The sequence below is a fragment of the Neobacillus sp. DZ-9 genome, from assembly GCF_059587065.1.
On record NZ_JCAIOL010000001.1, the window covers coordinates 282,152 to 397,494 of the forward strand.

Here is a 115,343-nt window from a genome sequence, read left to right on the forward strand (position 1 = left end):
CAAAAGCACCCTATACTCCAAAAATGCCCCTGCAAGTAGTCCCAGAAATTGATATTAACAACTACTATATGATGAATATGACAAATATGATTCCTCAACCGCAGCTGCCGCCGAAGCCAACCAATATTCTTCCTGAAATAAAAGAAGTTCCTAAGAAAGAAATGCCTATCAAAGAAGCACCAATTAAAGAAATGCCAATTAAGGAAATGCCAATTAAAGAGATGCCAATGAAAGCAAATCCAATTCCAGAACCTGTTTTTGAAGCACCAGTTCAAATGCCTGTTCAAGACTGTGTTCCAATGACACCGGTTATGCCTGGGCCAGGATTCTGCCCGCCATTTGGAGGGTTCCCGGTACCAACACCGTATATGCCGTTTCCGCATATGCCGGGTGGTGTGATGCCTGGTATGATGCCTGGTATGATGCCTGGTGCGGCTGGATACCCGCCTGTAGCACCAGGTTTTGCTCCAAATGTAGCGGGGGCACCCTTTGTACCACAGCACTTTCATGATGAATCATCATCATTTATGCCGCAAATGCCTGCAATGAACCCAGGATTTATTCCAGGCGCCGTCCAAAACCCAGCGTTCCAGCAGCCTTATGTGGATCCAGCCGCATTTGGTCAAGTTCCAGCCGGATATGGACAAATGCCAGGTGGCTTCCCTGGAGCAGCACCAGTAGGTTTCCCTGGAGCAGCACCAGCCTTTCAAACAGGGGTACCAGGAGGATACCCTGTCGAAAGTTCATCCTATTACCATGCCCCGCATCATCCGACTGGATTTGCGCCTGGACCGATGTATGGAACTCCTGGGATGGTAAACCCATATGGAATGGGAGTACCATATGGTCAAATGCCGTATGGCTACCCTCCGGGAATGGGCGGAGCCCCACAGACTATGGGAGAAGATTTTGAGACAGCAGAAGCACCAGTTCCAAGCTACGGAGCACAAATACCTTATATGCAGCAGCCTTATCCAACACAAGGACTGCCTGTCGGGACAGGTGCCTTAGGTGATTGCGGCTGCGGCGCAGTCCCAGCTGGTATGCCGGCCGGAATACCAGCAGCTCCAACATATGTTGCACCAGCCTTTATACCGCCAACACCGCCAATTTTTAGTGCGCCATATTCTGGACCGGGTAATGTTGCTCAGCCTCCATTTATGAACCCCTATGGAATGGGACCGGTTGGGATTAATCCTTATGGAATGCAAGGGTTCCAGGATGAAAGCAGTTAATACAACAAAAAACAAAAATGGAGACGATGATTATTTTAATCGTCTCCTCTCTTATTTTCGGTCGCAGTTTACAGAAAAAATCATCCAAATGGTTCCGATCAGAAAATCTGTTTTATTTTTAAAAACAGAGAAAAATACTTATATCATAAAAGGGTACCAAACCAACAGCAGACTTAGACTTCAAGAAGCGTTTACTACCACATTGAACAATGAAGGTTTCAGCAAAACATATAAATTTCTTAATCCCAGTTTGAAAGAACCGTTGTTTTTTGAAGGTATTTACTTTGGATGCATCGAGTATGTTGCCCCGAGCAAAACCACTTTTTCCTTTCACTCGCATAAAAACCGCCAGGAAGGGATTGATCTACTCGAACAATTCCATCAAACAACGGCATCCTTTGCAGCACGGTATCGTAGATTGCTGCCAAAAGCAGATTTAATTGGTAAGTGGACAGAGCGGAATCATATTTTTTCGAACAATCTTCCCTTCGTTAAATATTTTTTCAACGAACCCTTTATTTCGGAAATGGTCTCATGGGCAGAATGGTCACTTGCGGGTATGGAAAAGGAATACCTCTTTTTTAAAAAAGAACCCTATGTGATTTTGCATGGGGATGTTGCCCATCATAATTTTTTACGCGACAAAAGTGGAACATTATTATTAATCGATTTTGATTTAATCAGCATCGGCCCCGCAGTTTTTGATTATTTACAATACGCAAATCGGATTCTTCCTTATCTTGACTGGTCGTTTGATAAGCTGCTCCAATATGAACCAATTAAGAAATATATTCATCAAAAACCTTTTTTGTATGCCTTAGTCTATCCTGCTGATATTTTTCGGGAGTGGAACAGAATCATTAGGGAAAAATCGTATTCTGACCATGTTAAATTTAAACAGGTAATGGATTTAACGATTAATCAGTTTTACACTAGAAAAAAATTTATTGACCGAATTAAAACCATAGTGGATGAATGAAAATGAATGAAAACCCCTAAAAAATTGCACCCTAATAACGAGCATGTTAAAGCATGCTCAGGATGAACTAAGGGGGTTTTTCGCTTGAACAAGAAGCAGTGGATGATTCCTCTTTCAGCCGTGATGATGATGGGGCTGGCTGGCTGTAACAATGATAGTAACCGTGGTGTGAATCAAGGGAACAATAATTTGGCTCGTCCTATGGGGTATTACTCCAATGAAAACCACAATAATAATTATGGTTTTCTAAGAGACAATGATGGTGCCTTTACGGAAATGATGGATCATACCCTTGGGGATGAGGGTACCATTGTAAACAATCAAAAAAGAGAACTGCTTCAGACAAGGGATGAAAACGGCAACCCAAAAAACCCTACGACACCTTTAGCAAAGACCGACCGTAATTTCTTCCAGCGGGATAACCGATTTAGTACTAGTGATATGAATTATCACGGTCACTTGAATAAAAATATCGGTAAGACCGGTGAAGCAACAGATAAACATGCGCAAGAAAATATAACCGATAACATCAGAAGCAAGGTTTCAAACATCGATAATGTTCAATCAGTAAGATCCGTTGCCTATGGAAACACTGTTATTGTTTCGGTTAACTTAGTGGACCGTGACAGGGAGGCCGCAACCAAAAGGGCTATTAAGAATGCGGTGAAGCCTTACGTGAACGGAAAATCCGTAACTGTCATTACAGATGAGGGAACAATTGGACGTGACCGCAACATCAATAATGATGTGCCGCAGCGCCAGCCGAAAGCGAATAAAGACCGCCGCCAAAGCGAAGAAGTTCCAAACAGATATTCTAAATAGTTCAAAAAGGGCAAAGCTTACAGGCTTTGCCCTTTTAATTTTACGGATATTAAGGGAAAAAAAGGCTAAACTAGAACTGTAAAGTTTGTTCCATTTATAACAAAAAGAGGTGAGCAGCATGGGGTTCAATTGGAAAGCATTGTCACAGTATAGCTTAGCCATTTTTTCTGTTTTACTATATATACTAATCGGCGGGGCTTCTCAAATTACCGGTTCGGCCGCACAGGTCGATGACCGGCAAAAGACGGAACCTCAGCACCTGACGGTTATTTTAGAACGAATCTATCTCGATGGAGAAATTGGTCAAGAAGTCGTTCACGAAACATGTTGGTCGATGGCGAACTTCTGGGCTAAGTATGATCAATGGCAGCTAACGGAAATGGAAGAATCGACTTTTGTTTTTAGAAGGAAGGTCGATGATATATCCCCGTTATTAAAAGCAAATGGCTTTTTCGGTATTACCGAAGATGGGGTTTTGACCATTTTTAATGGAAGACCCGGCCAATCAAGAATCATTCAATCGTTTTTTCAGATAGATATTAGAAAGCTTGAAAGTAAGAAACAAGAAGAATTAATTCAAGGCATCCCCATTAAAACGAAAGATCAATATGTTCAAGTTTTAGAAACCTTTAAGCCTTATTCATTAAAAAAAGAATGAATTGACTCTTTGAAACAGACTGATTGAAATAAATCAGCCTGTTTTTTATTTCTTTCTTAAACAAAAAATTATGGTAGAATGAAATACGGTGAAAAACTAAGGGAGAGAATACGATTGTTTGAATTTATTAAAGGGGCCGTTGAATTTGTCGGGCCTGAATATATTGTCATTGAAAATAATGGGATTGGCTATCAAATCGCGACACCCAATCCATTTGTTTATTCTGGTAAATTGGAAACAATGGTAACTGTATATACTTACCATTATGTTCGCGAGGATGTAATGGCGCTATTTGGCTTCCAATCCAGGGAAGAGAAAAAACTATTCACTAAATTGTTAAATGTATCGGGTATTGGGCCGAAGGGGGCACTCGCGATCCTTGCCTCTGGTGAAGTCCTACAGGTGGTGAACGCCATCGAAAATGAGGACGAAGCCTTCCTTGTTAAATTTCCTGGAGTTGGCAAAAAAACAGCACGGCAAATGATCCTCGATTTAAAAGGAAAATTACAGGATGTTGTTCCAGATTACTTCCCGAATCTGTTCAATGCCGACACACTTCCACTACATACTCAAACGAACAATACGGCCTTTGAAGAAGCCATTCTTGCTTTAAAAGCGCTGGGTTATTCTGATAAAGAAATAAAAAAGATTTCACCTGAATTAAGAAAAGAGCAGATGTCAACTGATCAATACATTAAACAGGCCTTAAAGCGCCTTTTAAAATAGGTGATAATTTATGGATGACCGGATTATTTCTAGTGAAGCTAATGAAAGTGAAATAAGCATTGAACAAAGTCTCAGACCGCAAACCTTAAAGCAATATATAGGACAAAACCAAGTCAAGGAAAATTTAGAAATTTTTATTAAGGCAGCAAAGCTTCGGAAGGAAACATTGGACCATGTTCTTCTATATGGACCTCCGGGTTTGGGGAAAACAACCCTTGCTGTCATTATTGCCAATGAAATGGGCGTTAACCTTCGGACAACCTCCGGACCGGCTATTGAAAGACCTGGCGATTTAGCAGCAATCTTAACAGCACTTGAGCCTGGCGATGTTTTATTTATCGATGAAATACATCGGCTGCCGCGAACGATTGAAGAGGTTCTGTATCCTGCGATGGAGGATTTCTGCCTTGATATTGTTATTGGGAAAGGTCCAAGTGCAAGGTCTGTCCGCTTGGATCTCCCGCCGTTCACATTGGTCGGTGCAACTACCAGGGCTGGATCTTTATCGGCGCCATTGCGTGATCGATTTGGAGTTTTATGCCGGCTCGAGTATTATAAAGAAGATCAGTTAAAAAATATTGTTATCAGAACGGCAGACTTATTCGAAACGGAAATAGATGAACAGGCAGCCTCAGAAATTGCAAGAAGAGCAAGGGGAACACCAAGGATTGCCAATCGTCTCCTCCGAAGGGTTCGTGACTTTGCCCAAGTTAAGGGAAACGGTACAATTGACCTCACCCTTGCGAGAGAAGCACTTGAATTGCTCCAAGTCGACAGGCTAGGTCTGGATCATATCGATCACAAGCTGTTAAAAGGGATTATTGAGAAATTCCGCGGCGGTCCTGTCGGCCTCGATACGATAGCAGCATCAATTGGTGAAGAATCGGAAACAATTGAAGATGTATATGAACCCTATTTATTACAAATTGGCTTCCTGCAGCGAACACCAAGGGGCAGAGTGGTAACACCAGCCGTTTACCAACATTTCGGCATGCAACCTCCTGCACCGTGACCACACTTTATTAAAATGTCGGCTGTGTAATTTTGAAACTCTGTTGATTGGAGCGGAAGGCGAAGCGCCTGGAGCGCAAATCAACAGTCAAGTTTAACACGCCCAAAACGTCAAAGTAAGGATGAAATTTTATGAAAGTAGATATTTTTGATTTTCATTTGCCTGAGGAATTAATTGCGCAAGTCCCTCTGCAAAACCGGACTGACAGCAGATTAATGGTCTTAAATAAAGAAACAGGCGAACTAAAACATGAAGTATTTAAAAATATTATCGAGTACTTGCGTGAAGGGGATTGCCTTGTTTTAAATGATACAAGGGTTCTTCCTGCACGCCTTTTTGGCGTCAAGCAAGATACCGGAGCCAAAATTGAAGTGTTGTTGTTAAAACAACTGGAAGGGGATCAATGGGAAACCCTCGTGAAACCAGCAAAAAGGGTTAAAGAAGGAACGGAAATCGAATTCGGCGATGGGCTACTTAAAGCCGTTTGCACAGGAACTTCCGATCATGGCGGCAGGGTCTTGGAGTTCAAATATGAAGGCATTTTTTATGAAGTCCTCGACCAATTAGGTGAAATGCCACTGCCACCTTACATCAAAGAGCAGCTGGATGACCGTGAACGGTACCAGACCGTATTTGCCCGCGAGCCTGGATCCGCTGCAGCACCAACGGCAGGTCTTCATTTTACTGAAGATCTATTGAATGCTATTAAAGAAAAGGGTGTTCATATCGCCTTTATCACTCTGCATGTCGGTCTTGGTACATTTAGACCAGTCAGCGTGGACGATGTAGAAGGACATGATATGCATTCTGAATACTACATGGTCACTGAAGGGACGGCGAGGCTTTTAAACGAGGTTAGAGAAAGCGGTGGACGAATTATCACCGTTGGTACAACTTCGACCCGGACCTTAGAGACGATTGCCTCGCAAAACGATGGACGTTTTATTGCTGGCAGCGGCTGGACCAGTATTTTTATTTATCCAGGCTACGAATTTAAAGCGATTGACGGGATGATTACGAATTTCCATTTACCTAAATCAACTCTGATCATGCTCGTGAGTGCCTTAGCTGGAAGAGAAAATGTATTGCATGCCTACCAAACAGCTGTTGAAGAACGGTACCGTTTCTTCAGCTTTGGCGATGCAATGTTTATCATCTAGTGGGAAAGGGGCGGAGCGCCGCTTAAGTGAATCACTGCTTAACTGGCTCATCATACCGCCTAAAGGAAGGAGAAAATAATTTGACAGCGATTCGGTATGAGTTAATTAAAACATGTAAACAAACAGGGGCGCGGCTTGGGAGAGTTCACACACCGCATGGATCCTTTGATACACCTGCCTTTATGCCGGTTGGAACGCTTGCGACCGTTAAAACGATGTCCCCAGAGGACTTAAAGGAGATGGGGGCAGGGATAATTTTAAGCAACACCTATCATTTATGGCTTCGCCCTGGACATGAGATTATTAGAGAAGCTGGCGGGCTGCATAAATTTATGAATTGGGATCGCGCTATTTTAACAGATTCCGGCGGATTCCAGGTGTTCAGTTTAAGTGAATTCCGTAAAATTGAAGAAGAAGGCGTTCATTTCCGCAACCATATGAGCGGCGAAAAATTATTTTTATCACCGGAAAAGGCGATGGAAATTCAGAATGCTCTTGGTTCCGATATCATGATGGCCTTCGATGAGTGCCCGCCATACCCTGCTACATTTGAATATATGAAAAAATCAGTGGAGCGGACCTCAAGATGGGCGGAACGTTGTTTAAACGCGCATCAGCGTCCTGAGGATCAAGGTTTATTTGGAATCGTACAGGGAGGAGAATATGAGGAGCTTCGCCGTCAAAGTGCAAAAGACCTCGTTTCTCTGGACTTCCCTGGCTACGCTGTCGGCGGATTATCCGTTGGTGAACCAAAAGACGTCATGAATCGAGTTCTGGAGTTCACAACACCGCTATTACCAACAAATAAACCACGCTATTTAATGGGAGTAGGTTCCCCGGACTCCCTAATTGATGGTTCCATTCGTGGTATTGATATGTTTGACTGTGTCCTGCCAACAAGGATTGCAAGAAATGGTACGCTCATGACAAGTTCGGGCCGCTTGGTTGTCAAAAATGCTCAATTTGCTAAAGATTTTGGACCGCTTGATCCTGATTGCGATTGCTACACATGCCGAAATTATAGCAGAGCCTATATTCGACATTTGATAAAATGTGATGAAACATTTGGAATTCGATTAACGTCTTACCATAATCTCTATTTTCTGCTAAGATTAATGGAGAAGGTCAGACAAGCTATTATGGAAGACAGGCTTGGTGATTTCCGCGAAGAATTTTTTGAGCAATACGGCTTTAATAAGCCAAATGCAAAAAACTTCTAATAGATCTTTTTGAAAGGAGGGAAACAAGATGCAAAACATGACTACACTTATTCCATTAATTTTAATGTTTGTGTTATTTTATTTCTTACTGATTCGCCCGCAGCAAAAACGCCAAAAATCGGTTCGTCAAATGCAAACTGACTTAAAAAAGGGTGATAAAATCGTCACGATTGGCGGTTTACATGGTTTTATCGACTCAATCGATGAAAGCAAAGTCGTAATTAAATGTGGAGACGGCAGCCGTCTTACATACGACCGTAATGCGATTCGAGAAGTGACTGAAGTTTCAAAGACTGCAGAAGTTTAATACAAAAGGAAGCCTTCTATGAGGGCTTCCTTTTAATATTTATGCATGCCTTTTATTATTTGTTGCGATATTTACCCCTAGAATACCGCCCATCATTGCGATCAAGGTGTAGCAGGAATGATAGATAACCTGTTCGGCATTAAAGAGGTGATCATAGCCTAAATATTGAAACAAAAAGACAATGAAAGAGTAAATAAACCCCGTAGTTCCGCCTATCAGCCAGCCCTTTTCTTTCCGTTTTCCTCCAGAAAGAAAGCCGCCGCCAAATAAGCCGATAAACGATAAGGCTGTTATCACATATTGAAGTGATCCTTCCCGTGCTGATGTAAATCGAAGAATAAACGCAAAAATCACGCTGCAGACAGCTGCGAATGCAAGAATAAAGATTAATCCATACAGAATTGATGTTCCAAAGCTTTTAGATTCGATTTTTCTCTCCCCCTTCAGTCGTCAAAGGCTGATACCCTGCCTTTAGTAGACAGTTTCTGTCCTAGTACAAGCGTATTCAGGAAGGAGAAAAAGTAGAATAAATTTTCATCACATTAAATAAAGTGCTTTGGAAGTTTATTCCTATAATTATCCTCCGCAAAATGCAAACAATAGTTTTGAATGGAAAAAAAGGGGCGGAACAAAGTGGAAACATATTTAACAATTGTGTTTCGAACAATTATTTTTTACATACTCATTTTAATCATTTTTCGAATGATGGGTAAGCGCGAAATAGGAGAATTAAGTATTCTTGATCTCGTCGTTTTTATTATGATTGGCGAACTGGCAGTTGTGGCTATTGAAAGACCAAATGTCCGTGTGCTCCATGCAATCGTTCCAATGGTTTTATTGATGTTCATCCAAATCATCATGGCTATCATTTCTTTAAAAAGTAAAAAATTTCGTGATTTGGTTGATGGTAAACCTAGTATTATTATCAATCGCGGGAAAATAGACGAAGTCGCTATGCGCAAGCAGCGATACAATTTCGATGATTTAATGACACAATTAAGGGAAAAAGACATACGCAGTATTGCTGATGTCGAGTTTGCCATATTAGAGTCATCTGGAAGCTTGTCCGTCATTGAAAAATTAAAAAACAGCAACGAAGTCCCGAAGCAAGGGGATATTACCATTCCATTAATTATTGATGGTACCATCGAGGAAGAAAATTTAAAAAGAATTAATAAAACCAATCTATGGCTGCGTCAGGAATTAAAAAAAAAGGGCTACCGTGATGTGAAAAAAATTTCGTTTTGCAGCTATGAAAACGGGAAATTCTTTATTGACCTGCAGGATGAATAAAAGAGGACACGCAGATTTTAAGCGTGTCTTCTTTAGCGAAAGGCAAAAAAGTTTCGTATCCACGGTATTCGCTGCAGTTCTTCTTTTTTGAGAAGACCGAAAATGATTAACATGAAAATGTAGGAAAAGCTCATCCCCGAAACTGAGATTAAAACACGAATTGTTAACGCTTCTTTTAGAAGAATATTTTCAAATAACCAATAGCCAAGCCATCCTGAAGCCGCCATGACAAGAAATCCCTTCAAATAATCGCGAATATAAAAGGAAAAGGCCACTCGCTTCATAACTGTTGCAAAATGAAGGATGGTAACTAAAACAAAACCAACAATAATCCCAAGAGCTGCGCCAGTAATTCCAAAGGATGGCTGGGAAGCAAGTAAGAAGATGACAGCTGTTTTCACTACGGCTCCGATGAGACTATTAATCATGGCCGCTCTTGCCAAATTTAATGCTTGAAGGACGGCCTGTAAGGGTCCTTGATAATAAAAAAGCAAAAAGAATGGAGCCATGATTTTAATAAAATAGGCTCCCTTCGTAGAGCCGTACATGAGCTGCATTAGTGGGTCCGCCAATACATATAGGACGATGACAGCAAGTCCCCCTGATAAAAAAACAAAACGCAGTGCTTGCTGGAGCCTGTATTCGATTAATTTATGATTATTTTTTGAATTGGCTTCACTAATTGCCGGAACCAGTGAAGTTGCTAAGGAAAACGTAACAAAAGAAGGAAGCATTAACAGCGGCATGGCGTAACCAGTTAAAGCTCCATACTGTTTCGTTGCATTCACGGCTAGTACACCTGCAAGGGCTAAACTGTGGGCCACAACGATTGGCTCAAAAAACCAGGCTAATGATCCAATCATCCTGCTCCCCGTCGTGGGCAGGGCGATTTCCATTAGTTCTTTAAAGGTCCGCTTACCTTTATGAACAAATTGGAAAAAATTTTTCCTCAGTTTAAAACGCTTTTTTAATTTAAACATGGTCAGTAAATAAATAAGGGATAGTAATTCACCTAAAACAGAAGCGGCCATGGCGGCTGCCGCTGCATATTCAACCCCATAGGGGAGGAAGGTTTTTGTAGCAGTTGCAATCAGGGTTATTCTCACAAGCTGTTCTAAAATCTGAGAGACAGCGGAGGGACGCATGTTTTGTCTACCTTGGAAGTATCCTCTTAACACTGAAGAAATTGCGATAATTGGCAGTGCTGGTGCAATCGCTATTAAAGGATAATACGTTCTTTGATCGGTAAAAAGCGTGTTGGAAAGTATTGGTGCTAGTAAAAGCAATGCCGGAGTAATAAGGATGGAAAGTCCAATGGTGATGGCAAGGGAAACCACCAGAATTTTTTTAATTTCACCATAGTCCTTTCTTGCTTCCGCCTCGGCAATATTTTTGGAGATGGCAACTGGGAGCCCAAGCTGAGTTATCGTAACCACGAGGATAAACGTGGGGTAGGCCATCATATATAAGCCAACACCTTCTTCGCCAATGCTGCGAGCTAGCACGATTCGATAAATAAACCCCAGGACCCTTGTTATAAAACCGGCCACTAATAGGATAAAGGTCCCTTTTAAAAACTTCGACATTCTACTTCCCACCTTCTCAAAATAGGCGTTATCATATACAATTAACTATATGCATCATAGTGGACAAAGCATGACAAGTTGTCTTGGCTTTTTGCAAAGGTTCAAGAACTTTAGGGACTTCTCTCAGGGGGTAGTTAAAATGGATAACAGCCATAAATATGATCATTTTCGTACCCAGGTACAGCCGGCCTTAAAAAGTAAACTTTTTGAGTTTCGCTTACTAGGAATTGACTCAGTAACGGAAAAGGAGCTTTGGAATTTTTTAATTAAGAAAAAGTGGAAAAAGGTAAAAGATGAAATGAAGCTGTACGAAATGATCCAAGAAATACTCTCTGTCAAGGTTAGCGATTATATGAACTTTGCTACGATTGAAGCCTTTAAAACGGCTGAGTTCTCTTTTGATGATGAAAATGAATGGAAAGAGCTATTGAAATAGAGCGTTTTCATTTATTTGTAAATTGACACAGTTTCTTACTTATTCCATAATAATAGCAGTGACTTTTTTATTATTTTTATATAGGACTTGCAGGTAAAAGTGCTATGCACACGCTCTAAGGAGGAACAATACATAATGGTAAAACGCAGTAGAATTATTGCTTTCTTGCTTGTGGTTCTGATTCTCGGAAGCACAATGGGGGCAACCACGAAAAACATCTTAAACAATATGAAGCTTGGACTTGACCTCCAAGGAGGATTTGAGGTCTTGTACGAGGTACAGCCAGCGAAAAAAGGACAGAAAATTGACAAAAATGTCCTAGCTAGTACGGCTGAAGCCCTTGATAAGCGGATTAACGTGCTGGGCGTAAGTGAGCCGAATATTCAAATTGAAGGTAATAACCGCGTTCGCGTTCAGCTTGCCGGGGTAAAAGACCAAAATAAAGCACGTGAAATTTTATCTACACAAGCTAACTTATCCTTCCGTGATGCCAATGATCGTCTGATGATGGACGGGTCTGACTTAAAGCAGGGCGGAGCGAAGCAAACCTTTGACCAAAATGGAAATCCAAGCGTTTCTTTAACATTAAAGAGTGCGGATAAATTCCGGAAGGTCTCTGAAGAAATTATGAACATGAATCCAAATGTTCTTGTTATTTGGCTTGATTTTGAAGAAGGAAAAGACTCCTTTAAAACAGAAGTAACAAAGCCGAATCCGAAATATTTATCTGCACCAACTGTTAAACAAGTTTTCAATCAAGACACTGTATCCATAGTCGGAAGCTTCACTGCGAAAGAAGCTCAAACCTTGGCTTCTCTTTTAAATGCAGGTTCCTTACCAGTAAAGCTTAAAGAGGTATACTCTACTTCCGTCGGAGCCAAGTTTGGAGAACAAGCCTTACATGACACGATTTTAGCGGGAATCGTCGGTGTCATCATCATTTATCTGTTTATGCTTTTCTATTATCGTTTTCCAGGTTTCATTGCAACTATTACGTTATCCATTTATATTTATCTCGTCCTATTGATTTTTGATTGGATGAATGGAGTCCTGACCTTGCCGGGAATCGCGGCGATTATTTTAGGGGTCGGTATGGCCGTCGATGCCAACATTATTACGTATGAACGGATAAGAGAAGAACTTAAAGTGGGCAGAACGATTAAGTCAGCCTTCCAAGCTGGTGAGAAGCATGCATTTACTGCGATTCTTGACGCTAACTTAACAACCATCTTAACCGCAGGTGTCCTTTTCATCTATGGGACAAGCTCGGTAAAAGGGTTTGCGACCATGTTAATCGTGAGTGTTCTTATGAGCTTCCTAACCAACGTTTACGGTGCACGGTTATTATTAGGACTTTGGGTGAACAGTGGTTTATTGAAGGATAAACCAGGTTGGTTTTCTGTACGCCAGTCACAAATTAGATCTCTTACCGAAAATATTGATACAGTTAATCTCCCTACAAGATTTGATAAAATTGATTTTGTTAAAATTAGAAAACCAATTTTTGCTATATCGGGTGTTCTGCTCGTAGCAGGTATCATAATTCTTGCCATTTTCCGCATGAATTTAGGAATTGATTTTTCAAGTGGAACACGTGTAGAAGTTCAATCTAATACACCATTAACCACTGAAAAGGTGGAAGCAGCATTTACCAAGCATCATTTAACACCAGATGATATCGTCATTTCCGGTGATAAAAAGCAAATTGGCGCAGTCCGAATGCTCGGGGTTATGTCAAAAAATGAAATTGCTGATTTAAAAGCGGATTTCAAAAAGCAATTTGGCTTTGAGCCGAATGTCAGCACGGTTTCTCCGACTGTAGGAAAAGAACTAGCGAAAAATGCCTTTTTTGCGATTTTGTTTGCATCAATCGGTATTATTCTCTATGTATCTGTTCGCTTTGAAGCATACATGGCAATTGCTGCCGTTGCCTCCATCCTTCATGATGCCTTTTTCATGATTGCGATCTTTAGTATTACAAGACTGGAAGTAGATTTGACCTTTATTGCGGCAGTATTGACCATCATCGGTTATTCCAACCATGATACGATAGTTACATTCGATAGAATTCGCGAAAATATGCGCAAGAAAAAGCGTCTTAAAACGGTTGAGGATATTGCCGAGGTCGTAAACGTAAGTATCCGTCAAACGTTAACACGGTCTATTAACACCGTCTTAACAGTACTCATTACTGTGGTTTGCTTAATGATTTTTGGAAGTCCATCCATTCTTAATTTCTCTATCGCGTTGTTTGTGGGATTAATTGTAGGTGTGTATTCTTCCATCTTTATCGCAGGATCTTTATGGTATGTACTGAAATGTAGAGAGCTGAAAAAGAAAGGCGTCATTAATACAGTTAAAGAAAAAAGAAAATATTCTGATCAACCGCAAGTATAATTTTTAGAAAACCGCAGAGATTCTGCGGTTTTTTCTTTTGATTGAAAGCTGATTCCTGCTCCTGTATAATAAGATAGTCTGAGGGGTGAATCTACTAATGTTGAACTCAAAAACAAGATGGATTGTTCGTAAATCCGATGACCAACTTGTTAACATGCTTGCAAATGAATTGAAAATTACACCTCTAGTTGCATCGTTGCTTGTCAATCGTGGAATAGATACCGTAGATTCTGCACGGTATTTTTTATTTGGAAAGGATGAATTCCACGACCCCTATTTGTTAAAAGGGATGGACATCGCGGTGAATAGAATACGTAAAGCTATAGATAATCAAGAACCGATTCTTATATTTGGGGATTATGATGCCGATGGAGTCAGCAGCACTTCAGTTTTAATGATTACTCTTCGCGACTTAGGTGCGAATGTTCAGTTTTACATCCCTAATCGCTTTACAGAAGGCTATGGTCCTAATGAAACTGCCTTTCGTCGGGCAGCTGAGTCTGGTATAAAATTAATTATTACTGTTGACACTGGAATATCTGCAATTCATGAAGCAAACGTAGCTAAAGAGCTGGGGCTTGAGCTTATTATTACCGATCACCACGAACCGGGGCCAGTACTTCCTGAAGCACTTGCTATCATACACCCGAAGCTTCCAGACAGCATATATCCGTTTCGTGAGCTGGCAGGAGTCGGCGTTGCCTTTAAAGTAGCACATGCTTTATATGGAGAATTGCCTGAACATTTGTTTGAGATTGCCGTAATCGGTACAATTGCCGATTTAGTATCTTTAAAAGGTGAAAATCGCTTAATTGCTAAAAAAGGTCTCGAAAAATTAAAGGTAACAACTAATATAGGATTAAGGGCTGTTTTTAAATTGGCAGGAGTAGATTTATCGGCGATTAACGAAGAAACAATCGGATTTACTCTCGCTCCTAGGATTAATGCTGTCGGCCGTTTGGAAGATGCAGATTTGGCGGTGCAGCTTATCTTAACAGAGGATCCTGATGAAGCAGGCCATCTAGCGCAAGAAATGGATGACCTTAATAAAACAAGGCAATCGATCGTTAATACAATTACACTTGAGGCAATCGAAGAAGTGGAACAGAATTATCCGATTGACTCCAATAAAGTTCTCGTCATTGGAAAAGAAGGCTGGAATGCCGGAGTTATTGGGATTGTTGCCTCAAGACTGGTAGAAAAATTTTATCGCCCTACGATTGTTCTGAGCTTCGATCGAGAAAAAGGGTTGGCAAAAGGATCGGCACGTAGTATTGCCGGTTTTGACCTGTTTCATAATTTATCTACCTGCCGCGACATCCTGCCGCATTTTGGCGGACATCCAATGGCAGCGGGGATGACTTTGAATTTGGATGATGTGGGAGAGCTCCGTCAGAGGTTAAACCATCTTGCAGATGAGTTAATGACAGAAGAAGATTTTATGCCGGTAACCTATCTTGACGAGGAAGTTCAACTTGATGATATCCATTTGTCGGCATTAGATGAATTAAATCTATTAGCCCCTTTTGGTATGGACAACTCCAAGCCAAAAGTTTTAATAAATAATGTTGATATTTCTACTATTAGAAAAATTGGCAGTGACCAAAACCATTTGAAAATATTAGTGAATGATAATGGTGCCACATTGGATGGGGTGGGGTTTGGATTAGGTCCATTAGTTGATAATATTTCTCCAGCATCAAAAATCTCATTCATTGGAGAATTATCGATAAATGAATGGAACAATATACGTAAACCGCAAATTTTTATCCATGATATGGCCGTACAGTCCTGGCAGCTATTCGATTATCGTGGACAAAAGCGAATCAATTCTATTGCCAATCTGGTTCCAAATGAAAATAGAAAAATTATTATTTTTAACAAAGAGCATTATGAAAAAATAAACGCACAACTTCAGCTTGAAACCATTCTTATTCAAGATATGGAAGAAGCTCAAGCCTTCGATGGCTTTCAGGCAAACATCGTACTGGTTGATCTTCCGCCATCAAAAGAACTTGTTGCTCAATTATTGAAGGGGAAGCAGCCAGCAAGGGTATATACCTATTTCTATAAAGAGTCCAGCGATTTTTTCAGCACCATTCCAACCCGGGATCATTTTAAATGGTTCTATGCGTTTCTGTTAAAAAATGGCCCGATTGACCTTAAACGTTACGGTGATGATATTGCAAAGCAGCGCGGCTGGTCAAAGGAAACGATTTACTTTATGTCAAAGGTGTTTTCTGAGCTGGATTTTGTTACAATAAACAATGGATTTATAACTTTACAAAGATCAACGCAGAAGCGTGATTTAACTGACTCAAGAACCTATCAATTAAAACAAGCACAATATGCTCTTGAAAGAGATTTATTGTTTTCATCCTTTCAGGAATTAAAAGGCTGGTTCGACGAAGTCATTCAAGAGTCGGTTGAAAATGAGGAGGCAGTAAAAGGATGGATTTAAAACCATTTATCTCAATCGTAGAGGATTACCCAAAACCTGGAATTAAGTTTAAAGATATTACTCCTTTAATGAATAATGGCGAAGCATATAAATATGCAACAGACCAGATTGTTGCGTATGCTCAAGATAAGAATATCGATATTATTGTTGGACCAGAAGCTAGAGGGTTTATTATTGGCTGTCCAGTTGCTTATTCACTCGGAATCGGCTTTGCTCCAGTTCGTAAAGAAGGAAAGCTTCCACGCGAAACCATTAAGGTTAACTACGGCTTAGAATATGGAAGCGACATCTTAACCATCCATAAGGATGCTATCAAGCCTGGACAGCGTGTCCTCATTACAGACGATTTATTAGCTACAGGAGGCACCATCGACGCTACAATCAAATTAGTAGAACAGCTTGGCGGCGTTGTTGCTGGTATCGCTTTCTTAGTGGAATTAACCTATTTAGAAGGCAGAAGCAAGCTTGAGGGTTATGATATTTTAACATTATTGGAATATTAATGAATATAAGGGGGCACTCGGCAGGCGGGTGCTCTCTTTACTATAAAGAAAATCGACATTTTTTTCGAAAATGTTGAAAAAATCTCTCAATCTCTTTACATCTTTGGTATTTTTTTCGATAATAGAAACAATCATTCTAATTTAGGAACTATTTTTTATAGGATGACATTTATATATATATAAAATTGAGATGAAAATAAAGGTGATTTCATGGCGAATGATCAAGTGTTAACAGCCGACCAAGTCATCGACAAGACTAGAAAATACTTAAATGAAGAACATGTGGAACTCGTGAAAAAAGCGTATGAATTCGCGAAGCATGCTCATCGTGAACAATATCGAAAATCAGGCGAACCATACATTATCCATCCTATCCAGGTTGCAGGCATCCTCGCTGATCTGGAGATGGATCCGGCAACGGTCGCGTCTGGTTTTCTCCATGACGTTGTTGAAGATACTAATGTATCCTTAAAGGATATTGAAGTAGCCTTTAATGCCGAAGTGGCTATGCTTGTCGATGGAGTAACCAAATTAGGGAAAATTAAATATAAGTCGCACGAAGAGCAGCAGGCTGAAAACCACCGAAAAATGTTTGTGGCAATGGCACAGGACATCCGGGTCATTCTCATAAAGCTTGCTGACCGTTTGCATAATATGCGGACATTGAAGCATCTTCCTTTAGAGAAACAGCGTCGGATTTCAAATGAAACACTTGAAATTTTTGCCCCTTTAGCGCATCGTCTTGGTATTTCTAAAATTAAGTGGGAGCTGGAAGATACAGCATTACGATATTTAAATCCGCAGCAATATTACCGGATTGTTAACTTAATGAAAAAGAAGCGTGCCGAGCGGGAGCAATATTTAGAGGACGTCATCGACGAAGTCAAGAGCCGGATGAATGAGGTATCCATAAAAGCCGAACTTTCTGGAAGACCCAAGCATATATACAGCATTTATCGGAAGATGGCCCTGCAAAATAAGCAATTCAGTGAAATATATGATTTACTGGCCGTTCGAATTGTTGTCAATAGTATTAAAGACTGTTATGCGGTACTAGGCATCATTCATACGTGCTGGAAGCCAATGCCTGGGCGTTTTAAGGATTATATTGCAATGCCAAAGCCGAATATGTATCAATCCCTGCATACAACCGTCATAGGACCAAAAGGGGATCCGCTTGAAGTTCAGATTCGGACGTTTGAAATGCATCGGATTGCCGAATTCGGGATTGCGGCCCACTGGGCATACAAAGAAGGTAAGGCGATAAGTGACAGCTCAACCTTTGAGCAAAAATTAACCTGGTTCAGAGAAATCCTGGAATTCCAAAATGATACGCAAAATGCGGAAGAATTTATGGAATCATTAAAGATCGATCTGTTTTCCGATATGGTTTTTGTGTTTACACCAAAAGGCGATGTGATCGAATTGCCTTCCGGTTCAGTTCCTATTGATTTTGCGTACCGCATTCACTCTGAAATTGGCAATAAGACGATAGGGGCAAAAGTGAACGGCAAGATGGTGACGCTTGACTATACGCTTAAGACCGGGGATATCATCGAGATTCTTACTTCCAAGCATTCCTATGGTCCAAGTCAAGATTGGCTAAAGCTGGCACAAACTTCCCAGGCGAAAAATAAAATCCGCGCCTTCTTTAAAAAGCAGCGCCGCGATGAGAATATTGTCAAGGGAAGAGAGCTTGTTGAAAAAGAAATAAAGGCGATGGAGTTTGACATTAAAGAAATCCTCACTTCTGATAATTTAAAAAAGGTTGCGGAAAAGTTTAATTTTACGGGTGAAGAGGATATGTACGCCGCAGTAGGTTATAACGGAGTAACTGCTCTGCAGGTGGCCAACCGTTTAACAGAGAAATGGCGGAAAAAGCGCGATCAGGAGCAGTCGGCCAGCATCACCAACGCGATAACGGATTTAAAGGCATTTCCTTCTACCAAGAAACGAGAGTCTGGTGTCCGTGTTCAAGGTATTGATAACTTGTTAATTCGTTTATCAAGATGCTGTAATCCGGTTCCAGGTGATGAAATTGTCGGATTTATAACAAAAGGCCGCGGCGTGTCTGTGCATCGTTCTGATTGTACGAACATTGATTCCAATGATGCCCAGTCCAGATTAATTCCGGTTGAATGGGAAACCTCTCTAAATGACCGAAAAGAATATAATGTCGATATCGAAATCAGCGGTTATGATCGCAGTGGACTTTTGAATGAAGTTCTTCAAGCTGTAAATGAAGCGAAAACAAATATTTCAGCTGTTACTGGTAAATCTGACCGAAATAAGATGGCGACAATTATTATGTCGATTGCCATTCATAATGTCAGTCATCTCCAGAAGGTTGTAGACCGGATCAAACAAATCCCGGATATTTATTCGGTGCGCCGAATCATGAATTAAGGAGTTACAAAATGCGAGTTGTAGTACAGCGAAGTAAAGCTGCCCAAGTAACCGTTAATGGCGAAATTACTGGGCAAATTACAAAAGGGTTTGTCCTCCTTGTTGGCATTACCCATGAGGATAGGGAAGATGATGCAGCCTATTTGGCCGATAAAATTGTCAACCTTAGAATCTTTGAAGATGAAGCGGGAAAGATGAATTTTTCCCTTCTAGATGTAGGCGGAGAAATTCTTTCTGTCTCCCAATTTACGCTTTATGGGGATTGCAGAAAAGGAAGAAGACCTAATTTTATGGATGCAGCAAGACCGAAGCAAGCTGTCGAACTTTATGAAGTATTTAACACTATGCTTCGTGAAAAAGGAGTTAAGGTTGAAACAGGCGTATTTGGGGCGATGATGGATGTCTCACTCACAAATGACGGTCCAGTTACCTTAATCGTTGAAAGTAAAGCATAAAAAAGGCTTGGCACTTAATAAGTGCCGAGCCTTTTTAATTCTCTTTAAAAAATCGAGCTAGTCCATCATATAATCCAGATGCAGCGTTTTCTTGGAACACACCGGAAGTTAGCGTCATTTCTTCCTCAGGGTTGCTTAAATAGCCAAGCTCAATCAAAGTGGCTTTTTGACTATTTTCTCGAATTACATGGAAATCACCAGACCGCACGCCGCGGCTTGTCAATTTTGTTTGCGCGATGGTGGAAGCAAAAATCGTATCTGCCAGTGCTTTTTGGTAGGAATGATAATAATAGCCAGTCATACCGCGGACACTGCGGTCTAAATTGCTGTCATAGTGCAAACTGATAAAGGCATCTGCCCGGTTCGCACTCCCTAAACTCACCCTTGACGGGAGTGTAAGATAGGAATCATTATTTCGGGTCATATAGACATTCGCACCAGCGGCAGATAATTTATCATATAAAAGACGAGCTGTCCGAAGAGTAAGGTCCTTCTCCAGTGTGCCGCTCGCTCCAGTTGTTCCATTATCACCGCCGCCATGACCAGGGTCCAGTACAATGGTTTTATTTTTTAAATAGCCTTCTGCGCCGGACTTCTCAATCCTCGGTGCAGAACCGTTTGAAGAAACAATCCAGCCGGCAACGAAACCGGATTTTCCATTTTTAAGCTTGATTTCATACCAATCATTCTTAACGCTGACAACCGAAAAAGTTTCTCCTTCATTCGCACGTTGAACCACGTCCGATTGTACATTTGCATTTTTACGGATATTGGTACCGTCCTGCAGTATGGTAATAGTATTTTCTTTTCCTGTTGATTGACCAGTACTTGATTTTCCAGATGATTTTTCAAGATACCACCCGGCTACCCAGCCGAAACTACCATTCTTATACTCTATTTTTGCCCAATTATTATTTTCTTCTAAAATGGTAAAACTTTGTCCCTTTGTAACACTGCCAATGATGGCTGCATTCAACGATGCGCTTGAGCGGACACTAAGACTGTTGGCTGTAACAGTGCCAGAAATACCGCTGGCATTTGCCGGCTTGTCCACCTTTTGGGATTCAGCCTGTACATCAATGAACTCTGATCTGACCCATCCTTTCAGGGTGCCGAATCCAACCTCAGACCAACTCTTTTGTTTATCATAAATCGTTACGATTGTCCCTTTGGTAAGTTTCCCGAGAACCGAACTTGATGATGAAGGCTCCTTCCGGACGTTTAAGGTATCACCATTTACAACACCCGATGTTGTCCCCTTCGAAGTAGTCGATTCCGGTTTCTTTTCGGGCTGCCCAGTTTGTATAACTAAAAATTCTCTAGCAACCCAGCCTTCGCCAAAGGTGGAGGTGATTTTATACCAGTTTTCGTTTTGGGCGAGGACGGTAACTTCCTGTCCTTTATTTAAGAAGCCGACAATTTGAAAGCTTGTCCCAGGCCCGGAACGAACCCTTAATTGATCGGTATTGGCTTTTGCAACCGTGCTTGCGGAATTTACGTTAGAAGCTGCATTCGCTGTTTTTTGTTCATTTTCTTTTGTAACAAGCCAATTTACAACCCAGCCTGTCTTGCCAAAAGAAAGCTGGATTTGGATCCAATCGTCCTTTTCTTTGACGATTGAATACTTTTCGCCTCGGTTTGCGATTTTAACAAGCGGATAGCTTAATCCGGGACCACTGCGAATATTGGCTGTATCACTTGAAATGATGATGGAACCACTTGCTGCGCTGCTTTTTCCTTGCGGCAGGAAGGCTCCGAAAAAAAGAATTAAAGATAAGAGCAGTAAACTAAACTTTTTGGACATTCTTCCCCTCCTTGTCTAATTCCTTATTTTATCGTAAAAACTAGTGAAAATCATTCCTAAACTGTAAAATTTGGCCAACAAAATCTCAAAATTCCTCTTACCCATGCAATTTTTTCACAAGGATGGAAATAATAAGCCTATCGAATGAAAAGGCAGAGGTGATTGGCATGAGATCAAGTGACAAAGGAATGAACATCCAATCCATGAATGGACGGATATTTGGGGTGGATTTTCATGATTTTATTGAAAAAGAACAGCACGCGTCATCCATTGAACTTGCATCCGAATTCGGGTTGACGATGAGTGATGTCAGAAAGTTAAAAAAACTTTTAGGGAGATCGTAAAACTCTCTTGACAAGGCGCGCGATGCTCCGTATTATTATATAAATATAAAACATACTCGGATATAACCAATGATGGAGCATAGTAGTTAAGCTAACCCATGAAAAGAGAGGAAATGCCCCAGGCTGAAAGCATTTCTGCATGTGTCTTAATGAAGGAACACTCCGTAGGTTTCTCTCTGAAAAAGTCTTGGCTCTATTAGGAGAAGAACGTAACAGGCGTTAACTGTTTAAGAGGAAGCAGTCCATATTTGGGCCGCTTCAACTAGGGTGGCACCGCGGGATATAAACTCTCGTCCCTTGTATTTAATACAAGGGATGGGAGTTTTTTGTTTTTTAGAGAAAATAATTCATTTTTTATATAGAGGAGGGTTCCTACAATGGCAATTAGTATTCCAAGAGGAACGCAGGACATCCTGCCAGGTGAAATTGAGAAATGGCAGCTGATAGAGGAAAAAGCAAGAGAACTTTGTGAAAAATATCAATATCAAGAAATTCGGACACCTTTATTTGAACATACCGATCTTTTTTTACGGGGTGTGGGTGATACGACTGATATTGTTCAAAAGGAAATGTATACCTTTGAAGACCGCGGCGGACGTAGTATAACACTAAGACCGGAAGGCACGGCAGCGGTGGTCCGTTCGTTTGTTGAGAAAAAAATGTTTGGTTATGCAAACCAGCCCGTGAAGCTTTATTATATGGGACCAATGTTTCGCTACGAGCGGCCGCAGGCGGGGCGCTTCCGCCAGTTTGTCCAATTTGGAATAGAGGCTCTTGGAAGTAATGACCCGGCGATCGATGCTGAGGTTATATCGCTGGCGATGAACCTGTATAAGGAAATGGGGCTGCGGAAACTGAAGTTGATTATTAACAGCCTTGGTGATAAGGAGAGCAGAACCGCTCACCGCGAGGCGTTAGTGAATCACTTTAAACCGAGAATCGGTGAGTTTTGCCGTGACTGCCAAAACCGTCTCGAAAAAAATCCTTTGCGAATCCTTGATTGCAAGCAGGATCACGATCACGAATTAATGAAATCAGCCCCATCGATTCTTGAATATTTAAATGATTATTCAAAGGCTTATTTTGAAAAATTACAGCAGTATTTAACCCAGCTCGATATTCCATTTGAAGTTGATGCCAATCTTGTTCGCGGCTTGGATTATTACAATCACACAGCCTTTGAGATTATGAGCAATGCAGAGGGCTTTGGCGCGATCACCACTTTATGCGGCGGCGGCCGCTATAACGGCTTAGCTGAGGAAATTGGCGGACCTGAAACACCAGGAATCGGCTTTGCATTAAGTATTGAACGGTTTATCGCGGCTCTTAAGGCTGAAGGAATTGAACTTGAAATCAATGAAGGCATAGATTGCTACCTGGCTTCACTAGGTGAAGAGGCAAAGGATTATACAGTTGGCTTACTGCAGCAGCTTCGTCTAGCCGGTTTTTCAGCAGAAAGAGATTATTTAGATCGAAAAATTAAAGCACAATTTAAGGCGGCAGACCGCTTGAAGGCCAAATATGTGGCTATACTTGGTGACGATGAGCTTAAAAACAACAAAATCAATGTGAAAAATATGGCTACAGGTGAACAAGAAGAAATAGCGCTTGAATCTTTTATTCAATATTTTCAGGGGTTAAAACAATAAGGGGGATTTAGGAATGTTTGGCAGATCGTATTTTTGTGGTGAAGTTCCAGAAACAGCAGTAGGGGAAAAAGTAACCTTAAAGGGATGGGTTCAAAAAAGACGTGACCTTGGCGGATTAATTTTTATCGATCTTCGCGACCGTACAGGAATTGTTCAGGTTGTCTTTAATCCTGATTTGTCAAAGGAAGCTTTGGAGACAGCTGAAAAAATCCGTAATGAATATGTTCTTGATATTGTTGGAACAGTTGTTGCTCGTGAGCCAGGAACCATTAATGAAAACTTAAAGACGGGGAAAATTGAGGTTCAAGCGGAAGTCGTGACAATAATCAATGAAGCGAAAACACCGCCGTTTATGATAACTGATAACTCCGATGCTTCCGAGGATGTCCGTCTGAAATACCGTTATTTAGACTTCCGTCGCCCGGTCATTTTTGAAACACTGAAAATGCGTCATCAGGTGACAAGGGAAATCCGTAATTTCCTTGATGAGGAAGGCTTCTTAGATATTGAGACGCCGATTTTAACAAAGAGCACTCCTGAAGGGGCACGTGATTATTTAGTACCAAGCCGTGTGCATCCAGGTGAGTTTTATGCATTGCCGCAATCGCCGCAGCTTTTTAAACAATTGCTTATGGTCGGCGGAGTGGAGCGCTATTATCAAATTGCCCGCTGCTTCCGTGACGAGGACCTGCGTGCAGACCGCCAGCCTGAATTTACGCAAATCGATATTGAAACGAGCTTCCTAAGCCAGGAGGATATCATTGCTTTGATGGAAAATATGATGTCGAGGGTGATGAAGGAAGTAAAGGGTGTAGAGGTTCCGCACGTCTTCCCGCGTATGACCTATGACGAAGCAATGAGCCGTTTTGGTTCTGATAAACCTGATACCCGTTTTGGTCTCGAGTTAGTTGACCTTTCTGAAATCGTTAAGGATTCTGGATTCAAGGTGTTTGCAGCTGCTGTTGCAGGCGGCGGTCAAGTTAAAGCCATCAATGTAAAAGGTGCAGCTGAAAAATATTCACGTAAGGATATCGATGCCCTAACAGAATTCGTGGCTGTTTATGGTGCAAAGGGTCTTGCCTGGTTAAAGGTTGATGCAGAAGGCCTGAAAGGTCCAATCGCCAAATTCTTCTCGGAAGAGGATGCGAATGCACTGCTGGCATCTCTTGAAGCGTCTGCCGGAGATTTGCTGCTGTTTATCGCTGACAAGAAGAGCGTTGTTGCCGATGCACTGGGGGCACTTCGATTGAAGCTTGGTAAAGAATTAGGTTTAATCGATCAAAGCCTGTTTAATTTCCTTTGGGTTACAGATTGGCCGTTGCTTGAGTATGATGAGGAGGAAGGCCGTTATTATGCAGCCCACCATCCGTTTACAATGCCATTTAGAGAAGATCTAGAATTTTTAGATTCTGATCCTTCTAAAGTGCGTGCACAGGCTTATGACCTTGTTCTAAATGGTTACGAGCTAGGCGGGGGTTCTTTAAGGATTTTTGAACGTCATATCCAAGAAAAAATGTTCAGCGTCCTTGGCTTTACACCTGAAGAAGCGCGCGAGCAGTTCGGCTTCCTGTTAAATGCATTTGAGTATGGAACACCTCCGCATGGCGGAATTGCCTTAGGCCTAGACCGTTTGGTAATGCTGCTTGCCGGCAGCACTAACCTTCGCGATACGATTGCATTTCCAAAGACAGCAAGTGCAAGTTGCTTGTTGACTGATGCACCGGGTGAAGTTTCTGAGGCGCAATTAAAAGAGCTAAATTTGTCACTAAATGTCAATAAATAGCATGAATTCGCTTTCATGAAACCTTGAATGACGAAACGTAATGTGGTATTATAAAGTCAATTCGAAAGAGTCCTGAAATGTACGTTGTGTTACCTGAAGTTTTGACCGAACATTATTTATTCGGGAGTCTGGAGTTTCCTGATTGCATAAATGCCTCACTCTTTGTCGAGTTAGGGGACTTATAATTTCGGGAACAGGACACCCCCCTGCTGAATGCGGGATCAAAACGAGGGATCAAAAGCGACGGCATAATTGGGACTCTTTTCTATTTTTATGAGTGTTAAACCTCCTTCCTTGTGCAGGAGGTTTTATTTTTGCTTTGTATCTACATAATTCCTATAAAAATACTTGTTTTTATGAGCGGGTATGATATATTTTTATGGTGAAAAAATAAATATAAATTGAATTTACATTTGGAGTGAATTTATAATGCTGCATCAATTTTCTCGTAATGAGCTTGCGATAGGAAAAGAGGGCTTAGATATTATGAAGGGCAGCACCGTTGCTGTTCTGGGGATTGGCGGTGTCGGTTCGTTTGCGGCGGAAGCGCTTGCCCGTTCTGGTGTCGGACGCTTGGTGTTAATCGATAAGGATGACGTTGATATCACTAACGTGAATCGACAGCTTATCGCCCTTCTGTCAACTGTCGGCCGACCAAAGGTTGAAATCATGGAGGAGCGGATTAAGGATATTAATCCCGATTGTGAAGTCATCTCTCTTAAAATGTTTTATACCGAGGAAACCTATGAAGATATTTTTGGATATAACTTGGATTTCGTGGTTGATGCTTCGGATACCATTATGTATAAAATCCATTTAATGAAAGAGTGCTTAAAGCGAAATATCCCGATTATTTCAAGTATGGGTGCAGCCAATAAAATGGACCCAACCCGCTTTCAGATTGCCGATATCTCAAAGACACATACGGATCCGATTGCAAAGGTTATTCGCACGAAGCTGCGTAAGGAACGAATCCATAAAGGCATTCCGGTTGTTTTTTCTGATGAAAGCCCGATCGTTATTCGTGAAGATGTCCGCAAAGAGGTTGGGAATGATCAAGCGGCTATCCGTAAGGCAAAGATGCCGCCATCCTCTAATGCTTTCGTCCCATCTGCTGCCGGCTTAATCATGGCGAGCTATGTTGTGAGAGAACTGCTTAAAAATATCAAAATTAGTCGCGTTTCGGATGAAAAATAATTTTTTGTGTGCCCTGGACTTTAGTATAGTTCGGGGTTTTTCTTTGTTTGGCGGTTCTAGATGCCCGAAACAAAGGCGCGAAAAAGAAAAAGGGTAACGGAGAATGAGTCTACGTGCCTGAAACCGAGGGCAGAGAAGGAAAAAGGTAACATAGACCGGTTCTATGTGCCCGAAACCGTGGGGAAGGAGGAAAAAGGTGACATAGAAAGGGTCTACGTGCCCGAATCTGTGGGGGAAGGAGGAAAAAGGTAACGTAGAAAGGATCTACGTGCCGAAATCCCGGAGAAAGATGGAAAAAGGGAACGTAGAATAAAAAAGGCCGCTTAGGGATTTCCTAAACGACCGAGTTATAAGATTAAATATCAAATTCATTCATAGTAAAACCAACGACCATACCCAATTTGATTATAATTCTCCATTAGGATCCTCCTAATCTTCTTTCTAGACTGAATCACCCCGCACCATTCATGCACCAGATTAGTTGTAATCTTCATATCAGGAAAAAGCAGTTTTATCTCCTCGACGCTCCTTAAAACACCGGAAATCACATCTTCATGACACCCACATTTTTCACATACCAATTTCTTTTCGCCGACCAAATACATAAATGAGTAGCACAAGAAGCAAAGGATGCCCTTTCTTAGTGGTTCATAATTATATGAAATTGACCGGCTAAATGGAGTTTCACTAAGATGCATAGAAATTAATTGGTCTGCGAGCTTTTTATGTAGGCCGTTTAATCTTGAAGGTATTTTGTCAAATTTATTAATATAGCTATCAAGCTGTGTCGGAAAAATAATCGGAGTGTTTAAAGGGGCTTGATATAAGGTGAATTTGGGGTTTACAAAGCTGACATTTCCATCTAGGGGAAAATGAAATCCAAGATTTTTGATTAATGGCCCAAGAAGCGACTTACTCCGTTTTAGTTGATCCAAGGGATTCTGTATTTCTTCCTTGCCAAAGGTAAAGAAACTGCCTGAATCATAATAAAAGTCCCCTTCAAAGTTTTTAGTTCATAATTTCATTATAAAAAATAATTTTGTTAATAATGCATGAACGTTTTGTTAACATTCTCAGTCTCCAGCCCTAGAACCCATTCATCCTCAAGCCGTTTTAAGGAAGCACCACAATCAAGATATAATAATTTTTGAAGATACACCCGTTGAAGCAGGAAAATTTTTCTACAATAAGGTAAACTGTCAATTAGAGAGGAGAGAAAATATGGAAAAAATTGTCGAGTTAAAAGACGTTACCAAAGTAATTAAGGGAAGAACCATTATTGATAATATTAGCTTCCAAGTTAATAAAGGCGAGGTTTTCGGCTTTCTTGGCCCAAATGGTGCGGGGAAAACGACAACCATTCGGATGATTGTCGGCTTGATGGGAATCACTCAAGGGGATATTACAATTGATGGAGCAAGCATTAAAACCCAATTTGAAGATGCTGTTAGACATGTAGGCGCCATTGTTGAAAATCCAGAAATGTATAAATTTTTAACCGGTTATCAAAATTTGGTGCATTATGCCAGAATGGCAAAAGGAATTACTAAGGAAAAAATAGCCGAAACAGTCGAACTTGTTGGGTTAACCGATCGGATTAATGACAAAGTAAAAACCTATTCACTTGGGATGCGGCAGAGATTAGGGCTGGCACAGTGTCTATTACATGACCCCCAAGTCTTAATCCTTGATGAGCCGACCAACGGATTAGACCCAGCAGGCATAAGAGAAATCCGCGACTATGTCCGCCTGCTGGCCCGTGAAAAAAATATGGCTGTCATCGTCTCTAGTCATCTTCTGTCTGAAATGGAAATGATGTGCGACCGAATCGGAATTATTCAAAACGGTAAACTGATTGATGTACAACTAGTACAGGAATTCGTTCACGGTACCGCAATCACATATGAACTAGAAGTAGTTCCAAGCGATAAGGCATTAACCCTAATCCAGACAAACTATCCAAATGTGAGAGCGACCCGTTCACGAAATGGTATTTCCGTCGAGGTTTCAAAAGAAGAAATTCCACAAATAGTGAAAATATTGGTGAATGAAGATATCCTAGTTTTTGGGATAAAAGAAATTGCAAAAACATTAGAGGATCGCTTCCTGGAAGTTACTCAAGAAAAGGAGGCAGCACCACATGCTTAATTTAATCAAAAATGAATGGATGAAAATTTTTAAACGGCCGGGAACGTATGTAATGATGGCCATCTTGATTGCTGTTACCATTATTGTCGGGATCTTTTTTAAGTATCAGGATAATAACAACAAAGCAGCAGTCGATAAAAATTGGGAGCAAACCTTACAGCAGGAAAATGATGCGTTAAAGAAGCAGATGGATCAAAGTCAAACCAAATTAGAAAAGAAGTTTTATCAAAAAGAAATCGCCATTAATGATTATCGGATCAAGCATCATATAAATCCACATGAAAAATATAATGTATGGTCCTTTGTCAAAGATGCCTCTGAGCTCATTATTTTAGCTGGTCTGTTTACCATTATCGTCTCCGCTGGAATTGTTGCTAGTGAATTTAATTGGGGGACAATAAAACTGCTGCTAATAAGGCCGATTAATCGGACGAAAATCCTTACCTCAAAATATCTAACCGTTTTAATGTTTGCCCTGTTTATGCTTGGGATTCTGTTTGTTTTTTCGATGGCGCTGGGAGCCCTTTTATTTGGGACGCCAGAGCATGCCGTTCCATATTTGAATTATAATAATGGCCAGGTAACTGAACAAAATATTGTCGTTCACTTATTAATCTATTACGGTTTAAACTCGATCAAAATGATGATGTTAGTTACAATGGCATTTATGATTTCATCTGTGTTCCGCAATAGTTCACTTGCTATCGGTCTATCACTGTTCTTATTGTTTACAGGGGATCAATTCACAGCTTTATTATCATTGAAATTTTCCTGGGCGAAATACATCCTATTTGCCAATACCGATTTAATGCAATATTTCGAAGGCACGCCAATGGTGGAAGGAATGACGTTGACCTTCTCCATCACCATGCTGCTGCTCTATTTTGTCATTTTCCAATTCTTTGCCTTCTTCGTTTTCAAAAAACGTGACGTCGCAGCTTAACAAAAAAGGTGTCAGGCACAATCCAATTGTGCCTGACACCTTTTTTCCTATTTTCGCATTAATTTGTCATAAACAGTCGCTAATGCCTGCTCAAACTTACCTGTTTTCTTAGGCTGATAGTATTGTTTATTTTTTAGCCTGTCTGGTAAGTATTGCTGAGGCACCCAGCCGTTTTCAAAGTCGTGAGGATATTTGTAGCCGATCCCTCTGCCTAGCTCTTTTGCGCCTTTGTAGTGGGCATCACGCAGATGGTCCGGCACTTCGCCGACGATTCCTTTTCTGATATCTTCAAGGGCTGCTTCAATTGCTAAAACAGCAGAGTTGGACTTAGGCGACAAGCACAGCTCAATTATGGCATTTGCTAAGGGGATCCGCGCCTCAGGGAAGCCGATTCTTTCAGCCGTTTCAATGGCAGCTAAGGTCCTAGCTCCTGCTTGAGGATTGGCGAGCCCGACATCCTCATAAGCAATAACAATCAAACGCCGGCTAATACTGACCAAATCGCCAGCTTCAATTAATCTCCCAAGATAATGAAGGGCTGCATTGACGTCGCTGCCGCGAATCGACTTTTGAAAAGCCGAGAGGACATCATAATGTTCATCCCCATCTTTATCGGCAACTAAGCTTTTCTTTTGCAAGCACTCTTCGGCTGTGGTTACATCGATATGAATTACATCCTCTTCATCTTTATCTGTTGAAAGAACCGCTAATTCCAGTGCGTTTAACGAACTTCTTACGTCACCGCCCGAACCTTGAGCAAAATGCTGCAGTGCATCATTTGAAACTGCCACCTTTAATCGTCCAAAGCCTCGCTCTTCATCCTCGAGTGCCCGTTTCAAAGCCTGCCTAATTTCATCCGGTGTTAACGGCTTAAGTTCGAAAATCTGACATCGGCTGCGAATCGCTGGATTAATTGCAAAATAGGGATTACTGGTTGTCGCACCAATTAAGGTAATCATTCCGTTTTCTAAGTAGGGTAATAAGAAATCCTGTTTTGCTTTATCTAAACGATGGACTTCGTCGAGGAGAAGGATTACTTTCCCGGACATTTTCGCCTCTGCTGCGACAATTTCCATGTCCTTTTTATTATTGGTTACAGCATTCAAAGTTCGAAAAGCATATTTTGTGCTGCCAGCGATAGCGCTGGCGATCGAGGTTTTGCCGATCCCTGGCGGTCCATATAAAATCATTGATGTCAGCTGTTTTGCTTTCACCATTCTCGCAATAATTTTACCGTCGCCAACCAGATGCTGCTGGCCGACAATTTCTTCAATCGTTCTGGGACGCATCCGAAATGCTAAAGGTTTTTGTTGCATGTTCATCTCTCCACATAAGAAATCACTTACCCTTACGATACCATTTTCTATCCTAAAAGCATATTAAAGAAGAATATGATATAATTTTAATGCCAATCAATTTACTAAGGATTTTCTTAAATATAGATCATAGAACATAGGGGTGCTAATAATGAAGATTTCAACAAAGGGACGTTATGGCTTGACGATTATGATTGAGCTTGCTAAAAAATACGGTGAAGGTCCTACTTCTTTAAAAACAATTGCCCAGGCCAATGAACTATCAGAACACTATTTAGAACAATTAATTGCTCCATTACGAAATGCCGGATTAGTTAGAAGTATTAGGGGTGCTTATGGAGGCTATATTCTTTCAGACGTTCCTTCAAAAATTACTGCAGGGGATGTTATCCGTGTCCTTGAAGGTCCGATTACCCCTGTAGAGGGCATTGAAGATGAAGAGCCTGCCAAGCGTGAGTTGTGGATTCGTATTCGCGATGCGATTAAGGATGTTTTAGATAATACGACATTAGAAGACTTAGCCAGCCACAGTGAAGATCAAGAACCAGAAGAAGGTTATATGTTTTACATTTAAGGTAAATGGTAATAATAGAGAATTATTTTTGATTGAAGGTGTATTTATGGAACGAATTTATCTCGACCATGCCGCGACATCTCCCATGCATCCTAGAGTAGTGGAAAGAATGCTCGAAGTCATGAACTCAACTTTTGGAAATCCTTCCAGCATACATTCCTTTGGCAGGGAGGCCCGCCATCATATTGACCTTGCACGGGCAGCGTTAGCTAAAAGTATCGGGGCAAAGGAAAACGAGATTATTTTTACAAGCGGAGGTACCGAGGCTGATAATTTGGCATTATTCAGTGTGGCTGAGAGCTACCAGAATAATGGGAAACATATTATTACCACGCAAATTGAGCATCATGCTGTCCTTCATGCTTGCAAAAAACTAGAAAAAATGGGCTTTGAGGTTACTTATTTACCTGTCGATGAAACAGGGAGAATCTCGATTGATGAACTCCGAACCGCCTTAAGGGACGACACAATCTTGGTTTCTGTTATGTATGGCAATAACGAGGTAGGTACCATTCAGCCAATCAGGGGAATCGGACAACTTTTAAAAGACCATCAAGCGAAATTTCACACCGATGCGGTTCAGGCATATGGAGTAGAGCACATTGATGTCAGTGAATGCATGATTGACTTATTATCCGTTTCCGCTCATAAAATCAATGGCCCAAAAGGAATGGGCTTTCTTTTTGCAAGTGCTGACGTAAAAATTTCTCCGCGTATTTTTGGCGGGGAGCAGGAGAGAAAACGACGGGCAGGAACCGAAAATGTTGCTTCCATTGCTGGCTTTCATGAAGCCGTCACCATTGCAAATGAAGACCGTACTCCAAAACGAGATAAGTATTTGGGGTTAAAAGAAACACTTATGCGAAAGCTTCGGGATTTAAATGTCGAGTTTGAGGTAAACGGATTGCTTGAAAATTCTTTGCCGCATGTATTAAACTTAAGCTTCCCGGGGACAAGTGTGGAAGCGATGCTGGTGAATCTTGATTTAGCAGGTATCGCTGTTTCGAGCGGATCAGCTTGTACGGCTGGCTCAATCGAACCTTCTCATGTCCTTGTGGCCATGTTTGGCAAACAATCAGAGCGATTAATCAATTCCATCCGTTTCAGCTTTGGCTTTACCACAACTGAAGAAGAAGTGATAAAGGCTGCGGAAGAAACAGCTAAAGTGGTTTCTCGTCTGAAAAAATAAATGTACAGCAAATGTTTCCGCAAAAAGAGAGGTGCATGAAAATTGGAAAGAAAAGATCCAAAAGACACACGGGTGGTTGTTGGAATGTCTGGAGGTGTGGATTCTTCAGTAGCAGCGCTTTTATTAAAGCAGCAGGGCTATGATGTGATCGGCATTTTCATGAAAAACTGGGATGACACCGATGAAAACGGTGTTTGCACAGCGACAGAAGACTATGAAGATGTAATTCGTGTCTGCAATCAAATCGGTATTCCGTATTATGCCGTTAATTTTGAAAAGCAATATTGGGACAAGGTATTTACCTATTTCCTTGAAGAATATAAGGCTGGAAGAACTCCTAATCCCGATGTGATGTGTAATAAAGAAATCAAATTTAAAGCCTTCCTTGAGCATGCGATGAAGTTGGGAGCTGACTTTCTTGCGACTGGCCATTATGCTCAAGTAGAATATCGTGATGGAGAATACAAAATGCTCCGCGGTCTGGATGAAAACAAGGACCAAACGTATTTCTTAAACCAATTGTCGCAGGAGCAGCTTAGTAAAGTTATGTTTCCAATCGGTAATTTAGAAAAAGCAAGAGTTCGGGAAATTGCCAAGGAAGCGAACCTGGCAACAGCGACGAAAAAGGATAGCACAGGGATTTGTTTCATTGGGGAACGTAATTTTAAGGAGTTTTTAGGACAATATTTACCGGCACAGCCTGGAAATATGGAAACATTCGAAGGCGAAGTGAAGGGCAGGCATGAAGGTCTGATGTATCATACGATTGGCCAGCGCCATGGACTTGGCATCGGCGGTTCGGGTGACCCTTGGTTTGCCATCGGTAAGGATTTAAAAAGAAATGTCCTTTATGTTGGACAAGGTTTTCATAACGAAAAGCTATATTCTGATTCGATTATCGCGGCTAATGTCAGCTGGGTGTCCAATCGAGAAAAGCCGGCGGAATTCGAATGTACGGCCAAATTCCGTTATCGTCAGGAAGATAATAAGGTAACCGTTCGTCTTTTAGAAGACGGTCGGGCAGAAGTTATTTTCCATGAACCAATTCGTGCCGTCACACCAGGGCAGGCTGTTGTTTTTTACAATGGTGATGAATGCCTTGGCGGCGGAACAATTGACGAAGTATATAAAAATGGTGAACGACTTACTTATGTCGGCTAAAATGACCCTGATTCCGCTTCCGGAGTCAGGGTTTTTTATACGGAATATGATATACTTTCCTTTAGAATGGAGTGATTGGAATGGATAAAAACGAATTGGGTGTAAAGTACATGCAAGAAGGGAACTGGGAAGAGGCAGCAAAGGCCTTTAACGAAGCCATTGAAGAAAACCCAAAAGACCCTATTGCTTATATAAATTTTGGCAACGTCCTCTCAGCAGTTGGGGACGATGAAAGAGCTCTAAACTTCTATCAAAAAGCAATCCAAATAGATGAAAACGCTGCGGCAGCGTACTATAGTATCGGTAATTTACTTTTCAGCAAAGACTTGTTCAACGAAGCGAAAAATATGTTTGAAACCGCAATGAAAAAAGGACTTCAGTCAGCAGACAATTTCTTTATGCTGGGATTAACTCTAGTTAGCTTAGATCAAGGAAGGTATGCTCTTCCATACTTGCAAAGAAGCGTCGAGCTAAATGAAAATGATGCCGAAGCACGTTTTCAATATGGCTTATGTTTAGCGCAGTTAGAGCTAATTGATGAATCGATGGTTCAATTTGAAAAATGTGTGGAGTTAGATCCTGATCATTCAGATGCTTACTATAATTTAGGAGTATCATATGCATTTAAAGAAAATGCTGATAAAGCTTTAGAAATGTTCCAAAAAGCATTAGACATTCAACCAGACCATATGCTTGCCGGTCATGCCAAAAAATTAATTGAAAATAATCAATAATGTTTTAAATTTTCAGGTGGAGGGAGGGAGCAAAATGGAAAAACAGGATTCGCTTGATTTATTTGCCGAACAAGGGAAATTTGTGAAGGGCAGACCAATTGTTACGATTTTTCATAATGAGCAGAATCTTTATACGGTTTTAAGAATTCGGGTCGATGAAACCAATCATCAATATGATGACAAAGAAGCGGTTATCACGGGCTATTTTCCAAAAGTCCATGAGCAGGAAACCTATATTTTCTACGGTGAGTTTAAAGATCATCCGAAGTTCGGTCTGCAATTTCAAACTAATCATTTCAGGAAGGATATGCCCCAATCAAAACAAGGGGTGATTGCTTATTTATCTGGTGAAATGTTTAAAGGGATTGGAAAAAAGACGGCCGAAAACATTGTGGAAACCTTAGGGGAAAACGCGATTTCCAAAATTCTAAATCAGCCTTCACTCTTAGATTCGGTTCCTAAGCTCCCTCCTGATAAGGCCAAGCAGCTTTACGACACTTTGATGGAGCATCAAGGGCTTGAGCAGGTTATGGTCGCCTTAAATCAATATGGCTTTGGGCCGCAGTTATCGATGCGGATTTATCAGGTGTATAAAGAAGAAACCTTAAATACCATTCAAAAAAATCCTTATCAGCTTGTCGAGGATATTGAAGGGATCGGTTTTGGCCGTGCAGACGAGCTAGGCTACCAGCTTGGCATCTCCGGCAGTCATCCCGATCGAATTAAAGCAGCCTGCCTTTATATCTTGGAAAACGAAAGCATGCAAACGGGTCATGTTTTTATACAGGTGGAAGATTTGCTAGAGCGGGTAAAAGCACTTTTAGAAGAAAATAAACGGGATCAAATCGACTATCTGAATATTTCCAACGAGATTATCAAGCTTGAAGAAGAAGGAAAAATAATTGGAGAAGAAAAACGCGTTTATTTACCTTCCTTATTTTTTGCGGAAAAGGGCCTGGTGACAAGCATCAATCGCATTTTAAAACAAACAGAATACAAAGAACAATTTCCTGAATCGGAGTTTCTGCTGGCATTAGGAAGCTTAGAGGAACGGATTGGGGTTCAGTATGCCCCAACACAAAAAGAAGCGATTCAAACGGCATTAATGTCACCGATGCTAATCTTAACTGGTGGACCTGGTACAGGAAAAACGACAGTAATTAAAGGAATTGTCGAGTTATATGCTGAACTGCATGGCTGTTCATTAGAGCTGAAGGATTACCATAAAAAAGATGAGCCGTTTCCATTTTTGCTGGCCGCGCCAACTGGAAGAGCAGCGAAAAGGATGAGTGAATCAACAGGGCTTCCAGCGGTGACGATTCACCGGCTGCTTGGATATAACGGTTCAGATGGATTTGACCGTGCGGAAGAAAGTCCACTTGAAGGGAAAATCCTGATTGTCGATGAGACCTCCATGCTCGATATTTGGCTTGCCAATCAATTGTTTAAAGCACTCCCTGAAAATATTCAAGTAATTCTCGTAGGGGATGAAGACCAGCTTCCTTCTGTTGGTCCTGGTCAGGTATTAAAAGACCTGTTGCAATCGGCACGAATACCAACAGTAAGATTAACCGATATATACCGCCAAGCAGAAGGCTCCTCTATTATCGAACTTGCCCATGAAATTAAAAAGGGTCACTTGCCGGCTAATGTCGCAGAACGAAAACCAGACCGTTCGTTTATTAGATGTTCAACAGCACAGATTTCACAGGTAGTCGAAAAGGTCGCAATCAATGCAAAAAATAAAGGCTATACCGCCAAAGATATTCAAGTGTTGGCCCCTATGTACCGGGGACCGGCAGGAATCGACCGGTTAAATCTATTGTTGCAGGAAATATTTAATCCGAACCCGGAGGGCACAAGAAAGGAAATTGCCTTTGCCGAAGTGAAGTACCGAATTGGCGATAAGGTGCTTCAACTTGTTAATCAGCCGGAAAGCAATGTATTTAATGGAGATATTGGTGAAATAATCTCGATTATCTATGCTAAGGAAAATACCGAAAAACAAGATATGATTTACATTTCCTTTGAAGGCAATGAAGTCGAATATACACGTCAGGATTTAAACCAAATCACCCATGCTTATTGCTGTTCAGTACATAAATCGCAGGGAAGCGAATTTCCAATCGTCATTCTTCCAATAACAAGAAGTTATTACCGGATGCTGCAGCGCAATTTAATCTATACGGCGATTACTAGAAGCAAGCAATCCCTGATATTATGCGGCGAAGAGGATGCACTAAGAATGGGCGTCGAACGAGCAGATGAGTCGAAAAGGCAAACCACTCTATGCGAAAAGCTTCGTGAAATCCTTCCGGAAAATGATACCAATTTGGCTTCAAAAACAGCTGACAGTGAAATGTCGTTAGAAGAGGAATTAATGCTAGTCAATCCAATGGTTGGCATGGAAAACGTTACCCCTTATGATTTTATGGTGAAAGACTGAAACTATAAATGTTCGAGAGGGGGTGGGACACTCTTTGCGGACATTTTCATTATTAAAAGGACAACCGGTTTTTGACACTAAAAAAGGAACAAAAATTGGTGAAATTCACGACCTTTGTATTTCCAGCCATGGAAAAGTAGAAGGTCTTTTAGTTAAAAAAGGCGTTTTCTTCAAACAATCCTATTTTCTCGATATTCAAAAGGTCGCCTCCTTTGGCTGGGATGGGGTAATGATTGAGAATGCCATGTATTTGGAAAAGTTGAAAGAGAGTCCTGAATATACCTTGACCCATCAACATTCACTAGACGGAATGATGATGCTTACTAAGAGCGGTGAATCGCTCGGAATGTTAAAAGATGTATATTTTCAGGAGGAAGTGGGCACAATCGTAGGGTACGAAATCACGGATGGCTTCTTTTCGGAAATTACGGAAGGGAAACAAGTGGTTCAATCCGGGAAGCCCTTAGCGATCGGAAAGGATGCCATTATCGTTGATGTAGATCATACGTGAGGTGTCTTTTCATGTTTAAGTGTCCCAATTGTCAAAGCAAGGATATCGGCAAAATTGGTATTAACCAATATTATTGCTGGAATTGTTTTATTGAACTTTCCCTTAACAAAGGTATTATCAACACCCATCAAGTCGAAGAAGACGGATCACTAAGTTCGCTGGATGATTTATTTGAAGAAGAAGAACGTCGTTACACCCTTTAAATATTGCAAAGAGGTGAGGCGTATGAATAAAATGATGACGACGGTGGTTGCCTTTGGTGCTGGAATGGCCGCATATAATATCGCCCAAAGAAATGATATGATGTCAGCCCGCAATATGAAAAGAATGCAAAAGATAGTAAAACGAGCGATATTTTAAAATTAATCCCCCTCAAATTTGAGGGGGATTTTGAATATTCCATTGAAATGTCTCCAAAACTAATAGAAAGGAGGCGCGGGCGTGGACATTCGAATGAAATGGTATTACAGAATTGGATTTTTGCTCCTTTTATTAATTGCCATTTATGTTTTTCTTAAAATTAGCTCCGTCTGGATGCCGATTGTAAGAATGGCTGCGATTATTGTTCTCCCTTTTGTCATAGCGGGATTCATTACTTATTTACTTCATCCCATTGTAGAAAAATTGCATGAAAAAGGGCTGCATCGTGGTCTTGCTATTATTTTAATATATGTGCTATTTTTTGGAGGAATCGGTTTTGCCCTTTATAAAGGAATTCCCGTCATCATTAACCAATTAAAGGACCTGTCAGAAAGTGCCCCCGTATTTGCCGAGCAATACCGAGGCTGGGTCAATCATTTACAATCCCACACGAGGGCATGGCCGGATGGTCTGCAAACTAAATTAAATGATGGTATTGACGCATTTGAAAAAAAGATGGACTCCCTTTTGACGGTAATTGTAAATATTTTAATGAACTTTTTGAATTCGGCATTAATCTTTATGATTATTCCGTTCATTGCTTTTTATATGTTAAAGGATTTTCCTTTGATAAAACGGGCAGCTTGGTATTTGACTCCGAAAAAATGGCGCAAGAAAGGGACGCTTTTTCTAAAGGATGTCGATGAGTCGCTTGGCAGCTATATCAGGGGCCAGCTGTTAGTTTGCATTATTATCGGGAGCATTTCGGCCCTATTATTTTGGATTTTCCATTTAAAATATCCATTGCTATTAGGGTTAATAGTTGGTGCCACAAATGTGATCCCTTACTTTGGACCGATTATTGGAGCGGTGCCTGCTGTCATTATTGCAGCCACTTCATCAGCAAAGCTAGTTATTATCACATTAGTCATTGTGTTTGGATTGCAATTTCTTGAGGGAAATATTTTATCTCCATATATCGTTGGGAAAAGTTTGCATATGCATCCTTTATTAATAATGGTGGCGTTAACAGCAGGAGGAGAAATTGGCGGGATATTAGGGTTAATATTAGCAGTTCCAATCCTAGTTGTTCTAAAAGTAGCGATCCTTCATGCTAAAAATCATTTTATGCAGCGGGAAACGCCTGATTCGCCAACATAAGAAATTGACAAACGTTTTCTGGGTGGATATAATTCGTTATAGAATATTTGGATGAACATGTTGAAGGACCTTATTATGTTGTAGACCATCTGTAGCACAAATTGTGCAGAAGAGAGGAGCTTCCCAGGCTGAAAGAAGCTCTAGATGAAGGATGACAGAACGCTAGTCCTGAGTGCAGCTAACCACTGCCGTTTTAGCCGCGTTAAGGCTTTATTGAGAGATGGATACGTGATTTTGTATTCATAATCAGGGTGGTACCGCGAGACATAGCTCTCGTCCCTGCTATAGGGATGAGGGCTTTTTTGTATTCTTTTTTACATATATAAGGAGGTCTATATTATGAAAAACTTAACAGGATCACAGATCCGCCAAATGTTTCTTGATTTTTTTAGCAAAGAAAAAGGACACCAAGTTGAACCAAGTGCTCCACTTGTCCCGCACGATGATCCATCACTATTGTGGATTAACAGCGGTGTGGCAACCTTAAAGAAATATTTCGATGGCCGTGTTGTGCCGGATAATCCAAGAATTACAAATGCGCAAAAATCAATTCGTACTAACGACATTGAGAATGTCGGAAAAACAGCCCGTCACCATACCTTCTTTGAAATGCTTGGTAATTTTTCGATCGGTGAGTATTTTAAAAAGGAAGCCATAGAGTGGGCATGGGAGTTTTTAACCTCTGAAAAATGGATTGGCTTTGACCCAGAGCTATTATCTGTCACTATTCATCCAGAGGATAATGAAGCATATGAAATTTGGAATAAAACTATCGGAATTCCGGAGGAGCGCATTATTCGACTTGAAGGAAACTTCTGGGATATTGGGGAGGGCCCAAGTGGTCCGAACACGGAAATTTTCTATGATCGCGGGCCTGAGTATGGGAATGATCCGAGCGACCCTGAGCTATATCCAGGCGGGGAAAATGAACGCTACCTTGAGGTGTGGAATCTAGTATTTTCTCAATTTAACCATAATCCTGATGGCAGTTATACTCCGCTTCCAAAGAAAAACATCGATACTGGAATGGGATTAGAGCGAATGGCATCTGTTGTTCAGAATGTTCCAACCAATTTTGATACTGATTTATTTATCCCGATTATCCGTGCTACAGAGGAAATTTCTGGTGATAAATACGGAGTAGACAAAGACCGTGACGTCGCTTTCAAAGTTATCGCAGACCATATTCGTACCGTTGCTTTTGCAATTGGGGACGGGGCTTTGCCATCAAATGAGGGCCGAGGCTATGTATTAAGACGTTTGCTCCGCCGTGCTGTCCGTTACGCAAAGCAAATTAATATTAATCGTCCATTTATGTTTGAATTGGTTCCAGTCGTCGGAGAGATCATGCAGGATTTTTATCCGGAAGTAAAAGACAAGGAAGAATTTATTCAGAAAGTCATTAAGAACGAAGAAGAGCGCTTCCATGAAACACTTCATGAAGGTTTAGCTATTTTAGCAAGTGTTATTAAAAAGGAAAAAGCTAAAGGAAGCAATACGATTCCAGGTGAAGACATTTTCCGTCTTTATGATACTTATGGCTTCCCGGTTGAATTAACTGAAGAATATGCAGAAGAAGAAGGTATGAAGGTTGATCATGAAGGCTTCGAGGTAGAAATGGAGCAGCAGCGTGATCGTGCACGAAAAGCCCGTGCAGATGTTGATTCGATGCAGGTTCAAGGTGGAGTACTGCGAGATGTGACAGTAGAAAGCAAGTTTGTTGGGTATGACCAGCTGCAAACCACCTCTTCTGTATTAGCCATTATTAAAAATGGTGAACTTGCAAATGAGGCATCTAAAGATGAGGAAGTCCAGATTATTTTAGATGTGACACCTTTTTATGCAGAAAGCGGCGGACAAATCGCTGACCGCGGCCAGATTGCGGGTGATGGTGTAAGTGTTTTTGTTAAAGATGTTCAAAAAGCACCAAACGGTCAAAACCTGCATCAAGTTGTCATTAAATCAGGTACGTTAAAAACAAACCATCAAGTTACGGCTACTGTTGATGCCGATAACCGCGTAAAAATTATTAAAAACCATACAGCTACTCATTTGCTGCATCAAGCATTAAAAGATGTCCTTGGCGAGCATGTGAATCAGGCAGGTTCCCTTGTTGAACCGGACCGCCTTCGCTTTGACTTTTCGCATTTTGGTCAAATTAAACCGGAGGAACTAGAGCAAATTGAAAAAATCGTGAATGAAAAAGTCTGGAGTAATATTGAAGTCGATATCAGCCTAAAGCCTATTGCTGAAGCAAAAGCAATGGGTGCAATGGCCCTTTTTGGCGAAAAATATGGCGATATTGTCCGTGTTGTAAAAGTTGGCGATTACAGCCTTGAGCTTTGCGGAGGATGTCATGTTCCTAACACTTCTGTGATTGGCTTAGTTAAAATTGTTTCAGAAGGCGGAATTGGGGCTGGAACTAGACGGATTGAAGCTGTTACAGGTGAATCAGCTTATAAAGCCTTAAATGAACAAGTTGGATTATTAAAGGAAGCAGCAGAAAAGCTTAAAACCAATCCAAAAGATATTGCTGTAAGAATTGAAGGTTTATTGACAGAAATCAAACAGCTTCAACGTGAAAACGAATCACTTGCTGCAAAGCTTGGAAATATTGAAGCAGGCAATCTCGTTTCCAATGTTAAAGAAATAGATGGAGTCAAAGTGTTAGCGGCTAAAGTTCAGGCTGCAGATATGAACAACTTAAGAAATATGGCAGATGATTTAAAGCAAAAATTAGGCTCAGCGATTATCGTACTAGGTAGTGCCCATGAAGGAAAAGTTAATTTAATTGCAGCAGTCACAAAGGATTTAATTGAAAAAGGTTACCATGCCGGCAAGCTGATCAAAGAAGTAGCAACGAGATGCGGCGGCGGCGGCGGCGGTCGTCCTGACATGGCCCAAGCAGGCGGGAAAGACCCTGAAAAACTTGAATCCGCTTTACAATTCGTGGACGAATGGGTAAAATCCATTTGATAAAAGGATAAACTAGTGTAAAATGTAGGTAACTATTACAAATCTCTCCTTAAAGAACGAGGTGCATGATATGAGCTCATTTGACAAAACGATGAGATTTAATTTTCCGGAAGAGCCTTTTGAACATGATGTAAACGATGTACTTTTTCAAGTCTATGAGGCTCTTAAGGAAAAAGGGTATAACCCTATCAATCAAATAGTCGGGTACCTTTTATCTGGAGACCCTGCCTACATTCCACGTCATCGCGATGCCCGTAATATCATTCGGAAGCTTGAACGTGACGAAATTATTGAGGAATTAGTCAAATCCTATCTAAAACAGCAACGAGAGGGTTAATGAATGCGCGTATTGGGTTTAGATGTCGGCTCAAAAACTGTTGGAATTGCTCTTAGTGATGAACTGGGGTGGACAGCACAGGGCCTTAAAACCCTCAAAATCAATGAAGAAAGACAGGAGTTTGGTTTTGAGGAAATTGGTCAATTAATAAAAGAGTATCAAGTAGATAAAGTGGTCATTGGTTTGCCAAAAAATATGAACGGTACAATTGGACCGCGCGGTGAGGCAAGCAAGCAATTTGCTGAGGAAATAGAAAATCAATTTTCTGTTCCGACTATTTTATGGGACGAGCGCCTGACAACGATGGCGGCAGAACGCGTATTGCTTGAAGCGGATGTTAGCCGGAAAAAGCGCAAAAAAGTCATTGATAAAATGGCAGCCGTAATGATTCTGCAAGGCTATCTTGATAGTAAAAATTAATGAGGTGAAGAAATGGAACACGGAGAAAACCAAATTACAATCGTTGATGAAGAAGGAAATGAGCAATTATTTGAGGTGCTCTTTACATTTGAATCAGAAGAATTCGGAAAGTCATATGTCTTATTTACTCCAGTTGGTGCAATGGACGAAGAGGATGAAGAAGGTCCCGAAATTCATGCCTATGCCTTTAATCCTACAGATGAGGGCGGCGACGGCGAATTAATCCCAATTGAAACCGAAGAGGAATGGGATATGGTTGAAGAAATGTTAAATACCTTCTATGAAGAGCAAGAAGACGAAGAATAAGATTGCAGGAACCAGCTATTTAATAGCTGGTTTTTTTCTTTAAAATTTCCACTTACTTTCCGACAAATTCATTGTTAAATTGACATTTTTCTTACTATATGCTGAAATAAAATAGGAGCATTATCTGTAAAAATTCGTGAACAATAGTTATTTTACGAAAGTAAGTCATGTGGAAAGGGGGAAAAAGATGACGACTGACAATAAAGACACAAAAAAGGATGTTATTCGTCAAAAAATGCTCGAACACCAAAGCGAAGCAAAGGTTGTTCGAAAAATTGTTTTGATTATTTCAATTTTATTAATATTATTAATTTTGTTAGTAGGTGGCGGAGGCTATCTCTACATACAATCAGCCATGAAACCGGTGGATCCAAAAAGTAAGGTTCAGAAAAAAGTCGACATTCCAATTGGCTCTTCTGTGACAGGGATTGCTGAAACGTTGGAATCAAACGGAATTATTAAGGACGCTAAGGTATTTAAGTATTATGTTAAACTTAAAAACGAAGGCGGCTTTATGGCTGGTGAATATCAATTAAGTCCTTCGATGGATGTCCAAGAAATCGTAGAGCGCTTAAAAACGGGGAAGGTGCTGGCGCAGGCAAGCTTTAAAATTGCCATTCCAGAGGGTAAGCAACTGAAGGAAATTGCGGGAATAATGGCTGCTGCTACTAAGCAAAATGAAGCGGATGTTTTCAATAAATTAAATGATAAAGAGTTTATTAAAGCACTTATGGCGAAATATCCTGATATTTTAACCGATGAAATCCTGAATGCATCTATAAAATATCCACTTGAGGGTTATTTATATCCGGCAACCTATCCGTTTTACAAGCCTAACCCCACCGTTGAGGAAATGGTCACAGCTATGCTTGATAAAACACGTACTGTAGTATCTGATTATACGGGGGAAAGCAAGGATAAAAAGCTATCCGTTCATCAGCTGTTAACGATGGCGTCTTTAGTAGAGGAAGAAGCAACTGAAAAAGCGGATCGTAAAACGATTGCAAGTGTTTTCTATAATCGAATGAAAAAGGGGATGCCGCTGCAAACGGACCCAACTGTCCTATATGCCCAAGGGAAACACAAAGAAAAGGTTTTTTATAAGGATTTAGAAGTGAGTTCCCCATACAATACCTATCTAAATAAAGGTCTGCCTCCAGGTCCGATTGCCAATGCTGGAAGAATTTCTATCGAGGCTGCCTTGAACCCCGAGAAAACCGATTATTATTATTTTCTTGCAGCCAATGGTCAAATCTATTTTAGCAAAACGCTTGAAGAGCATAATAATTTAAAAGCAAAGTATATTTCCAGTAAAAAATAATCAACACATTTGGGGAAATGTTCGCATTTCCCTTTTTTTTATGGTAGAATAATTCAGTGTTGAATAGATAATCCATAGCGTAACTCACAGTAAGGGAATTTGGGACGATTTTGTCCGAAAAAAACGGATCGGGGTCAAACTCGTGATGTCATTTTCTGTGAACGCTATTTTTTCATGTCTAAAGACTATTAAATTGGCAAAAATGCATTTAAGGCATTTTAAAGGATTGAGGTGACGGCAGCTTGTTAAATGAAAAGCTGCATTTTTATATAGAAGAATTGATTCTTGGACGAAATCCGTTGTTTTCGGAAATGGAGAACTACGCCCAGGTTCATAAAGTTCCGATTATGGAAATTGCCGGAATCGAAGCGCTGCTTCAATTATTGCGCATCCAAAATTCAAAAAAGATTCTTGAAGTAGGGACGGCAATTGGCTACTCTGCCTTAAGAATGGCAAATGCCCTTCCTAAAGCTCAAATTGTTACGATTGAACGGGATGAAGAACGAATTCAAGCAGCTAAAGAGTTCATCAAACGTTCAGAGCATGCTAAGCAAATTATCCTGGTTGAGGGTGATGCATTAGAGGTGGAGGATGCCGTTAGCAAGTTTGCACCTTACGATACCATTTTTATTGATGCCGCTAAAGGACAATATAAAAAGTTTTTTGAAATCTATTCAAAATATCTTTCAGATGACGGAATGATTATTACTGATAATGTTTTGTTCAAAGGATTAGTAGCGGAGCCCGAGATAGAATCTAAAAGAATTCGAAATTTAGTTAAGAAAATTGATGAGTTTAACCATTGGTTAATGCGACATCCAGATTATGATTCGGTTATTCTTCCAGTAGGGGATGGAGTCGCAATTAGCAAAAGAAGAGGTGAGAGTTATGAAAAAGCCTGAATTACTTGTAACAGCAACATCTGTAAATGATATTTTGCCTTTAGCCGAGGCGGGAGCAGATGCTTTTGTTGTTGGAGAACAACGATATGGGCTGCGTCTTGCAGGTGAATTTAATAGAGAAGATGTTAAAAAAGCGATAGAATTGGCACATTCTAAAGGAAAAAAAGTTTATGTGGCGATGAATGCTATCTTTCATAATGATAAAATTGACGAGCTTGGCGAGTATATCCAATTTGCGGCGGAGAATAAAGCAGATGCCATCATTTTTGGAGACCCAGCTGTATTAATGACAGCTAAAGAAGCAGCACCTGAAATGAAGCTTCATTGGAGCACAGAAACGACAGGCACGAACTGGTATACATGCAACTACTGGGGAAGAAAGGGCACGAAAAGAGCCGTTCTTGCCCGTGAAATCAATATGGATGCCATTGTTGAAATCAGGGAAAATGCCGAAGTGGAAATTGAAGTACAGGTACACGGCATGAGCTGTATGTTCCAATCCAAGCGTTCCTTGCTTGGTAATTATTATGAATACCAAGGCAAAGCAATGGAAATTGAAAACCGAAAAATGCAAAAAGATATGTTCCTTCATGATAAGGAACGTGGGAATAAATATCCGATTTTTGAAGATGAAAACGGAACCCATATTATGAGCCCTAATGATATTTGTATCATCGATGAGCTTGGGGAAATGTTAGAAGCAGGAGTAGATTCTTTCAAAATCGACGGAATCCTAAAGAGCCCGGAATATATTCTTGCTGTTACAAAAGCTTACCGAGAGGCGATTAATTTATATTTCGAAGAACCAGATGCATACGAGGATAAAAAGGACGAGTTATTAGCAGCAATCGAAGAAATTCAGCCGTCCAATCGTCCGTTAGATACAGGATTCTATTTTAAAGAGACAGTTTATTAAAAGGGAGGAGTTTCAATCGTGAATACAGTTAAAGATAAGATTTCTGAAATTATCGATGGAAAGCGTGTTATTGTGAAAAAGCCGGAACTCCTTGCTCCAGCAGGAAATCTTGAAAAGTTGAAAATTGCCGTTCAATATGGTGCGGATGCCGTATTTATTGGCGGTCAGGAATACGGTCTGCGTTCAAATGCGGATAACTTTACCTTTGAAGAAATGAAAGAAGGCGTGGAGTTCGCTAAAAAGTATGGTGCAAAAATTTATGTTACCACCAATATCTATGCCCACAATGAAAATATCGATGGGTTAGAAGAGTATTTGCAGGGTTTGAAAGAAGCTGGCGTCGCAGGAATCATTGTGGCCGACCCGATAATCATTGAAACTTGCCGCCGGATTGCACCGGAGATTGAAGTGCATTTAAGTACTCAGCAATCCCTTTCAAACTGGAAGGCTGTCCAATTCTGGAAGGAAGAAGGCTTGGAGCGTGTTGTTTTAGCTCGTGAAACAAGCGCAGAAGAGATTCGAGAAATGAAAGAAAAGGTGGATATCGAAATTGAAACCTTTATTCATGGTGCGATGTGTATTGCTTATTCAGGCCGTTGTACGTTAAGTAACCACATGACCGCTAGAGATTCCAACCGCGGCGGCTGCTGCCAATCCTGCCGCTGGGATTATGATCTTTATCAGCTTGAAGGCGAAGGTAACGAAGCACCACTTTATGCAGAAGGTGATGCTCCGTTTGCGATGAGCCCGAAGGATCTTAATTTAATTCAGTCGATTCCGCAAATGATTGAGATGGGCATCGATAGTTTGAAAATTGAAGGCCGGATGAAATCCATTCATTACGTGGCCACCGTTGTCAGTGTTTATCGCAAGATTATTGACGCTTACTGTGCAGATCCAGAGAATTTTGTGATCAAGCGAGAATGGTTAGAGGAACTCGACAAATGTGCCAATCGTGAAACGGCTCCAGCGTTTTTTGAAGGGGTTCCGGGGTATAAAGAGCAAATGTTTGGTAATCATAGCAAGAAGACAAAGTTTGAATTTGTTGGTCTTGTGTTAGATTATAATGAAGAGACACAAGTGGTAACTCTTCAGCAGAGAAACCATTTTAGACCGGGTGATGAAGTAGAGTTCTTCGGACCGGAAATTCAAAACTTTACTCATGTAATTGATAAAATTTGGGATGAAAAAGGTAATGAACTGGATGCAGCTAGACATCCACTTCAGATTGTACAATTCAAATTGGACAAACCGGTATACCCTAACAACATGATGCGAAAGGAGAACTAGTATAATGCGCAAGCCCGTTGTTATTGGTGTAACCGGCGGCTCCGGCTCCGGAAAAACCAGTGTTACCAAAGCGATTTATGAAAGCTTTAAGGGGCATTCTATTTTGATGCTTGAACAAGATTATTATTATAAGGATCAGAGTGATTTGCCATTTGAAGAACGGTTAAAAACAAACTATGACCATCCGCTCGCTTTCGATAACGATTTATTAATAGCTCACATAGAAAAGCTATTACGCTTTGAACCGATTGAAAAGCCTGTCTATGACTATTCACAGCATACACGCTCAGAAAAAGTCATTCCTGTAGAACCAAAGGATGTCGTCATTTTAGAGGGAATCTTGGTTCTTGAAGATGAGCGTCTACGCAATTTAATGGACATTAAACTGTACGTGGATACCGATGCAGATTTACGGATTATCCGCAGACTGCAGCGTGATATTCAAGAACGCGGGAGAACACTTGATTCTGTTATCGATCAATATGTGAATGTTGTTCGCCCAATGCACAATCAATTTATTGAGCCGACCAAGCGCTATGCGGATGTCATCATCCCTGAAGGCGGTCATAATCACGTGGCGATTGATTTAATGGTAACAAAAATTCAAACAATTCTTGAACAAAAGTCATTTTTATGAAACAATAGCAAAAGAACTATCTATAAAATCCAAAATGGATAAATGCGCGCCCTTTATTTTACAAGGACGCGCTGAATGTATTATGTCGATTGGCATAATATCTACATACATTACAAACACAATTCTAATGGGGTATTGTGAAGACTAGAAGGAGTGAGGATTTTGGCTACTGAGAAAGTATTTCCAATGACACAGGCAGGTAAGGACAAACTTGTACAAGAACTTGAATACTTAAAATCCGTTAAACGTAAAGAAGTGGTAGAAAGAATTAAAATCGCGCGCAGCTTTGGAGATTTATCTGAAAACTCTGAGTACGATTCCGCGAAGGAAGAGCAAGCTTTTGTTGAAGGTAGAATTACCACTTTAGAAAATATGGTTCGCAACGCTAAGATTATCGAAGAAGGGGAACTAGCGAGCGACTCTGTAACTCTTGGCAGCTCCGTTACCTTTGTAGAGCTTCCAGATGGTGAAGAAGAAACCTATACTATTGTCGGTAGTGCAGAAGCTGATCCGTTTGAAGGTAAAATTTCTAACGATTCACCGATTGCTAAAAGCCTTTTAGGTAAAAAGGTTGGCGATCAAGTATCTGTTCAAACGCCTGGCGGCGAAATGAGCGTCCGTATCGTTTCAATTAAATAAATGTTTGAAATAAGTAAACCTCGTCAAAACTTTTGACGAGGTGTTTTTTATGTGGAGAAAACGCGCAGTTGGCTGGCTTTTTATTAGCTTAACCGGATTAGTGCTTCTTTTAGCACGTTTAATGCAAATACAATTAGTTGAAACAGAAACTTTTTCAAAACATAACGTTAATTTATTAGAGGAAAGCGTAAAGCAACGAACACAAGAATTAGTGATAGATAACGGCAGGGGTAATTTTCTTGATCGGAATGGAACAATGCTGACACATAAGAAGGTGTCGGTGCTTGTCCTATTTCCATTTTTAAAAAAGATGGACTGGGAGGTTGATAAAGTTGCGGATATAACTGGGATTCCTGTTAATTTGTTAAAAAGTGCAGTAGAAGGTGCCAAGAAGCCATTTGCCTACGGCGAACCTGAACCAGTAGAACTGTCGAGTTCGCAAATGGAAAAAATTAATTCATTAAAGATCCCAGGTGTATTTGCGATTGATAAAAAGTTTGAGCGGAGAGATGTGCCAGCTGAACAATTAATAGGGTTAACAGGAGAAAATGCAAAAGAATTACAGAAACGGTATCCAAACAAAGAATTATCGGAGAAAACCTTAATTGGTGTATCGGGTCTTGAGGAAAGCTTTGATGAATTTCTTCTGCCTGAAGGAAAATCAAAGCTCGTTTACCATGTTGACGGAAGCGGTGCCCCGTTATTTGGTATCAATGTGAAGTATGTCGACCCAGCTAATCCCTTTTATCCTGTCAATGTTCGAACAACCATTGATAAAAATCTGCAGCAAAAAGCAGAGGAACTGGTTGATAAGTATCAAATAAAAAAAGGTGGTTTAGTTCTACTAGACATACAGGACAATAGTGTGCTGGCGATGGTATCACGCCCGACAGTTAATAAAAAAGACCCATACAATGGAGCGGGAATTACGAATGTAATGTTAAAGCAGCAAATCATGGGCTCTGTCTTTAAAACCGTTGTGGCAGCTGCATCCATCGATCATAATCTTGATGACCCGACACGAATGTTTGATTGCAGTAAAAAGATCAATGGCAAGCCTGAGCTGAAATATAATTATGGGATGCTGAATTTTACTGATAGCTTTGCCAGAAGCTGTAATCGGACCTTTGGTGAGTTAGCGAGAGAATTACAAAAAAAGAATCCGAACTTACTGGAAGACTATGCGGCAAAGTTATCTTTGATTGGTTCTGTCGGCTGGCAGGGGGATATTTATCATACCAGTGATTTCAAACAGCTTCCCGTTGAGGACAAGGGCAGAGTTTTTGTGTCAGATGAGGCAAGAAAAGATGCTAATTTCGCGGCAATGTCAGGAATTGGCCAGCATGAGGTTCGCGCCACACCTTTAGCTGTTGCTAATATGATGGCTACGATTGCTAGAGGCGGCCAAAAGGAAATGGTCCGTGCAGTGTCAAAAATTGAATATAAAAATGGTACAACCATGGTGAATTTTGATCAAAAAGACTTAAAGGGAGATACTATTTCACCTTATACAGCGATGAAGCTGCAAAAATTGCTGCGTGAGGTTGTTTTAAACCCAAATGGGACAGGAAGATGGTTTAAAGAGCTTCCATACGAGGTTGCAGGGAAATCTGGGACAGCAGAAACTGGCAAGTTTGTAAATGGTCAGCAATTGCATAATAAATGGTTTGCCGGGTATTTTCCATATCAAACTCCCAAATATGCTTTAGTTGCGGTTAATTTAGATGTGCCAGACAATGCGGGCGGGGTTAATTTGTTATTTGCTGATATGGTAAAGGTGTTGTATGAAAATGATAATGATTCCGAGTAGAGGCAGGTTTTTCCTTTAAATATCTCATCAATTCATGTTAGAATATTTAGAGCCTTATTTTTTGGGAGAGTGATATCAGTTGAGTAACGATCTTAATCAAAGTTCACGTTTTGGCAATCGAGCAAAAAGAAAAAAGACGAACATCGTCTTAAATAGTTTAATTATCATTGTGTTACTTTTAATCATTTTCGTAGCTTATAATATTTTTTCATCAGGCGATGATAATGCTGCTGCACCGAAAAAGGACACTCAAAAAACAGAACAGAAACAAAAGGCAGTACAAGAGAAAAAAGATGAGAAAGTATCTAAAGAGGAAGAGAAATCATCCGAGGATGTTGCCAATAATGATGATGGAAATAGTGAGGATAGTGTAGCACCTGATCAGGCAGACGAATCCCAAGCAGTCGTTTCTGAAGGCGGAAGTTCATCGGATGTCTCAAAATCAGTTGAAAACCCTTCATGGAAGCCTGTCGGCACAACCCAATCGGGTGAACATACCCCGGTATATGATCAAAATTCTGCTGATTGGCAGGAAATGTTAGCAGCAATGTCCTATGCAACTGGAATTGATCAGAGTAATATGACGGTATACTGGCTAGGCAGAGATAAATCAACGCAAAATGCCTCAGTAGGAACGATTGAATCCAAAGACACTAAGCAGAAGTATAAAGTTTATATTAAATGGGTGGATGGCCAAGGCTGGATGCCAACAAAGGTAGAACAACTATCAGAATAAGTAAGAGAATACGAAAGGATGGGCCAAATATTGGCACCATCCTATTTCTTTTTAAAATGGACGACAGCAGTAAAATAGGTTTGTCCATTTTCATTTACATGCATTTGATGGGAAACGGAATGAACTCCCAGCATAATTGCTTTATTTTCCTCTATTTGTGCCTCAATCTTTTTTTGTAATGTTTTAAGGTTATTGGCCTCATAAAATTCAACTTTATCCTCAATGAGGTCAAACTGAAAATTCATCAATTCAAATCCTCCTTTCTGTCAGAATATATTTTAGCCATTTCTTTTCTAAGAAACAACGAATTTGTTGAATAAAAGTACGGAATATGGTAAATTGAGAACAGCTTTTTCAATAATTCATAGTATACCTATAGGAATTATCGACATCTTAGGAGTGACATTAATGGGTAGAGAATTTCTTGAAGTATTCGAACAGTGGGCTGACACATATGATAAGACAGTCGTTGGCCATGATCTTCAATATAAAGAAGTATTTTCAAAATATGAGGAAATATTAGAGGGAGTCGCTAATCGTTCCTATGGTCATGTAGTTGAATTCGGTGTCGGGACAGGAAATCTGACCAAAAAGCTGCTAGCAGAAGGTTTAACGGTGACAGGTATCGAACCTTCCCAGCCGATGAGAAAAATTGCAGAAGATAAACTTGGTGGGAAAGCATTGCTCCTTGATGGGGACTTTCTTCAATTTCCGGAGCAAATCAACATTGATACATTTGTCAGTTCGTACGCCTTCCATCATCTAACTGATGATGAAAAAGCGGAAGCAATAGCTATATATGGCAGACTTCTTTCTATTGGTGGTAAAATAGTGTTCGCGGATACGATGTATGAATCTGAGGAAGATTATAATAATGCAATCGTAGAAGCTAAAAATAATGGCTTTCATAACCTAGCAAAAGATTTGGAAACGGAGTATTACACAACAATTCCCTTTTTAAAACATATTTTACAGAAAAACGGTTTTAGCGTTACTTTTACGCGCTTCAACGATTTTGTCTGGGTAATGGAAGGCGTAAAACAATAAGAAAGAGGTAAAAAAATGAAAATTGCCATCATCGGTGCAATGGAAGAAGAAGTGACTCTGTTAAGAGACAATATTGAGGATCAAACACAGGAAACTGTTGCCGGCTGTGAATTTACGTTTGGAAAAATGTATGGGGCAGACGTAATTCTTTTGCGTTCGGGGATTGGTAAAGTGAACGCAGCGATGTCGACAACTATCCTTCTTGATAAATATAAGCCAGATTATATCATCAATACAGGATCAGCAGGAGGGCTTAATCCTTCTTTAAATGTAGGTGATGCCGTCATCTCTACGGAGGTGCGCCATCATGACGTCGATGTAACAGCGTTTGGATATGAGTATGGCCAGGTTCCTCAGCTTCCAGCTGCCTTTAAAGCTGATGATCAATTAATCGGGGTAGCAGAAACTGCCGCAAAAGAATTAGACAGATTTCAAATCGTGAGAGGTTTAATTGCTACGGGTGACTCTTTCATGGAGGATCCGGAACGTGTAGATTTTATACGAGAGAAGTTTACCGATCTTCAAGCCGTTGAAATGGAAGCAGCGGCGATAGCCCAGGTAGCTCATCGCTTTGGTGTTCCTTTTGTGATCATTCGTTCCCTTTCCGATATCGCTGGTAAAGAGTCGGAAATCTCATTTGATCAATTTATTGATAAAGCAGCAACCAATTCTGCTACGCTAGTTATGAAAATGGTGGCCGCGTTAAGATAGAAATCAGGGGTGTAAAAATGAAGGTTTATAAGAACGTCCATGAATTAATTGGGCACACACCAGTTGTCGAGATTACTCAATTTCCATTGCCTGAAGGTGTTCGCATTTTTGCGAAGCTGGAATTCATGAACCCCGGCGGGAGTGTTAAAGATAGACTTGGTCTAGAGCTTTTAAGAGATGCTTTCGAATCCGGAAAGCTGCAGGAGGGCGGAACAGTCATCGAGCCAACTGCCGGCAATACGGGTATTGGCGTGGCACTTGCGGCGATAAATAAAGGTGTACAGGTTATTTTTTGTGTTCCAGAAAAGTTCAGTATGGAAAAGCAGGAAATCATGAAGGCGCTTGGTGCCAAGATTATAAATACTCCAACAGAACTTGGGATAAAGGGTGCCATAGCCAAAGCACAGGAACTTCTAGAGGAAATTCCAGGATCCTTTTGTCCGCAGCAATTTGCTAATCCAGCGAATCCTGATACTTACTATAAAACACTTGGGCCGGAATTGTGGGAGCAATTGGACGGACAGATTGATATCTTTGTTTCCGGAGCGGGCTCTGGCGGGACCTTCATGGGGACGTCACGTTATTTAAAAGAAAAGAAGAAAGAAATCAAGACCGTCATCGTTGAACCAGAAGGCTCAATTTTAAACGGCGGAAAACCAGGACCCCATAAAGCGGAGGGCATTGGAATGGAGTTTTTGCCTCCGTTTATGGACACAGAATATTTTGATGCCATTTATACTGTAATGGATGTCAATTCCTTTGAGCTTGTAAAAGAGCTGGCTGCAAAAGAAGGCCTGCTGGTCGGCAGTTCTTCCGGTGCGGCTTTATATGCAGCACTTAAAGAAGCGGAATCAGCAAAGCAAGGAACACATATTGTTGTGATATTCCCTGATGGCAGCGAACGATATTTAAGTAAAAAGATTTTTGAGGGAGGCATTTAGTTTGAAAAGAAAAACGAAGTTAATTCATGGCGGTATTAGCGAAGATCCGGCAACAGGTGCTGTATCGTTTCCAATCTACCAAGTAAGTACGTATAAGCAAGAAGGTGTCGGCGGACACAAAGGCTTTGAGTACTCAAGAACCGGCAATCCAACGAGAAATGCTCTTGAAGAATTGATTAAAGATATCGAAGGAGGAAAAGCAGGATTTGCTTTTGGCTCTGGTATGGCAGCAATTACAGCCGTAATCATGCTGTTTAACAGCGGTGACCACGTCATTCTTACAGATGATGTGTACGGTGGAACCTTCCGAGTTATGACTAAGGTTTTGAACCGCTTCGGAATCGATTCCACATTTGTTGATACAAGTAGTTTAGAAAATATAAAGAGTGAAATTCGCCCAAACACAAAAGCAGTATATTTAGAAACACCGACAAACCCACTTTTAAAAGTCACGGATATTGAAGCGGCTTCTAAGCTTGCTAAAGAGCATAACCTATTAACTATTGTCGATAATACATTTTCTACACCTTACTGGCAAAATCCACTTGAGCTTGGAGCTGACATTGTCTTGCATAGTGCCACGAAATACATTGGCGGTCACAGTGATGTTGTTGCAGGGTTAGTGGTTGTCAATAGTGATAAGCTGGCTGAAGACCTTCATTTTGTTCAAAACTCAACTGGCGGTGTATTGGGGCCACAGGATTCCTGGCTGCTAATCAGAGGAATCAAAACCTTAGGCATCCGCATGGAAGAAACTGAATCCAATACAAATGCAATTGTGGAGTTTTTACAAGGGCATTCTAAAGTGAAAAAGGTATTCTATCCAGGCATTGAAACACATCCTAATCATGACATAGCTAAAAAACAATCCAGAGGTTTTGGCGGTATGGTTTCATTTGATGTCGGAAGCGCAGAAAATGCGGATCAACTGTTAAGCAAAATAAAATACTTTACACTAGCTGAAAGTCTAGGTGCTGTTGAAAGTTTAATTTCCGTTCCAGCAAGAATGACACATGCATCCATTCCGGCAGAACGGAGAGCAGAATTAGGAATCAGTGATGGCCTAGTCCGCATCTCAGTAGGCCTCGAAGACGTAGAAGACCTAATTGAGGACCTGTCACAAGCATTAGAATAGTGTTAATGTTACAATGGGTGTCAGGCACCATGTGAAATTTTCACATGGTGCCTGACACCTTTTCTAATATTTACATACTGTTTAACGCTGTTTTCTGTGTTAAAGTAGGTTAGTAGATTTAAGAGAAGCAGGTGATGGTAGTGGAACAGCAAACGAAAAGTCTTTTTGAGAAGATAGCTGATTTCAAACGGTTTGCGCTGACTTTATTTGCTTTCGGAGTATTTTTTTATTTAGGTGCGATTATTCCATATACAGGAAAAACTGTGACGGTTTTAAATATTATGATCAATTTTGCTATTTCATTCTTATCAGCGTCTATTTTATTCTTTATTCAAGTGAAGAGATATCAAATAAAGCTTCTGGAAATGGAAGACGGGCAAGATGATTTTAGGAAAAAGTAAGTGTTCCCAAAATGGGGGCACTATTTTTTTGCGCTTTAAGGGCCATTTCATTATTTTTAAAAAAATTTGTTTAAAATGGTTTACAAAGTATAGGGGTGTGGATATAATTACCGTAGCAAGTAAAAAATTCCAAAGGAGGTCGAATAAAATGATGTTAACGCATATTGGCTCTAAAGCAACTAAATATTTGAATAACACACATTCGACCAGATTGGAATGGATTGCTTAGCATTTTGTTACAATACATATCCATGCCGCAGGGAGAATGATGCCTTGCGGTATTTTTGTGCCTAAAAAGACCGGCCGCAGGGGAGATGACTTCTTGCGGCCTTTTTGTGCCCTTTTTACTCGCCGTTTGGATATGTGCTGCATAAATTAAGAATGTTGTTGAATCAAAATCTTTTTAAAGGAGGTGTTCCTGCGATGACCCTTAACTTAGTATTTTTTTCATTAACAATCAAAAAACGTGAAGTAAATCTAAAAGAAGCTGTCCACCAGGAAATGGTTGAAAAGCTTTATGAACAAAACAAAGATCGTCAAATATCCATGTACCATGAAATGTAATTGAATGAAATACCTATCAAAAAATGAAAGGAAGTGATATGAAATGACCTTAAATATATTATTTTTCTCGATAACGATAAAGAAACGACACGTGACTCTTGAAGAAGCAATTCATCAGGAACAAGTTGAAAAACTGTATGAACAAAATAAAGACCGTCAAATCTCAATGCAACGTCTTATGTAAGAACTAAAAAATCCATGAAAAGAAAGGTGGTTTTAAAGATGTTTTTTCTAATGCAGGGAAGAGGAGCAAGCTTATGGGGTATGAAAGATACCACCTAGCTTAGTGATTAAAATAGGAGGTAACAATAATGCCGCTGCATATTTTATTCATATCGCTAATTTTTAAATCAAAGAAAAAATGAAATCATAGTTCCTTCATTATGCTAATAGCAGGATGTTAATTAACAGAATGTTCACATCTCATTACGATGGTTACTGTGAAAATATGATAAATTCAAATTAGGAAGAGCAGAGCTATTTTAAGGGGTGGAGAAAATGTTCATGGTTGTGATGGCTTTGGTCATTACTGGGGCGATTGGCTGCGTAATCTCAGCAGAATTAAGTGTTGAATAATAGTAAAAGCATCGACCGCATTTATTCACGGCCGATGCTTTTTTTAGGCAAATTTATTTGGTTAGCTCTAAAAACTCATCCACATCATCCATACAAATTCGGACTGCCTTTTGCCAGAAGTCCTTTTCTGTTAAGTTGACCTGTAAATGCTTCTTTGCCAGATCTTCTACTGACATCGAAGCCGTATCTCTTAATAATGCAATATACTTTTCTTCATAACCTTTACCTTCCTCAATTGCCTGTGCATAAATACCTAGTGAGAATAGGTAGCCAAAGGTATACGGGAAGTTGTAGAACGGGACACCCGTAATGAAGAAATGAAGTTTCGAGGCCCAGAATAATGGATGATATTCTTCCAGCGCTTCACAGTAGGCTTCCTTTTGAGCCTCAAGCATTAATTCATTTAATCTTTCGACCGCAACTGGACCTTGTTTTCTTTCCTCATAAAAATGTGTTTCAAACAGGAAGCGGGCATGGATATTCATTAATAGAGCAACCGTTCTTTGAATTTTATCATCTAGCAGGACGAGTTTCTCTTCTGGATCCTTTGCGTTCTTCACCGCAGCATCGGCCACAATCATCTCGGCAAAGGTTGACGCTGTTTCTGCGACGTTCATGGCATAGTTGCGGTTAAGATGCTGAACACCTTTCATAGCAAAAGTATGGAAGCCGTGTCCCAGCTCGTGTGCGAGTGTGGAAACATTGGAAGGCGTTCCCGAATACGTCATGAATATCCTTGATTGATCGCTTTCAGGGAAGAAGGTACAGAACCCTCCAGGTGCCTTTCCAGGTCGATCTTCTGCTTCAATCCACTGCTCCTCGAATGCCTTTTTCGCAAATGTGGCCATTTTCTCGCCAAAAAGTGCGAAATTCTGTTCAATAAATTCGGCTCCCTCTTGATAAGAAAGCTTTGAGGCAGTTTTCCCGAAAGGAGCATCTAAATCATACCAGCTTAATTTTTTAAGTCCTAAAAGGTTTGCCTTCCTTTCTAAATAGGTTACAAGCTTTTGTTTATTTTCAGAAATGACCGTCCACATCGCCTCAAGAGTTTCCTTTTCCATTCGGTTAATGCTAAGCGGTTCTTTTAAGACTTCCTCCCAGCCTCTTTTTTGATAAACATTTAAACGGAAACCAGAGAGGTGATTGAGGGTTTTCGCTAAAAAGTCAGCCTGATCTCCCCAAGCTTTTTCCCAATTTTTAAAGACAGATGCTCGGAGGTCACGGTTAGGGCTTGCAAATTTATTAAACGCTTGGCCGACAGACAGAAGCTTCTCATGACCATTCTCCTGTACCGGAATTTTAATTTTTCCAACGATTAAATCATACAATTGTCCCCAGCTGTGATATCCGTCAACACCAAGAGCACTGATTAACGCTTCCTCTTCCTTAGAAAGTCTATCTTTGGCACGTTCGCGTCTTTCCGTTAGTACAAAGGAAAGTTCGTTTAATGTCTTCTCTGAAAGTAGCTGAGACCAAACTTCATCCTTTATTGATGTAAGAAGACTATCAAAAGCACTTAGCGCTGTTTGAAAGGCAGCGCTTAAACTGGTTACTTTTGATTCAAGGTTATAGGCTTTTTTATCTTCGGTATTTTGTGCTTGAAGACATCCAACAAACGCGCCAGCCTGGCGGAGTTTTTTAGCAGCATGCTCAAAGTCCTCCAACAGTTTCAGCAAATATTTTTGATCTTCCATAGTATTAAGCGGTGTCCAGTTATTTACTTTTGATTGGAAAATTTCAATTAATTCAGCTGTTTGGTTTAAGTGGTCTGCGAATTCAGGAGACCCACTACCCCCTTTAAAAAATACATCAAGATTCCAAACATCTAAATATGTAGCAGCTGTCATTATTTGTACCCCCTTTGAATATGTACATTTTCATTATAATATATATTTTTCGAAAGATTCTATATGTTGAGTCTCCCGAAATAAAAATGGCTTATACAAAAATTGTATAAGCCCAATTATTTTAATAAAACTGAGAAAAATACCACCAGCCGCCAAAAATTAAAAATAGAATAAAGATGACGATAAAGAATGCATACCATCCTCCAACGCCGCTAGGATATGGCACAGGATATGGTACTGGGCAAAAGACGGGCGGGTATGGATAACCATATGGCATAAAAATCCCCCCTTTATCCTTTTGTTTTAGGGTATGTGCCCTAGCCTTGGCTTGTATAGGCGAAAGTGTATGTCTATATTTGTCCAAACGAAATTCACATTTGTTTTTAACCAGTTGTAGTATAATTTATTTTAGATTTAATCGGGGAGAGGTAGCACTTGAAAAAAATTCTACTGATAGACGATGAAGCGAGAATGTTAGATTTACTTTCCCTCTATTTAACACCAAAGGGATATACGTGTATAAAAATGACATCTGCAAATAAGGCAATTTATTATTTAGAGGATGAAAAGGCAGATCTCATCTTATTGGATGTAATGATGCCCGAAATGGATGGCTGGGAGGCATGCCTGGAGATACGAAAAAATTGGGATATTCCCATTATCATGTTAACCGCTCGCAGTGATAAAATAGATGTGGTTAAAGGCCTAAAAATGGGTGCGGATGATTATATTTCTAAACCATTTGATGAAGAGGAGTTAATCGCTAGGATTGAAGCCCTTTTAAGAAGAAAGAATGGAATAAAAGGGGTCATTGCCTTCAATGGTCTTTCTTTAAATGAAGATTCCTATGAAGTTTCTTATCATGAAAATAATGTACCTGTTACCCCTAAAGAATTTTCGATATTGGGTCTTTTCCTGCAGAATCGAAATAAAGTATTTACCCGTGAGCACCTGTTAACAACCATTTGGGGATATGCGGCACCGACAGAAGACCGGACGGTTGATTCTCATGTCCGAAATCTAAGAGATAAATTAAGAAAAGCAGGTTTTCCTGTTGATGAATATTTGACAACTGTCTGGGGACTGGGGTATAAGTGGATGGATAGGGATTAGAATTCAGGAGGAAAAAAGTGAAGATTCAAAAGAAAGTATTACAAGTTATTTTAACAGGTATTTTATTGATTGTTTCCGGATGCAGCGGGAACGAGCAAAAAAATGCAGCACCAAAGGATGAAGATGTAAATAATACGAAATTTGAAATTGTAGAAGCGAAATCATTCAAATTAGAAAATATACGAGGAATTGGCTTTCCTGGAAATGATAATAGTCTTTATGTTGCTTCTAATGATGGTTTAAAAATGTTAAAAGATTCAGCCTGGTACAAAACAACCACAAATAACCATGAATATATTGGCTTTCAAGCAATTGAAAAAGGCTTTGTATCAAGTGGGATTCCGCAAAAAGGGACAAGCTTTAAAGACCCGCTTGGTTTGGTACAAAGTAATGACAAAGGAAAATCCCTCAAAAAATTAGCCTTCTATGGTGATACGGATTTTTATTTTATGGCGGCAAGCTTTTCAGGTGATACCATCTATGTAATTAGTGAACAGCCACATGATAAGTTAAGTCAAGGTGTCAATTATACGAAAGACAACGGTCGAACTTGGAAAAAAAGTGCGTTCAAGAATTTTGATGCGGATTCATTGGGAATGATGGCGGTTCACCCAACAAACGGGGATATCATGGCGATGTCAACTAGATCAGGAATTTATTATTCTACTGACAATGGAAATACGATGAAGCGAATAACTGATCCTTATATGGTTACAGCCCTAACGTTTAACGGGGATTCAATATTATTTTCAAGTGTTGAAAACAATACAATTTTCTTAAAAACTTGGAACGCTGCTTCTGGCGGGCTAACGAATATCACGATTCCTTTTCTTGATTATGACAATCCAATTACTTATTTAGCGGTTAACCCAAAGAATCAAAATCAAATCGCTTTCACTACGTATAGAAATGATTTATACCAATCTATTGATGGTGGGAAAACATGGAATATGCTTTTAAAAGACGGAAAAAAAGAGCTGGAGTAATCCAGCTCTTTCTTGAACTTTGTCTTTAATTCTTCTTCTTTCTTTCCTTTTCGGCGCGGTAGAATTCATGAAACATTTTCATTAGTGCGCGCTTTTCGATTCTGGAGACATAGCTGCGGGAAATTCCAAGTTCTTTGGCTATCTCGCGCTGTGTTTTTTCTTTCTGCAAATCAAGGCCAAAGCGTCCGATAATTACTTCCTTTTCTCGATCATCAAGTACCTCAATATATTTCTTTATTTTCTCAAGCTCCATATTTAACTGGATTGTATCAATAACATCTTCTGATTCCGACTTTAAAACATCAATTAAGGAAATTTCATTCCCCTCTTTGTCTTGACCAATGGGGTCATGTAGGGAAACGTCTTTTTTCGTTTTCTTCAACGCCCGCAAATGCATCAGTATTTCATTTTCAATACATCGTGCAGCGTAGGTGGCGAGTTTTGTTCCTTTACCCTCTGAGTAGCTTTCAATCGCTTTTATTAATCCGATGGTTCCGATGGAGATTAAATCTTCCGAATCTTCGCCGGTATTTTCGAACTTTTTTACAATGTGGGCAACTAAGCGTAAGTTATGTTCAATTAACATATTGCGTGCATGCGAATCCCCTTCTGCCATTAATCGTAGATATTTCCTTTCTTCTGCAGCAGATAGGGGTTGAGGAAAGGCATTATTTTTAACATAGGATACAAGAAACAAAAACTCTTTAACTAAGTAGCCAAGAGCTGTCAAGATTCCAGACATCTACTTCCACCCCCGTATCTTTTTTGGGCATCTGCCTATTACTAATTCCTATGAAGAAAACGGGAAATTGTGTCTGTCCAGAAAATTTTATTGTTTAAAAAAAAGCTGTGTTAAATTTGGATGTTGATTTGCTCTCCAGGCGCTTCACTTTCCGCGGGCGGTCCGGGGAGCATCCTCGGCGATGAAAGCGCCTGCGGGGTCTCCCCTGTTCCGTACTCCCGCAGGAGTCTCGCGCCTTCCGCTCCAATCAACATAGCCTCAAAATTAAGTTTTTAACACAATAAAAAATAACCTGCCTGGTTATTCCACAAGCAAGTTATTTTTGGATTTCTGAATTATTAAACTTTTTTAAGCTTAAAGGAGCTGACCATTAAGAAGGATAGAATAATAATAATAAATAAGAACGTTTGGGATGGGACGTAGTTAATGGCCAAAAAGCTTAAGGTGGCTAAACAGCCTGCTGCAGTGATCGGTAAACCAGTGAAATATCCATTACTTTCTGTAATGTTAAAACGTGCAAGTCTAAATGCGCCGCAACCAATGTAAAATACAGTGAAAAATGTGCCCGGTCCGCCGAATTCATGCAAAACTCCCTGGTATAGCAATAGTGCAGGAGCCACTCCAAATGATATAATATCACTCATGGAATCCAATTGTTTACCGAGCTCTGATTCGATATTAAACTTTCTTGCAATCAAGCCGTCAAATCGATCTGCCAAGGCTGCAATAAAAATAAGCAATAAGCTTAATCTAAGATTATTGGCATGAAGTGCGAAAATGATTGCAAACCCGCCCAATGATAAATTTGTTAACGTAATTACATTGGCTGTTTGGGATTTTAGCTTTTTGATGGTTTGATCCAAAAAGTCCAACAAAAACATTTCTCCTCATCACTCCTTTTTTAAAAAGACAGAAGGGAATTCCATTTCTTCAGTTTATTCTATATTATTTAATTCTAAGCGTTTTATGCTTTTTCGTAAAGAGTATTTTTACACTATTTGGGGGTCATTTAATGTTGCAAACTATTTATCGTCTCTTGATTGAATTAACGAATGGAAGGTGGACATCCAGCATATTAAAGAGCTTTGCTCGTTCGAATGTAAGTCGGTTTATCGTCCCATCCTTCGCTAGAATCTATCAATTGAATCAAGAAGAAATGGAGAAAGGCTTGTCAGAATTTCCAACTCTTCATGATTTGTTTGTTAGAACGTTGAAAACTGAAGCGAGGGTTATTAATAAGGACCATGACACCGTAACGAGTCCGGTGGATGCTGTAATTGAAGATGTTGGTTCCATCAATGAAAAAAGTGACATTATCGTAAAAGGGAAAACCTACTCCATTGATGAGATGCTTGGGGACCGTGAACTGCTTTCAAAATATTTAAACGGTACATACATGATTCTTTATCTAAGTCCAAGCCATTATCACCGCATCCATAGTCCTGTAAATGGAACGGTAACAAAACAATGGACACTTGGTGCAAAATCATATCCAGTTAATAAATTGGGGTTAAAATACGGAGTCCGAACGCTTGCAAAAAACTACCGCGTCATTACGGAAGTTAAAACAGAATTTGGTCATGTGGCGATTGTAAAGGTTGGCGCAATGTTTGTTAATTCCATCGAGACCACACATAAGGGTTCTGAGTTAGAAAAGGGTGCTGAAATGGCCTACTTCACATTTGGATCCACGGTTGTTTTGCTTTTTGAAAAGGATATTTTCCAGGTTGACGCTACTCTTCAAACTCCTAAGGAAATTAAGGTGGGGGAAAGAATAGGATCTTTAAAGCAACTTGGTTCTTAAAATGACGGCACGTTTATTGTGCCGTTGTTTACATAAAAAAAAAGCCCTTAAGGGGCAGTTTTTGATAATTATGATGTCATTTTGATTTTATTGAATAAGGAACGTCGGTGAATTTCGGATTCAATAAGATTAATAAATTCTGGACTCAATTTTAGTTCTCTTGCTTTAAAATAGGATTCGATTAATAATTCATCTGACAGTTTCCGCACGTCAGAATCCACCTCCGATTTGGATATTAAAGGTTCTATTTGCCGATTAGCAAACATAAAATAGTACGTTCAATTGGTGTACCCTAAATCTACCAAATTTATTCCTATAGAACAATCGTTCTAATTATCCACATAATCCAGTGGATAACTTGTGATTAATTTGTTTATAAAGGGAGGAAAACTGACGGACTCAATGGGTATAATGTTAATAACGTTATCCACAGAGTCTGAGATTGCTGAAATTTGTCGAAAAATATTTTTTTTGTTTTTTATCAATTCTCCATATTTTTGAATCTCATGTATTGTCATGTTTTGATGAACAATAAGAACATGACATTTATTCTTTGTATCAAAGGTTAAAATTGGTTATGATGAGAAGTGCTATGAAGTCTATTTAAAAATCAATGAGGTGTAAGCTTAGTGTTAAAACAATTTTTACCGGATGAACATGTGAAAAGCATTCTAGATATATCACCGGAACAATTAAAGGGACGCGGAGTTAAAGGGATTATCACGGATTTGGATAATACATTAGTCGAATGGGACCGCCCTAATGCGACTCCTGCCCTGATAAGATGGTTTGATGAAATTAAAAAACACAATATCCTTGTCACAATTGTTTCTAATAATAATGAAGAAAGAGTAAAGGCTTTTTCCGATCCCCTCAATATCCCGTTTATTTTTCGCGCTAAAAAGCCAATGGGACCTGCTTTTCACAAAGCCCTGCAACAAATGGGTCTAAAGAAAGAAGAGACAGTCGTTATTGGCGACCAATTATTAACGGATGTACTGGGAGGAAACCGAAGCGGGTTCCATACAATACTAGTTGTTCCAGTTGCGCAGACAGACGGCTTTTTTACAAAATTTAACCGCTTTGCAGAACGAAGAATTTTGAATTGGTTCCGCAAAAAAGGCATGCTTCAGTGGGAGGAATAGGCTGTGATTGACCAACAATATGTATGTATGGGCTGCGGAGTTAAGGTTCAAACAGAAGATTCTGCTAAAATAGGATTTGCACCTGCTTCCGCTTTAGAAAAGGAAATAATTATTTGTCAGCGTTGCTTTCGTTTAAAGCATTATAATGAAGTTCAAGATGTGGACCTTACCGACGATGACTTTTTAAAGATCTTAAATGAAATTGGTAAATCTGATGCATTAATCGTCATGATTGTCGACATTTTTGATTTTAATGGCAGCTGGCTGCCTGGATTGCACCGTTTTGTAGGTAGAAACAAAGTTCTGCTTGTAGGAAATAAGGTCGATTTATTACCTAAATCGGTTAAGCATAATAAATTAATTCATTGGATGAAACAAGAAGCCCGCGAACTTGGCCTAAGGGCAGAGGAGGTATTCCTTGTTAGTGCTGCAAAAGGCTTGAATATTAAAGAAACGGCAGCAGCAATCGATGAGATTCGCATGGGTAAGGACGTTTATATTGTTGGATGTACAAATGTTGGAAAATCGACGTTTATTAATAGAATTATTAAAGAGGTAACAGGGGAGGCAGATGTTATTACCACTTCTCACTTTCCTGGAACTACTTTAGATATCATTGAAATTCCTTTGGATGATGAAAAAGCATTAATTGATACACCAGGAATCATCAACCATCATCAAATGGCTCATTTTGTTGATAAAAAGGATTTAAAAGTGATTACTCCGAAAAAGGAAATAAAGCCGAAGGTTTTTCAATTAAATGAGGGTCAGACCTTGTTTTTTGGCGGACTTGCCCGCTTTGATTATGTAAGCGGAGGAAGAAGATCCTTTGTTTGTTATGTTTCAAATGAAATCAATATTCACAGAACAAAAACGGAAAATGCCACTGAGCTTTATGAAAAGCATGTCGGAGAAATGCTGACCCCTCCACGGATGGAGCAACTAGATTCGTTCCCTGAACTCGTAAAACAGGAATTTATCATCAAAGAAGCAAAGACAGATATTGTTTTTTCGGGGCTTGGCTGGATAACAGTGAATGATCCTGGGGCAAAAGTTGTTGCTTACGTACCTAAAGGAGTTCAAACGCTAATTCGAAAATCTTTAATTTAAAGAATAGAATTTGGGATGAGGAGATACCAATGAAAAAATTATTTGCAGTACTAGGGGATCCAATTGGACATTCCATGTCTCCCATAATGCATAATGATTTATTTTCGTATTATCAGATTGACGGTCAATATCTGCCTTTTCATGTCAAGAATGATGACTTGGAGGATGCTGTTAAAGGATTGAAAGCACTTGGAGTGGGCGGATTTAATATAACGGTTCCACATAAAAGCGCCATTATTCCCTTCCTCGATGAAGTAGAGGAGTTAGCGTTAAATATTGGAGCAGTTAATACTGTTGTCAATGATGGAGGCAAATTAATCGGATATAATACCGATGGCCCTGGATTCTTAAGGGGATTAACGTCGCACATGACTTCAATAGAAGGAAAGAAAGTGTTACTCATTGGAGCAGGCGGAGCTGCAAGAGGGATTTATTTTACTTTAGCTAAGGAAAAGGCGATGGCAATAGACATTGCAAATCGTACGGTGGAAAAGGCTTCTGGGCTTATTGAAGCGTGCCCATACCGTATTTCATCGAGCGCATATACATTGGATGAGGCAAGCAGAAACTTAGAGGAATATGATTTAATCATTCAAACCACGACGATTGGCATGTCACCAAAAATTGCGGAACTGCCGTTAAACGTAACAAATATAAAGAAACAAGCATTAGTATGTGATATAATATACAACCCGATTGAGACGCTATTTTTGCAGGAAGCAAAAGCAAAAGGAGCAAGCATCCAAAACGGCATCGATATGTTCGTTTATCAGGGAGCACTTGCTTTTGAAAAATGGACAGGAATTTTTCCTGATGTAGAAAGAATGCGGGAAAATGTGTTAAACCAACTAGGAGGAAAAACATGTTAACAGGTAAACAAAAAAGATTCTTACGTTCAAAGGCACACCACCTCGACCCTATTTTTCAAGTAGGAAAAGGCGGCGTGAATGAAAATATGATTAAACAGGTAGCGGATGCACTTGAAGCGAGAGAACTTTTTAAAGTGAGCGTTTTGCAAAATTGTGAGGAAGACAAAAACGTAGTTGCCGAGCAGCTGGCAGAGGGTGCAGGTGCGGAAATCGTACAAATTATTGGAAATACAATTGTCCTTTATAAAGAATCTGTGGAGAAGAAGCAAATTACTCTTCCATAAAATTGAGGCGGTGGAGCATGAAGAAAGTTGGAATTTTGGGTGGTACCTTTGATCCGCCCCATTTCGGACATCTTTTGATTGCAAATGAGGTTCTTTTCGCTCTTCAGCTTGACGAGATTTGGTTTATGCCAAATCAGGAGCCTCCGCACAAGAAAAAATCTGACGCAGTAAAAAATGAGGATCGGCTGCATATGCTTCAGTTAGCTATAGGGGAGAATCATGCTTTTCAAATTCAGTCTATTGAACTTGAAAGGGAGGGGCCATCCTATACGGTTGAGACTATGAAGTTAATCAATGACGAATTTCCTGACCATCAATTCTTCTTTATTATTGGGGCAGATATGATTGAGTATTTACCAAACTGGCATAAAATTGACGAGCTCGTAAAGCTCGTTCAATTTGTTGGTGTTGATCGGCCTCAGTACAGCCATCAAACCAGTTACCCTGTCCACTATGTTGACGTACCAGCAATGGATATCTCTTCAAGTATGATCAGAGAGAGAGTAAAAAGCAGGAAGACGGTCCGTTATTTACTGCCAGATTCCGTTATTTCTTATATCGAGGAGAAACAATTATATGGAACGTGAAAGGGCCTTACAGTTAGTAAAGAAACAATTAACCGAACATCGCTACCAGCATACCTTGGGGGTAATGGAAACCGCCATTACCTTAGCAAACCAATATGGTGCAGATGAAAAAAAAGCCGAGCTAGCGGCGATTTTTCATGATTATGCAAAATTTCGTCCAAAGGATGAAATGAAAGAAATTATTGCTACAAAGAGTTTTCCGCAGGATTTGCTTGAATATAATGCTGAGCTATGGCATGCACCTGTAGGTACATATTTAGTTGAGAAGGAAGCTGGTATATCCGACGGTGATGTATTGGATGCAATCCGATACCATACATCCGGCAGGCCGGGAATGACACTTCTTGAAAAAATTATTTATTTGGCAGATTATATTGAACCGGGAAGACATTTTCCAGGGGTCGATGAGGTAAGGGAAATGGCAAAGGAAAGCTTAGATAAAGCATTAATTAAAGCGGTTCAAAATACGATTGTATTCTTAATGAAAAAGAATCAAAGGGTATACCCTGATACTTTTCATACCTATAATGACCTAATAAAAAATTTGGAGGATTGATTAATGGATAAACATGAGTTACTAAAAATTACCGTAAAGGCCGCTGATGATAAGCGGGCAGAAGATATAATGGCATTAAATATGATGGGAATTTCCTTAATTGCGGATTACTTTATTATTTGCCATGGAAATTCGGATAAACAAGTCCAGGCTATTGCCAGAGAGATGAAAGAAAAGGCACAGGAAAATGGCTATGATGTTAAACGGATTGAAGGTTTTGATGAAGCTAGATGGGTATTGATTGATTTAGGGGATGTTGTGGCCCATGTTTTCCATCGTGATGAACGAAGCTATTATAATTTAGAACGTTTATGGGGCGATGCTCCATTAGAAGATATCCGCAGTGAGCTAAATTCATGAGTTATGAACAGTTTGCTTATCTTTACGATGAACTGATGAAGGATGCACCGTATGAAGAGTGGGTCCAGTTTGTCAAAGATAGACTTGTAAGATTTGGTATTGGCGAAGGACCAATAAGATTACTTGATTTAGCTTGCGGCACAGGAGAGCTTTCGGTCCGTTTTGCAGAAGAGGGCTATAAAGTGACCGGCGTCGATTTGTCTGCCGAAATGCTGGCTGTAGCTCATACAAAAGGAGAGAATGCCGGATTAAAGATTCCTTTTTTTCAACAAAACATGGCTGATTTGCAGGGCCATGGAGAATTTGATGTTATTGGTATTTTTTGTGACTCATTGAACTATCTCGAATCTGAGGAAGAAGTAAAGAATACCTTCTTAAATGTTTACCAGCATTTGAGTCAAACTGGAATTTTTATTTTTGATGTGCACTCAATCTACAAAATGACCGAGGTTTTCATCAATCAGACTTTTGCTCATAGTGATGATCATGTGTCCTATATCTGGAATAGCTTCCCTGGTGAAAAGCCTAACAGTGTGGAACATGAGCTGAGCTTTTTTGTATTGGATGAAAAATCGGGAAAATATGACCGTTATGATGAACTTCATTTACAACGGAGCTATTCTATTCAACAATACTCGAATTGGTTAAGCGATGCCGGGTTTGACTTGTTAGAAATTAGTGGTGATTTTGAAAACACTGCACCAACAGATCATTCCGAAAGAATCTTTTTTGCCGCTAGAAAAAAATAATCTAAGCCATCTTTTTTTAAAAGATGGCTTTTTTTATAAAAATATAGAAGGATTTTGTCTTAATTTAGCGAATTAATGATTAGAGAATTGTCCCTCTACCTTTGAAAGGTCCTCTTTAAATTTAGCGTGTGTGGCTTGAAATAGGTGTTCAAACATATCGCCAACCTCATTCTCCAATACTTTAATTCCTTCACCTGTTATCCCGCCCTTTACACAAACCTTTTCCTGAAGTGACGGTAAGGTATAATGACCTTGTTTTAACAATTCACCAAGTCCCACGACCATCTCACTGGCAAATATTGTTGCTGTTTCTTCATCGATTTCCGTTTCTTTCACCGCTGCTTTTATAAAACCCTGAAGTAAATAGCTGAAGAATGCAGGTCCGCAGCTAACAATATCAGAGGAAACTCTCGTAATTTTTTCATTTATAGAAACTGGCACAGATATCTTCGTAATTAATTTTTCAACTTCTGCTCTCCAATGGTCGCTGCAATTTTCTCCAAAGGTAGTTAATGAAACTCCAGCTAATGCACGATTTGTGATACTAGGGATTACCCTGACTACGGAACAGGAAACTTTTTTTTCAATTTGGCTTGTACTGACTGGACTTGTTATGGAAACGAGGCATTTTTCCTTGCCTAAATAGGGATTTATCTCATCAAGTATTTTAAAAATCTGTAATGGTTTCACGCAAATAAATATTAAATCGGACTCTGCTGCAACTTCCACTGCATTCGCCGCAATTTTTATATTATTATATTTATCTTTAAGCAGCATCGCTTTTGACCTTGTTCTATTTGTAATCATTACTGAAGAAGGGGAGATTGCTTTTCCATCAATCAAAGCCTCGACTAAAATCGTCCCCATATTTCCGGTGCCGATGATGCCTATATTCATTGAAACGACCCTCCTTCACATGAAAGATTCTCTTATAACAATATGAAAACCGTTAATGAAATATACCTTTAGAAAGGATGAATCCAATTGAAAGAATGGTTAAATGAACACAAGTTATATGTTATCCTTGCTTCAATGCTAGCTTTTGGCGGACTTTATTATTTCTATATGGGTAATGATGCCCCTTCCACATCAAATCAAACCGTGAGTATGGAAAACACCACCCCTCAAACAAAAGAAAAAGAAGAGGAAAATAATCAGCAGGAAAAACAAACGAAAGTACCTGATAAAATTATGGTGGATGTTAAGGGACAAATTAAGCAGCCTGGGGTTTATCAAGCCAACATAGATGAAAGGGTAATTGATGTTATTAGCCGGGCTGGCGGGTTAACGGACCAAGCTGATAAGGGCCAAGTGAATTTTGCTGAGCATGTCCAGGACGAAATGGTTATCTATATACCAGCAAAGGGGGAGGTGGGCACTGTACCAGGATCTTCTGGAGGTTCACCCTTATCTGGCAGTACGGCTCAAAATGAGGGGAAAATTAATCTTAATAAAGCAGATGAAAACGAATTGCAAAACCTTCCGGGAATCGGACCTTCAAAGGCAGCTGCAATCATTGAATACCGGAATACGAGCGGTCCTTTTAAAGCAGTTGAGGATTTAAAGAACATAAGCGGAATCGGCGATAAAACCTTCGAAAAGTTAAAGGATTTGGTTGTTGTTCATTAAATACTTCATTTGACCAATTTATCCAAGCCGTTTAAACTTTAAATAAAAAGATAGTTTTAAGGAGTGGGAGAAAATGAATCGAATTTCCTGGGATCAATATTTTATGGCACAAAGTCATTTGCTCGCACTAAGAAGCACATGTACCCGTCTTACAGTGGGAGCGACAATTGTCAGAGATAAGCGAATAATTGCTGGAGGTTACAACGGATCGATTGCTGGTGGTGACCATTGTATTGATAAAGGCTGCTATGTAATTGATAACCATTGTGTTAGAACCATTCATGCGGAAATGAATGCACTCTTGCAGTGCGCCAAGTTTGGTGTTCCAACAGCCGATGCTGAAATATATGTTACTCATTTTCCATGTTTACAATGCTGTAAGGCCATTATCCAGGCGGGCATTAAAACGGTCTATTACGCTGAGGATTATAAGAATCACCCTCATGCCATCGAATTATTTGACCAAGCACATGTTAAGATAGAAAAAGTAGAGCTAACTGAATCAATTATTGATTTTCGAAAGGTTAATCAATAATCCTCAAAAATCGCCGGTCTAAACGCCGGCGATTCTCATCCCTCAAAAATTACTTCAATATTGGAGAAAAAACATGTACGGAAAATTTGTGTATTTTGCAATTCCTGCCTTATTAGCGGAGCTATGCGTCCTTAGTAAATTTCTTCCCTTTTTTCTTTTAACCGTGACCTATCTTTATTTCTTATACAAATACAAGAGATTTAACAATCAACAACTATTGCTTATTTTTGCTATTGTATTCGTATTTTTCTTAACTGGACATTCTGCTGTTATTAAAAATAAAACAAAGATTCCAGGTACAGAAACGGCCTTTCTTCTTGAATATATTCAAGATCCCAAAATTGATGGGGATTTGTTGCAGATTCAGGCTATCGATCAACAGTACAAAGAGAAAGTATTAATCCGCTATTCCATCCGATCCGAACAAGAAAAAAAGCTGTTACATAGTAGAAGTTTTTATGGATATTTATGCAGGGCAACTGGCACTTTGGAAAAACCGAAAGTGGCCAAAAATCCTAATGGCTTTAATTACCGCAATTATTTAGCCACTAAAGAAATCTTCTGGATTGTTGAAATCCAAGGAAGCCCCCTTCAGAATTGCGCTCCAGTTCATCAGTCTGCAACAGTCATAATTAAACAGCTCCGTTTTATGGGTGTACGCTACCTTGAAAATCATTTTCCGCCGGAAATCGCCTCACTTTCAGCAGCGTTAATTTTTGGTGATAGAAGTATGCTTGACAGTCAACTCCTTGGGGATTATCAACAAACGGGAATTGTCCATTTATTAGCTATTTCAGGCCTTCATGTCTCCTTGCTTATTGCAATGGTTTTTTATATCGGCATCCGAATGGGATTAACCAGGCAGTTCATGTTGAATTTCTTGCTTATTGTTATTCCGATTTATGTAATCTTAACTGGAGCATCCCCGTCAGTAATACGGTCAGCGCTTATGATCATGCTTTTTTTAATCACAGGTAAATGGAAAAGAATTCTCAAACTTTTGCCGATTGATGCTATTAGTTTGGCATTTATGTTATATATATTTTTTAGTCCGCTGGTTCTTTTTGATATTGGTTTTCAGCTTTCCTTTTCCGTAAGCTTTGTCATTATTTTGTCATCAAGTTCAATTCTTAATGGTTATCACACAAATGGGGCAAAGATGCTGTTTACTTCGATCATTTCCCAATTGGCGGCACTTCCCTTTATACTTTATCATTACTTTGGAATGTCCCTGCTTGGGATATTCGCCAATATGTTATACATTCCGCTTTTCTCTTTTGTTTACCTGCCGGGTTTATATTTATTGTTTTTCATCCAAATCGTTTTTCTTCATACACCGCCATTCCTAATCTCACTATTTTTATTGATAATAAATTTTTTTAATCGTCTTATTAGTGCTCTGGCTGATTTTTCGATTACTTCGTTTGTTCCAGGAAGACCAAACATATTTCTCCTTATAATTTATATTCTCATTATTTACAGAATTTTTTATATTTGGGAATCAAGGTCCACTTTAAAAAGAAATGCGCATCTAATATCTATTACGTTTGTGTTATTTATTTTCCAGCCGAGTTGGAACTTTCTAAATCCATTTGGCGAAGTGACGTTGATTGATGTTGGACAGGGTGATAGTATTTTACTTCATTTCCCTCACGATAATGGAACCTACCTTATTGATACTGGCGGGACGATGCAATTTACGGAGGAAGGTTGGAAAGAGAAGGAAAAACCGTATGAAGTGGGACGGGATGTGGTGGTTCCGTTCTTAAAGGGAAAAGGAATTACTAAGATTGATAAACTTATCCTTACTCATGGTGATATGGATCATATTGGAGGGACGTTTTCCATTCTAAAGGAGATAAAAGTAAACCAAATCCTAATGCCGTCTGTTCGCGATCCTTCGGATACAGAACGAGCCATTGTTAAATTGGCAAAAGAGAAAGGGATTTCTGTAATTGAAGTCTCAAGGGGGAGTCATTGGATCAGTGGGGAAAATGAATTTTATATTCTTTCACCGGAAAAAAATTTTGTAGGTGAAAGGAATCGTGGTTCGATTGCCATGATTGCTCAAATAGGGGAAGTCAGCTGGTTTTTTGGGGGGGATTTAGACCAGGAAGGGGAGGAAGAAATCATCAAAAACTATCCTCATTTAAAAATTAATGTGCTTAAAGCAGGCCATCATGGAAGCAGAACATCGAGTGCTGAAGCCTTCATTTATCAAACAAAGCCGAGTGTTGCGTTAATTTCTGCAGGTGAGCATAATCGTTTTGGCCATCCCCATCAGGAAGTTCTCGAACGTTTAAGGACGGCTAATATTAAGATTTATCGGACTGATATAAAAGGAGCGATTACATATCGTTTTTACCAGGGAAAAGGAACCTTTTCAACCTATTTGCCATAGGATATAGCAATTATCACAGAACTAAAAAAGACTGCAGTTATTGCAGCCCTTTTTACTTACTCATATGTAGCCATTTATTAAGAACCAATTAGCTTAATAACTGTTGCAATAATAAACATGATCGCAAAAAAACCAAAAGAAACCCCAAAACCAACTCCTGAATCAATTGCATCGTTACGTTTACTTATGTTTTTTTCAAATTCGTTCACGATTTACCCCTCCTATTTCAAGATATAGTATAAGCCATTCGCCTGAAAAAATCCAGCCTGCCTCAAATTGCCCTCAATAACTGACAAGTGTTGTCAAAATAGTTTGATTAGGCGCGGGCTACACTATGATTACAAAGAAATTCCGCAAGCATTAAGAAGTTCCTAGGACCTTGATGCTGGCGTTCATTATAGATCGGGAATTGGCACTTTTTAGAAAGCGCTAATTCCCTTTAAATACTTGTCAAATCGTCCAAGCTTCTTTACGATAATATGTGAGTGAAAAAAAGGGGAGCGCTGGGCAAATGTTATTAGATGTTTGGAAGAAAATAAAGCAAAGGGAATTTGCCCCTATTTATTTATTATATGGAACAGAGGCATTTTTAATCAATGAAACAAAACAACTCCTTTTAAACACCGTTTTAGGGGAAGAGGAGAAGGAATTTAATTTCGCTGCGTATGATTTAGAGGAAACACCTATCGAATTAGCCTTGGAAGATGCAGAAACCTTCCCTTTTCTTGGTGATAGAAAGGTTATTTTTTTACATAATCCTGCTTTTTTAACGGCCGAAAAAACAAAAGAAAAAGTGGACCATAATATAACACGATTTGAAGCATATCTAAAGGAGCCAGCACCATACACGATTATGGTTATTTCTGCTCCCTATGAGAAATTGGATGAACGAAAGAAAATCACAAAGGAATTAAAAAGGAACGCTGAAATTGTAGAAGCAAAAAAATTAAATGAGTTTGAATTAAAAAACTGGGTGAAATCAAGGGCGAAATCAAGTGGAATTGAATTTGAGCAAGACGCGATTGACCAATTGCTGGCACTTAGCGGAACAAATATGTTTATGCTTTCAAGTGAAATAGAAAAACTGGCTTTATATGCAGCAGAGAAAAAAAGAATTGATGTATCGATTGTTGAGCAATTAGTGGCAAGGTCACTTGAGCAAAACATTTTTACCCTAGTTGAAAAGGTAGTTCAGCGGAAACTTGATGAAGCATTAAGAATTTATTTTGATTTGTTAAAACAAAATGAAGAACCTATTAAAATATTGGCTCTCCTGGCAGGGCAATTTAGATTGATTTATCAGGTAAAAGAGCTCTCAAGAAGAGGATATGGCCAACAGCAAATTGCGGGATATTTGAAAACTCATCCATTCCGTGTAAAGCTTGCTCTCGGACAGGCAGCCAGCTTTACTGATGAAGACTTATCCCATTTAATGGGCCTCATAGCCGATGCGGACTATCAAATGAAAACGGGCGGGATGAATAAATCATTATTAATCGAAATGCTATTGTTTCGCTTAAAGAAATAAAAAAAACGATTCCTTTAATAAGGAATCGTTTTTTTTTATTATAGAGAGTTAGCTTTTTTCATTAGACGAGATTTTTTACGAGCAGCAGCATTCTTATGGATAAGACCTTTTGCAGCAGCCTTGTCTAATTTACTAGCAGCAGTTACTAATGTTTCTTTTGCAGCAGCTGCATCGTTAGTTGAAATAGCAGCTTCTGCTTTTTTAACAGCAGTACGCATTGCAGATTTAGCAGTTGTATTTTGAGCATTACGAGCTTCGCTTGTTTTTACACGCTTAATAGCAGATTTAATGTTAGGCATTACTTTCACCTCCTACAAAGAATCGAGACTATATGAACTCGACTTAACATTCATTATTAATAATTCGCAACAAGAGATATTTTATCAAATGGTACCCTATATTGCAATATAGAATTTACCTGCTTACTTAGTTTACCCTGCATGTTTTTATCGAAAAGGGGTAAAAATAGGAAATAGTTTCTATTTTAAGGCGATTTTTCGATTAGGAGTGATTTCAAATGGGTGAGTCTGTCGACTTAAGTCAGTATTCTGTTCGAACAGATTTGGCAATTGAAGCAAGGGAAATGGTCCTTGCTGGCAAGGGTGCCTCTGTTCAGCAGGAGGAAAATCTTTCACAAATTGAAGGCGTCATCATCAAAGAAAAAGATGTTGATGATGTAAAAATCTCATTAGTAGAAGTTACAAAACAAGGTGAAGATCAGCTTGGAAAAAAAGCTGGCAGGTATTTAACGTTGGAAGTTCAGGGAATTCGCCAGCAGAACACAGAGGTGCAGCAAAAGGTCGAGGAGATTTTTGCAAAAGAATTCTCTCATTTTTTAGAAGGTTCCGGAATTAAAAAGACAGATTCATGTCTTGTTGTTGGGTTAGGGAACTGGAATGTAACGCCTGATGCGCTGGGACCTATGGTTTGTGAAAATCTCTTGGTTACACGACATCTTTTTCAACTCCAGCCGGAAAATGTAGAGGAAGGATATCGCTCTGTCAGCGCTCTCTCTCCTGGTGTAATGGGGTTAACAGGAATTGAAACGAGCGATATTATTTTTGGGGTGGTAGAAAAAACAAAACCCGATTTCGTAATTGCGATAGATGCCTTGGCATCGCGTTCAATCGAAAGAGTTAATTCTACGATTCAAATTTCCGATACAGGTATTCATCCTGGTTCAGGAGTAGGGAACAAGCGAAAGGAATTAAGTAAGGAAACATTAGGAATTCCTGTAATCGCTATTGGTGTACCAACGGTAGTGGATGCAGTATCCATTACAAGTGACACGATTGACTTCATTCTAAAACATTTTGGTAAAGAGATGAAGGAAGGAAATCGTCCATCACGTGCACTTTCTCCGGCAGGAATGAGCTTTGGTGAACGACGCAAATTGACAGAAGAAGATATGCCTGAAGAAAAGCATCGGAAAACCTTTCTTGGAATGATTGGGACACTTCCTGATGAGGAGAAAAGAAAGTTAATTTACGAAGTTTTGTCCCCGCTTGGCCATAATTTAATGGTAACACCTAAGGAAGTCGATGTTTTTATTGAAGATATGGCAAATTTAATTGCCAATGGTCTGAATTCTTCGCTCCACAGTGCGGTTGATCAGGAGAATGCTGGGTACTATACGAGATAGCAAATTTTTTTGGGGGCCTATTGGCCCCTCGAGAAAATCTCTTATTTATAAAATTGTGGTTCTACCAACTCTAGCAATGTCATAGGATTTACTAGAATCCGTTTTGCGAGGTGGAACCATGAAATCTAAATCTTCAGGAACGTTTGTGATGGTGCAAGGGACAAGTCTATTGAAAGCCGGTGCAGCACTTTTTTTGTTTTTGCTATTGATTTTCTCTATTAGTGGGTTGTTAACCTCGTTAAAACCACAATATCGATTAATGTCGACTTCCGTTAACCAAGCGACCATGAATGTGAACGGCGAACTGCTGTATCAATTGATGGGATGGGAAAATCATCATTTTTTAAAGGTAGATAATAATTGGACAACCGCCCCCAAATTGACCAATTTAGTATTTAAGCTGTCTAGCAATATTAATTTGAATGACCCAAGAAGCTTGCTTGGCCGAGAATTGCCCGGATTTTTTCAATTTGATGGACAAATTGTCGTGGCAGGTGAGGGGACCAATTACACCAATATGCCAATAGAATCCTCACCGCCTATCGAAATTATGAAGGCGGAACGTGAAGCAGCCTTGCAAAATGTAGAGGGTTTGGACAAGCCGGATGATGAGAATATTCGCCCAACACCTGGGCAGACCACAGGCGATCGAAAGGTTGTATATCTATACTTTACACATAATAGGGAATCCTATTTACCCTATCTTAAAGGAGTCACCAACCCGGACTTAGCCTATCATTCGCAAATCAATGTGACAAAAATTGGCGATCATTTAAAAACAAGTTTAGAGGATAGAGGAATTGGAACATTTTTAGATAAGACAGATGTACAGGCAAACTTAAATAAAAAAGGCTTAAATTATGCGAACTCTTACCAAGAATCCCGCTCAATTGTACAAACGGCAATGGCGTCAGATCGTGATTTACATTATTTTATCGATATTCATAGAGATTCTAAACGGAAACCTGAAACAACAGTTACCATTAATGGAAAGTCCTATGCCAAGCTTGCTTTTATTATTGGCGGCAAAAACGCGAATCATGAAAAAAATGAAAAATTAGCAACTGAACTCCATAACCTTATGCAAAAAAAATATAAGGGTTTGAGCAGGGGTGTGATCGTGAAGATGGGTGGAAATGCTGTCTATAATCAAAACCTTGCAGATAATGCGATTTTAATTGAATTTGGCGGTGTAGATAATACCTTTGATGAATTAAATCGATCGGCCGATGCGCTAGCTGACGTGTTTAGCGAATTTTTCTGGCAGGCCGAAAAGGTTAATCAGGATGTTGAACAATCAACAAATAAACAATAGAAGTAGGGAGCACGCTTATGAAGATGTTCATGCTAAAAAGTTTAGGGGTTGCAGCGTTAATGTTTATCTCCGTTTTAGCAGGAATGCAATTAGCTAATGATGGAATTCATAAAATGAAAGGCTATGATGATCCGAATTTTCAAAATGCTGTTTCCATCAATGAAACCGACAAAGACTTAAATGCAACCTTTCTTGGGAAGGATATTTCCAGTCATGATATAGAAGCGAAAAAGAAGAAGCTAGAAGAAATAAGTGCCTTTAATTTCTTTTCTTCAATGGGAAAGAAATTATCGGACGGGCTCTCAGGCGCCTCTGGAAAACTGATAAAGAAAATTACCGAATGAAAAATTTTGAAAGCGGCCCATTACACAGGCCGCTTTTAGAATTGTCCAGCTCCAGCGCCTAGGGGCTCGAGGTCATAACTCCCTAGGAAAAAATGAACTGCTTTTTTCCCTGGGCAAGTCGCTTCTGCTTTTCTTTTTTTCATTGAATCTTGATTTCCCTGCTGATATAATCAAAAATAGTGTACATGTGCGAGTATAGTAGGAGTGAACGACATGAACAAAGAAGAAAAACTCAAACGACAATCAAAAATTAGAAATTTTTCGATTATTGCCCATATTGACCATGGTAAATCAACATTGGCAGATCGGATTTTAGAGAAAACCAACGCTCTTTCATCACGTGAAATGAAAGACCAGCTGCTCGATTCAATGGATCTTGAACGAGAACGGGGCATTACGATTAAGTTAAATGCCGTCCAGCTTAAATATAAAGCAAAAGATGGAGAAGAATATATTTTCCATTTAATTGATACACCGGGACACGTCGATTTTACGTATGAGGTATCAAGGAGCCTTGCTGCCTGCGAAGGGGCGATTTTAGTCGTAGATGCAGCACAAGGAATAGAAGCACAGACACTAGCGAACGTATACCTTGCCCTCGATAACAACCTTGAAATTCTACCTGTTATAAATAAAATAGACCTGCCAAGTGCAGAACCTGAAAGGGTTCGAAATGAAATTGAAGAAGTAATTGGCTTAGATGCCTCTGAAGCAGTTTTAGCATCTGCTAAAGCAGGAATTGGTATTGAAGATATCCTTGAACAAGTAGTAAAGACAGTTCCGGCTCCAACTGGAGATCCTGAAGCGCCATTAAAGGCACTCATTTTCGATTCATTGTATGATGCATATCGTGGTGTTGTTGCCTATATCCGTGTCGTTGAAGGATCAGTAAAAGTCGGCGATAAGATTAAAATGATGGCCACTGGAAAAGAATTCGAAGTAAATGAAGTTGGAGTATTTACTCCTAAAGCAACGTTACTTGACGAATTAACCGTTGGTGATGTAGGCTTTTTAACAGCTTCGATTAAAAATGTCGGGGATACTCGTGTTGGTGATACAATTACGAATGCGAAAAATGGAACGACAGAACCTCTTCCAGGTTACCGGAAATTAAATCCAATGGTGTATTGCGGACTTTATCCAATCGATACAGCTAGATTTAATGACCTTCGTGAAGCCCTTGAAAAGCTTCAGTTAAATGATTCCGCCCTTCAATTTGAACCGGAAACATCCCAAGCTCTTGGTTTTGGTTTCCGCTGTGGTTTCTTAGGTCTTCTTCATATGGAAATCATTCAAGAGCGGATTGAGCGCGAATTCAAAATAGACTTAATTACCACGGCACCAAGTGTTATTTATCACGTACACATGACGGATGGCACTGAATTAAAGGTAGATAACCCGTCTAATTTGCCGGATCCTCAGAAAATTGATCGTGTAGAAGAGCCTTATGTAAAAGCAACCATGATGGCTCCAAATGAATATGTAGGGGCGATTATGGAGCTTTGCCAATTAAAACGCGGAATCTTTATTGATATGCAATACCAAGGTGAAAATCGCGTAAGCATTATTTATGAAATTCCTTTGGCAGAAATAGTTTATGATTTCTTTGATCAATTGAAATCTAGCACGAGGGGATACGCGTCTTTTGACTATGAATTAATTGGTTATAAACCATCTAGTCTGGTTAAAATGGATATATTGTTGAACGGTGAAAAAGTAGATGCCTTAAGCTTCATTGTGCATAAGGATTTTGCTTATGAAAGAGGAAAAGTAATTGTTGAAAAACTAAAGGAATTAATTCCAAGGCAGCAATTTGAGGTTCCTATTCAGGCTGCAATTGGTCAAAAAATTGTAGCTCGTTCAACGATTAAAGCGATGCGGAAAAACGTATTGGCTAAATGTTATGGGGGAGATATCTCTCGTAAACGGAAGCTGTTAGAAAAGCAAAAAGAAGGTAAAAAGCGGATGAAACAAGTTGGCTCTGTAGAAGTACCGCAGGAAGCCTTCATGGCCGTTTTAAAAATGGACGATAATAATACAAAAAAATAAACTTGAAAGAGAGGTAAGGACTAGCCGAATTTGGTGGTACCTGCCTCTTTTTATTAGGAAGTGAAAAAACATGATTAAAGCAGCTTATCTTCATATCCCTTTCTGTGAGCATATCTGCCATTATTGTGATTTTAATAAAGTGTTTTTGAAAGGACAGCCGGTTGATGAATATTTACGGGCACTGGATCGCGAAATGGAGTTAACACTTCAAAAATATCCAACACATGAACTTCAAACCATTTTTGTTGGCGGCGGCACTCCCACATCCTTAAATGAGCAGCAGCTGCAGCGATTTTGTGAAAGCATCAATGAACGATTACCCAAAAGCACAGATTTGGAGTTTACTTTTGAAGCGAATCCGGGAGATTTATCAAAGGAAAAACTGCAAATATTAAAGGATGCAGGTGTGAACCGAATTAGTCTCGGTGTCCAAACTTTTAATGAAGAATTGCTAAAAAAAATCGGCCGTGTTCATCGTGCCAAAGACGTATATCAATCCGTTGAAAATGCAAAATCCATAGGCTTCGAGAATATCAGCATTGATCTTATTTTCAGCCTGCCAACTCAAACAATTGAAGACTTTAAGGAATCTTTAACTGAGGCCTTTACTCTCGATATTACCCATTATTCCGCCTATTCGCTAATTATTGAACCAAAAACGGTTTTTTATAATTTATTGAAAAAAGGGAAGCTGCCAACCCCCGGTGAAGATGCTGAAGCAGCAATGTATGAATTATTAATGGAAGAAATGGATAAACACGGGTTTGTCCAGTATGAAATTAGTAATTTTTCAAAGCCTGGCTATGAAAGCAGGCACAATCTTACCTATTGGAATAATGAACAGTATTATGGTTTTGGAGCTGGATCACATAGTTATCTAAATGGAGTAAGACGTTCAAACGTGGGTCCCTTGAAAAGATACATGGATCTCATCACTAAAGGTGAAATGCCTGTTTTGGAGGAAAATCAAGTAAGCATTTCAGAACAAATGGAAGAGGAAATGTTCCTAGGGCTGCGTAAAACAAGTGGAGTTTCGATCGCTCATTTCACTGGAAAATTTGAACGGAATCCTTTAAAAATATTTAAACATCAGCTTGATGAGCTTGCCGCGAAACATTGGATAGAAGTCTCTGACGACCATATATTATTAACTAAAAAGGGACGTCTATTGGGAAATGAAGTTTTTCAAACCTTTTTAGGAGTATGTGATGTGTAATGATTGACACCATCCCCCCTTTTTTGATAATTTATTAATATAATTAGCACTCGGTAACAAGGAGTGCTAACAGAGGTGATGAATGTTGTTAACAGATCGTCAATTGTTAATTCTTCAGGTTATTGTTGATGACTTTATTCGATCTGCACAACCTGTCGGCTCAAGAAGTCTGTCGAAAAAAGAGGAAATCTCCTTTAGTTCAGCGACGATTCGCAATGAAATGTCTGACCTTGAAGAGATGGGGTTTATTGAAAAGACGCATACCTCATCAGGTCGTGTGCCTTCTGAAAAAGGGTATCGGTATTATGTAGATCATTTGCTATCGCCTCAGGTTTTAAATCAGCAGGATATTTCAATAATTCAATCGATTTTTGCTGAGAAAATTTTTGAGTTTGAAAAAATCATTCAAAGATCTGCTAAAATTTTATCGGATTTAACTAATTATACATCAATCGTTCTAGGACCGGCTGTCAGTATTAATAAGTTAAAAAGGATACAAATCATTCCGTTAAACAAAGAAACAGCGGTCGCTATTTTTGTTACGGATACAGGGCATGTTGAGAACCGCTCCTTTTCATTACCACCTTCTATAGATATAAGTGATTTGGAAAAAACGGTGAATATATTAAATGATCGTTTAGCGGGAGTTTCTCTCGAAGATCTGAACGATAAGATTTATAAAGAGGTAGCTGTTCTCCTAAGGCAGCATATCCATAATTATGATTTAATGCTCCACACCATTGCGGAAACTTTTAAAATGCCCGCTAACGAAAAGCTTTTCTTTGGTGGAAAAACCAATATGCTTAGTCAGCCGGAGTTTCATGATATTACAAAAATCCGTAGTCTATTAACCATGATTGACCAGGAAGAATGGCTTTACCATTTAATAAAAAAGAATTCTACTGGAATTAATGTGAAAATTGGCAAGGAAAACAATATTAGCGCCATGGATAATTGTAGTTTAATAACAGCTTCCTATTCAGTAGGGGCTGAAAGTTTAGGAACGATTGCTATCCTTGGTCCCACCAGGATGGAATATTCCCGAGTCATCAGCCTGCTGGAATTATTAAGTAAGGATTTAACATCAGTCTTAACAAAACTGTATCAAAATAATTAGCGCTGGTAATATTGAGTAAGGGTGAAATGCCTGTTATTTCACCCCCTTTACTATGGAAATGTATTTTATTATAGCTTGCGAGTCATGCTTTAAGGGAGGTGAGTAAGTTGACAAATGAAAAAAACAATACCATTAATGAAGAAGTAGATACACTAAATGAAAAAGTTGAACTTACTGAAGAAGAAGTGGCTGAGCCAGTTTTTGCTGAAGAAGAGAATACTGAACAAGTAGAAGTGAATCCTCTTGAAGAACAACTAAAAGAAATTCAAATGCTTCAGGAAAAGGTAGACGCAGCTGATAATCGTTATCTTCGTCTCCAAGCAGATTTTGATAACCACCGCCGCCGCGCTAGACTGGACCAAGAAGCGAGTGAAAAATATAGAGCTGAAAACTTAATCAAAGATTTGCTTCCTGCATTAGATAACTTTGAACGTGCAATGAAGGTGGAAGTGGACAATGAGCAAACAAAATCCCTTCTGCAAGGCATGGAAATGGTTTACCGCAATTTGTTAGATGCTTTGAAAAAAGAAGGTGTTGAACCAATTGAAGCGGTAGGAAAGGAATTTGATCCACATCAGCACCAGGCAGTCATGCAGGGAGAAGATGGGAATTATGGTTCCAATATTGTCATTGAGGAGTTTCAAAAGGGTTATCTCTTAAAAGATAGGGTTATCCGACCATCAATGGTTAAAGTCAATCAATAAAAAATTTACATATTTTATCTAGGAGGAAGAGGTAATGAGTAAAATTATCGGTATTGACCTTGGTACAACAAACTCATGTGTTTCTGTACTTGAAGGCGGAGAACCAAAAGTTATCCCAAATCCAGAAGGAAATCGCACAACTCCTTCTGTTGTTGCCTTTAAAAATGGCGAACGTCAGGTAGGGGAAGTGGCAAAACGCCAAGCCATTACAAATCCAAATACGATCATCTCGATTAAGCGCCATATGGGTACTGATTACAAAGTGGAGGTTGAAGGGAAAAACTATACTCCCCAAGAACTTTCTGCCGGAATCCTTCAGTATTTAAAGTCTTATGCAGAAGATTATCTTGGCGAACCAGTTACAAAAGCAGTTATTACTGTGCCTGCATATTTTAATGATGCTGAGCGTCAAGCAACAAAGGATGCAGGCAGAATTGCCGGCCTTGAAGTTGAACGGATTATCAATGAGCCAACTGCTGCTGCACTTGCATACGGGTTAGATAAAACGGACCAAGACCAAACTATTTTAGTTTATGACCTTGGCGGCGGAACATTTGACGTTTCCATCCTTGAACTTGGTGACGGAGTTTTTGAAGTAAAAGCTACTGCTGGGGATAATCGTCTTGGCGGAGATGATTTTGACCAGGTTATTATTGATTACCTAGTAGAGCAATTCAAGAAAGAAAATGGTATTGACCTTTCCCAAGATAAAATGGCGTTGCAACGCTTAAAGGATGCAGCTGAAAAAGCGAAAAAAGACCTTTCAGGTGTAACTTCAACGCAAATTTCGTTACCGTTCATCACGGCTGGACCTGCTGGCCCGCTTCACCTTGAAGTCAGCATGTCCCGCGCTAAATTTGAAGAACTATCAGCACATCTTGTGGAACGCACTATGGGCCCTACACGTCAAGCTTTAAGTGATTCAGGTTTAACTCCTTCACAGATTGATAAAGTAATCCTTGTTGGTGGTTCAACACGTATTCCTGCCGTTCAAGAGGCAATTAAAAAAGCTACTGGTCAAGAACCTCACCGCGGTGTAAACCCTGACGAAGTAGTTGCGATGGGTGCTGCCATTCAAGGCGGTGTTATCACTGGTGATGTGAAGGATGTAGTTTTACTTGACGTAACTCCATTATCACTTGGTATTGAAACCATGGGTGCCGTATTTACAAAGCTTATTGATCGTAATACAACCATTCCTACATCAAAGTCGCAAGTATTCTCTACCGCTGCAGACAATCAAACAGCTGTTGATATCCATGTTCTTCAAGGGGAACGTCCAATGGCTGCAAATAACAAAACATTAGGACGCTTCCAATTGTCAGATATTCCACCAGCACCACGTGGAATTCCGCAAATCGAAGTTACTTTTGATATTGATAAAAACGGTATTGTAAACGTTCGTGCTAAAGACCTAGGCACAAATAAAGAACAACAAATTACGATAAAATCATCAACTGGTCTATCTGATGAAGAAATTCAAAAGATGGTCAGAGAAGCAGAAGAAAACGCAGATGCAGACAAACAACGTAAAGAAGAAGTAGAGCTTCGTAATGAAGCAGACCAACTTGTATTCACAACTGAAAAGACGTTAAAAGATCTTGAAGGCAAGGTAGATGCTGCTGAAGTAGCGAAAGCTAACGAAGCAAAGGATGCTTTAAAACAAGCAATTGAGAAAAATGATCTTAATGAAATCCGTACTAAGAAGGATGCTCTTCAAGAAATCGTTCAAGCTTTGACAGTTAAGCTTTATGAGCAGGCAGCACAAGCGCAGCAAGCAGCGCAAGGCGGTCAAGAGAGTGGAAGCACTGCAGACAAGAACGACAATGTCGTAGATGCGGAATTTGAAGAAGTTAAGGATGATAAGTAATAGGCTGTGAAAATATAGCTAAAAGCCAAAGTCAGTTCAGCTGCTTTGGCTTTTTTATTGCAATAGGACTAATAACGGTGTTAGAATAATCTTTATGTGAAAGATTCGGGAGTGGTAATCATGAGTAAACGGGATTACTATGAGGTGCTAGGCGTAGCTAAGGGCGCTTCAAAGGATGAAATAAAAAAGGCATATCGTAAACTATCAAAAAAGTATCACCCAGATATTAATAAAGAGCCAGATGCAGCTGATAAATTTAAAGAAATTGCCGAAGCATATGAAGTCTTAAGCGACGATCAGAAAAAGGCTCATTATGACCAATTTGGCCATACTGATCCAAATCAAGGCTTTGGTGGCTTTGGCGGCGGCAGCGATTTCGGCGGTGGCTTTGGCGGATTTGAAGACATTTTTAACACCTTTTTTGGCGGTAGCGGCGGGGGCTCTAGAAGACGTGATCCGAATGCGCCAAGACAAGGAGCAGACCTGCAGTATACAATGACGATTTCCTTCGAAGAAGCAGCGTTTGGAAAAGAGACCGATATTGAAATTCCTCGCGAAGAAACATGCAGTACCTGCAGCGGTTCCGGAGCTAAACCTGGAACTACATCCGAAACCTGTAAGCATTGCCAGGGTTCAGGACAATTAAATGTTGAGCAGAATACTCCATTTGGCAGAATTGTGAATCGTCGCACATGTCATTACTGTAATGGATCTGGTAAAGAAATTAAACATAAATGTTCAACCTGCGGCGGAACAGGAAAAGTGAAGAAACGCAAGAAAATCCATGTGAAAATTCCAGCGGGAATCGACGATGGCCAGCAATTAAGAATGTCTGGGCAAGGGGAAGCTGGCATCAATGGAGGACCAGCCGGAGATCTTTACGTGGTATTCCATGTCCGACAGCATGAGTTTTTTGAAAGAGATGGCGATGATATTTACTGCGAGATGCCTATCACATTTGTGCAAGCAACTCTAGGTGATGAAATTGAAGTTCCAACCCTGCATGGTAAAGTGAAGCTGAAGGTACCTGCCGGAACACAAACGGGAACGAGGTTCCGCCTGAAAGGAAAAGGGGTTCCGAATGTACGTGGATACGGTGTTGGGGACCAACATATACAGGTGCGTATCATTACCCCAACCAAGCTCAACGACAAGCAAAAACAGATCTTGCGTGACTATGCTGAAGCCAGTGGTTCGGCACCAATAGGTGAACATGAAGAAAGCTTTTTCTCAAAAGTAAAACGTGCCTTTAAAGGCGAGTAAGGATTGGAGTTGGTAGAATGAAGTGGTCAGAAATTAGTATCCACACAACAAATGAAGCGATCGAACCTATTTCACATATTTTGCATGAAGCTGGGGCGAGCGGTGTAGTGATTGAAGATCCATTCGAATTGACAAAGGAAAGGGTAGATCAATTCGGGGAAATCTACCAACTCAATCCTGATGATTATCCGGAAGAAGGCGTAATAGTAAAAGCATACCTTCCAGTTAACAGCTTTTTGGGTGAAACGGTCGAGGCCATTAAAGAATCGATAAATAATTTAATTATTTATGATATCGATTTAGGTTTAAACAAAGTCACAATCAGTGAAGTAAATGAAGAAGAATGGGCAACTGCCTGGAAAAAATATTATAATCCAGTTAAGATTTCCGAGAAATTTACAATTGTCCCTACATGGGAGATTTACGAGCCTGTCAGCAGTGACGAATTAATCATTGAATTGGATCCAGGCATGGCATTTGGGACTGGAACACACCCGACAACGGTTATGTGTATTCAAGCGCTCGAACGGACAGTCCTTCCAGGAGACCGGGTAATAGATGTGGGAACAGGCTCAGGTGTTTTAAGCATTGCTGCAGCTCAGCTTGGTGCTGAGGATGTTCGGGCGTATGATCTTGATGAAGTGGCTGTGACACAGGCGAAATTAAATATTAAATTAAATAAAGTCAGTGCTACGGTTAACATTTCCCAAAACAATCTGCTTGATGGTGTTGAGGAAAATTCAGCAGATGTCATTGTTGCGAATATTTTAGCTGAAGTGATTTTGCGCTTTACAGATGATGTTGCGAGGGTCGTTAAGCCCGGCGGGTCATTCATTGCATCGGGAATCATTCAGCAGAAAAAAGAGCTAGTTAAAGAAGCAATTATAAGTGCAGGCTTTGATATAACAGAAACCATTCTGATGGAAGATTGGGTTGCCATTATTGCAAAAAGGAAATAACTATTTAGGAAAAGGGGGATTAACCCCTTTTTCTGCTTTCAAAATGAACTTACATTTAGTAAAATAAGGCGTAAAATGTTTTAGAGAGGGTGCATCGTGTGCAACGCTACTTTGTTAAAAACCGAGCAAATGAAGACCGTTTTTTTATTGATGCTGATGACCGCCATCATATCATTAAGGTCATGCGCATGGATATTGGTGAGAAAATCATTTGTGTCGACCCGGATGGAAATTCCGCTGTCTGCAAAATTGCAGAAATTACCGATGAAAGAGTCGTTGCAGACGTTGTACAATGGAAAATGGAGATTTCAGAACTTCCGATTTCAATTACAATTGCCAGTGGGCTTCCTAAAGGGGACAAGCTTGAGTGGATTATTCAAAAAGGAACAGAATTAGGCGCACATCAGTTCCTCCCATACTCTGCCGCTCGGTCAATTGTGAAATGGGATGAGAAAAAAGCAGCTAAGAAAATAGAGCGATGGCAAAAGATTGCTAAAGAAGCTGCAGAACAATCGCATCGCAATCTTATACCCGAAGTCTTGAATCCGGTGAATTTCAAAGCTTTACTTCAAAAAAGTAAGGAATTTAAATATAAATTAGCAGCCTTTGAAGATGAAAGCAGAAGTGGAGAAACGTCTACTTTCTCTGCAACACTTCAGAAAATGCAAAGCGGGGAATCCCTCCTGATTGTATTTGGTCCTGAAGGAGGATTATCGGAAGAAGAGGTAAAAGCTTTTAAAGACCACGGTTTTAACTTGTGTGGATTAGGGCCGCGAATATTGAGAACGGAAACTGCGCCGTTATATGCGCTTGCGGCGATTTCCTATCATTTTGAATTAATGAGGTGAACAGAAAATGCCAACAGTCGCATTTCATACACTTGGATGTAAAGTAAATCATTATGAAACTGAAGCAATCTGGCAGTTATTTAAGCAAGAAGGTTATGATCGAGTTGAGTTTGAATCCATCTCGGATGTTTATATTATCAATACATGTACAGTAACCAACACAGGAGATAAAAAAAGCCGTCAGGTAATTAGACGAGCTGTCCGGAAAAATCCTGATGCCGTTATTTGCGTAACGGGCTGTTATGCACAAACGTCTCCCGCGGAAATTATGGCAATCCCTGGTGTTGATATCGTTGTAGGTACACAAGATCGTGCAAAAATGCTTGATTATATTGAGCAATACAAGGTTGAACGCCAGCCGATTAATGGTGTCGGTAATATTATGAAAAATCGTGTTTATGAGGAGCTTGATGTTCCGTCGTTTACAGACAGAACACGTGCATCATTAAAGATTCAAGAAGGCTGCAATAATTTCTGTACTTTCTGTATTATTCCTTGGGCACGCGGCTTAATGAGATCCCGCGATCCAAAAGAAGTCATTCGTCAAGCACAGCAGCTAGTGGATGCCGGATACAAAGAAATCGTTTTAACAGGAATCCATACTGGCGGCTACGGTGAAGACATGAAGGATTATAATCTCGCGGCTTTACTCCATGATTTAGAAGCAGAAGTAAGAGGTTTAGAGCGTCTGCGTATTTCATCAATTGAGGCAAGCCAGATTACTGATGAAGTGATTGAGGTAATCAAACATTCCAATATTATTGTCCGTCATTTGCATATTCCGTTACAATCAGGTTCAAATACGGTTTTAAAAAGAATGCGCCGTAAGTATACAATGGAATTCTTTGGCGAAAGATTAGACCGCTTAAAAGAAGTACTCCCCGGCCTTGCAGTTACATCTGATGTTATTGTCGGCTTCCCTGGTGAAACTGAGGAAGAGTTTATGGAGACTTATAACTTTATAAATGAACACAAATTCTCTGAACTTCACGTATTTCCATATTCAAAACGCACGGGTACTCCCGCTGCCCGGATGGAAGATCAAGTGGATGAAGAGGTAAAAAATGACCGAGTACACCGGTTAATTTCCCTTTCTGACCAGCTGGCTAAAGAATACGCGTCCAAATTTGAAGGCGAAGTATTAGAGGTAATTCCGGAAGAGGCAATTACCGAAGAAGGCAAATCAGGATTATTTGTAGGCTATACAGATAATTATCTGAAGATCGTTTTCCCTGCAACAGAAGATATGGTCGGAAAAATCGTTAAAGTAAAAATTACTAAAGCAGGCTATCCTTACAATGAAGGACAGTTTGTCCTTGTTGTTGAAGACACTAAATTAGTAAAAGAAGAAATATTTACAAATGAAGAAGCTGCAATCTAAGGACCAATAAAGGTCCTTTTTTCTTTGGGTTCAGGGCATACTATTTTCAGCAGCAAATTTCTTTCTAATCTAATTTGGAGGGAGCTTGTAAAATGGCTATTAATGTTGCTGCAATGATTGACCATACATTATTAAAGCCTGAGGCCACCAGAGAGCAAATCGAAACGCTTTGCCAGGAGGCTAGGGAGAATAGTTTCTTTTCTGTTTGTGTAAACCCAACATGGGTCAGCACAGCAAAGGAACTATTACAAGGAAGCGCAGTGAAGGTATGTACTGTTATCGGCTTTCCCCTTGGGGCTTCCACCCCGGAAACAAAAGCGTTTGAAACAAAAAACGCGATTGATCATGGCGCGGATGAAGTGGATATGGTTATTAATATTGGTGCTTTAAAGGATCACAATGATGAACTAGTAGAAAGTGATATCCTTGCTGTCGTAGATGCAGCGAAAGGCAAAGCGCTAACGAAGGTAATTATTGAAACAAGTCTTCTATCAAAAGATGAAAAAATTCGCGCGTGCGAATTATCAGTAAAAGCTGGTGCTGATTATGTGAAAACTTCCACTGGATTTTCGACCGGAGGAGCAACCTTTGAGGATATTGCCTTAATGAGGAAGACAGTTGGTCCGGATATTGGTGTGAAGGCTTCTGGCGGTGTTCGCAGTACAGAGGATGCCCAGATGATGATCGAGGCTGGTGCCACAAGAATTGGGGCCAGTTCAAGTGTAGCGATTATCAATGGACTTAAAGTAACTGCTGATTATTAAAGAAAGACGGCCGAGCTTGGCCGTCTTATTTATTTGGTTTCCTATCATGTAAAAATAATATCATTTCACCAAATTTAGTTGCAAAAGGAAGGATGAGCAAGGAGGATACTACATTAAAAATCACACTGATATGTGCTAATTGGACTTCTTTTCGATTAGCAAGTAATTGGGCATGATCCGTTAAAGTCGGAATTAATGGAATAAATAACAAAACTCCAAATACATTTAGCCAAACATGAGCGAAAGCTGCCAACCTGGACTCCTTTCCTCCCCCGATAGAGGCGATAATGGCCGTAATACAAGTCCCGATATTTGCTCCAAGCACAATGGCAATTCCCGCATTCAGCTTGAGCGATCCTACTGTTAAAAAACCCATGGCGATTCCGGTCATCGCTGTACTAGACTGAATAATTGCCGTAATAATTGTCCCGGTTAATAAGCTTAGGAAAATATTGTCGTTTAAGGACAAAATAAATTTATTAATAAAGTCCATCGAGGTTAAAGGCTGGGCCAGTAATTCGAACCCCTTCATTGCTGTAAAGACCGAGGCGATTCCAAACGTCAGCATTCCAATACTCCGCGCCTTCTTGTTTTTAAATAAAATCAGGACTGCCCCACAAACAGCTAAAGGAATAAGAATAGCATCCAATTTAAAGGTAATTAACTCTGTTTTAAAGGTAGTCCCAATATTAGTACCGAGAATGATACCGATCGACTGTGGAAATGTCATAATCCTTGCTGAAATTAATCCGATGGTGATCACCATTACAGCTGAGCTGCTTTGAAGCAGAGCAGTTACAAATGTTCCCGTCAACATTCCCTTTAACGGTGAACTTGTTAGTTTAATCAGCCAGGTTTTCAATTTATTTGCTGACAAATTAAATAAGCCAAACCTTATAATGGTCATTCCAAAAATAAATAATAAAATACAAAGGACAAATAATAATATGTATAGCATGTCTTAGGCCCCCCTCCCTTCATTGTATGGCTGCAGATGAAGGGACATGCCACCTTGCTGGAAAAATTAAGACGGGCTATGATAATTTTGTTTTAAATATGAATAAAAAATAAAAAGCATTTTTTTACACTGCGAATTTCAGTTGACCTTGTATCAAGGTTATATTATAATTGCAAGGTACATGGATTGAATGTAAGTGTGTTGTGTTTCGGAGGGAGGGAAAGAGAATGTCTAAAACCGTCGTTCGTAAAAACGAATCGCTTGAAGATGCTCTTCGTCGCTTCAAACGTACAGTATCAAAAACTGGTACTTTGCAAGAGGCAAGAAAGCGCGAATTCTACGAAAAGCCAAGTGTAAAACGTAAGAAAAAGTCTGAAGCAGCAAGAAAACGTAAGTTTTAAGAGAGGGTGTAATCATGAGTCTTCTCGAGCGTTTAAATAATGACATGAAACAAGCGATGAAAAGCAAGGAAAAAGACAAACTCTCTGTTATTCGGATGGTTAAATCTTCATTGCAAAATGAAGCCATTAAGCTTGGAGTAAAAGAACTATCCGAAGATGTGGAGTTAACGGTCCTTTCTCGCGAAGTAAAACAACGCAAAGACTCCCTCCATGAATTTGATAAGGCTGGTCGTGAAGACCTAGTTGAAAAATTGCGTGCAGAACTTGCAGTTGTCGAGCTCTATTTACCGAAGCAGCTTTCTGAAGAGGAGTTGTCAGACATAGTAGCACAAACTATTTCTGAAGTCGGCGCAAAATCAAAAGCGGATATGGGAAAAGTGATGTCTGCGATTATGCCTAAAGTTAAGGGTAAAGCAGATGGATCACTTGTTAATAAATTTGTACAACAACACCTTTCATAAGTATTCTGACATTAAGTCCACAGGCTAAAGAGCTTGTGGTCTTTTTATTTTGCCGTGTTAAAAGAAAGAGTTGACTATTTAACACTATTGATTGGAGCTCAAATCAACAGATCTGTTTACAAAGTATATTTTACTGAAAAGTGAAACTTTCCGATCATACATACGTATTGATTAATAACGGCCAAATAGAAAGAAAGGGGGGCTCAAATATGATTGAGTTTCTTACTAACCCGATTGTGATCACTGTTCTTTTAACAATTGCGGGCGTTGGAATTGTTGTGGAGCTTTTTTCAGCGAAGTTTGGTTTGGCTGGCTTAATAGGAGTATTGGCGCTGCTAATATTCTTTTATGGGCATTTCCAAGCGGGATATGCCGGATTCGGTACATTGATCTTATTTGCCGGAGGAATACTTCTTATCTTTTTGGAGTTTTTCCTGCCAGGAGCCATTTCAGGGACTTTGGGTGTCGCAGCTTTAATTTTAAGTCTTTTTTTAGCAGGGGAAAACGCCTTACAGATGGGAGTATCCATCCTAATCGCCATTTTTATTTCTATTCTTATTTTCTTTTTGATGATAAAGGTTTTTGGCAAAAAACTCGTCCTTTTTAATAGGATGGTTTTGTCAGATTCAGCTAGAAAAGAGGATGGGTATGTTTCGAATATCAATCGTACCGATCTAATTGGTAAGGAGGGCATTGCGTTAACGATATTACGACCTGCAGGAACCGCCATCATTCAAAATGAACGAATTGATGTCGTGAGTGAAGGCGGGTTTATTGAGCAAAATGCCAGCGTAAAAGTGATTAAGGTCGAAGGTGCGCGGATTGTCGTAAGGGAAATCGAATAAATAGGGGGTTGGAAAAATGGTTACAAATGGAACAATCTTTGTTATTGCTCTTGTTGTGGTTGTGTTAATTTTTTTAGGAATTTTATTATCTTTTGTACCGGTAATGCTTTGGGTGTCAGCACTTGCAGCAGGTGTCCGGATTAGTATTTTTACATTGGTCGGGATGCGTTTAAGGAGAGTTACCCCAAGCAAGGTGGTCAATCCGCTTATCAAAGCCCATAAAGCAGGTTTAAATGTAACGACTAATCAGCTTGAAAGCCATTATCTGGCTGGCGGGAATGTTGACAGAGTAGTGAATGCTCTTATTGCAGCACACCGTGCAAATATTGAATTATCCTTCGAACGCTGTGCCGCGATTGACCTGGCTGGACGTGATGTTTTAGAAGCTGTGCAAATGAGTGTTAATCCAAAGGTAATCGAAACGCCATTTATTGCCGGAGTAGCGATGAATGGGATTGAAGTAAAAGCAAAAGCAAGGATTACCGTTCGAGCTAATATTGACCGACTCGTTGGCGGTGCTGGTGAAGAAACAGTTGTGGCTCGTGTAGGTGAAGGGGTAGTATCGACAATAGGTTCATCTGACAGCCATAGCAAGGTTTTAGAAAATCCGGATTTAATTTCTCAAACGGTACTTTCCAAAGGGCTTGATGCCGGTACGGCCTTTGAAATCCTTTCAATTGATATCGCGGATGTAGATATCGGCAAGAATATTGGAGCAGAATTACAAACAGAACAGGCCGAGGCCGATAAGAAAATTGCTCAGGCAAAAGCAGAGGAGCGCAGGGCAATGGCTGTGGCTCAAGAGCAGGAAATGAAGGCAAAAGTACAGGAAATGAGAGCGAAAGTAGTGGAAGCCGAAGCAGAGGTCCCTCTTGCAATGGCAGAAGCGCTTAAATCTGGGAATATTGGTGTCATGGATTATATGAACATTAAAAATATTTCGGCTGATACCGATATGAGGGGCTCTATTGGTAAAATTACAGGTGAGAAAAAAGACGACCGCTAAAAAAATAAAGGAGGCGGTAGTATGGAAACTTTAGTTTTTTTAATAATAATTGGGATTCTCTCCTCGATATTTGGCAAGAAAAAAGGGAAAAAACGGCCAATAAAAAACAAATCATTTTCTATGAATACTTTAGATGAGCTTCGAAACCTATTCCAGAATGAAACGGAACGAAGAATACATCCTGTTCAAGAGAAAAAGAATTCTCATCAGCCAAAGCAGCAGGATCTTGAAAAAAAATATATACAAATTAAACAGGATTCGGATGTCATCCAAAAAGGATTTACGAATCCAGCTAATCTAGGAGAACTTAAGAAAGAAAAACCTAAAGACCCTTTATTTGCTGCTTTAGATAATGATGGTGAACCAGAGTTCGAGTCCGCTAATCCAAACTCAATCATAAACGGCATAATCTGGTCTGAAATCCTTGGAGAACCGCGGTCGAGGAAACCATATTTCCCAAGGAAAAGGCAGGCTGAATCCGAATAAAACAATCCATCTTATTGGAGAAAATTGTGCTAGAACCCTATTTCATTTCATACATATGAGATGAAAGGGGGTTCTTTTTTTATGGCGAAAAAATGGGGCCAGAAAGTCCGAAATTGGATGGCTAAAAAAATGGATCTTCCTCAAGATGTCATGATGGATTTACCCCGTATCACAATGATTGGGCAGATTCATATTTATATAGAGAATCATCGCGGCTTGCTTGCATACACAGACAAAGAACTCCGCCTGCTTTTAAAGCAAGGGCAATTATTGATAAAAGGGAAATCCTTCGTAATTAAAACGTTTTTACCTGAAGAGGTGTTACTGGAAGGGAAAATCGATCAGGTCATATATATAACTGATAATCCAGGAGGAGCAAAATGAAGAACCAGTGGATAGAATTTATATTTGGCAGAGTAACGGTAAAGGTCTCGGGAAAGGGGGTTGAACGTTTTTTAAATATTCTAGCCAGAAACGGTTTGCAAATTTGGAATATTAAGAGGCATGGTACAGAGACCATTACCTTTAAAATGAGACTCGTGGATGCTAAAAACATCAGGCACTATGCGAGACATAGTGAGTGTAACATTTCCTTTTTGCAAAGAAGCGGCGTCCCTTTTCTTTTTAAAAGATTATTAAAAAACAGCGGATTTTTAATTGGGGCAGGAATTTTTCTATTTATCCTTTTGCTTTTATCCAATGTCATATGGGGAATTGAGATAAAAGGAGCAAAACCGGCCACTGAGTATCAGATTCGAAAAGAATTGGACAAGATGGGGGTAAAAATAGGCAGGCTGCAGTTCTTTGTCGACAACGTTGAAGGAATACAAAGACGGTTAACGAATAATGTGGGCGACCTTACATGGGTTGGTGTGGAATTAAACGGGACAACCTACCGTCTGCAAGTGGTGGAAAAAAACGAGCCGAAAAAGCAGAAACAATTATTACCTCAGAATCTAATTGCGAAAAAGAAGGCTATCATTGTGAAAATGGATATTGAATATGGCCAAAAGGTTGTGGATAAAAATGATCATGTGGAGGCTGGACAACTATTAGTATCCGGAATAATCGGTGAAGATGGTCTAAAACCGGAATTAGTTTCTGCCCAAGGTGAGGTTTGGGGAGAAACCTGGTATAAAAGCCATGTAGAACTCCCTTTTAAAACGAATTTTAACGTCTTTAATGGGAAAGAAAAACAAAAGTATTATCTTTCATTTGGGAAGTTAGAAGTCCCTATTTGGGGCTTTGGAGAACATGGCTTTAATAATTTCGAAACGGAAAAGAATGTGCATAAAATTCATTTCTTAAAATGGGAGCTTCCAATTTCCTATATTCATAAAACAATTCGGGAACGAGAAGAATTCACACGGACCTACACGAATGAAGAAGCTGAACAAAATGCACTGGAGCTGGCTAAAAAGGAAATAAAAAGCCAATTAGATGAAGATGCTATCATCAAAGATGAAAAAATTTTACACAAAGCGATTAAAAATGGTAAGGTTATACTAGATATCCATTTTAAGATAATAGAAAACATAGCAGTCGGGGCACCGATTTCCAAGGAGACTCATGAATGACAGAAAAATTAACAACGATCAATGTGCAGCTTGAAAATCCGGCAGAGGCGATTACGCTGCTAGGAAATTCTGATCAAAATTTAAAAATCATTGAGCAGGAGCTTGGCGTTTCGATCATCACAAGAGGTGAATCGGTAAGTTTGTCAGGCGACGAGGACAAGGTTTCCTTAGCCGGACAAATTCTAGATCGCTTAATGTTTGTCATCCGAAAGGGGATTAACATTAGCCAGCGGGATGTTATCTATGCCATTGAAATGGCAAATAAGGGAACGCTCGATTATTTTGTAAATTTATATGATGAAGAAATTGCCAAAAATGTAAAAGGGAAAACGATAAGAATTAAAACACTGGGACAGAGACAGTACGTTACTGCCATTAAGAAAAATGACTTGGTGTTTGGGATTGGACCAGCAGGAACAGGGAAAACATACCTTGCCGTCGTGATGGCAGTGAATGCCCTTAAGAATGGACAAGTAAATAAAATTATCTTAACAAGGCCAGCTGTTGAAGCAGGGGAAAGCCTGGGATTCCTTCCTGGAGATTTAAAAGAAAAGGTCGACCCTTACTTAAGGCCTCTGTATGATGCCTTACATGACGTATTAGGCGCAGAACATACACAAAGGTTAATTGAGCGGGGAACCATCGAAATTGCTCCTTTAGCCTATATGAGAGGGCGTACACTGGATGATGCTTTTGTTATTTTAGATGAGGCCCAAAATACCACCCACGCTCAAATGAAAATGTTTTTAACCAGACTGGGATTTGGATCAAAAATGGTTATAACAGGTGATCAAACACAAATTGATTTGCCCAAAGGAGCAAAATCCGGCTTAATTATGGCTGATGAGATCCTCCAAAATGTAAAGGGACTTTCCTTTATCTTTTTAGAGCAAAGTGATGTAGTCCGTCATCCACTGGTTGCAAAAATCATCGATGCCTATGAAAAAAAGGCAAAACAAAACTAATCCACTTCGTTAAAGGGATGTACCTGATAATGGTTTATCCCTTTTTGATTTTTATAAAAAGGTGAAACTTGACAGAAAAACTGTTATCATTTTACATAACGTGTACTTTCAACTAAATTCAGTTGAAAACTCATTGGATCAGAATTTTCATTGGCCGTGGTTGGAGGGATTTGGGTGGATAAACTGCAGCAATATTTTATACGGATCCGGAAGCTGCTCGATATAACCTTTTTTCGAGTTCTATTTTTTCTGTTTTTAGGGGCAGTTTTATATGCCGCCTTGTTTAGTAATGTAAAACCTGAAAAAGTGGATTTAAGCCTGTTTTCTGTTGCTGAAAAAACTATTCGTTCCCCAGGAACCGTTGAAGATAAGAAATCTACAGAAAACAAACGAAAAGATGCTCTTGATCAAGTTCAGGATGTATATGCCTTAAAAAAGGAGTATACGCAAAACCGAGTGGATTTAATTACTTCTATCTTCCAATTCGCAATTGAAGTAGATGATGAAGTAAAAGATGAAATGAAGAAACAAGAAGCGGCAGCTACTGACGAGCAGCCAACCGTTTCTGAACCTAGTGTTGAAGAAAAAGTAACACGATTAAAAGGGAAATTAACACCTAATGTGACTAAAGATCTTTCTGATCAGGTTTTTTCTGCTTTAGTACAAGCGGGGCATGATGAGTTGTCGATTGCAAAGGATATAACCGTTACAGCAATTAATAATGTGATGACCAAAAGAATTTCTGCTGATGATGTAGAAAATGCAAAGAAAAGAGTGGAAGAGGAATTAAAATTTTCAACCTTAAATGATAATTTACGGGTTGCTGCAATCGAATTGGGAAGATATGCGGTCATTCAAAACGAATTTTATGATCCCGTTGCGACAGAGGAGCTAAGACAGCAAGCAGCAGAAAGTGTAGAACCTGTAAAAATCCTTCAGGGCCAAATTATTGTGGAAGAAGGAGAACTAATAAACCAGGATATCTATCGGCAATTAAAGCTCGTGGGTTTAATTAATAATGAAAAATCCCTTAAACCATACATTGGTCTAATGGTATTGATTGCGATTATTCTTTCTGCCATCTATTATTATTTTTATCAAATGAAAATTGCGCCAGATAAAAGACAAACCTATTTCTTATTGTATGGCATGATTTTCACCCTTTCGATTTTTATTTTGAAAATCATTAGTATGCTCCAAGTATATAATTATTCTTGGATTGGCTATCTATTCCCTGCTGCCATGGGGGGGATGCTTATAAAAATATTAATTGATGAGAAGCTAGCTATCCTGATGGCGATTATTTTTGCTGTTTGCGGAAGTATTTTATTTAATGAAGGTGTAACTGGCTCACTAAATTTTTCAGTGGGAATTTATATCCTCTTTAGTGCTATAGCTGGAATCCTGTTTTTGACAAATCAAAATCAGCGCTCGAAAATTCTCCAAGCTGGTTCATTTGCAGCCATTGTCAATTTATTGACTATTTTGGCTTTGATGTATTTACCCAATGGTCAATTTACTGGACTGGAATATGGGTACTATTTTATTACGGCCCTAATTTCAGGAATTGGTTCTGCCGTACTGACAATTGGGTTACTTCCTTTCTTTGAAGCTAGTTTTGGAATTTTGTCCACTATGCGGTTAATTGAACTATCTAATCCTAATCATCCACTCCTAAGAAAGATTTTAATGGAGGCACCAGGTACATATCATCATAGTGTGATGGTCGCTAATTTATCGGAATCCGCCTGTGAAGCAATTGGTGCAAATGGGCTTTTAGCAAGGGTCGGAAGCTATTATCATGATATTGGAAAGACCAAAAGGCCAAACTTCTTTATAGAAAACCAAATGCATCATGACAATCCCCATGATCGACTGCCGCCGGAAAAAAGTGCACAAATCATTATTGCTCATGTCATTGATGGTTCAAATATTTTGAGGAAATATCATATGCCCAAAGAAATTATTGATATCGCCGAGCAGCATCACGGTACAACGCTTTTGAAATTTTTTTATCATAAGGCGAATCAAAATGGTGAAGAGATAAAGGAAGGGGAATTTCGTTATCCTGGTCCTAAAGCACAGACAAAAGAATCTGCTGTAGTTGGAATTGCCGACAGCGTGGAAGCGGCTGTCCGCTCTTTATCACAACCTACTCCGGAATTAATTGAGTCATTAGTAAAAAAAATCGTTTCGGACCGTTTGCAGGATGGGCAGTTAAACGAATGTGATATCACAATGAAGGAAATTGAAATCGTTTCCCACACTCTTTGTGAAACGTTGAAGGGAATTTTCCATTCCAGGATCGAATATCCAGAAATGAATAAGAAGGTGAAGCAAGCATGACATTACTAATTGATAGTATTGATGAAACGAATGAATTATCGGACGAGCAAATGCTAGAAATAGAAAGACTAATAAATTTTGCTGCCAATAAACAAAACATTGAAGAGCATAGTGAGGTATCCGTTACTTTTGTTTCAAATGAGCGTATTCATGAGATTAACCGTGAATATCGGGATAAGGATGCTCCAACGGATGTTATATCTTTCGCGATGGAGGAGATCGGAGAGGGTGAAGTTGCCTTAATTGGGGCTGATATGCCTCGTATATTAGGGGATATTATTATCTCCGTTCCAAAAGCAAGAGAGCAGGCAGAAGAATATGGACACGATTTTTTGCGCGAGCTTGGTTTTTTAGCTGTTCATGGATTCTTGCACCTTTTGGGTTATGACCATATGACCGAGGAAGAAGAAATAGAAATGTTCACACTGCAAAAGGATATTTTAAATGAATATGGACTCACAAGATAAGAAAAAGATCTTTCCACTAATCCATTCATTTAGCTATGCAATTGCGGGTATCATGAATGCCCTTAAAAATGAACGCAATATGCAGATTCATGCTTTCAGCTCCATATTCGTTTTATTCGCATCGTATTTCTTTTCTATTACAAAGATAGAGTGGTTGTTTATTCTTATTGCGATAGGCGGAATGTTTGCGCTTGAACTAATGAATACCGCAATTGAAAGGGTTGTTGACTTGGCAACTCTAGATTACCACCCACTTGCGAAACAAGCTAAAGATTTGGCAGCAGGAGCAGTTTTTGTGTATGCTATACTTTCGGTCATAATTGGGATGGTAATCTTTTTACCGTATTTCTTAAGCCTTTTCTAACAATCGAGGGCCGGATTTGAAAAGGGGAGTTTATTTCGGTAAAATGACTTATCACCAAGAAAATTTTAAGACAAATAAATTTATGAGAAAATTCTAACTTTTTAAAATTTTTTATTACTTTTTATTTACAACTAATGATTTTCTCTGATTTTTAAGGTAAAATAAAGACACAGCAGGTTTCTGCTGGAAAGGAAGAAAACGAGTGAACATCGTTCAACTAATTGAAGAAGCAAAAAAAGCAAGAGAAAAAGCCTATGTTCCTTATTCGAAGTTTGGAGTAGGAGCAGCATTACTAACAACAGATGGAAAAGTATATAAAGGCTGTAATATAGAGAATGCTGCCTACAGTATGTGTAACTGCGCAGAACGGACTGCCCTTTTTAAAGCGCTTTCAGAAGGGGAACGGGATTTTCAAATGCTGGCAGTTGTTGCCGATACAGAGCGGCCTTGTTCACCTTGCGGGGCATGCAGGCAGGTTATTTCGGAATTATGCCCAAAAGAGATGAAAGTTGTTTTAACAAATCTAAAAGGCGATATTCAAGAAATGACTGTCGAAGATTTATTGCCTGGCGCTTTTTCACCGGAGGATCTGCATGCAAAATAATATTATTACAAATAAAGGCTATAAATCTGGATTTATTTCGATTATCGGCCGGCCTAATGTCGGAAAATCAACGTTTCTCAATCGGGTGATTGGTCAAAAAATTGCTATTATGAGCGATAAGCCGCAGACAACCCGTAACAAAATACAAGGCGTCCTTACACTTTCAGATTCCCAAATGGTTTTTATTGATACACCAGGTATTCATAAACCAAAGCACAAATTGGGCGATTTTATGATGAAGGTTGCACAAAATACATTAAAAGAAGTTGATTTAATTCTTTTTATGGTAAATGCTGAAGAGGGATTTGGCCGTGGTGAAGAATTTATCCTTGAAAAGTTTCAAACAGTAAGCACTCCAATCTTTCTTGTAATAAATAAAATTGATCAAATTCATCCTGATAATTTATTGCCGATTATAGAATCGTATAAGGAAAAATACAACTTTGAAGAGATAGTGCCGATTTCTGCACTAGAAGGTAATAATGTGGAGCGTTTGCTTACGCAAATTAAAACCTTTTTACCAGAAGGGCCGCAATACTATCCAGCTGACCAAGTTACAGATCATCCGGAACGATTTATCATTACCGAGTTAATCAGGGAAAAAGCACTTCACCTGACTAGAGAAGAAATTCCACACTCCTTAGCAGTTGTTTTAGACAAAATGGAGCGTCAAGAAGGTAAGGATATTATTCATGTCATGGCAACGGTCATTGTGGAAAGGGATTCACAAAAAGGTATTATCATTGGAAAAAAAGGCAGCATGTTAAAGGAAATCGGAAAGCGGGCCCGTGTAGATATTGAAAATCTTCTAGGGTCTAAGGTGTTTTTAGAATTATGGGTTAAGGTCCAGAAAGACTGGCGCAATAAGATGTCCCAGCTTCGTGATTATGGCTTTAATGAAGATGAATACTGATGAATAACCCTAACTAAAATATTATCCAATTGACAAGATTATGCATGGACAACATTAACAATTTTTTCGTCTTATGATTTTTGCGCAGGCAGGCTATGATAAATGTAAGGTTTGGGATTGAATTTTAGGCTAGTCTAAATAATGAAAGGTGGGGTTTTCGATGATGGATTTTACGTGGAAAGTATTTACCCAGACAGGGAATATTGACACATATCTTCTCTTTAAAGAGCTTGAGAAGGAAAACCAAGAAATACCCGGTAATCTTGATGAAGAGCTAGCACATATTGATTTTCCCGTTTCATAAGCAAGTCTTTCGCGCTCTTTAGAAGGTGACATTTATGCTTCAGAAGTGTGAAGGCATCGTCATTAGAACAACAGATTATGGTGAAACCAATAAAATTGTAACAATATATACAAGGGAATGGGGAAAGGTTGGTGTTATGGCTAGGGGTGCCAAGAAGCCAAATAGCCGCCTTTCTTCCATTACCCAGCTTTTCACTCATGGTTATTTTTTGGTTCAAAAAGGATCGGGTTTAGGTAGCATGCAGCAGGGTGAAATGATTTCTTCCATGCGTTCCATTGGCGAGGATATTTTCTTAACTGCTTATGCAAGTTATATTGTCGAATTAACGGATAAATGTACAGAGGAAAAGAAGCCTAATCCTTTTCATTTTGAATTGCTTTATCAAACACTCAATTATATGAATGAAGGCAATGACCCGGATATTCTTATGAATATTTATGAAATGAAAATGTTAAATGTTCTTGGATTGTATCCAGTGTTAAATCAATGTTCCGTTTGCGGCAGTACAGACGGGCATTTTTCTTTTTCCATTCGTGAAGGCGGATTTATTTGTCACAGATGCCTTGAAAAAGATCCGTACCATTTTAAATTATCACCATCGGCAGTGAAATTATTACGGCTATTTTATTATTTTGATCTTTCAAGGTTAGGGAATATTTCAGTAAAAGAAGAAACGAAAGTAGAATTAAAAAATGTTATTACTGCCTATTATGAAGAATATTCTGGTTTGTATCTTAAAACCAAGAAGTTTCTCAATTCAATGGATCAATTTCGCAATTTATTATAGTTACTGTTGACATTTTTTCTACTTTTAGTTAATATTTTCTTTAAAATTAATAATTGCGTTGACGGAGAGTAGTAATTAGTAAACTCTATAAAAGCGAACCTAGGACAGTGGAAGCTAGGGTATAGGGCACTAACGAAGGCGTTCCTGAGCAATCTTGTGTTAATGAACACATTTTAAGGAGGCTGCTAATTTAGCAGCAAATAGGGTGGAACCGCGGGTAACTCTCGTCCCTATGCTTATCGTAAGCATAGGGACGAGAGTTTTTTATTTTGTAGAAAAAACTATTAAAGGAGCTTTTAAAATGAAGGTAACAATGGAGCAAATTGTATCGCACGCAAAACACAGAGGCTTTATTTTTCCGGGATCAGAAATCTACGGGGGACTAGCAAACACTTGGGATTACGGCCCATTAGGCGTTGAATTTAAAAACAATATCAAACAGGCCTGGTGGAAAAAGTTTGTACAAGAGTCACCATATAACGTCGGTTTGGATGCAAGTATCTTGATGAACCCTCGAACTTGGGAAGCATCTGGACACATCGGTAATTTTAATGATCCGATGATTGACTGTAAAAATTGTAAAGCCCGTCACCGTGCAGATAAATTAATTGAAAACGCCCTTGAAGAAAAAGGTATGGAAATGGTTGTAGACGGCTTGCCATTTGCAAAAATGGAAGAGCTGGTTAAAGAGCATAATATCGCCTGCCCGGACTGCGGAAGCCATGACTTTACTGGAATCCGTCAATTTAATCTTATGTTTAAAACCTTCCAAGGTGTGACAGAATCAAGCACGAATGAAATTTTCTTACGCCCAGAGACTGCACAAGGTATTTTTGTTAACTTTAAGAATGTGCAACGGACAATGAGAAAGAAGCTGCCATTTGGTATCGCACAAATCGGGAAAAGCTTCCGCAATGAGATTACACCAGGTAATTTTACTTTCCGTACAAGAGAATTCGAACAAATGGAGCTTGAGTTTTTCTGTAAACCTGGTGAGGAATTAACATGGTTTAACTATTGGAAGCAATTTGCTGAACAATGGCTGCTTTCATTGGGGCTTAATAAAGAAAATTTAAGACTTAGAGATCACTCAGAAGACGAACTTTCTCATTACAGTAATGCTACAACCGATTTTGAATTTAAATTCCCGTTTGGATGGGGAGAATTATGGGGTGTGGCTTCAAGAACCGATTATGATTTGAAACAGCATATGGAATTCTCAGGAGAAGATTTCAACTATATCGATCCTGAAACAAATGAAAGATATATTCCGTTCTGTATTGAGCCATCTTTGGGTGCTGACCGTGTTACTTTAGCTTTCTTAATCGATGCTTATGATGAAGAACAGCTTGAGGATGGCACAACAAGAACAGTCATGCATTTTCATCCGGCATTAGCTCCCTTTAAGGCAGCAGTATTACCATTATCGAAAAAATTATCGGATGAGGCTAGAGAGGTTTTTGCTGCACTATCAAAACATTTTTCAGTGGATTACGATGAAGCGGGATCAATTGGTAAACGTTATCGCCGTCACGATGAAATTGGTACACCATTCTGTATCACTTATGACTTTGATTCCAAAGAAGATCAAATGATAACAGTTCGAGATCGCGACACAATGGAGCAAACACGTATTCCGATTTCAGAGCTTGTTAGCTTCTTACAAGAGAAAATGGTGTTCTAAAAGAAAAGCCGAAGCGTCTAGGCGCTGTAGCTGGACAATGAAAGAGGTGCGGGCTACCGCACCTCTAATGTATATTTTAACGACTGTATTAATTTCAAAAGAAAATTAACTGGTATATAATATTGGTATAAAAGTATAACGATTTTATATAAGGTGGTGAGCACAATCGAACTGACCAAGCGACAGGAACATATTCTGCAAATAGTTAAGGAAAAAGGACCGATAACAGGTGAACATATCGCCGACCAATTAAGCCTGACAAGAGCGACATTAAGACCTGACCTTGCCATTTTAACGATGGCTGGCTATTTAGATGCCAGGCCGCGAGTCGGTTATTTTTATACTGGGAAATCTGGAGCGCAGCTTCTGACTGAAAATCTGCAAAAAATTTATGTTAAAGATTATCAGTCCATTCCAGTTGTGGTGAGCGAAAATGTTTCCGTCTATGATGCTATTTGCACAATGTTCCTTGAAGATGTGGGTACATTATTTGTAGTGGACCATAACTCTGCATTAGTTGGGGTATTATCGCGAAAAGATTTGCTTCGGGCAAGTATCGGAAAACAAGAGCTTTCCACCATCCCAGTCAATATCATCATGACTAGAATGCCGAATATTACCATGTGTGAACGTGATGATCTTTTAATTGATATTGCCAAAAAATTAATTGAAAAACAAATTGATGCCTTACCAATAGTAAGAAAAACAGATAAAGGTTTTGAAGTAATCGGACGAATTACGAAAACAAACATAACGAAGGCTTTTGTTACATTAGGTGATGAATAAAAAGAGGGGTGGATTTGGAAGAATGAGTATGCCAATCATTTACGTGGTTTCTGATTCCGTCGGGGAAACAGCGGAACTAGTGACGAAAGCGGCAATTAGCCAGTTTAATGGGTCCGGAATGACATTAAAGAGGTTCCCATATGTTGAAGATAAGGAACATATCGATGAGGTGCTCTCACTTGTTTCGCTTGATAAAGGAATGATTGCTTTTACTCTAGTTAAACCAGAAATGCGTACATATATAACAGAAAGGGCTTCTGCGGAAGGGATTATTGCTGTTGATTTAATTGGCCCAATTATGGATCAAATTCAATCCTTTAGCGGAAAGACTCCGCTGTGTGAACCAGGTCTTGTTAGGAAACTTGATGAGGATTATTTTAAAAAGGTAGAAGCAATTGAATTTGCCGTAAAGTATGATGATGGGCGTGACCCAAGGGGCATCCTTAAAGCGGATATCGTGTTAATTGGTGTGTCGAGAACTTCTAAAACTCCTCTATCACAGTACTTAGCACATAAACGTTTAAAAGTGGCCAACGTGCCTCTTGTACCAGAGGTAGACCCGCCAGAAGAGCTTTACAGGGTACCCGTTGAAAAATGCTTTGGCTTAAAAATCAGCCCGGAAAAATTAAACAATATAAGAAGAGAACGATTGATTTCATTGGGACTAAACGATAAGGCAAGCTATGCAAATATTGATCGGATCAAAGAGGAATTGACCTTTTTTGACTCGGTCTTGAAAAAAATCAATTGTCCTGTCATCGATGTTACAAATAAAGCTGTTGAAGAAACGGCCAATATTATTTTAAATTATATTCAAAAAGGCAGACCCTGACACATAGTCATAAGATTATGTGTTTTTTATTGAAAAAAAGAAAATAAAAAAGTTATGGCAAAATGATATTAATTGTACTATAATAAAAAATTGTGATAAAAATATACTTTTTAGGTTTAGACTTGCATGTGAACGAATAAACTATTTATTGTTAGATGTCAAGTAGGTCCCTGTAAAATCTCCTGAAAAAATTCGACATAAATCCTTTTTTATAAAATTAATAGCTAAAGAAGGAATATGCGGAGTAATGTAGAATTAATACTAATATAAAAGGCATTCCAACTGTTTTTGCCGTTGCAGATTCTTGTCCGGTAAAAAGAGGAGATTGTCGAAATTGCTTCTAAATTTCCTGCACAAGTTCTTTTTGTTGCTCCTATGTCACCATGTTAATAATAAGATTACATACGCAACTTGGAAATATGTTGATTCTGGAAAGGAAGCTGCGGATTGATTCATTATGACCATGCACAAATGGGGACATAGTCATTACTCAGGAAAATTCATGATGGAATTAACAAAAAAAATTGTCGAAATTTGCAGGAATTTAGTAATCAACGCAGAATTTATGTTAAGAACAAATGAGGTTGTTTTCCATGGCGGAGCGTATTGCCGAAGAAAAAATTGATCAAATTCGTCAGACAGTTGATATAGTTGAAATCATCAGCGATTATGTACAACTAAAAAAACAAGGTCGAAATTACTTCGGGTTATGTCCTTTCCATGGTGAAAGTACACCATCATTTTCTGTATCACCCGACAAACAAATTTTTCATTGCTTTGGTTGTGGTGCTGGCGGAAATGTTTTTTCTTTTTTAATGGAGCTTGAAGGAATCACATTTCAAGAAGCTGCCATTAAGCTCGCTGCCAAAGGAAATATCGATCTTGATATTAATCTTGCGGGGGCTCGCGGCGAGAGAAAAGTTGCAAAAGATTTGCAATCAATGCTTGATGCTCATGAACTGTTAACTAAATTCTATCATCACTTGCTGGTAAATACAAAGGAAGGCCAGCATGCATTGGAATACTTGTTAGGCAGAGGATTTACCCGTGAATCGATTGATAAGTTCCAAATTGGTTATTCCTTAAATTCTTGGGATTTCGTTACGAAATTCCTATCAAAGCGGGATTTTTTACCCGAATGGATGGAAAGGGCCGGTTTGATTATCAAACGTGAACGGGATGGGACGTTTTTCGATCGTTTTAGAGATCGGATTATGTTTCCAATCTTTGACCGCAATGGAAATCCGATTGCCTTTTCTGGAAGATCACTGGGACCTGATGAGCCTAAATATTTAAACAGTCCTGAAACGGCAATCTTTAATAAAAGCAAAATATTATACAATTATCATCAAGCAAAACCAAGTCTAAAAAAAATTCAGCAAGCTGTCCTTTTTGAGGGGTTTGCTGATGTAATTGCTGCTGATCGGTCTGGTGTGGAAAATGGCATCGCCACAATGGGAACTTCCCTAACAGATGATCATATTGCCCTATTAAGGCAAAGTGTCCAGTCTGTAACCATCTGTTACGATTCCGATAAGCCTGGAATTGAGGCTGCATACCGTGCAGGTAATCACCTTAACGAAGCTGGCTTTCAAATAAAAGTAGCCATGATGTCTGATGGTATGGACCCGGATGAATATATTAAAAAGTTTGGTCCCGAAAAATTTCAAAAAGAAGTTATCGGTGCCAGCTTAACCTGGATGGCTTTTAAGTTTATTTACTTTCGAAGGGGAAAAAATCTTCAGCTTGAAGGAGATAGACTTGCCTATATCGAAGAAATAATCAGAGAAATTAGCAAATTAACGAAGGCGGTTGAAAGGGATCATTATTTACGGCAGCTCGCAGCTGAATTTTCGCTTTCTTTAGATGCGCTAAGAGAACAGCAAAAGCAGATTTTCTTTTCAGAGAAAAGAAAATCAACCGGGAAAAATCAAAATATTAGTAAGACGATCGTAATAAAAAAGCTGGTCGATGAAATAAAGCCTGCTTATTACACTGCAGAAAGGCGTTTGATAGCCCATATGCTAAAGGATCGTGATGTTGCTTACAAGGTTCAGGAATTATTACAAGGGAACACGTTTAATATCGATGAACATCAGGCAATAATAACATATCTATTGGGATTTTATGAAAATCATTTAGAACCTGATTCGAGCGCATTTTTAACCTATATTCAAGATGAAAATCTTAGAAGAATGGTTGCTAATATTGAAATGATGTCGATAAATGATGAATTAAGCAATCAAGAATTAACTGATTATATCAAACAGGTGTTGAATTATCAAAAATTGTTAAAAATAAAAGAAAAAGAATTAGAACTAAAAGAAGCTGAAAGACAGAGTGATTTTAGCAGAGCTGCTGTCATTGCAATTGAAATTAATCAATTGCGTAAATCGCTTTAAATAATTTATATGTGTCTTTGATTCTGGAAGGAGGGACCCCCTTATGGCTGCAGAAAAATCAGCCCGTTCAAAAGAGGCCGAGAATGAATTAACTCTTGAACAAGTGAAAGATCAATTAACAGAAATGGGCAAAAAAGTCGGCGTCCTGGCCTACGATGATATAGCCGAAAAAATGGCTAATTTTGAATTAGAATCTGATCAAATGCATGAATTTTATGATTTTCTAGGTGATCAGGGAATAGAATTAGTCGGTGAAAGTGACGAGGAAGACCCTAATATAAAGGATCTGTCTAAGGAAGATGATGAAGAATTTGATTTAAACGATTTAAGTGTTCCTCCAGGGGTAAAGATTAATGACCCAGTCCGCATGTATTTAAAGGAAATTGGCCGGGTTGATCTACTATCCGCTAACGAGGAAAAAGAGTTGGCGCTTCGTATTGAGCAAGGTGACGAGGAAGCCAAACGGCGCCTTGCAGAGGCTAATCTAAGACTTGTTGTCAGCATCGCTAAACGGTATGTAGGCCGTGGGATGTTATTCCTTGATCTAATTCAAGAAGGCAATATGGGATTAATTAAGGCAGTCGAAAAATTTGATTATCAAAAAGGGTTTAAGTTCAGTACCTATGCTACCTGGTGGATTCGTCAGGCGATAACACGTGCGATTGCGGACCAAGCAAGAACGATTCGTATCCCAGTTCATATGGTAGAGACGATTAATAAGCTAATTAGAGTACAGCGTCAATTACTTCAGGACCTAGGCCGCGAACCAACACCAGAAGAAATTGGTGAAGACATGGATTTAACGCCGGATAAAGTAAGGGAAATTCTAAAAATTGCCCAAGAACCTGTTTCCTTAGAAACACCAATTGGGGAAGAGGATGATTCTCATCTTGGCGATTTTATTGAAGATCAGGATGCTACTTCACCGTCAGAACATGCAGCATACGAGCTTTTAAAAGAGCAGCTCGAAGATGTACTTGATACATTAACAGATCGTGAAGAAAATGTTCTTCGCCTTCGCTTTGGGTTAGATGATGGCCGTACTCGTACACTTGAAGAGGTTGGCAAGGTTTTTGGCGTAACCCGTGAGCGTATCCGTCAAATTGAAGCAAAAGCTTTAAGAAAATTACGTCATCCTAGCCGCAGCAAACGGTTAAAGGACTTTTTAGAATAAAATATACTTTTAAATAGTTTACTTCTTAACGGAAGTAAACTATTTTTTTATACAAAAGGAAATGTAAGCACTTACTCTGTTTTCATTTATTTTACTGAATTGTCTCTCATTTTGCAAATAGGCATATGAAATTGTTGTTGGGAAAAATTTGATTTTGTTTTCGTGAGAAAGAGATTAATTTTGTTTTTATGATGAAAATAGTTCAAATAAACCCCAGTTTTTATAAATAATAGCCTTTTTGCTTCATTATATTCGGATAATATAATATTTTAAAAAATTTTTAAATGTTGAGAAATTTAAATGAATCCCCGTATAATAATAAAGAAAGCGATTACAAAAGTTTGTTTTAGGGGGATGGACATGAATTTCGATTTAACATCTGAACAAGAAATGATAAAACGGATGATTCGCCAGTTTGCTGATGAGGAAGTAGCACCTGGAGCGATAGAGCGTGATCGAACAAAACAATTTCCTGTAGAGATATTTAAGAAATTGGCTGATATGGGAATTATGGGACTTCCTTTTCCTGAAAAATATGGCGGAGGCGGTGCCGACACTGTTAGCTTTGCCATCGTTACGGAGGAGTTAAGCCGGGTTTGCGCGTCAACTGGTATTACCTATTCCGCGCACATTTCCTTAGGCGGGGCACCGCTATACTTATTTGGAACCGAAGAGCAAAAACAAAAATATTTGACCCCCCTTTGTACGGGCGAGTCATTTGGGGCTTTTGGTCTAACTGAACCGAACGCTGGCTCAGATGCAGGAGGAACTAGAACTTCAGCTAAAGAGGAAAATGGTGAATTTATCATTAACGGTAATAAATGCTTTATTACCAATGCTAGCTATGCAAACCATTTAGCTTTAACGGCAATTACGGGTGAATCTGGCGGAAAAAAAGAAATAAGCGCTATCATCATTCCGACGAATGCACCTGGTTTTTCCGTAATTGATAACTATGAAAAAATGGGCTTGAATGCATCAAATACTACGGAGCTTGTTCTCGAGGATGTAAGGGTTCCAGTCGAGAACCTTTTGGGGAAACGTGGAGAAGGCTTTAAGCAGTTTTTAATTACTCTTGATGGCGGCAGGATTGGTATTGGAGCAATGGCTGTAGGGATCGCTCAGGGGGCTTTTGAGAAGGCGCTCGCGTATGCTAAGGAAAGAAAACAATTCGGTAAATCCATTTCTTCTTTCCAAGCAATTCAATTTAAAATGGCCGATATGGCCATGAAAATTGAGTTGGCGCGTAATATGGTTTACAAAGCGGCATGGTTAAAGGATCAAGGAAGACCTTTTTCTAAAGAAGCAGCAATGTGTAAGTTATATGCCTCTGAAATTTGTATGGAGATAACGAATCAGGCCGTACAAATTCATGGCGGGTATGGCTATATGAAGGAGTATCAAGTTGAACGTATGATGCGTGATGCCAAACTGCTTGAAATTGGTGAAGGAACCTCTGAAGTACAAAGAATGGTTATTTCAAGATTAATTGGTTGTTAACAAATAAATAGGGGAATATAAAAAGAGACTGAACAGAAGATTTAATTGTTTTTAGTCTCTTTTCTCTTTTTTATAAAGATTATAGTGATAAAATAAGTTTAGGGCTTTTCCTTCTGTTCATTTTCAAGTAAAATAATAGTTGTTTGTAGACATTTTATTATTCACAAGGTATTCGTACATAAGGGAGGTTATTATCTTGAAGAAAAATCCGGTTATTCCTTTTATTATCATCATGGTTTTTGGTATCGGACTAATGTTTCTATTGTCTTTCAAAGGTCTTGGTGATATGAAAGAAGTCGCTAAGGATAAAGGCGAAGGCGCCGGCAATGAGAAAACGGAAGTGGCTGCAACTAATCCAGAAGACATTTATAAACAAACATGCATAGGCTGCCACGGGGACCAATATCAAGGGGTTGTAGGGCCATCATTAAAAGGTATTGGCAGCAAAATATCTAAGGAAGAAATTATGACTGTCATTACAAAAGGTAAAGGAAATATGCCTCCTGGCCTAGTTCCAGAAGAGCAAGCTGCTGCAATGGCAGATTGGGTATCAAAGATTAAGTAATCAAGTAACATATAAAAAAGTCCTTTGCATCTGTAAAGGACTTTTTTATATACTAAATGAAATACATACAGATAAAAGTGGTGGAATTTATGAATACAGATAAATTATCAGTTCGTTTGGCAGCTGTAGCAAAATATGTACCTGAAGGCACAAGGATGGCAGATATTGGATCTGACCATGCCTATTTGCCCTGTTTTTTAGCAAAAAACACAAGTATACCCTTCGCGATTGCCGGTGAAGTAGTGGAAGGGCCGTATAAGTCTGCTAAAAATAACGTCATGTCAGAGGGGCTCACGGAAGTCATATCCGTTAGGTTGGGAAATGGCCTTGAGGTCATCCGTCCAGGAGAAGTTGATTGCATTACTATTGCTGGAATGGGCGGTGCATTAATCACAAGTATTTTAGAAAATGGAAAAGATAAGCTTGGCTCCGTAAAGCGTCTTGTACTGCAGCCGAACATTAGTGCAAATTCCATTCGAAAGTGGTTTCTTGAAAACAATTGGCAGCTAATTGCTGAAGAAATTTTGGAGGAAGATGGGAAGATTTATGAGGTACTTGTGGCTGAACAAGGTAATCCTTTAAAGTCTTATTCGTCAAACCTGGATTTAGGATTATTAATGGGTCCATTCCTTCTCCAAAACCAGAACGAAGCTTTTTGGAAAAAATGGGAGGCTGAAAAAAACAATTGGCTGAAGATTTACAAACAGCTTGAAAATGCAGTCCAAACACAGGAGACAATTGAAAAAAAAGAAGAGCTATTAAATAAAATTAAAATGGTTGAGGAGGTTTTTGCTCGATGAAAACTCCAAATGGTCATGAACTTATTCAGCTTTTTGAACAATTTTCACCGAAAGGCTTGGCGATGGAAGGCGATAAAATAGGTTTGCAAATCGGCCGTTTAAATAAAAAGATTGAACGAGTTATGATTGCCCTTGATGTACTCGAAAATGTCATTGATGAGGCGATTGAAAAAAGTGTCCAATTAATTATTGCCCATCATCCCCCGATTTTTCGCCCTTTAAAAAATATCAATACTGACACAGTTCAAGGACGGATGATTGAAAAATTATTAAAACATGATATTGCCGTGTATGCGGCACATACAAATTTGGATGTGGCAAAAGGCGGCGTGAATGATTTGCTGGCATCAGCTTTAGGTTTGCAGGAAGCTGAAGTGTTGGTTCCAACCCAGGATACTCTGCTTAAGAAGTTAGTCGTTTTTGTTCCAGTAACCCATGCTGATGCCATTAGAGAGGCCCTAGGCGTTGCTGGTGCAGGAAATATCGGGAATTATAGCCATTGCTCTTTTTCCGCAGATGGAACAGGACGATTTATGCCTGGGATAAACACTAATCCTTATATCGGGCAAACTGGTCAGCTTGAAGCTGTTAATGAGGTTCGAATAGAGACGATTGTTCCTGAACCACTGTTAAAGAAGACCATCACGGCCATGATTAAAGCTCATCCATATGAAGAAGTTGCCTATGATGTCTATCCATTGGAAAATAAAGGTGAAGTTCTTGGCCTTGGAAGAATCGGGAAAATTACTGAAATGACTTTAGCTGAGTTTGCAGAACGGGTAAAATCGGCGCTTGAGGTAGAAAGAGTGCGTGTGGTTGGTGATTTAAGCTCGAAAGTAAAAAAGGTGGCAGTATTAGGCGGGGACGGAAACAAATATTTTAGTCATGCAAAATTCAAAGGGGCAGATGTGTACGTAACAGGAGACATCTATTACCATACGGCACATGACGCAATGATGCAGGGCTTAAACATGATAGACCCTGGACATAATGTCGAAAAAATTATGAAAAAAGGGCTTACGGATACATTACAGAAACGGTGCAAAGAGGCAGGCTATGAAGTCGAAATTTTCCCTTCAGTGGAAAACACAGACCCTTTCCAATTTATCTAAAGTCCACAAACCAAGTTGTCCTTTATCTACCTGATGAAGGACATTTTTATGTAACTGAAACCGCTTTAAAAAGATGCGCAGGAAATATGTATCTTTGTATTATATCTATTAGTTTTATATAATAAATACATAGTTTATGAATCATAGTCTTTTAGGAGGACTTTTTAATATGCAGATAATTAAGATATCGCCACGCGGTTACTGCTACGGTGTTGTTGATGCAATGGTTATTGCAAGAAATGCCGCTTTAGATAAAACATTACCTCGCCCAATCTACATTTTGGGAATGATTGTTCATAATAAGCATGTTACGGATGCATTTGAAGAAGAGGGCATCATAACACTTGACGGGAAAAACCGAAAAGATATTTTAGAAAAAGTAGATAAAGGGACTGTCATTTTTACTGCTCATGGAATCTCTCCAGAAATCCGAGAGCTAGCTAAACAGAAAGGGCTTGTCACAATTGATGCAACGTGCCCGGATGTAACAAAAACTCATGACTTGATTGAAGAAAAAACAAAACTGGGCTACCAAGTCATTTATATTGGTAAAAAAGGACATCCGGAACCTGAAGGCGCTGTTGGGGTAGCACCGGGACAAGTTCACCTCGTTGAATCTCCTAGTGATGTGGAAGCATTGAATCTTGACTGTGACAAACTAATTGTGACGAACCAAACCACAATGAGTCAATGGGATGTTGCTGATACGATGAAAAAGGTTCAGGAAAAATTTCCGCATGCTGAGGCTTATAAAGAAATCTGTCTTGCCACTCAAGTGCGTCAAGAGGCTGTCGCAGAACAGGCAACTGTGGCAGATGTTACAATTGTGGTAGGTGATCCGAAAAGTAATAATTCGAACCGGCTCGCACAGGTTTCTGAAGAAATTGCAGGAACTAAAGCATACCGTATCGCTGATATAACGGAACTGGAAATTGACTGGATAAAAGATGCTAAAAACGTCGCCGTAACCTCCGGGGCATCAACGCCAACTCCGATCACCAAGGAAGTCATCACCTTCCTTGAACAATTTGATCCTAATAATCCAGCTACATGGGAACGACGCAGAAATGTACCATTAAGCAAAATTTTACCTAAAGTGAAAAAAGAAAAATAACTTTAAAAAGAAAGCTATGTTAAAGGCAGTTGTTGATATTAAACACTGTTTATTGGAGCGGAAGGCGCGAAGACTCCTGCGGGAGTACGGGGCCGAGGAGGCTCCCCGGCACGCCCACGGGCGGAAAGCGAAGCGCCTGGAGCGCAAATCAACAACTAGTGTAACAGTGCCAAAAAGAAAAAGCACATGGGATTTTTCAGTAATTGAAATCCCATGTGCTTTTTTATTAAATATACATTTTTGGAACAGAGGCTCCTTTTTGATGCTGCCTGTTGCTATTCGTTTTTGGCTGTTGATTCTTTTTTCGTGTCGTATTCTTTTTAGATGTCTCCAATTCACTTGATTCCGTGCTTGATGACTCTTCCATTGCTGCTTCAGTGGTCGTATCCTTATTATCAGTTGATTCATCCGTGCTTTTTGAAGAATTTTTTAATCCTCTATACAGTTTCCACATGGCCGGGAGGTTTTTCACTAATGGCCCATATTGTTGAACCATTGGCCCAATGGTTTGAGCTGTTTTCAAAACCTGCTG

At 39.5% G+C, this 115,343-nt stretch carries 118 protein-coding genes, 1 other RNA gene, 1 pseudogene and 2 other annotated features (2 of these 122 running past the window's edge); of the genes and pseudogenes, 105 read left to right on the forward strand and 15 right to left on the reverse strand.

Annotated features, from left to right (window positions below):
- The 9 genes from safA to yajC all read left to right on the forward strand — a co-directional run.
- A protein-coding gene (gene safA / locus AC59HZ_RS01360) for a SafA/ExsA family spore coat assembly protein (RefSeq protein ID WP_496544126.1) crosses the window boundary here: on the forward strand, positions 1-1,235 show its 3' portion. It extends 358 nt beyond the left edge of the window; 1,235 of the gene's 1,593 nt are visible here — the last part of the coding sequence; the start codon falls outside the window, past its left edge; the stop codon is at positions 1,233-1,235.
- Positions 1,222-2,214, forward strand: a complete 993-nt coding sequence (locus AC59HZ_RS01365; RefSeq protein ID WP_496544127.1) for a phosphotransferase — start codon at positions 1,222-1,224, stop codon at positions 2,212-2,214. The genes safA and AC59HZ_RS01365 overlap by 14 nt, the downstream gene beginning before the upstream one ends.
- Positions 2,215-2,298: 84 nt before the next feature.
- Complete coding sequence (locus tag AC59HZ_RS01370; protein ID WP_496544128.1) at positions 2,299-3,036, forward strand: YhcN/YlaJ family sporulation lipoprotein; 738 nt, start codon at positions 2,299-2,301, stop codon at positions 3,034-3,036.
- Between the two features lie 118 nt (positions 3,037-3,154).
- On the forward strand, positions 3,155-3,694 hold the full coding sequence (locus tag AC59HZ_RS01375; RefSeq protein ID WP_496544129.1) for a BofC C-terminal domain-containing protein: 540 nt from the start codon (positions 3,155-3,157) through the stop codon (positions 3,692-3,694).
- 114 nt (positions 3,695-3,808) lie between these two features.
- Positions 3,809-4,420, forward strand: a complete 612-nt coding sequence (ruvA, locus tag AC59HZ_RS01380; RefSeq protein WP_496544130.1) for a Holliday junction branch migration protein RuvA — start codon at positions 3,809-3,811, stop codon at positions 4,418-4,420.
- A 10-nt stretch (positions 4,421-4,430) separates the two neighbouring features.
- Positions 4,431-5,432, forward strand: a complete 1,002-nt coding sequence (gene ruvB, locus AC59HZ_RS01385) for a Holliday junction branch migration DNA helicase RuvB (RefSeq protein ID WP_496544131.1) — start codon at positions 4,431-4,433, stop codon at positions 5,430-5,432.
- Positions 5,433-5,563: 131 nt separating this feature from the next.
- Positions 5,564-6,592, forward strand: coding sequence for a tRNA preQ1(34) S-adenosylmethionine ribosyltransferase-isomerase QueA (gene queA / locus AC59HZ_RS01390; protein ID WP_496544132.1), 1,029 nt, complete (start codon positions 5,564-5,566; stop codon positions 6,590-6,592).
- 80 nt (positions 6,593-6,672) lie between these two features.
- The gene (tgt, locus tag AC59HZ_RS01395; RefSeq protein ID WP_496544133.1) at positions 6,673-7,812 is read left to right on the forward strand and encodes a tRNA guanosine(34) transglycosylase Tgt; all 1,140 of its coding nucleotides are present in this window, start codon (positions 6,673-6,675) and stop codon (positions 7,810-7,812) included.
- 28 nt (positions 7,813-7,840) lie between these two features.
- Positions 7,841-8,119 carry a preprotein translocase subunit YajC gene (gene yajC / locus AC59HZ_RS01400; protein ID WP_496544134.1) on the forward strand — a complete coding sequence of 93 codons (279 nt, stop codon included), beginning with the start codon at positions 7,841-7,843 and terminating at the stop codon, positions 8,117-8,119.
- A gap of 39 nt (positions 8,120-8,158) precedes the next feature.
- Here the strand turns inward: yajC and AC59HZ_RS01405 are convergent, their stop codons facing one another.
- Positions 8,159-8,566 carry a TIGR04086 family membrane protein gene (locus tag AC59HZ_RS01405; protein ID WP_496544632.1) on the reverse strand — a complete coding sequence of 136 codons (408 nt, stop codon included), beginning with the start codon at positions 8,564-8,566 and terminating at the stop codon, positions 8,159-8,161.
- A gap of 186 nt (positions 8,567-8,752) precedes the next feature.
- On the opposite strand from AC59HZ_RS01405, the gene AC59HZ_RS01410 reads away from it, so the two are divergent.
- Positions 8,753-9,412, forward strand: a complete 660-nt coding sequence (locus tag AC59HZ_RS01410; RefSeq protein WP_496544135.1) for a DUF421 domain-containing protein — start codon at positions 8,753-8,755, stop codon at positions 9,410-9,412.
- A 32-nt stretch (positions 9,413-9,444) separates the two neighbouring features.
- Here the strand turns inward: AC59HZ_RS01410 and spoVB are convergent, their stop codons facing one another.
- Entirely contained in the window at positions 9,445-10,998 is a 1,554-nt protein-coding gene (spoVB, locus tag AC59HZ_RS01415; protein ID WP_496544136.1) for a stage V sporulation protein B, read from the reverse strand.
- A 139-nt stretch (positions 10,999-11,137) separates the two neighbouring features.
- Between spoVB and AC59HZ_RS01420 the strand changes: the two genes are divergently transcribed.
- The 6 genes from AC59HZ_RS01420 to dtd all read left to right on the forward strand — a co-directional run bounded on the left by AC59HZ_RS01420 (position 11,138) and on the right by dtd (position 19,656).
- Positions 11,138-11,434: a post-transcriptional regulator gene (locus AC59HZ_RS01420; protein ID WP_430066631.1), complete on the forward strand. Its 297-nt coding sequence runs from the start codon at positions 11,138-11,140 to the stop codon at positions 11,432-11,434.
- Between the two features lie 135 nt (positions 11,435-11,569).
- Positions 11,570-13,831: a protein translocase subunit SecDF gene (secDF, locus tag AC59HZ_RS01425; protein ID WP_496544137.1), complete on the forward strand. Its 2,262-nt coding sequence runs from the start codon at positions 11,570-11,572 to the stop codon at positions 13,829-13,831.
- Between the two features lie 97 nt (positions 13,832-13,928).
- Positions 13,929-16,292 (forward strand): single-stranded-DNA-specific exonuclease RecJ, encoded by a 2,364-nt coding sequence (gene recJ / locus AC59HZ_RS01430; RefSeq protein ID WP_496544138.1) that lies wholly within the window; start codon positions 13,929-13,931, stop codon positions 16,290-16,292.
- Positions 16,283-16,795 (forward strand): adenine phosphoribosyltransferase, encoded by a 513-nt coding sequence (locus AC59HZ_RS01435; protein WP_496544139.1) that lies wholly within the window; start codon positions 16,283-16,285, stop codon positions 16,793-16,795. The genes recJ and AC59HZ_RS01435 overlap by 10 nt, the downstream gene beginning before the upstream one ends.
- Before the next feature lie 210 nt (positions 16,796-17,005).
- Positions 17,006-19,201, forward strand: coding sequence for a RelA/SpoT family protein (locus tag AC59HZ_RS01440; RefSeq protein ID WP_496544140.1), 2,196 nt, complete (start codon positions 17,006-17,008; stop codon positions 19,199-19,201).
- Positions 19,202-19,212: 11 nt separating this feature from the next.
- Positions 19,213-19,656: a D-aminoacyl-tRNA deacylase gene (gene dtd, locus AC59HZ_RS01445; protein WP_496544141.1), complete on the forward strand. Its 444-nt coding sequence runs from the start codon at positions 19,213-19,215 to the stop codon at positions 19,654-19,656.
- A 34-nt stretch (positions 19,657-19,690) separates the two neighbouring features.
- Here the strand turns inward: dtd and AC59HZ_RS01450 are convergent, their stop codons facing one another.
- Positions 19,691-21,460, reverse strand: a complete 1,770-nt coding sequence (locus tag AC59HZ_RS01450; RefSeq protein WP_496544142.1) for an N-acetylmuramoyl-L-alanine amidase family protein — start codon at positions 21,458-21,460, stop codon at positions 19,691-19,693.
- A 122-nt stretch (positions 21,461-21,582) separates the two neighbouring features.
- Between AC59HZ_RS01450 and AC59HZ_RS01455 the strand changes: the two genes are divergently transcribed.
- The 8 genes from AC59HZ_RS01455 to AC59HZ_RS01490 all read left to right on the forward strand — a co-directional run bounded on the left by AC59HZ_RS01455 (position 21,583) and on the right by AC59HZ_RS01490 (position 29,524).
- Positions 21,583-21,804 carry a hypothetical protein gene (locus AC59HZ_RS01455; RefSeq protein WP_496544143.1) on the forward strand — a complete coding sequence of 74 codons (222 nt, stop codon included), beginning with the start codon at positions 21,583-21,585 and terminating at the stop codon, positions 21,802-21,804.
- 60 nt (positions 21,805-21,864) lie between these two features.
- Positions 21,865-22,105 (forward strand) — a binding site (T-box leader).
- 76 nt (positions 22,106-22,181) lie between these two features.
- Positions 22,182-23,453 carry a histidine--tRNA ligase gene (hisS, locus tag AC59HZ_RS01460; protein WP_496544144.1) on the forward strand — a complete coding sequence of 424 codons (1,272 nt, stop codon included), beginning with the start codon at positions 22,182-22,184 and terminating at the stop codon, positions 23,451-23,453.
- Between the two features lie 13 nt (positions 23,454-23,466).
- Positions 23,467-25,236 carry an aspartate--tRNA ligase gene (aspS, locus tag AC59HZ_RS01465; RefSeq protein ID WP_496544145.1) on the forward strand — a complete coding sequence of 590 codons (1,770 nt, stop codon included), beginning with the start codon at positions 23,467-23,469 and terminating at the stop codon, positions 25,234-25,236.
- Positions 25,237-25,302: 66 nt separating this feature from the next.
- A non-coding RNA gene (gene ssrS, locus AC59HZ_RS01470) (6S RNA) lies at positions 25,303-25,499 on the forward strand.
- A gap of 166 nt (positions 25,500-25,665) precedes the next feature.
- Positions 25,666-26,433 carry a tRNA threonylcarbamoyladenosine dehydratase gene (locus AC59HZ_RS01475; protein WP_496544146.1) on the forward strand — a complete coding sequence of 256 codons (768 nt, stop codon included), beginning with the start codon at positions 25,666-25,668 and terminating at the stop codon, positions 26,431-26,433.
- Positions 26,434-26,493: 60 nt separating this feature from the next.
- The gene (locus AC59HZ_RS01480; protein ID WP_496544147.1) at positions 26,494-26,685 is read left to right on the forward strand and encodes a hypothetical protein; all 192 of its coding nucleotides are present in this window, start codon (positions 26,494-26,496) and stop codon (positions 26,683-26,685) included.
- Positions 26,686-27,654: 969 nt separating this feature from the next.
- A complete protein-coding gene (locus AC59HZ_RS01485) occupies positions 27,655-28,581 on the forward strand; it encodes an ABC transporter ATP-binding protein (protein ID WP_496544148.1) in 927 nt (308 codons plus the stop codon).
- On the forward strand, positions 28,574-29,524 hold the full coding sequence (locus AC59HZ_RS01490; protein WP_496544149.1) for an ABC transporter permease: 951 nt from the start codon (positions 28,574-28,576) through the stop codon (positions 29,522-29,524). Before AC59HZ_RS01485 ends, AC59HZ_RS01490 begins: the two co-directional genes overlap by 8 nt.
- 47 nt (positions 29,525-29,571) lie before the next feature.
- Here the strand turns inward: AC59HZ_RS01490 and AC59HZ_RS01495 are convergent, their stop codons facing one another.
- Positions 29,572-30,840 (reverse strand): replication-associated recombination protein A, encoded by a 1,269-nt coding sequence (locus AC59HZ_RS01495; RefSeq protein WP_496544150.1) that lies wholly within the window; start codon positions 30,838-30,840, stop codon positions 29,572-29,574.
- Between the two features lie 151 nt (positions 30,841-30,991).
- Between AC59HZ_RS01495 and cymR the strand changes: the two genes are divergently transcribed.
- The 21 genes from cymR (at position 30,992) to AC59HZ_RS01600 (ending at position 51,266) form a co-directional block, all read left to right on the forward strand.
- On the forward strand, positions 30,992-31,414 hold the full coding sequence (cymR, locus tag AC59HZ_RS01500) for a cysteine metabolism transcriptional regulator CymR (protein ID WP_496544151.1): 423 nt from the start codon (positions 30,992-30,994) through the stop codon (positions 31,412-31,414).
- A gap of 46 nt (positions 31,415-31,460) precedes the next feature.
- Complete coding sequence (locus tag AC59HZ_RS01505; RefSeq protein WP_496544152.1) at positions 31,461-32,603, forward strand: cysteine desulfurase family protein; 1,143 nt, start codon at positions 31,461-31,463, stop codon at positions 32,601-32,603.
- Between the two features lie 42 nt (positions 32,604-32,645).
- A complete protein-coding gene (gene mnmA / locus AC59HZ_RS01510) occupies positions 32,646-33,764 on the forward strand; it encodes a tRNA 2-thiouridine(34) synthase MnmA (RefSeq protein WP_496544153.1) in 1,119 nt (372 codons plus the stop codon).
- An 80-nt stretch (positions 33,765-33,844) separates the two neighbouring features.
- Positions 33,845-34,498 carry a tetratricopeptide repeat protein gene (locus AC59HZ_RS01515; protein ID WP_496544154.1) on the forward strand — a complete coding sequence of 218 codons (654 nt, stop codon included), beginning with the start codon at positions 33,845-33,847 and terminating at the stop codon, positions 34,496-34,498.
- A 34-nt stretch (positions 34,499-34,532) separates the two neighbouring features.
- Positions 34,533-36,944: an SF1B family DNA helicase RecD2 gene (gene recD2 / locus AC59HZ_RS01520; protein WP_496544155.1), complete on the forward strand. Its 2,412-nt coding sequence runs from the start codon at positions 34,533-34,535 to the stop codon at positions 36,942-36,944.
- Positions 36,945-36,978: 34 nt separating this feature from the next.
- A complete protein-coding gene (locus AC59HZ_RS01525; protein ID WP_496544156.1) occupies positions 36,979-37,455 on the forward strand; it encodes a PRC-barrel domain-containing protein in 477 nt (158 codons plus the stop codon).
- A gap of 11 nt (positions 37,456-37,466) precedes the next feature.
- A complete protein-coding gene (locus AC59HZ_RS01530; protein WP_223591237.1) occupies positions 37,467-37,658 on the forward strand; it encodes a YrzR-like zinc ribbon domain in 192 nt (63 codons plus the stop codon).
- 22 nt (positions 37,659-37,680) lie between these two features.
- Positions 37,681-37,815 (forward strand): YrzQ family protein, encoded by a 135-nt coding sequence (locus AC59HZ_RS01535; RefSeq protein WP_496544633.1) that lies wholly within the window; start codon positions 37,681-37,683, stop codon positions 37,813-37,815.
- 81 nt (positions 37,816-37,896) lie between these two features.
- The gene (locus tag AC59HZ_RS01540; RefSeq protein ID WP_496544157.1) at positions 37,897-38,976 is read left to right on the forward strand and encodes an AI-2E family transporter; all 1,080 of its coding nucleotides are present in this window, start codon (positions 37,897-37,899) and stop codon (positions 38,974-38,976) included.
- Between the two features lie 339 nt (positions 38,977-39,315).
- The gene (gene alaS, locus AC59HZ_RS01545; RefSeq protein ID WP_496544158.1) at positions 39,316-41,952 is read left to right on the forward strand and encodes an alanine--tRNA ligase; all 2,637 of its coding nucleotides are present in this window, start codon (positions 39,316-39,318) and stop codon (positions 41,950-41,952) included.
- 70 nt (positions 41,953-42,022) lie between these two features.
- Complete coding sequence (locus AC59HZ_RS01550; protein ID WP_066311816.1) at positions 42,023-42,289, forward strand: IreB family regulatory phosphoprotein; 267 nt, start codon at positions 42,023-42,025, stop codon at positions 42,287-42,289.
- 3 nt (positions 42,290-42,292) lie between these two features.
- Positions 42,293-42,709, forward strand: a complete 417-nt coding sequence (ruvX, locus tag AC59HZ_RS01555; RefSeq protein WP_496544159.1) for a Holliday junction resolvase RuvX — start codon at positions 42,293-42,295, stop codon at positions 42,707-42,709.
- A gap of 12 nt (positions 42,710-42,721) precedes the next feature.
- Entirely contained in the window at positions 42,722-43,015 is a 294-nt protein-coding gene (locus tag AC59HZ_RS01560; protein ID WP_496544160.1) for a DUF1292 domain-containing protein, read from the forward strand.
- 187 nt (positions 43,016-43,202) lie between these two features.
- On the forward strand, positions 43,203-44,336 hold the full coding sequence (gene mltG / locus AC59HZ_RS01565) for an endolytic transglycosylase MltG (protein ID WP_496544161.1): 1,134 nt from the start codon (positions 43,203-43,205) through the stop codon (positions 44,334-44,336).
- A gap of 242 nt (positions 44,337-44,578) precedes the next feature.
- Positions 44,579-45,238, forward strand: coding sequence for an O-methyltransferase (locus tag AC59HZ_RS01570; protein ID WP_496544162.1), 660 nt, complete (start codon positions 44,579-44,581; stop codon positions 45,236-45,238).
- Entirely contained in the window at positions 45,225-46,154 is a 930-nt protein-coding gene (locus tag AC59HZ_RS01575; protein ID WP_496544163.1) for a peptidase U32 family protein, read from the forward strand. Before AC59HZ_RS01570 ends, AC59HZ_RS01575 begins: the two co-directional genes overlap by 14 nt.
- Positions 46,155-46,172: 18 nt before the next feature.
- On the forward strand, positions 46,173-47,444 hold the full coding sequence (locus tag AC59HZ_RS01580) for a peptidase U32 family protein (protein WP_496544164.1): 1,272 nt from the start codon (positions 46,173-46,175) through the stop codon (positions 47,442-47,444).
- A 1-nt stretch (position 47,445) separates the two neighbouring features.
- A complete protein-coding gene (gene udk, locus AC59HZ_RS01585) occupies positions 47,446-48,081 on the forward strand; it encodes a uridine kinase (RefSeq protein ID WP_496544634.1) in 636 nt (211 codons plus the stop codon).
- Between the two features lie 162 nt (positions 48,082-48,243).
- The gene (gene greA / locus AC59HZ_RS01590; protein ID WP_223591250.1) at positions 48,244-48,720 is read left to right on the forward strand and encodes a transcription elongation factor GreA; all 477 of its coding nucleotides are present in this window, start codon (positions 48,244-48,246) and stop codon (positions 48,718-48,720) included.
- Between the two features lie 49 nt (positions 48,721-48,769).
- Positions 48,770-50,530: a peptidoglycan D,D-transpeptidase FtsI family protein gene (locus AC59HZ_RS01595; protein ID WP_496544165.1), complete on the forward strand. Its 1,761-nt coding sequence runs from the start codon at positions 48,770-48,772 to the stop codon at positions 50,528-50,530.
- Positions 50,531-50,609: 79 nt separating this feature from the next.
- Positions 50,610-51,266 carry a YrrS family protein gene (locus tag AC59HZ_RS01600; RefSeq protein ID WP_496544166.1) on the forward strand — a complete coding sequence of 219 codons (657 nt, stop codon included), beginning with the start codon at positions 50,610-50,612 and terminating at the stop codon, positions 51,264-51,266.
- 41 nt (positions 51,267-51,307) lie between these two features.
- Here the strand turns inward: AC59HZ_RS01600 and AC59HZ_RS01605 are convergent, their stop codons facing one another.
- Positions 51,308-51,511, reverse strand: coding sequence for a DUF2536 family protein (locus AC59HZ_RS01605; RefSeq protein ID WP_335713871.1), 204 nt, complete (start codon positions 51,509-51,511; stop codon positions 51,308-51,310).
- Positions 51,512-51,674: 163 nt separating this feature from the next.
- Here AC59HZ_RS01605 and AC59HZ_RS01610 point away from each other — a divergent pair, with 163 nt between their 5' ends.
- From AC59HZ_RS01610 to AC59HZ_RS01640, 7 genes are all read left to right on the forward strand, one after another.
- Entirely contained in the window at positions 51,675-52,313 is a 639-nt protein-coding gene (locus AC59HZ_RS01610) for a class I SAM-dependent DNA methyltransferase (RefSeq protein WP_496544167.1), read from the forward strand.
- 15 nt (positions 52,314-52,328) lie between these two features.
- Positions 52,329-53,024 carry a 5'-methylthioadenosine/S-adenosylhomocysteine nucleosidase gene (mtnN, locus tag AC59HZ_RS01615; RefSeq protein WP_496544168.1) on the forward strand — a complete coding sequence of 232 codons (696 nt, stop codon included), beginning with the start codon at positions 52,329-52,331 and terminating at the stop codon, positions 53,022-53,024.
- Positions 53,025-53,041: 17 nt separating this feature from the next.
- The gene (locus AC59HZ_RS01620; protein ID WP_496544169.1) at positions 53,042-53,965 is read left to right on the forward strand and encodes a PLP-dependent cysteine synthase family protein; all 924 of its coding nucleotides are present in this window, start codon (positions 53,042-53,044) and stop codon (positions 53,963-53,965) included.
- A gap of 1 nt (position 53,966) precedes the next feature.
- A complete protein-coding gene (locus AC59HZ_RS01625; protein ID WP_496544170.1) occupies positions 53,967-55,100 on the forward strand; it encodes a bifunctional cystathionine gamma-lyase/homocysteine desulfhydrase in 1,134 nt (377 codons plus the stop codon).
- 140 nt (positions 55,101-55,240) lie between these two features.
- The gene (locus tag AC59HZ_RS01630) at positions 55,241-55,501 is read left to right on the forward strand and encodes a YrhC family protein (protein ID WP_496544171.1); all 261 of its coding nucleotides are present in this window, start codon (positions 55,241-55,243) and stop codon (positions 55,499-55,501) included.
- A gap of 423 nt (positions 55,502-55,924) precedes the next feature.
- Positions 55,925-56,065, forward strand: a complete 141-nt coding sequence (locus AC59HZ_RS01635; protein ID WP_496544172.1) for a YrzI family small protein — start codon at positions 55,925-55,927, stop codon at positions 56,063-56,065.
- Between the two features lie 43 nt (positions 56,066-56,108).
- A complete protein-coding gene (locus tag AC59HZ_RS01640; protein ID WP_496544173.1) occupies positions 56,109-56,249 on the forward strand; it encodes a YrzI family small protein in 141 nt (46 codons plus the stop codon).
- Between the two features lie 445 nt (positions 56,250-56,694).
- Here the strand turns inward: AC59HZ_RS01640 and AC59HZ_RS01645 are convergent, their stop codons facing one another.
- Both AC59HZ_RS01645 and AC59HZ_RS01650 read right to left on the reverse strand, forming a co-directional pair.
- Positions 56,695-58,488: a M3 family oligoendopeptidase gene (locus tag AC59HZ_RS01645; protein WP_496544174.1), complete on the reverse strand. Its 1,794-nt coding sequence runs from the start codon at positions 58,486-58,488 to the stop codon at positions 56,695-56,697.
- Positions 58,489-58,609: 121 nt separating this feature from the next.
- Entirely contained in the window at positions 58,610-58,765 is a 156-nt protein-coding gene (locus AC59HZ_RS01650; protein WP_496544175.1) for a hypothetical protein, read from the reverse strand.
- Positions 58,766-58,923: 158 nt separating this feature from the next.
- Here AC59HZ_RS01650 and AC59HZ_RS01655 point away from each other — a divergent pair, with 158 nt between their 5' ends.
- Entirely contained in the window at positions 58,924-59,601 is a 678-nt protein-coding gene (locus tag AC59HZ_RS01655) for a response regulator transcription factor (RefSeq protein ID WP_496544176.1), read from the forward strand.
- A gap of 17 nt (positions 59,602-59,618) precedes the next feature.
- A complete protein-coding gene (locus AC59HZ_RS01660) occupies positions 59,619-60,587 on the forward strand; it encodes a F510_1955 family glycosylhydrolase (RefSeq protein ID WP_496544177.1) in 969 nt (322 codons plus the stop codon).
- 25 nt (positions 60,588-60,612) lie between these two features.
- Here the strand turns inward: AC59HZ_RS01660 and sigK are convergent, their stop codons facing one another.
- Positions 60,613-61,329 (reverse strand): RNA polymerase sporulation sigma factor SigK, encoded by a 717-nt coding sequence (sigK, locus tag AC59HZ_RS01665; protein ID WP_173058351.1) that lies wholly within the window; start codon positions 61,327-61,329, stop codon positions 60,613-60,615.
- Positions 61,330-61,667: 338 nt separating this feature from the next.
- The gene (pssA, locus tag AC59HZ_RS01670; RefSeq protein ID WP_496544178.1) at positions 61,668-62,210 is read right to left on the reverse strand and encodes a CDP-diacylglycerol--serine O-phosphatidyltransferase; all 543 of its coding nucleotides are present in this window, start codon (positions 62,208-62,210) and stop codon (positions 61,668-61,670) included.
- 131 nt (positions 62,211-62,341) lie between these two features.
- On the opposite strand from pssA, the gene AC59HZ_RS01675 reads away from it, so the two are divergent.
- On the forward strand, positions 62,342-63,133 hold the full coding sequence (locus AC59HZ_RS01675; protein ID WP_496544179.1) for a phosphatidylserine decarboxylase: 792 nt from the start codon (positions 62,342-62,344) through the stop codon (positions 63,131-63,133).
- 68 nt (positions 63,134-63,201) lie between these two features.
- On the opposite strand, the gene AC59HZ_RS01680 is transcribed toward AC59HZ_RS01675, so the two are convergent.
- Positions 63,202-63,342 carry a sporulation histidine kinase inhibitor Sda gene (locus tag AC59HZ_RS01680; RefSeq protein WP_430066587.1) on the reverse strand — a complete coding sequence of 47 codons (141 nt, stop codon included), beginning with the start codon at positions 63,340-63,342 and terminating at the stop codon, positions 63,202-63,204.
- 420 nt (positions 63,343-63,762) lie between these two features.
- On the opposite strand from AC59HZ_RS01680, the gene AC59HZ_RS01685 reads away from it, so the two are divergent.
- Genes AC59HZ_RS01685 through AC59HZ_RS01720 form a run of 8 tightly spaced genes read left to right on the forward strand, consistent with a single transcriptional unit; the run spans position 63,763 to position 68,793 of the window.
- Entirely contained in the window at positions 63,763-64,278 is a 516-nt protein-coding gene (locus tag AC59HZ_RS01685; RefSeq protein WP_496544180.1) for a YqeG family HAD IIIA-type phosphatase, read from the forward strand.
- A gap of 6 nt (positions 64,279-64,284) precedes the next feature.
- Positions 64,285-65,388 (forward strand): ribosome biogenesis GTPase YqeH, encoded by a 1,104-nt coding sequence (yqeH, locus tag AC59HZ_RS01690; protein WP_496544635.1) that lies wholly within the window; start codon positions 64,285-64,287, stop codon positions 65,386-65,388.
- A 29-nt stretch (positions 65,389-65,417) separates the two neighbouring features.
- The gene (gene aroE, locus AC59HZ_RS01695; RefSeq protein ID WP_496544181.1) at positions 65,418-66,257 is read left to right on the forward strand and encodes a shikimate dehydrogenase; all 840 of its coding nucleotides are present in this window, start codon (positions 65,418-65,420) and stop codon (positions 66,255-66,257) included.
- Complete coding sequence (gene yhbY / locus AC59HZ_RS01700; RefSeq protein ID WP_289988074.1) at positions 66,251-66,541, forward strand: ribosome assembly RNA-binding protein YhbY; 291 nt, start codon at positions 66,251-66,253, stop codon at positions 66,539-66,541. Before aroE ends, yhbY begins: the two co-directional genes overlap by 7 nt.
- Positions 66,542-66,558: 17 nt before the next feature.
- A complete protein-coding gene (locus AC59HZ_RS01705) occupies positions 66,559-67,128 on the forward strand; it encodes a nicotinate-nucleotide adenylyltransferase (protein WP_496544182.1) in 570 nt (189 codons plus the stop codon).
- A complete protein-coding gene (gene yqeK / locus AC59HZ_RS01710; protein ID WP_496544183.1) occupies positions 67,118-67,684 on the forward strand; it encodes a bis(5'-nucleosyl)-tetraphosphatase (symmetrical) YqeK in 567 nt (188 codons plus the stop codon). The genes AC59HZ_RS01705 and yqeK overlap by 11 nt, the downstream gene beginning before the upstream one ends.
- Positions 67,685-67,687: 3 nt before the next feature.
- Complete coding sequence (rsfS, locus tag AC59HZ_RS01715; protein ID WP_496544184.1) at positions 67,688-68,044, forward strand: ribosome silencing factor; 357 nt, start codon at positions 67,688-67,690, stop codon at positions 68,042-68,044.
- Positions 68,041-68,793 (forward strand): class I SAM-dependent DNA methyltransferase, encoded by a 753-nt coding sequence (locus AC59HZ_RS01720; RefSeq protein ID WP_496544185.1) that lies wholly within the window; start codon positions 68,041-68,043, stop codon positions 68,791-68,793. Before rsfS ends, AC59HZ_RS01720 begins: the two co-directional genes overlap by 4 nt.
- A gap of 72 nt (positions 68,794-68,865) precedes the next feature.
- On the opposite strand, the gene comER is transcribed toward AC59HZ_RS01720, so the two are convergent.
- Positions 68,866-69,690: a late competence protein ComER gene (gene comER / locus AC59HZ_RS01725; protein ID WP_496544186.1), complete on the reverse strand. Its 825-nt coding sequence runs from the start codon at positions 69,688-69,690 to the stop codon at positions 68,866-68,868.
- Positions 69,691-69,777: 87 nt separating this feature from the next.
- On the opposite strand from comER, the gene AC59HZ_RS01730 reads away from it, so the two are divergent.
- From AC59HZ_RS01730 to AC59HZ_RS01740, 3 genes and pseudogenes are all read left to right on the forward strand, one after another.
- Positions 69,778-70,422 carry a helix-hairpin-helix domain-containing protein gene (locus AC59HZ_RS01730; protein WP_496544187.1) on the forward strand — a complete coding sequence of 215 codons (645 nt, stop codon included), beginning with the start codon at positions 69,778-69,780 and terminating at the stop codon, positions 70,420-70,422.
- Between the two features lie 73 nt (positions 70,423-70,495).
- Positions 70,496-70,942: pseudogene (locus AC59HZ_RS01735) on the forward strand (ComE operon protein 2); the annotation flags it as partial.
- Between the two features lie 88 nt (positions 70,943-71,030).
- Positions 71,031-73,358 (forward strand): DNA internalization-related competence protein ComEC/Rec2, encoded by a 2,328-nt coding sequence (locus AC59HZ_RS01740; RefSeq protein ID WP_496544188.1) that lies wholly within the window; start codon positions 71,031-71,033, stop codon positions 73,356-73,358.
- A gap of 77 nt (positions 73,359-73,435) precedes the next feature.
- Here the strand turns inward: AC59HZ_RS01740 and AC59HZ_RS01745 are convergent, their stop codons facing one another.
- Complete coding sequence (locus tag AC59HZ_RS01745; RefSeq protein ID WP_496544189.1) at positions 73,436-73,567, reverse strand: YqzM family protein; 132 nt, start codon at positions 73,565-73,567, stop codon at positions 73,436-73,438.
- Between the two features lie 302 nt (positions 73,568-73,869).
- Here AC59HZ_RS01745 and holA point away from each other — a divergent pair, with 302 nt between their 5' ends.
- Positions 73,870-74,886 carry a DNA polymerase III subunit delta gene (gene holA, locus AC59HZ_RS01750; protein WP_496544190.1) on the forward strand — a complete coding sequence of 339 codons (1,017 nt, stop codon included), beginning with the start codon at positions 73,870-73,872 and terminating at the stop codon, positions 74,884-74,886.
- 38 nt (positions 74,887-74,924) lie between these two features.
- Here holA and rpsT read toward each other — a convergent pair whose 3' ends face one another.
- The gene (rpsT, locus tag AC59HZ_RS01755) at positions 74,925-75,185 is read right to left on the reverse strand and encodes a 30S ribosomal protein S20 (RefSeq protein WP_223591294.1); all 261 of its coding nucleotides are present in this window, start codon (positions 75,183-75,185) and stop codon (positions 74,925-74,927) included.
- A gap of 218 nt (positions 75,186-75,403) precedes the next feature.
- On the opposite strand from rpsT, the gene gpr reads away from it, so the two are divergent.
- The 13 genes from gpr (at position 75,404) to deoC (ending at position 90,358) form a co-directional block, all read left to right on the forward strand.
- Positions 75,404-76,528, forward strand: a complete 1,125-nt coding sequence (gene gpr / locus AC59HZ_RS01760) for a GPR endopeptidase (RefSeq protein ID WP_496544191.1) — start codon at positions 75,404-75,406, stop codon at positions 76,526-76,528.
- A 118-nt stretch (positions 76,529-76,646) separates the two neighbouring features.
- Positions 76,647-77,843: a stage II sporulation protein P gene (spoIIP, locus tag AC59HZ_RS01765; protein ID WP_496544192.1), complete on the forward strand. Its 1,197-nt coding sequence runs from the start codon at positions 76,647-76,649 to the stop codon at positions 77,841-77,843.
- Positions 77,844-77,872: 29 nt separating this feature from the next.
- Positions 77,873-78,187, forward strand: a complete 315-nt coding sequence (locus AC59HZ_RS01770; protein ID WP_496544193.1) for a YqxA family protein — start codon at positions 77,873-77,875, stop codon at positions 78,185-78,187.
- 213 nt (positions 78,188-78,400) lie between these two features.
- Positions 78,401-80,236 carry a translation elongation factor 4 gene (gene lepA / locus AC59HZ_RS01775; protein WP_496544194.1) on the forward strand — a complete coding sequence of 612 codons (1,836 nt, stop codon included), beginning with the start codon at positions 78,401-78,403 and terminating at the stop codon, positions 80,234-80,236.
- 70 nt (positions 80,237-80,306) lie between these two features.
- Positions 80,307-81,452, forward strand: coding sequence for a radical SAM family heme chaperone HemW (gene hemW, locus AC59HZ_RS01780; protein ID WP_496544195.1), 1,146 nt, complete (start codon positions 80,307-80,309; stop codon positions 81,450-81,452).
- A gap of 85 nt (positions 81,453-81,537) precedes the next feature.
- Complete coding sequence (hrcA, locus tag AC59HZ_RS01785) at positions 81,538-82,569, forward strand: heat-inducible transcriptional repressor HrcA (protein ID WP_496544636.1); 1,032 nt, start codon at positions 81,538-81,540, stop codon at positions 82,567-82,569.
- A 107-nt stretch (positions 82,570-82,676) separates the two neighbouring features.
- The gene (grpE, locus tag AC59HZ_RS01790) at positions 82,677-83,273 is read left to right on the forward strand and encodes a nucleotide exchange factor GrpE (protein ID WP_496544196.1); all 597 of its coding nucleotides are present in this window, start codon (positions 82,677-82,679) and stop codon (positions 83,271-83,273) included.
- Positions 83,274-83,307: 34 nt separating this feature from the next.
- Positions 83,308-85,143 (forward strand): molecular chaperone DnaK, encoded by a 1,836-nt coding sequence (gene dnaK, locus AC59HZ_RS01795; protein WP_496544197.1) that lies wholly within the window; start codon positions 83,308-83,310, stop codon positions 85,141-85,143.
- 120 nt (positions 85,144-85,263) lie between these two features.
- On the forward strand, positions 85,264-86,406 hold the full coding sequence (gene dnaJ / locus AC59HZ_RS01800) for a molecular chaperone DnaJ (protein ID WP_496544198.1): 1,143 nt from the start codon (positions 85,264-85,266) through the stop codon (positions 86,404-86,406).
- A 17-nt stretch (positions 86,407-86,423) separates the two neighbouring features.
- Positions 86,424-87,365, forward strand: a complete 942-nt coding sequence (gene prmA, locus AC59HZ_RS01805) for a 50S ribosomal protein L11 methyltransferase (RefSeq protein WP_496544199.1) — start codon at positions 86,424-86,426, stop codon at positions 87,363-87,365.
- Between the two features lie 98 nt (positions 87,366-87,463).
- Positions 87,464-88,213 (forward strand): 16S rRNA (uracil(1498)-N(3))-methyltransferase, encoded by a 750-nt coding sequence (locus AC59HZ_RS01810; protein ID WP_496544200.1) that lies wholly within the window; start codon positions 87,464-87,466, stop codon positions 88,211-88,213.
- 7 nt (positions 88,214-88,220) lie between these two features.
- A complete protein-coding gene (mtaB, locus tag AC59HZ_RS01815) occupies positions 88,221-89,594 on the forward strand; it encodes a tRNA (N(6)-L-threonylcarbamoyladenosine(37)-C(2))-methylthiotransferase MtaB (RefSeq protein WP_496544201.1) in 1,374 nt (457 codons plus the stop codon).
- Between the two features lie 92 nt (positions 89,595-89,686).
- The gene (gene deoC, locus AC59HZ_RS01820) at positions 89,687-90,358 is read left to right on the forward strand and encodes a deoxyribose-phosphate aldolase (protein ID WP_496544202.1); all 672 of its coding nucleotides are present in this window, start codon (positions 89,687-89,689) and stop codon (positions 90,356-90,358) included.
- A gap of 25 nt (positions 90,359-90,383) precedes the next feature.
- On the opposite strand, the gene AC59HZ_RS01825 is transcribed toward deoC, so the two are convergent.
- The gene (locus tag AC59HZ_RS01825; protein ID WP_496544203.1) at positions 90,384-91,316 is read right to left on the reverse strand and encodes a Na/Pi symporter; all 933 of its coding nucleotides are present in this window, start codon (positions 91,314-91,316) and stop codon (positions 90,384-90,386) included.
- Between the two features lie 227 nt (positions 91,317-91,543).
- Here AC59HZ_RS01825 and rpsU point away from each other — a divergent pair, with 227 nt between their 5' ends.
- The 25 genes from rpsU (at position 91,544) to AC59HZ_RS01950 (ending at position 114,811) form a co-directional block, all read left to right on the forward strand.
- The gene (gene rpsU / locus AC59HZ_RS01830) at positions 91,544-91,717 is read left to right on the forward strand and encodes a 30S ribosomal protein S21 (protein WP_007087607.1); all 174 of its coding nucleotides are present in this window, start codon (positions 91,544-91,546) and stop codon (positions 91,715-91,717) included.
- Between the two features lie 14 nt (positions 91,718-91,731).
- Positions 91,732-92,178, forward strand: coding sequence for a GatB/YqeY domain-containing protein (locus AC59HZ_RS01835; protein ID WP_430066558.1), 447 nt, complete (start codon positions 91,732-91,734; stop codon positions 92,176-92,178).
- 209 nt (positions 92,179-92,387) lie between these two features.
- Entirely contained in the window at positions 92,388-93,023 is a 636-nt protein-coding gene (locus AC59HZ_RS01840) for an NfeD family protein (protein ID WP_496544204.1), read from the forward strand.
- Positions 93,024-93,039: 16 nt separating this feature from the next.
- A complete protein-coding gene (floA, locus tag AC59HZ_RS01845; RefSeq protein WP_496544205.1) occupies positions 93,040-94,029 on the forward strand; it encodes a flotillin-like protein FloA in 990 nt (329 codons plus the stop codon).
- A 21-nt stretch (positions 94,030-94,050) separates the two neighbouring features.
- On the forward strand, positions 94,051-94,515 hold the full coding sequence (locus tag AC59HZ_RS01850; RefSeq protein ID WP_496544206.1) for a YqfB family membrane protein: 465 nt from the start codon (positions 94,051-94,053) through the stop codon (positions 94,513-94,515).
- An 81-nt stretch (positions 94,516-94,596) separates the two neighbouring features.
- Positions 94,597-94,899 carry a sporulation protein YqfC gene (gene yqfC / locus AC59HZ_RS01855; protein WP_223591321.1) on the forward strand — a complete coding sequence of 101 codons (303 nt, stop codon included), beginning with the start codon at positions 94,597-94,599 and terminating at the stop codon, positions 94,897-94,899.
- Positions 94,896-96,092: a sporulation protein YqfD gene (yqfD, locus tag AC59HZ_RS01860; RefSeq protein ID WP_496544207.1), complete on the forward strand. Its 1,197-nt coding sequence runs from the start codon at positions 94,896-94,898 to the stop codon at positions 96,090-96,092. The genes yqfC and yqfD overlap by 4 nt, the downstream gene beginning before the upstream one ends.
- A complete protein-coding gene (locus AC59HZ_RS01865; protein WP_496544208.1) occupies positions 96,089-97,057 on the forward strand; it encodes a PhoH family protein in 969 nt (322 codons plus the stop codon). Before yqfD ends, AC59HZ_RS01865 begins: the two co-directional genes overlap by 4 nt.
- 174 nt (positions 97,058-97,231) lie before the next feature.
- Positions 97,232-99,403, forward strand: a complete 2,172-nt coding sequence (locus AC59HZ_RS01870) for an HD family phosphohydrolase (protein ID WP_496544209.1) — start codon at positions 97,232-97,234, stop codon at positions 99,401-99,403.
- Entirely contained in the window at positions 99,400-99,870 is a 471-nt protein-coding gene (gene ybeY / locus AC59HZ_RS01875; RefSeq protein WP_496544210.1) for an rRNA maturation RNase YbeY, read from the forward strand. Before AC59HZ_RS01870 ends, ybeY begins: the two co-directional genes overlap by 4 nt.
- Positions 99,848-100,234: a diacylglycerol kinase family protein gene (locus tag AC59HZ_RS01880; RefSeq protein WP_496544211.1), complete on the forward strand. Its 387-nt coding sequence runs from the start codon at positions 99,848-99,850 to the stop codon at positions 100,232-100,234. Before ybeY ends, AC59HZ_RS01880 begins: the two co-directional genes overlap by 23 nt.
- Positions 100,235-100,436: 202 nt before the next feature.
- Positions 100,437-100,838 (forward strand): cytidine deaminase, encoded by a 402-nt coding sequence (locus AC59HZ_RS01885; protein WP_496544212.1) that lies wholly within the window; start codon positions 100,437-100,439, stop codon positions 100,836-100,838.
- Positions 100,828-101,751 (forward strand): GTPase Era, encoded by a 924-nt coding sequence (gene era / locus AC59HZ_RS01890; protein ID WP_496544213.1) that lies wholly within the window; start codon positions 100,828-100,830, stop codon positions 101,749-101,751. The genes AC59HZ_RS01885 and era overlap by 11 nt, the downstream gene beginning before the upstream one ends.
- A 160-nt stretch (positions 101,752-101,911) precedes the next feature.
- Positions 101,912-102,055: a YqzL family protein gene (locus tag AC59HZ_RS01895; RefSeq protein ID WP_430066543.1), complete on the forward strand. Its 144-nt coding sequence runs from the start codon at positions 101,912-101,914 to the stop codon at positions 102,053-102,055.
- A 34-nt stretch (positions 102,056-102,089) separates the two neighbouring features.
- On the forward strand, positions 102,090-102,842 hold the full coding sequence (gene recO, locus AC59HZ_RS01900; protein WP_496544214.1) for a DNA repair protein RecO: 753 nt from the start codon (positions 102,090-102,092) through the stop codon (positions 102,840-102,842).
- 49 nt (positions 102,843-102,891) lie between these two features.
- Positions 102,892-103,077: a binding site (T-box leader), on the forward strand.
- Positions 103,078-103,143: 66 nt separating this feature from the next.
- Positions 103,144-104,526 carry a glycine--tRNA ligase gene (locus AC59HZ_RS01905; RefSeq protein WP_496544215.1) on the forward strand — a complete coding sequence of 461 codons (1,383 nt, stop codon included), beginning with the start codon at positions 103,144-103,146 and terminating at the stop codon, positions 104,524-104,526.
- Between the two features lie 153 nt (positions 104,527-104,679).
- Positions 104,680-105,312 carry a transcriptional regulator CcpN gene (gene ccpN, locus AC59HZ_RS01910; protein WP_496544216.1) on the forward strand — a complete coding sequence of 211 codons (633 nt, stop codon included), beginning with the start codon at positions 104,680-104,682 and terminating at the stop codon, positions 105,310-105,312.
- 22 nt (positions 105,313-105,334) lie between these two features.
- Positions 105,335-106,144 (forward strand): pyruvate, water dikinase regulatory protein, encoded by an 810-nt coding sequence (locus AC59HZ_RS01915; RefSeq protein WP_496544637.1) that lies wholly within the window; start codon positions 105,335-105,337, stop codon positions 106,142-106,144.
- Positions 106,145-106,737: 593 nt separating this feature from the next.
- On the forward strand, positions 106,738-108,546 hold the full coding sequence (dnaG, locus tag AC59HZ_RS01920; protein WP_496544217.1) for a DNA primase: 1,809 nt from the start codon (positions 106,738-106,740) through the stop codon (positions 108,544-108,546).
- A gap of 43 nt (positions 108,547-108,589) precedes the next feature.
- Entirely contained in the window at positions 108,590-109,720 is a 1,131-nt protein-coding gene (gene rpoD, locus AC59HZ_RS01925) for an RNA polymerase sigma factor RpoD (RefSeq protein WP_289988034.1), read from the forward strand.
- Between the two features lie 360 nt (positions 109,721-110,080).
- Positions 110,081-111,220 carry an acyl-CoA dehydrogenase family protein gene (locus tag AC59HZ_RS01930; protein WP_496544218.1) on the forward strand — a complete coding sequence of 380 codons (1,140 nt, stop codon included), beginning with the start codon at positions 110,081-110,083 and terminating at the stop codon, positions 111,218-111,220.
- Between the two features lie 196 nt (positions 111,221-111,416).
- Positions 111,417-111,785, forward strand: coding sequence for a cytochrome c550 (gene cccA / locus AC59HZ_RS01935; RefSeq protein ID WP_496544219.1), 369 nt, complete (start codon positions 111,417-111,419; stop codon positions 111,783-111,785).
- 89 nt (positions 111,786-111,874) lie between these two features.
- Positions 111,875-112,585 (forward strand): tRNA (adenine(22)-N(1))-methyltransferase, encoded by a 711-nt coding sequence (locus AC59HZ_RS01940; protein WP_496544638.1) that lies wholly within the window; start codon positions 111,875-111,877, stop codon positions 112,583-112,585.
- Positions 112,582-113,697 (forward strand): Nif3-like dinuclear metal center hexameric protein, encoded by a 1,116-nt coding sequence (locus AC59HZ_RS01945; protein WP_496544220.1) that lies wholly within the window; start codon positions 112,582-112,584, stop codon positions 113,695-113,697. The genes AC59HZ_RS01940 and AC59HZ_RS01945 overlap by 4 nt, the downstream gene beginning before the upstream one ends.
- A 169-nt stretch (positions 113,698-113,866) precedes the next feature.
- Positions 113,867-114,811: a 4-hydroxy-3-methylbut-2-enyl diphosphate reductase gene (locus tag AC59HZ_RS01950; protein ID WP_496544221.1), complete on the forward strand. Its 945-nt coding sequence runs from the start codon at positions 113,867-113,869 to the stop codon at positions 114,809-114,811.
- 226 nt (positions 114,812-115,037) lie between these two features.
- Here AC59HZ_RS01950 and vrrA read toward each other — a convergent pair whose 3' ends face one another.
- Positions 115,038-115,343: the end of a VrrA/YqfQ family protein gene (vrrA, locus tag AC59HZ_RS01955; protein ID WP_496544222.1), read on the reverse strand. 450 nt of this gene lie beyond the right edge of the window; the window shows 306 of its 756 coding nt (coding positions 451-756); the start codon falls outside the window, past its right edge; it ends in the stop codon at positions 115,038-115,040.

Excerpts from the sequence above, each read along its gene's own strand:
- AC59HZ_RS01480 (WP_496544147.1), top strand. The coding sequence starts at position 26,494 with ATGCCCGAAACAAAGGCGCGAAAAAGAAAAAGGGTAACGGAGAATGAG.
- AC59HZ_RS01825 (WP_496544203.1), bottom strand. The coding sequence starts at position 91,316 with ATGCTATACATATTATTATTTGTCCTTTGTATTTTATTATTTATTTTT.
- AC59HZ_RS01535 (WP_496544633.1), top strand. The coding sequence starts at position 37,681 with ATGAATAAAATGATGACGACGGTGGTTGCCTTTGGTGCTGGAATGGCC.
- rpoD (WP_289988034.1), top strand. The coding sequence starts at position 108,590 with ATGGCTGCAGAAAAATCAGCCCGTTCAAAAGAGGCCGAGAATGAATTA.
- recO (WP_496544214.1), top strand. The coding sequence starts at position 102,090 with ATGCTTCAGAAGTGTGAAGGCATCGTCATTAGAACAACAGATTATGGT.
- prmA (WP_496544199.1), top strand. The coding sequence starts at position 86,424 with ATGAAGTGGTCAGAAATTAGTATCCACACAACAAATGAAGCGATCGAA.
- AC59HZ_RS01485 (WP_496544148.1), top strand. The coding sequence starts at position 27,655 with ATGGAAAAAATTGTCGAGTTAAAAGACGTTACCAAAGTAATTAAGGGA.
- mtaB (WP_496544201.1), top strand. The coding sequence starts at position 88,221 with ATGCCAACAGTCGCATTTCATACACTTGGATGTAAAGTAAATCATTAT.
- rpsU (WP_007087607.1), top strand. The coding sequence starts at position 91,544 with ATGTCTAAAACCGTCGTTCGTAAAAACGAATCGCTTGAAGATGCTCTT.
- AC59HZ_RS01575 (WP_496544163.1), top strand. The coding sequence starts at position 45,225 with ATGAAAAAGCCTGAATTACTTGTAACAGCAACATCTGTAAATGATATT.
- AC59HZ_RS01850 (WP_496544206.1), top strand. The coding sequence starts at position 94,051 with ATGGAAACTTTAGTTTTTTTAATAATAATTGGGATTCTCTCCTCGATA.
- rsfS (WP_496544184.1), top strand. The coding sequence starts at position 67,688 with ATGGATAAACATGAGTTACTAAAAATTACCGTAAAGGCCGCTGATGAT.
- AC59HZ_RS01740 (WP_496544188.1), top strand. The coding sequence starts at position 71,031 with ATGTACGGAAAATTTGTGTATTTTGCAATTCCTGCCTTATTAGCGGAG.
- AC59HZ_RS01930 (WP_496544218.1), top strand. The coding sequence starts at position 110,081 with ATGAATTTCGATTTAACATCTGAACAAGAAATGATAAAACGGATGATT.
- AC59HZ_RS01915 (WP_496544637.1), top strand. The coding sequence starts at position 105,335 with ATGAGTATGCCAATCATTTACGTGGTTTCTGATTCCGTCGGGGAAACA.
- AC59HZ_RS01620 (WP_496544169.1), top strand. The coding sequence starts at position 53,042 with ATGAAGGTTTATAAGAACGTCCATGAATTAATTGGGCACACACCAGTT.
- aroE (WP_496544181.1), top strand. The coding sequence starts at position 65,418 with ATGAAAAAATTATTTGCAGTACTAGGGGATCCAATTGGACATTCCATG.
- AC59HZ_RS01440 (WP_496544140.1), top strand. The coding sequence starts at position 17,006 with ATGGCGAATGATCAAGTGTTAACAGCCGACCAAGTCATCGACAAGACT.
- holA (WP_496544190.1), top strand. The coding sequence starts at position 73,870 with ATGTTATTAGATGTTTGGAAGAAAATAAAGCAAAGGGAATTTGCCCCT.
- AC59HZ_RS01640 (WP_496544173.1), top strand. The coding sequence starts at position 56,109 with ATGACCTTAAATATATTATTTTTCTCGATAACGATAAAGAAACGACAC.
- AC59HZ_RS01515 (WP_496544154.1), top strand. The coding sequence starts at position 33,845 with ATGGATAAAAACGAATTGGGTGTAAAGTACATGCAAGAAGGGAACTGG.
- yqfD (WP_496544207.1), top strand. The coding sequence starts at position 94,896 with ATGAAGAACCAGTGGATAGAATTTATATTTGGCAGAGTAACGGTAAAG.
- AC59HZ_RS01595 (WP_496544165.1), top strand. The coding sequence starts at position 48,770 with ATGTGGAGAAAACGCGCAGTTGGCTGGCTTTTTATTAGCTTAACCGGA.
- AC59HZ_RS01490 (WP_496544149.1), top strand. The coding sequence starts at position 28,574 with ATGCTTAATTTAATCAAAAATGAATGGATGAAAATTTTTAAACGGCCG.
- yhbY (WP_289988074.1), top strand. The coding sequence starts at position 66,251 with ATGTTAACAGGTAAACAAAAAAGATTCTTACGTTCAAAGGCACACCAC.
- recD2 (WP_496544155.1), top strand. The coding sequence starts at position 34,533 with ATGGAAAAACAGGATTCGCTTGATTTATTTGCCGAACAAGGGAAATTT.
- pssA (WP_496544178.1), bottom strand. The coding sequence starts at position 62,210 with ATGTTTTTGTTGGACTTTTTGGATCAAACCATCAAAAAGCTAAAATCC.
- ybeY (WP_496544210.1), top strand. The coding sequence starts at position 99,400 with ATGACATTACTAATTGATAGTATTGATGAAACGAATGAATTATCGGAC.
- AC59HZ_RS01635 (WP_496544172.1), top strand. The coding sequence starts at position 55,925 with ATGACCCTTAACTTAGTATTTTTTTCATTAACAATCAAAAAACGTGAA.
- mltG (WP_496544161.1), top strand. The coding sequence starts at position 43,203 with ATGACGACTGACAATAAAGACACAAAAAAGGATGTTATTCGTCAAAAA.
- AC59HZ_RS01720 (WP_496544185.1), top strand. The coding sequence starts at position 68,041 with ATGAGTTATGAACAGTTTGCTTATCTTTACGATGAACTGATGAAGGAT.
- AC59HZ_RS01560 (WP_496544160.1), top strand. The coding sequence starts at position 42,722 with ATGGAACACGGAGAAAACCAAATTACAATCGTTGATGAAGAAGGAAAT.
- AC59HZ_RS01420 (WP_430066631.1), top strand. The coding sequence starts at position 11,138 with ATGGATAACAGCCATAAATATGATCATTTTCGTACCCAGGTACAGCCG.
- AC59HZ_RS01365 (WP_496544127.1), top strand. The coding sequence starts at position 1,222 with ATGAAAGCAGTTAATACAACAAAAAACAAAAATGGAGACGATGATTAT.
- AC59HZ_RS01770 (WP_496544193.1), top strand. The coding sequence starts at position 77,873 with ATGCTAAAAAGTTTAGGGGTTGCAGCGTTAATGTTTATCTCCGTTTTA.
- AC59HZ_RS01905 (WP_496544215.1), top strand. The coding sequence starts at position 103,144 with ATGAAGGTAACAATGGAGCAAATTGTATCGCACGCAAAACACAGAGGC.
- gpr (WP_496544191.1), top strand. The coding sequence starts at position 75,404 with ATGGGTGAGTCTGTCGACTTAAGTCAGTATTCTGTTCGAACAGATTTG.
- ruvB (WP_496544131.1), top strand. The coding sequence starts at position 4,431 with ATGGATGACCGGATTATTTCTAGTGAAGCTAATGAAAGTGAAATAAGC.
- yqfC (WP_223591321.1), top strand. The coding sequence starts at position 94,597 with ATGGCGAAAAAATGGGGCCAGAAAGTCCGAAATTGGATGGCTAAAAAA.
- AC59HZ_RS01505 (WP_496544152.1), top strand. The coding sequence starts at position 31,461 with ATGGAACGAATTTATCTCGACCATGCCGCGACATCTCCCATGCATCCT.
- AC59HZ_RS01450 (WP_496544142.1), bottom strand. The coding sequence starts at position 21,460 with ATGTCCAAAAAGTTTAGTTTACTGCTCTTATCTTTAATTCTTTTTTTC.
- era (WP_496544213.1), top strand. The coding sequence starts at position 100,828 with ATGCAAAATAATATTATTACAAATAAAGGCTATAAATCTGGATTTATT.
- floA (WP_496544205.1), top strand. The coding sequence starts at position 93,040 with ATGGTTACAAATGGAACAATCTTTGTTATTGCTCTTGTTGTGGTTGTG.
- AC59HZ_RS01945 (WP_496544220.1), top strand. The coding sequence starts at position 112,582 with ATGAAAACTCCAAATGGTCATGAACTTATTCAGCTTTTTGAACAATTT.
- AC59HZ_RS01435 (WP_496544139.1), top strand. The coding sequence starts at position 16,283 with ATGGATTTAAAACCATTTATCTCAATCGTAGAGGATTACCCAAAACCT.
- AC59HZ_RS01865 (WP_496544208.1), top strand. The coding sequence starts at position 96,089 with ATGACAGAAAAATTAACAACGATCAATGTGCAGCTTGAAAATCCGGCA.
- comER (WP_496544186.1), bottom strand. The coding sequence starts at position 69,690 with ATGAATATAGGCATCATCGGCACCGGAAATATGGGGACGATTTTAGTC.
- dnaJ (WP_496544198.1), top strand. The coding sequence starts at position 85,264 with ATGAGTAAACGGGATTACTATGAGGTGCTAGGCGTAGCTAAGGGCGCT.
- deoC (WP_496544202.1), top strand. The coding sequence starts at position 89,687 with ATGGCTATTAATGTTGCTGCAATGATTGACCATACATTATTAAAGCCT.
- spoIIP (WP_496544192.1), top strand. The coding sequence starts at position 76,647 with ATGAAATCTAAATCTTCAGGAACGTTTGTGATGGTGCAAGGGACAAGT.
- sigK (WP_173058351.1), bottom strand. The coding sequence starts at position 61,329 with ATGTCTGGAATCTTGACAGCTCTTGGCTACTTAGTTAAAGAGTTTTTG.
- cymR (WP_496544151.1), top strand. The coding sequence starts at position 30,992 with ATGAAGATTTCAACAAAGGGACGTTATGGCTTGACGATTATGATTGAG.
- queA (WP_496544132.1), top strand. The coding sequence starts at position 5,564 with ATGAAAGTAGATATTTTTGATTTTCATTTGCCTGAGGAATTAATTGCG.
- AC59HZ_RS01455 (WP_496544143.1), top strand. The coding sequence starts at position 21,583 with ATGGAAATAATAAGCCTATCGAATGAAAAGGCAGAGGTGATTGGCATG.
- spoVB (WP_496544136.1), bottom strand. The coding sequence starts at position 10,998 with ATGTCGAAGTTTTTAAAAGGGACCTTTATCCTATTAGTGGCCGGTTTT.
- AC59HZ_RS01895 (WP_430066543.1), top strand. The coding sequence starts at position 101,912 with ATGATGGATTTTACGTGGAAAGTATTTACCCAGACAGGGAATATTGAC.
- AC59HZ_RS01645 (WP_496544174.1), bottom strand. The coding sequence starts at position 58,488 with ATGACAGCTGCTACATATTTAGATGTTTGGAATCTTGATGTATTTTTT.
- yajC (WP_496544134.1), top strand. The coding sequence starts at position 7,841 with ATGCAAAACATGACTACACTTATTCCATTAATTTTAATGTTTGTGTTA.
- ruvX (WP_496544159.1), top strand. The coding sequence starts at position 42,293 with ATGCGCGTATTGGGTTTAGATGTCGGCTCAAAAACTGTTGGAATTGCT.
- AC59HZ_RS01550 (WP_066311816.1), top strand. The coding sequence starts at position 42,023 with ATGAGCTCATTTGACAAAACGATGAGATTTAATTTTCCGGAAGAGCCT.
- AC59HZ_RS01705 (WP_496544182.1), top strand. The coding sequence starts at position 66,559 with ATGAAGAAAGTTGGAATTTTGGGTGGTACCTTTGATCCGCCCCATTTC.
- AC59HZ_RS01610 (WP_496544167.1), top strand. The coding sequence starts at position 51,675 with ATGGGTAGAGAATTTCTTGAAGTATTCGAACAGTGGGCTGACACATAT.
- recJ (WP_496544138.1), top strand. The coding sequence starts at position 13,929 with ATGTTGAACTCAAAAACAAGATGGATTGTTCGTAAATCCGATGACCAA.
- AC59HZ_RS01675 (WP_496544179.1), top strand. The coding sequence starts at position 62,342 with ATGTTGCAAACTATTTATCGTCTCTTGATTGAATTAACGAATGGAAGG.
- AC59HZ_RS01940 (WP_496544638.1), top strand. The coding sequence starts at position 111,875 with ATGAATACAGATAAATTATCAGTTCGTTTGGCAGCTGTAGCAAAATAT.
- secDF (WP_496544137.1), top strand. The coding sequence starts at position 11,570 with ATGGTAAAACGCAGTAGAATTATTGCTTTCTTGCTTGTGGTTCTGATT.
- AC59HZ_RS01605 (WP_335713871.1), bottom strand. The coding sequence starts at position 51,511 with ATGAATTTTCAGTTTGACCTCATTGAGGATAAAGTTGAATTTTATGAG.
- rpsT (WP_223591294.1), bottom strand. The coding sequence starts at position 75,185 with ATGCCTAACATTAAATCTGCTATTAAGCGTGTAAAAACAAGCGAAGCT.
- yqeK (WP_496544183.1), top strand. The coding sequence starts at position 67,118 with ATGGAACGTGAAAGGGCCTTACAGTTAGTAAAGAAACAATTAACCGAA.
- AC59HZ_RS01880 (WP_496544211.1), top strand. The coding sequence starts at position 99,848 with ATGAATATGGACTCACAAGATAAGAAAAAGATCTTTCCACTAATCCAT.
- mtnN (WP_496544168.1), top strand. The coding sequence starts at position 52,329 with ATGAAAATTGCCATCATCGGTGCAATGGAAGAAGAAGTGACTCTGTTA.
- alaS (WP_496544158.1), top strand. The coding sequence starts at position 39,316 with ATGAAAAACTTAACAGGATCACAGATCCGCCAAATGTTTCTTGATTTT.
- AC59HZ_RS01495 (WP_496544150.1), bottom strand. The coding sequence starts at position 30,840 with ATGCAACAAAAACCTTTAGCATTTCGGATGCGTCCCAGAACGATTGAA.
- lepA (WP_496544194.1), top strand. The coding sequence starts at position 78,401 with ATGAACAAAGAAGAAAAACTCAAACGACAATCAAAAATTAGAAATTTT.
- AC59HZ_RS01475 (WP_496544146.1), top strand. The coding sequence starts at position 25,666 with ATGCTGCATCAATTTTCTCGTAATGAGCTTGCGATAGGAAAAGAGGGC.
- dnaK (WP_496544197.1), top strand. The coding sequence starts at position 83,308 with ATGAGTAAAATTATCGGTATTGACCTTGGTACAACAAACTCATGTGTT.
- AC59HZ_RS01840 (WP_496544204.1), top strand. The coding sequence starts at position 92,388 with ATGATTGAGTTTCTTACTAACCCGATTGTGATCACTGTTCTTTTAACA.
- AC59HZ_RS01835 (WP_430066558.1), top strand. The coding sequence starts at position 91,732 with ATGAGTCTTCTCGAGCGTTTAAATAATGACATGAAACAAGCGATGAAA.
- dnaG (WP_496544217.1), top strand. The coding sequence starts at position 106,738 with ATGGCGGAGCGTATTGCCGAAGAAAAAATTGATCAAATTCGTCAGACA.
- AC59HZ_RS01650 (WP_496544175.1), bottom strand. The coding sequence starts at position 58,765 with ATGCCATATGGTTATCCATACCCGCCCGTCTTTTGCCCAGTACCATAT.
- AC59HZ_RS01375 (WP_496544129.1), top strand. The coding sequence starts at position 3,155 with ATGGGGTTCAATTGGAAAGCATTGTCACAGTATAGCTTAGCCATTTTT.
- AC59HZ_RS01950 (WP_496544221.1), top strand. The coding sequence starts at position 113,867 with ATGCAGATAATTAAGATATCGCCACGCGGTTACTGCTACGGTGTTGTT.
- AC59HZ_RS01530 (WP_223591237.1), top strand. The coding sequence starts at position 37,467 with ATGTTTAAGTGTCCCAATTGTCAAAGCAAGGATATCGGCAAAATTGGT.
- dtd (WP_496544141.1), top strand. The coding sequence starts at position 19,213 with ATGCGAGTTGTAGTACAGCGAAGTAAAGCTGCCCAAGTAACCGTTAAT.
- aspS (WP_496544145.1), top strand. The coding sequence starts at position 23,467 with ATGTTTGGCAGATCGTATTTTTGTGGTGAAGTTCCAGAAACAGCAGTA.
- hisS (WP_496544144.1), top strand. The coding sequence starts at position 22,182 with ATGGCAATTAGTATTCCAAGAGGAACGCAGGACATCCTGCCAGGTGAA.
- hemW (WP_496544195.1), top strand. The coding sequence starts at position 80,307 with ATGATTAAAGCAGCTTATCTTCATATCCCTTTCTGTGAGCATATCTGC.